General features: G+C 43.7%; 96 protein-coding genes, 18 tRNA genes, 1 rRNA gene, 1 pseudogene and 1 other annotated feature. Of the genes and pseudogenes, 98 read left to right on the top strand and 18 right to left on the bottom strand.

Annotated features, from left to right (window positions below; translation table 11 throughout):
• The 19 genes from rrf to GB993_RS11545 form a co-directional block, all read left to right on the top strand.
• Positions 1 to 99, top strand: a 5S ribosomal RNA gene (gene rrf, locus GB993_RS11635); the annotation flags it as partial.
• A 5-nt stretch (positions 100 to 104) separates the two neighbouring features.
• A tRNA-Val gene (locus GB993_RS11630) sits at positions 105 to 177 on the top strand.
• 6 nt (positions 178 to 183) lie between these two features.
• Positions 184 to 256: transfer RNA gene (locus GB993_RS11625), tRNA-Lys, on the top strand.
• A 36-nt stretch (positions 257 to 292) separates the two neighbouring features.
• A tRNA-Thr gene (locus GB993_RS11620) sits at positions 293 to 365 on the top strand.
• 15 nt (positions 366 to 380) lie between these two features.
• Positions 381 to 452: transfer RNA gene (locus GB993_RS11615), tRNA-Gly, on the top strand.
• A gap of 19 nt (positions 453 to 471) precedes the next feature.
• Positions 472 to 557, top strand: a tRNA-Leu gene (locus GB993_RS11610).
• Positions 558 to 564: 7 nt separating this feature from the next.
• Positions 565 to 638, top strand: a tRNA-Arg gene (locus GB993_RS11605).
• A 34-nt stretch (positions 639 to 672) separates the two neighbouring features.
• A tRNA-Pro gene (locus GB993_RS11600) sits at positions 673 to 746 on the top strand.
• A 30-nt stretch (positions 747 to 776) separates the two neighbouring features.
• Positions 777 to 850: transfer RNA gene (locus GB993_RS11595), tRNA-Met, on the top strand.
• A gap of 20 nt (positions 851 to 870) precedes the next feature.
• Positions 871 to 944 (top strand) — tRNA-Ile (locus GB993_RS11590).
• Between the two features lie 35 nt (positions 945 to 979).
• Positions 980 to 1,071, top strand: a tRNA-Ser gene (locus GB993_RS11585).
• 20 nt (positions 1,072 to 1,091) lie between these two features.
• A tRNA-Met gene (locus tag GB993_RS11580) sits at positions 1,092 to 1,165 on the top strand.
• 4 nt (positions 1,166 to 1,169) lie between these two features.
• Positions 1,170 to 1,243: transfer RNA gene (locus GB993_RS11575), tRNA-Asp, on the top strand.
• Between the two features lie 5 nt (positions 1,244 to 1,248).
• Positions 1,249 to 1,321, top strand: a tRNA-Phe gene (locus tag GB993_RS11570).
• A 15-nt stretch (positions 1,322 to 1,336) separates the two neighbouring features.
• A tRNA-Gly gene (locus tag GB993_RS11565) sits at positions 1,337 to 1,410 on the top strand.
• A 1-nt stretch (position 1,411) separates the two neighbouring features.
• Positions 1,412 to 1,485: transfer RNA gene (locus tag GB993_RS11560), tRNA-Ile, on the top strand.
• Between the two features lie 9 nt (positions 1,486 to 1,494).
• A tRNA-Ser gene (locus tag GB993_RS11555) sits at positions 1,495 to 1,582 on the top strand.
• A gap of 36 nt (positions 1,583 to 1,618) precedes the next feature.
• Positions 1,619 to 1,691, top strand: a tRNA-Glu gene (locus GB993_RS11550).
• 17 nt (positions 1,692 to 1,708) lie between these two features.
• Positions 1,709 to 1,782: transfer RNA gene (locus GB993_RS11545), tRNA-Met, on the top strand.
• A gap of 156 nt (positions 1,783 to 1,938) precedes the next feature.
• On the opposite strand, the gene GB993_RS11540 is transcribed toward GB993_RS11545, so the two are convergent.
• Positions 1,939 to 2,436: a hypothetical protein gene (locus GB993_RS11540; protein WP_161004410.1), complete on the bottom strand. Its 498-nt coding sequence runs from the start codon at positions 2,434 to 2,436 to the stop codon at positions 1,939 to 1,941.
• Positions 2,437 to 2,562: 126 nt separating this feature from the next.
• Between GB993_RS11540 and GB993_RS11535 the strand changes: the two genes are divergently transcribed.
• The 3 genes from GB993_RS11535 (at position 2,563) to GB993_RS11525 (ending at position 5,001) form a co-directional block, all read left to right on the top strand.
• A complete protein-coding gene (locus tag GB993_RS11535) occupies positions 2,563 to 3,303 on the top strand; it encodes an MBL fold metallo-hydrolase (protein WP_161004409.1) in 741 nt (246 codons plus the stop codon).
• A gap of 334 nt (positions 3,304 to 3,637) precedes the next feature.
• On the top strand, positions 3,638 to 4,036 hold the full coding sequence (gene spxA / locus GB993_RS11530; protein WP_161004415.1) for a transcriptional regulator SpxA: 399 nt from the start codon (positions 3,638 to 3,640) through the stop codon (positions 4,034 to 4,036).
• A gap of 206 nt (positions 4,037 to 4,242) precedes the next feature.
• Entirely contained in the window at positions 4,243 to 5,001 is a 759-nt protein-coding gene (locus GB993_RS11525; RefSeq protein ID WP_161004408.1) for an adaptor protein MecA, read from the top strand.
• A gap of 208 nt (positions 5,002 to 5,209) precedes the next feature.
• On the opposite strand, the gene GB993_RS13110 is transcribed toward GB993_RS11525, so the two are convergent.
• Positions 5,210 to 6,349, bottom strand: a complete 1,140-nt coding sequence (locus GB993_RS13110; protein WP_238331660.1) for a hypothetical protein — start codon at positions 6,347 to 6,349, stop codon at positions 5,210 to 5,212.
• Between the two features lie 360 nt (positions 6,350 to 6,709).
• On the bottom strand, positions 6,710 to 6,898 hold the full coding sequence (locus tag GB993_RS11515; RefSeq protein ID WP_017262790.1) for a CsbD family protein: 189 nt from the start codon (positions 6,896 to 6,898) through the stop codon (positions 6,710 to 6,712).
• 228 nt (positions 6,899 to 7,126) lie between these two features.
• Here GB993_RS11515 and GB993_RS11510 point away from each other — a divergent pair, with 228 nt between their 5' ends.
• Positions 7,127 to 8,182 (top strand): competence protein CoiA, encoded by a 1,056-nt coding sequence (locus GB993_RS11510; protein ID WP_161004407.1) that lies wholly within the window; start codon positions 7,127 to 7,129, stop codon positions 8,180 to 8,182.
• A 57-nt stretch (positions 8,183 to 8,239) separates the two neighbouring features.
• On the top strand, positions 8,240 to 10,054 hold the full coding sequence (pepF, locus tag GB993_RS11505) for an oligoendopeptidase F (protein ID WP_161004406.1): 1,815 nt from the start codon (positions 8,240 to 8,242) through the stop codon (positions 10,052 to 10,054).
• 90 nt (positions 10,055 to 10,144) lie between these two features.
• Here pepF and GB993_RS11500 read toward each other — a convergent pair whose 3' ends face one another.
• Positions 10,145 to 10,771 (bottom strand): DsbA family protein, encoded by a 627-nt coding sequence (locus tag GB993_RS11500; protein ID WP_161004405.1) that lies wholly within the window; start codon positions 10,769 to 10,771, stop codon positions 10,145 to 10,147.
• Between the two features lie 313 nt (positions 10,772 to 11,084).
• Between GB993_RS11500 and yjbM the strand changes: the two genes are divergently transcribed.
• The 3 genes from yjbM (at position 11,085) to GB993_RS11485 (ending at position 13,590) form a co-directional block, all read left to right on the top strand.
• A complete protein-coding gene (gene yjbM / locus GB993_RS11495) occupies positions 11,085 to 11,765 on the top strand; it encodes a GTP diphosphokinase (RefSeq protein ID WP_161004404.1) in 681 nt (226 codons plus the stop codon).
• 68 nt (positions 11,766 to 11,833) lie between these two features.
• The gene (locus tag GB993_RS11490; protein ID WP_017262795.1) at positions 11,834 to 12,637 is read left to right on the top strand and encodes an NAD kinase; all 804 of its coding nucleotides are present in this window, start codon (positions 11,834 to 11,836) and stop codon (positions 12,635 to 12,637) included.
• Complete coding sequence (locus GB993_RS11485) at positions 12,637 to 13,590, top strand: RluA family pseudouridine synthase (RefSeq protein ID WP_161004403.1); 954 nt, start codon at positions 12,637 to 12,639, stop codon at positions 13,588 to 13,590. Before GB993_RS11490 ends, GB993_RS11485 begins: the two co-directional genes overlap by 1 nt.
• A gap of 100 nt (positions 13,591 to 13,690) precedes the next feature.
• Here the strand turns inward: GB993_RS11485 and GB993_RS11480 are convergent, their stop codons facing one another.
• Positions 13,691 to 14,338 (bottom strand): copper homeostasis protein CutC, encoded by a 648-nt coding sequence (locus GB993_RS11480; protein WP_161004402.1) that lies wholly within the window; start codon positions 14,336 to 14,338, stop codon positions 13,691 to 13,693.
• Between the two features lie 41 nt (positions 14,339 to 14,379).
• A complete protein-coding gene (locus GB993_RS11475; RefSeq protein WP_161004401.1) occupies positions 14,380 to 15,417 on the bottom strand; it encodes a lactonase family protein in 1,038 nt (345 codons plus the stop codon).
• Positions 15,418 to 15,651: 234 nt separating this feature from the next.
• On the opposite strand from GB993_RS11475, the gene GB993_RS11470 reads away from it, so the two are divergent.
• The 4 genes from GB993_RS11470 (at position 15,652) to GB993_RS11455 (ending at position 21,189) form a co-directional block, all read left to right on the top strand.
• Positions 15,652 to 16,860, top strand: coding sequence for an AI-2E family transporter (locus GB993_RS11470; protein ID WP_161004400.1), 1,209 nt, complete (start codon positions 15,652 to 15,654; stop codon positions 16,858 to 16,860).
• A 98-nt stretch (positions 16,861 to 16,958) separates the two neighbouring features.
• Positions 16,959 to 17,813, top strand: a complete 855-nt coding sequence (locus GB993_RS11465) for a methyltransferase domain-containing protein (RefSeq protein ID WP_162854128.1) — start codon at positions 16,959 to 16,961, stop codon at positions 17,811 to 17,813.
• A 472-nt stretch (positions 17,814 to 18,285) separates the two neighbouring features.
• Positions 18,286 to 18,798, top strand: a complete 513-nt coding sequence (locus tag GB993_RS11460; RefSeq protein ID WP_161004398.1) for a tRNA (cytidine(34)-2'-O)-methyltransferase — start codon at positions 18,286 to 18,288, stop codon at positions 18,796 to 18,798.
• A 36-nt stretch (positions 18,799 to 18,834) separates the two neighbouring features.
• Positions 18,835 to 21,189: a DNA translocase FtsK gene (locus tag GB993_RS11455; RefSeq protein WP_161004397.1), complete on the top strand. Its 2,355-nt coding sequence runs from the start codon at positions 18,835 to 18,837 to the stop codon at positions 21,187 to 21,189.
• A 174-nt stretch (positions 21,190 to 21,363) separates the two neighbouring features.
• Here the strand turns inward: GB993_RS11455 and GB993_RS11450 are convergent, their stop codons facing one another.
• Both GB993_RS11450 and GB993_RS11445 read right to left on the bottom strand, forming a co-directional pair.
• The gene (locus tag GB993_RS11450; protein WP_017262803.1) at positions 21,364 to 21,486 is read right to left on the bottom strand and encodes a DUF4044 domain-containing protein; all 123 of its coding nucleotides are present in this window, start codon (positions 21,484 to 21,486) and stop codon (positions 21,364 to 21,366) included.
• 108 nt (positions 21,487 to 21,594) lie between these two features.
• Positions 21,595 to 22,551 (bottom strand): magnesium transporter CorA family protein, encoded by a 957-nt coding sequence (locus tag GB993_RS11445; protein ID WP_161004396.1) that lies wholly within the window; start codon positions 22,549 to 22,551, stop codon positions 21,595 to 21,597.
• 123 nt (positions 22,552 to 22,674) lie between these two features.
• Between GB993_RS11445 and GB993_RS11440 the strand changes: the two genes are divergently transcribed.
• The 17 genes from GB993_RS11440 to GB993_RS11360 all read left to right on the top strand — a co-directional run bounded on the left by GB993_RS11440 (position 22,675) and on the right by GB993_RS11360 (position 41,716).
• Positions 22,675 to 23,037, top strand: a complete 363-nt coding sequence (locus tag GB993_RS11440) for a DUF3397 family protein (protein ID WP_161000971.1) — start codon at positions 22,675 to 22,677, stop codon at positions 23,035 to 23,037.
• 288 nt (positions 23,038 to 23,325) lie between these two features.
• A complete protein-coding gene (gene mraZ / locus GB993_RS11435; RefSeq protein ID WP_017262806.1) occupies positions 23,326 to 23,757 on the top strand; it encodes a division/cell wall cluster transcriptional repressor MraZ in 432 nt (143 codons plus the stop codon).
• 63 nt (positions 23,758 to 23,820) lie between these two features.
• Positions 23,821 to 24,798 carry a 16S rRNA (cytosine(1402)-N(4))-methyltransferase RsmH gene (gene rsmH / locus GB993_RS11430; protein ID WP_161004395.1) on the top strand — a complete coding sequence of 326 codons (978 nt, stop codon included), beginning with the start codon at positions 23,821 to 23,823 and terminating at the stop codon, positions 24,796 to 24,798.
• A gap of 82 nt (positions 24,799 to 24,880) precedes the next feature.
• A complete protein-coding gene (gene ftsL, locus GB993_RS11425) occupies positions 24,881 to 25,258 on the top strand; it encodes a cell division protein FtsL (RefSeq protein ID WP_161004394.1) in 378 nt (125 codons plus the stop codon).
• Positions 25,258 to 27,423, top strand: a complete 2,166-nt coding sequence (locus GB993_RS11420; protein WP_161004393.1) for a penicillin-binding transpeptidase domain-containing protein — start codon at positions 25,258 to 25,260, stop codon at positions 27,421 to 27,423. Before ftsL ends, GB993_RS11420 begins: the two co-directional genes overlap by 1 nt.
• 527 nt (positions 27,424 to 27,950) lie before the next feature.
• Positions 27,951 to 28,919: a phospho-N-acetylmuramoyl-pentapeptide-transferase gene (gene mraY, locus GB993_RS11415; protein WP_161004392.1), complete on the top strand. Its 969-nt coding sequence runs from the start codon at positions 27,951 to 27,953 to the stop codon at positions 28,917 to 28,919.
• 136 nt (positions 28,920 to 29,055) lie between these two features.
• Positions 29,056 to 30,438 carry a UDP-N-acetylmuramoyl-L-alanine--D-glutamate ligase gene (murD, locus tag GB993_RS11410; RefSeq protein ID WP_161004391.1) on the top strand — a complete coding sequence of 461 codons (1,383 nt, stop codon included), beginning with the start codon at positions 29,056 to 29,058 and terminating at the stop codon, positions 30,436 to 30,438.
• Positions 30,435 to 31,550: an undecaprenyldiphospho-muramoylpentapeptide beta-N-acetylglucosaminyltransferase gene (gene murG / locus GB993_RS11405; protein WP_161004390.1), complete on the top strand. Its 1,116-nt coding sequence runs from the start codon at positions 30,435 to 30,437 to the stop codon at positions 31,548 to 31,550. The genes murD and murG overlap by 4 nt, the downstream gene beginning before the upstream one ends.
• A gap of 48 nt (positions 31,551 to 31,598) precedes the next feature.
• Complete coding sequence (locus GB993_RS13205; RefSeq protein WP_161004389.1) at positions 31,599 to 32,591, top strand: cell division protein FtsQ/DivIB; 993 nt, start codon at positions 31,599 to 31,601, stop codon at positions 32,589 to 32,591.
• Positions 32,592 to 32,825: 234 nt separating this feature from the next.
• Complete coding sequence (gene ftsA / locus GB993_RS11395; protein ID WP_161004388.1) at positions 32,826 to 34,160, top strand: cell division protein FtsA; 1,335 nt, start codon at positions 32,826 to 32,828, stop codon at positions 34,158 to 34,160.
• A 19-nt stretch (positions 34,161 to 34,179) separates the two neighbouring features.
• Positions 34,180 to 35,472, top strand: coding sequence for a cell division protein FtsZ (gene ftsZ, locus GB993_RS11390; protein ID WP_161004387.1), 1,293 nt, complete (start codon positions 34,180 to 34,182; stop codon positions 35,470 to 35,472).
• 121 nt (positions 35,473 to 35,593) lie between these two features.
• Positions 35,594 to 36,022: a cell division protein SepF gene (locus tag GB993_RS11385; RefSeq protein ID WP_161004386.1), complete on the top strand. Its 429-nt coding sequence runs from the start codon at positions 35,594 to 35,596 to the stop codon at positions 36,020 to 36,022.
• 35 nt (positions 36,023 to 36,057) lie between these two features.
• A complete protein-coding gene (locus GB993_RS11380) occupies positions 36,058 to 36,327 on the top strand; it encodes a YggT family protein (RefSeq protein WP_161000961.1) in 270 nt (89 codons plus the stop codon).
• A 9-nt stretch (positions 36,328 to 36,336) separates the two neighbouring features.
• Complete coding sequence (locus tag GB993_RS11375; protein ID WP_161004385.1) at positions 36,337 to 37,125, top strand: YlmH family RNA-binding protein; 789 nt, start codon at positions 36,337 to 36,339, stop codon at positions 37,123 to 37,125.
• A 67-nt stretch (positions 37,126 to 37,192) separates the two neighbouring features.
• The gene (locus GB993_RS11370; protein WP_161000959.1) at positions 37,193 to 37,945 is read left to right on the top strand and encodes a DivIVA domain-containing protein; all 753 of its coding nucleotides are present in this window, start codon (positions 37,193 to 37,195) and stop codon (positions 37,943 to 37,945) included.
• Positions 37,946 to 38,314: 369 nt separating this feature from the next.
• Complete coding sequence (gene ileS / locus GB993_RS11365; RefSeq protein ID WP_161004384.1) at positions 38,315 to 41,104, top strand: isoleucine--tRNA ligase; 2,790 nt, start codon at positions 38,315 to 38,317, stop codon at positions 41,102 to 41,104.
• 327 nt (positions 41,105 to 41,431) lie between these two features.
• Entirely contained in the window at positions 41,432 to 41,716 is a 285-nt protein-coding gene (locus GB993_RS11360; protein WP_161004383.1) for a bacteriocin immunity family protein, read from the top strand.
• A 75-nt stretch (positions 41,717 to 41,791) separates the two neighbouring features.
• On the opposite strand, the gene GB993_RS11355 is transcribed toward GB993_RS11360, so the two are convergent.
• Complete coding sequence (locus GB993_RS11355) at positions 41,792 to 42,031, bottom strand: helix-turn-helix domain-containing protein (RefSeq protein WP_161004382.1); 240 nt, start codon at positions 42,029 to 42,031, stop codon at positions 41,792 to 41,794.
• A gap of 398 nt (positions 42,032 to 42,429) precedes the next feature.
• Between GB993_RS11355 and GB993_RS11350 the strand changes: the two genes are divergently transcribed.
• The 20 genes from GB993_RS11350 to GB993_RS11255 all read left to right on the top strand — a co-directional run bounded on the left by GB993_RS11350 (position 42,430) and on the right by GB993_RS11255 (position 62,074).
• Positions 42,430 to 42,675, top strand: a complete 246-nt coding sequence (locus GB993_RS11350; RefSeq protein WP_017262823.1) for a cold-shock protein — start codon at positions 42,430 to 42,432, stop codon at positions 42,673 to 42,675.
• Entirely contained in the window at positions 42,672 to 43,238 is a 567-nt protein-coding gene (locus GB993_RS11345; RefSeq protein WP_161000955.1) for an NUDIX hydrolase, read from the top strand. The genes GB993_RS11350 and GB993_RS11345 overlap by 4 nt, the downstream gene beginning before the upstream one ends.
• A 46-nt stretch (positions 43,239 to 43,284) precedes the next feature.
• The gene (locus tag GB993_RS11340; protein WP_161004381.1) at positions 43,285 to 43,632 is read left to right on the top strand and encodes a hypothetical protein; all 348 of its coding nucleotides are present in this window, start codon (positions 43,285 to 43,287) and stop codon (positions 43,630 to 43,632) included.
• 95 nt (positions 43,633 to 43,727) lie between these two features.
• Positions 43,728 to 44,423: a 5'-methylthioadenosine/adenosylhomocysteine nucleosidase gene (locus GB993_RS11335; RefSeq protein WP_161004380.1), complete on the top strand. Its 696-nt coding sequence runs from the start codon at positions 43,728 to 43,730 to the stop codon at positions 44,421 to 44,423.
• 182 nt (positions 44,424 to 44,605) lie between these two features.
• On the top strand, positions 44,606 to 45,778 hold the full coding sequence (locus tag GB993_RS11330; protein ID WP_161004379.1) for an IscS subfamily cysteine desulfurase: 1,173 nt from the start codon (positions 44,606 to 44,608) through the stop codon (positions 45,776 to 45,778).
• Positions 45,778 to 46,125: a DUF1831 domain-containing protein gene (locus tag GB993_RS11325; RefSeq protein ID WP_017262830.1), complete on the top strand. Its 348-nt coding sequence runs from the start codon at positions 45,778 to 45,780 to the stop codon at positions 46,123 to 46,125. The genes GB993_RS11330 and GB993_RS11325 overlap by 1 nt, the downstream gene beginning before the upstream one ends.
• A gap of 605 nt (positions 46,126 to 46,730) precedes the next feature.
• On the top strand, positions 46,731 to 47,864 hold the full coding sequence (gene mnmA, locus GB993_RS11320; protein WP_161004378.1) for a tRNA 2-thiouridine(34) synthase MnmA: 1,134 nt from the start codon (positions 46,731 to 46,733) through the stop codon (positions 47,862 to 47,864).
• Between the two features lie 146 nt (positions 47,865 to 48,010).
• Positions 48,011 to 48,673 (top strand): histidine phosphatase family protein, encoded by a 663-nt coding sequence (locus GB993_RS11315; RefSeq protein WP_161004377.1) that lies wholly within the window; start codon positions 48,011 to 48,013, stop codon positions 48,671 to 48,673.
• A 23-nt stretch (positions 48,674 to 48,696) separates the two neighbouring features.
• A complete protein-coding gene (locus tag GB993_RS11310; RefSeq protein ID WP_161004376.1) occupies positions 48,697 to 49,395 on the top strand; it encodes a tetratricopeptide repeat protein in 699 nt (232 codons plus the stop codon).
• A 28-nt stretch (positions 49,396 to 49,423) separates the two neighbouring features.
• Complete coding sequence (recD2, locus tag GB993_RS11305) at positions 49,424 to 52,048, top strand: SF1B family DNA helicase RecD2 (RefSeq protein WP_161004375.1); 2,625 nt, start codon at positions 49,424 to 49,426, stop codon at positions 52,046 to 52,048.
• Positions 52,049 to 52,077: 29 nt separating this feature from the next.
• Positions 52,078 to 53,352, top strand: a complete 1,275-nt coding sequence (locus GB993_RS11300) for an MFS transporter (RefSeq protein WP_161004374.1) — start codon at positions 52,078 to 52,080, stop codon at positions 53,350 to 53,352.
• 126 nt (positions 53,353 to 53,478) lie between these two features.
• Positions 53,479 to 54,465, top strand: a complete 987-nt coding sequence (locus GB993_RS11295) for a ribose-phosphate diphosphokinase (RefSeq protein WP_161004373.1) — start codon at positions 53,479 to 53,481, stop codon at positions 54,463 to 54,465.
• A gap of 268 nt (positions 54,466 to 54,733) precedes the next feature.
• Positions 54,734 to 55,723, top strand: coding sequence for an aldo/keto reductase (locus GB993_RS11290; protein ID WP_017262837.1), 990 nt, complete (start codon positions 54,734 to 54,736; stop codon positions 55,721 to 55,723).
• 135 nt (positions 55,724 to 55,858) lie between these two features.
• Positions 55,859 to 56,130: a binding site (T-box leader), on the top strand.
• 142 nt (positions 56,131 to 56,272) lie between these two features.
• Positions 56,273 to 57,091 carry a MetQ/NlpA family ABC transporter substrate-binding protein gene (locus GB993_RS11285; RefSeq protein WP_026017229.1) on the top strand — a complete coding sequence of 273 codons (819 nt, stop codon included), beginning with the start codon at positions 56,273 to 56,275 and terminating at the stop codon, positions 57,089 to 57,091.
• A 112-nt stretch (positions 57,092 to 57,203) separates the two neighbouring features.
• Complete coding sequence (locus GB993_RS11280; RefSeq protein ID WP_161004372.1) at positions 57,204 to 58,322, top strand: methionine ABC transporter ATP-binding protein; 1,119 nt, start codon at positions 57,204 to 57,206, stop codon at positions 58,320 to 58,322.
• A gap of 2 nt (positions 58,323 to 58,324) precedes the next feature.
• Positions 58,325 to 59,023: a methionine ABC transporter permease gene (locus GB993_RS11275; RefSeq protein WP_017262840.1), complete on the top strand. Its 699-nt coding sequence runs from the start codon at positions 58,325 to 58,327 to the stop codon at positions 59,021 to 59,023.
• Positions 59,024 to 59,324: 301 nt separating this feature from the next.
• Complete coding sequence (locus GB993_RS11270) at positions 59,325 to 59,852, top strand: HdeD family acid-resistance protein (RefSeq protein ID WP_161004371.1); 528 nt, start codon at positions 59,325 to 59,327, stop codon at positions 59,850 to 59,852.
• A 33-nt stretch (positions 59,853 to 59,885) separates the two neighbouring features.
• Positions 59,886 to 60,593: a hypothetical protein gene (locus GB993_RS11265; RefSeq protein WP_161004370.1), complete on the top strand. Its 708-nt coding sequence runs from the start codon at positions 59,886 to 59,888 to the stop codon at positions 60,591 to 60,593.
• 272 nt (positions 60,594 to 60,865) lie between these two features.
• Positions 60,866 to 61,525, top strand: coding sequence for a hypothetical protein (locus tag GB993_RS11260; protein ID WP_161004369.1), 660 nt, complete (start codon positions 60,866 to 60,868; stop codon positions 61,523 to 61,525).
• A 63-nt stretch (positions 61,526 to 61,588) separates the two neighbouring features.
• Positions 61,589 to 62,074 carry a universal stress protein gene (locus GB993_RS11255; protein ID WP_162854122.1) on the top strand — a complete coding sequence of 162 codons (486 nt, stop codon included), beginning with the start codon at positions 61,589 to 61,591 and terminating at the stop codon, positions 62,072 to 62,074.
• A 479-nt stretch (positions 62,075 to 62,553) separates the two neighbouring features.
• On the opposite strand, the gene gnd is transcribed toward GB993_RS11255, so the two are convergent.
• A complete protein-coding gene (gnd, locus tag GB993_RS11250) occupies positions 62,554 to 63,453 on the bottom strand; it encodes a phosphogluconate dehydrogenase (NAD(+)-dependent, decarboxylating) (protein WP_161000942.1) in 900 nt (299 codons plus the stop codon).
• A 226-nt stretch (positions 63,454 to 63,679) separates the two neighbouring features.
• On the opposite strand from gnd, the gene codA reads away from it, so the two are divergent.
• From codA to budA, 3 genes are all read left to right on the top strand, one after another.
• On the top strand, positions 63,680 to 64,915 hold the full coding sequence (codA, locus tag GB993_RS11245; protein ID WP_161004368.1) for a cytosine deaminase: 1,236 nt from the start codon (positions 63,680 to 63,682) through the stop codon (positions 64,913 to 64,915).
• Positions 64,916 to 65,189: 274 nt separating this feature from the next.
• Positions 65,190 to 66,869, top strand: a complete 1,680-nt coding sequence (alsS, locus tag GB993_RS11240) for an acetolactate synthase AlsS (RefSeq protein WP_161004367.1) — start codon at positions 65,190 to 65,192, stop codon at positions 66,867 to 66,869.
• A 33-nt stretch (positions 66,870 to 66,902) separates the two neighbouring features.
• Complete coding sequence (gene budA, locus GB993_RS11235) at positions 66,903 to 67,619, top strand: acetolactate decarboxylase (RefSeq protein ID WP_161004366.1); 717 nt, start codon at positions 66,903 to 66,905, stop codon at positions 67,617 to 67,619.
• A 334-nt stretch (positions 67,620 to 67,953) separates the two neighbouring features.
• Here budA and GB993_RS11230 read toward each other — a convergent pair whose 3' ends face one another.
• Positions 67,954 to 68,790, bottom strand: a complete 837-nt coding sequence (locus GB993_RS11230; protein ID WP_161004365.1) for a Cof-type HAD-IIB family hydrolase — start codon at positions 68,788 to 68,790, stop codon at positions 67,954 to 67,956.
• A 42-nt stretch (positions 68,791 to 68,832) separates the two neighbouring features.
• Positions 68,833 to 69,975 (bottom strand): ArgE/DapE family deacylase, encoded by a 1,143-nt coding sequence (locus GB993_RS11225; protein ID WP_161004364.1) that lies wholly within the window; start codon positions 69,973 to 69,975, stop codon positions 68,833 to 68,835.
• 412 nt (positions 69,976 to 70,387) lie between these two features.
• Here GB993_RS11225 and GB993_RS11220 point away from each other — a divergent pair, with 412 nt between their 5' ends.
• Positions 70,388 to 71,119 carry a transaldolase gene (locus tag GB993_RS11220; RefSeq protein WP_161000936.1) on the top strand — a complete coding sequence of 244 codons (732 nt, stop codon included), beginning with the start codon at positions 70,388 to 70,390 and terminating at the stop codon, positions 71,117 to 71,119.
• A gap of 128 nt (positions 71,120 to 71,247) precedes the next feature.
• Here GB993_RS11220 and GB993_RS11215 read toward each other — a convergent pair whose 3' ends face one another.
• Positions 71,248 to 71,802: a sigma-70 family RNA polymerase sigma factor gene (locus GB993_RS11215; protein ID WP_161004363.1), complete on the bottom strand. Its 555-nt coding sequence runs from the start codon at positions 71,800 to 71,802 to the stop codon at positions 71,248 to 71,250.
• A gap of 393 nt (positions 71,803 to 72,195) precedes the next feature.
• Here GB993_RS11215 and deoC point away from each other — a divergent pair, with 393 nt between their 5' ends.
• The 9 genes from deoC (at position 72,196) to GB993_RS11170 (ending at position 81,490) form a co-directional block, all read left to right on the top strand.
• The gene (gene deoC, locus GB993_RS11210; protein ID WP_161004362.1) at positions 72,196 to 72,882 is read left to right on the top strand and encodes a deoxyribose-phosphate aldolase; all 687 of its coding nucleotides are present in this window, start codon (positions 72,196 to 72,198) and stop codon (positions 72,880 to 72,882) included.
• A 115-nt stretch (positions 72,883 to 72,997) separates the two neighbouring features.
• Positions 72,998 to 74,209, top strand: a complete 1,212-nt coding sequence (locus GB993_RS11205) for a phosphopentomutase (protein ID WP_161004361.1) — start codon at positions 72,998 to 73,000, stop codon at positions 74,207 to 74,209.
• Between the two features lie 25 nt (positions 74,210 to 74,234).
• Positions 74,235 to 74,945: a purine-nucleoside phosphorylase gene (deoD, locus tag GB993_RS11200; RefSeq protein ID WP_017262855.1), complete on the top strand. Its 711-nt coding sequence runs from the start codon at positions 74,235 to 74,237 to the stop codon at positions 74,943 to 74,945.
• Positions 74,946 to 75,127: 182 nt separating this feature from the next.
• Entirely contained in the window at positions 75,128 to 76,090 is a 963-nt protein-coding gene (gene deoR, locus GB993_RS11195) for a DNA-binding transcriptional repressor DeoR (protein WP_161004412.1), read from the top strand.
• Positions 76,091 to 76,109: 19 nt separating this feature from the next.
• The gene (locus GB993_RS11190; RefSeq protein ID WP_161004360.1) at positions 76,110 to 77,408 is read left to right on the top strand and encodes a pyrimidine-nucleoside phosphorylase; all 1,299 of its coding nucleotides are present in this window, start codon (positions 76,110 to 76,112) and stop codon (positions 77,406 to 77,408) included.
• Between the two features lie 360 nt (positions 77,409 to 77,768).
• Positions 77,769 to 79,109, top strand: coding sequence for a cytosine permease (locus GB993_RS11185; RefSeq protein ID WP_161004359.1), 1,341 nt, complete (start codon positions 77,769 to 77,771; stop codon positions 79,107 to 79,109).
• Positions 79,110 to 79,335: 226 nt separating this feature from the next.
• The gene (locus GB993_RS11180) at positions 79,336 to 80,181 is read left to right on the top strand and encodes a competence protein ComK (protein ID WP_161004358.1); all 846 of its coding nucleotides are present in this window, start codon (positions 79,336 to 79,338) and stop codon (positions 80,179 to 80,181) included.
• 71 nt (positions 80,182 to 80,252) lie between these two features.
• On the top strand, positions 80,253 to 80,897 hold the full coding sequence (locus GB993_RS11175; protein ID WP_161000928.1) for a hypothetical protein: 645 nt from the start codon (positions 80,253 to 80,255) through the stop codon (positions 80,895 to 80,897).
• Between the two features lie 5 nt (positions 80,898 to 80,902).
• Positions 80,903 to 81,490, top strand: a complete 588-nt coding sequence (locus GB993_RS11170; protein ID WP_161004357.1) for a hypothetical protein — start codon at positions 80,903 to 80,905, stop codon at positions 81,488 to 81,490.
• A gap of 145 nt (positions 81,491 to 81,635) precedes the next feature.
• Here the strand turns inward: GB993_RS11170 and GB993_RS11165 are convergent, their stop codons facing one another.
• Entirely contained in the window at positions 81,636 to 82,076 is a 441-nt protein-coding gene (locus GB993_RS11165) for an ArsC/Spx/MgsR family protein (RefSeq protein WP_161004356.1), read from the bottom strand.
• A gap of 258 nt (positions 82,077 to 82,334) precedes the next feature.
• On the opposite strand from GB993_RS11165, the gene rbsR reads away from it, so the two are divergent.
• A complete protein-coding gene (gene rbsR, locus GB993_RS11160) occupies positions 82,335 to 83,342 on the top strand; it encodes a ribose utilization transcriptional repressor RbsR (protein ID WP_161004355.1) in 1,008 nt (335 codons plus the stop codon).
• A 75-nt stretch (positions 83,343 to 83,417) separates the two neighbouring features.
• On the opposite strand, the gene GB993_RS11155 is transcribed toward rbsR, so the two are convergent.
• The 3 genes from GB993_RS11155 to GB993_RS11145 form a co-directional block, all read right to left on the bottom strand.
• Positions 83,418 to 83,708 carry a helix-turn-helix domain-containing protein gene (locus GB993_RS11155; RefSeq protein WP_161004354.1) on the bottom strand — a complete coding sequence of 97 codons (291 nt, stop codon included), beginning with the start codon at positions 83,706 to 83,708 and terminating at the stop codon, positions 83,418 to 83,420.
• The gene (locus GB993_RS11150; protein WP_161004411.1) at positions 83,695 to 84,048 is read right to left on the bottom strand and encodes a type II toxin-antitoxin system RelE/ParE family toxin; all 354 of its coding nucleotides are present in this window, start codon (positions 84,046 to 84,048) and stop codon (positions 83,695 to 83,697) included. The genes GB993_RS11155 and GB993_RS11150 overlap by 14 nt, the downstream gene beginning before the upstream one ends.
• 186 nt (positions 84,049 to 84,234) lie before the next feature.
• Entirely contained in the window at positions 84,235 to 85,149 is a 915-nt protein-coding gene (locus tag GB993_RS11145) for a LysR family transcriptional regulator (protein WP_161004353.1), read from the bottom strand.
• A 189-nt stretch (positions 85,150 to 85,338) separates the two neighbouring features.
• Here GB993_RS11145 and GB993_RS11140 point away from each other — a divergent pair, with 189 nt between their 5' ends.
• The gene (locus GB993_RS11140; RefSeq protein WP_161004352.1) at positions 85,339 to 87,183 is read left to right on the top strand and encodes an FAD-binding protein; all 1,845 of its coding nucleotides are present in this window, start codon (positions 85,339 to 85,341) and stop codon (positions 87,181 to 87,183) included.
• Between the two features lie 88 nt (positions 87,184 to 87,271).
• Here the strand turns inward: GB993_RS11140 and GB993_RS13100 are convergent, their stop codons facing one another.
• Entirely contained in the window at positions 87,272 to 87,523 is a 252-nt protein-coding gene (locus tag GB993_RS13100) for a hypothetical protein (RefSeq protein WP_347877358.1), read from the bottom strand.
• A 467-nt stretch (positions 87,524 to 87,990) separates the two neighbouring features.
• Here GB993_RS13100 and rbsD point away from each other — a divergent pair, with 467 nt between their 5' ends.
• The 15 genes and pseudogenes from rbsD (at position 87,991) to GB993_RS11060 (ending at position 103,963) form a co-directional block, all read left to right on the top strand.
• Complete coding sequence (gene rbsD, locus GB993_RS11130) at positions 87,991 to 88,386, top strand: D-ribose pyranase (protein ID WP_017262869.1); 396 nt, start codon at positions 87,991 to 87,993, stop codon at positions 88,384 to 88,386.
• A 31-nt stretch (positions 88,387 to 88,417) separates the two neighbouring features.
• Positions 88,418 to 89,782 (top strand): L-fucose:H+ symporter permease, encoded by a 1,365-nt coding sequence (gene fucP / locus GB993_RS11125; protein WP_161004351.1) that lies wholly within the window; start codon positions 88,418 to 88,420, stop codon positions 89,780 to 89,782.
• Positions 89,783 to 89,878: 96 nt separating this feature from the next.
• Positions 89,879 to 90,799: a ribokinase gene (rbsK, locus tag GB993_RS11120; protein ID WP_026017234.1), complete on the top strand. Its 921-nt coding sequence runs from the start codon at positions 89,879 to 89,881 to the stop codon at positions 90,797 to 90,799.
• A gap of 211 nt (positions 90,800 to 91,010) precedes the next feature.
• The gene (locus tag GB993_RS11115) at positions 91,011 to 91,433 is read left to right on the top strand and encodes a GNAT family N-acetyltransferase (protein WP_161004350.1); all 423 of its coding nucleotides are present in this window, start codon (positions 91,011 to 91,013) and stop codon (positions 91,431 to 91,433) included.
• 6 nt (positions 91,434 to 91,439) lie between these two features.
• Positions 91,440 to 91,895, top strand: a complete 456-nt coding sequence (locus GB993_RS11110; protein WP_161004349.1) for a helix-turn-helix domain-containing protein — start codon at positions 91,440 to 91,442, stop codon at positions 91,893 to 91,895.
• A 374-nt stretch (positions 91,896 to 92,269) separates the two neighbouring features.
• The gene (locus GB993_RS11105) at positions 92,270 to 93,796 is read left to right on the top strand and encodes a YfcC family protein (RefSeq protein WP_431188885.1); all 1,527 of its coding nucleotides are present in this window, start codon (positions 92,270 to 92,272) and stop codon (positions 93,794 to 93,796) included.
• 124 nt (positions 93,797 to 93,920) lie between these two features.
• Positions 93,921 to 94,619, top strand: coding sequence for a B3/B4 domain-containing protein (locus tag GB993_RS11100; protein ID WP_238331659.1), 699 nt, complete (start codon positions 93,921 to 93,923; stop codon positions 94,617 to 94,619).
• 559 nt (positions 94,620 to 95,178) lie between these two features.
• Positions 95,179 to 96,411, top strand: a complete 1,233-nt coding sequence (arcA, locus tag GB993_RS11095; protein ID WP_161004346.1) for an arginine deiminase — start codon at positions 95,179 to 95,181, stop codon at positions 96,409 to 96,411.
• Positions 96,412 to 96,442: 31 nt separating this feature from the next.
• Positions 96,443 to 97,480, top strand: a complete 1,038-nt coding sequence (gene argF / locus GB993_RS11090; RefSeq protein ID WP_161004345.1) for an ornithine carbamoyltransferase — start codon at positions 96,443 to 96,445, stop codon at positions 97,478 to 97,480.
• Between the two features lie 71 nt (positions 97,481 to 97,551).
• On the top strand, positions 97,552 to 98,976 hold the full coding sequence (arcD, locus tag GB993_RS11085) for an arginine-ornithine antiporter (protein ID WP_178942337.1): 1,425 nt from the start codon (positions 97,552 to 97,554) through the stop codon (positions 98,974 to 98,976).
• 12 nt (positions 98,977 to 98,988) lie between these two features.
• Positions 98,989 to 100,119 (top strand): annotated as a pseudogene (locus GB993_RS11080) (aminotransferase).
• A 20-nt stretch (positions 100,120 to 100,139) separates the two neighbouring features.
• Positions 100,140 to 101,078 (top strand): carbamate kinase, encoded by a 939-nt coding sequence (arcC, locus tag GB993_RS11075; protein WP_161004343.1) that lies wholly within the window; start codon positions 100,140 to 100,142, stop codon positions 101,076 to 101,078.
• Positions 101,079 to 101,227: 149 nt separating this feature from the next.
• Positions 101,228 to 101,905, top strand: coding sequence for a Crp/Fnr family transcriptional regulator (locus tag GB993_RS11070; RefSeq protein ID WP_017262959.1), 678 nt, complete (start codon positions 101,228 to 101,230; stop codon positions 101,903 to 101,905).
• 19 nt (positions 101,906 to 101,924) lie between these two features.
• Positions 101,925 to 102,377, top strand: a complete 453-nt coding sequence (locus GB993_RS11065; RefSeq protein WP_161004342.1) for an arginine repressor — start codon at positions 101,925 to 101,927, stop codon at positions 102,375 to 102,377.
• 107 nt (positions 102,378 to 102,484) lie between these two features.
• The gene (locus GB993_RS11060; protein WP_161004341.1) at positions 102,485 to 103,963 is read left to right on the top strand and encodes an amino acid permease; all 1,479 of its coding nucleotides are present in this window, start codon (positions 102,485 to 102,487) and stop codon (positions 103,961 to 103,963) included.
• Positions 103,964 to 104,344: the final 381 nt, after the last annotated feature.

The following is a 104,344-nucleotide window of genomic DNA, read 5'->3' as shown; positions in this document are numbered from 1 at the left end:
AAGGATACACCCGTTCCCATGCCGAACACGGAAGTTAAGCTTCGTCGCGCCAAGAGTAGTTGGGGGATCGCTCCCTGCGAGGGTAGGTCGTCGCCATGCATATTGGAAGATTAGCTCAGTTGGGAGAGCGTCTGCCTTACAAGCAGAGGGTCACAGGTTCGAGCCCTGTATCTTCCATTTAATGAGCCGTTAGCTCAGTTGGTAGAGCATCTGACTTTTAATCAGAGGGTCGACAGTTCGAGACTGTCACGGCTCATTGCCCTTAGAGGGTAGTGAAAAATTTTCGGTTAACGCCGACTTAGCTCAGTTGGCAGAGCATCTGTCTTGTAAACAGGGGGTCGGAGGTTCGAATCCTCTAGTCGGCATTGCACCATTTATATGCGGAAGTAGTTCAGTGGTAGAACATCACCTTGCCATGGTGGGGGTCGCGGGTTCGAATCCCGTCTTCCGCTTTTGCCAATTCACAATGATGCCGGGGTGGCGGAATTGGCAGACGCACAGGACTTAAAATCCTGCGGTCAGTGATGACCGTACCGGTTCGATCCCGGTCCTCGGCACTTATTTGCACCCATAGCGCAACTGGATAGAGTGTCTGACTACGAATCAGAAGGTTGTAGGTTCGACTCCTACTGGGTGCATTGCAGTTTTCATTCTGCAAAACAATTACATTTTCGGGAAATAGCTCAGCTTGGTAGAGCACCTGGTTTGGGACCAGGGGGTCGCAGGTTCGAATCCTGTTTTCCCGATTTATAAATAGCTCTCTAGTTATTTATGATCGCGGTGTAGCTCAGCTGGCTAGAGCGTCCGGTTCATACCCGGGAGGTCGAGGGTTCGATCCCCCCCGCCGCGATTAAGCATATGAGTGAACTTGGACCTTTAGCTCAGTTGGTTAGAGCAGACGGCTCATAACCGTCCGGTCGTAGGTTCGAGTCCTACAAGGTCCACTAATATGGTGGTCCATTGCTTATATTCAGCTTATGGAGGATTACCCAAGTCTGGCTGAAGGGAACGGTCTTGAAAACCGTCAGGTGGGCGCAAGTCCACGCAAGAGTTCGAATCTCTTATCCTCCTTTTTGTTTATATACTATTATCGCGGGGTGGAGCAGTCTGGTAGCTCGTCGGGCCCATAACCCGAAGGTCGTTGGTTCAAATCCAGCCCCCGCAATTTTGGTCCCATGGTCCAGTTGGTTAGGACGCCTGCCTGTCACGCAGGAGATCACGAGTTCGAGTCTCGTTGGGACCGTTTATGGCTCGGTAGCTCAGTCGGTAGAGCAATGGATTGAAGCTCCATGTGTCGGCAGTTCGATTCTGTCCCGCGCCATTCATACCATGTTATGCGGGTGTAGTTTAGTGGTAAAACCGCAGCCTTCCAAGCTGCTGTCGCGAGTTCGATTCTCGTCACCCGCTCCATGGGCGCATAGCTCAGCTGGTTAGAGCGCACGCCTGATAAGCGTGAGGTCGGTGGTTCGAGTCCACTTGTGCCCACTTGGTTTTGGGGAAGTACTCAAGTGGCTGAAGAGGTGCCCCTGCTAAGGGTATAGGTCGCGCAAGCGGCGCGAGAGTTCGAATCTCTCCTTCTCCGTTTTTCGTTTTTGGAATTTAGGTCATTATTTTCTATGACCCCTTGGTCAAGTGGTTTAAGACACCGCCCTTTCACGGCGGTAACATGGGTTCGAATCCCGTAGGGGTCATTTCATCTTACTATTATCGCGGGGTGGAGCAGTCTGGTAGCTCGTCGGGCCCATAACCCGAAGGTCGTTGGTTCAAATCCAGCCCCCGCAATCTTATATCAATCGTAACTACGCATATTGTGCGTAGTTTTTTTTTAGAATTGAAATGTAACTTCTGTTTATGACAGAACAAGAGAACCTTCCAGCAAAAATGTTGTTTTCGCTGGAAGGTTCCCTTGTTAGTACGTGTACGTTTTAAATGTAATGTTTAGCGTGTCAGGCTAACACGATTATATGCAGTTTCACGATAACTGTATTGGGATTGCTTGTAAAACGATTCGAAAGGTGCAAATGAAGTACTAGAAATCCAGGCGTGGTAGTCATTAACATGATCCCAAGACATTAATATAGTATATTCGCTGCTAGCTTTTTCCTTCTCCAGTAAGGCAAACGCTCGCAACCCTAAGGGGCGTTCTTGATCTAGAAAGTGATCAACGCTTGCTCGTAAAATCTTTGCGTGATCTGGATCCAACTGTAAATTGATAAAAGCGAAAAAGTCTTTATATGCCGGTTGAGGCAACTCGTTTAGTACTTTGAACGTAATGGGGTTTGCAAATACTGTTGGCAGACCACTTACATCCAGTAGCATGAGACGCGCGACTCCACTTGTTTCAGATAGGGAGATCAACTTGTTTTGAGGATTTTGTGCCTGCAAGTTCTGTAAAATATTTTTAGTGCCGAATGCTAAGGAAATCGCCGATGTCATAATTATACCTCCATGCTTTATTTACCTTAATTATAAGCGCACCTTTAAATGATGTGCAAAATATGGGCATTCATTATTCGAATTAATTTCATGAATGAGTTACCTTTAGAGAGGAGGTAAAAAACGATGAAACTAACAATACTGGGTTATTATGGCGGTTATCCCGCAAACGGAGTAGGGACAAGCGGTTATTTATTGCAGAGCGACGATTACAATTTAATGATTGACGCTGGAAGTGGCACTTTGCTTGCATTGCAGAAAGTGCTGAATCCATTACAACTTGATGGGCTATTGTTGACACACTACCATCACGATCACACAGCCGATGTGGGCGTGCTTCAATATGAATGGCAACTTCAGCAGGGCGCGCGTAAACACACTGTACTGCCGATCTATGGTAATACAGAAGATCCGTTGAATTTTGCTGCATTAACGTGGGCAGGTGCAACGGAAGGCCATGCGTATGATCCACAGTCATCCTTAGTTCTTGGACCATTTATGATTACCTTTTCGCGAACAGTTCATCCAGTTCCTACTTTTGCAGTACGCATTACGGAAACAAAGACTGGCCATACATTGGTATTCACAGCTGACAGTGCAGTGACTGATACCTTAAATAGCTTCTCGAAGGGAGCTGATTTGTTAATGGTTGACACTAACTTTTATGCAAATCATACTGGCAGGATGTGGCACATGACATCCACCCAAGCGGGTGCTTTAGCCAAAACTGCGCAGGTCAAACAACTAATATTGACCCATTTACCGCAAACAGGCAACTTGGAATCATTAAAAGAAGAGGCACAATTGATTGCCGGCAAAAAAATACAAGTTAAATTGGCATCAGACATTAATCAAATTATTATTTAACATAACACAACTATTTTACTTACGAAAAAGAAGCGTAATCCCTGTGTGACGCTGTTTTGAACCATTTTATATACGTTTAGTCTTATTGGTATAATTCGTTAAAAATAATAAATGTGGTAATATATTTATTTACTTATGCTGTTTTTTGTATTTTAGCGGGAAATTAAAATACAAATTATAAAAATATGTCTTTTAAATTTACGAATAGATGTTCCCCTGTCTTTATAAAACCCTCTTTATTTTTTTGCGAACGTGCTGTACAATATAAGTATGAGATAAGAGATCTCATAACGCTCGCAACATGCTTAAAGGGGGACGACAATTTATGAGTAACATGGTTACGCTCTATACCTCACCGAGTTGCACTTCTTGCAGGAAGGCTCGTGCATGGCTCGTTGAAAACAATATTCCTTTCAAAGAGCGGAATATTTTTGCCGAACCGCTGTCAGCCGATGAAATCAAAACTGTTTTACGAATGACAGAAGATGGAACTGAAGAAATCATCTCCAAACGTTCAAAGGTTTTCCAAGATCTTCATGTTGATCTTGATGATCTGCCAATGAATAAGTTAATTGATCTTGTTCATGAAAACCCGGCTTTGTTACGTCGCCCTATTATTATGGATGACAAGCGACTTCAAGTGGGATACAACGAAGATGAAATTCGCCGCTTCTTGCCACGTGATGCTCGTGCACTGGAATTGGCTGAAGCACAACGATTAGCAAATTTATAAAACTACGCTTAGAGATTAATTTGCAAGTGACCGAATCTATGGGATAATGTCATAGGTTGGGTCTTTTTGTTATCTTTATGCACTAAAGTGATTGATCGAATCGAAACCGTTAAAAATAGTTGATTAAACTTTACTTTGACGATTAGAGGACTAAAATATGAATAAACATTTAGGATGGAATTCCTTTTGCGAAAGGGGTGTTTCGCATGGAAATGGAACGCATTAACGAGAATACAATTCGAGTCGTTATTGGCAATGATGATTTATCTGCCCGTGGCATCACAGTGCTTGATCTACTTGGTAATCATCAGCAGATAGAACGATTCTTTTACAGCATCTTAGAGGAAGTTGATGTAGATCATCAATTTCAGGATAATGACGCAGTCACATTTCAAGTTTTGCCAAATCGCCACGGTTTAGAGCTGTTTATCAGCAAGAATGTTGGCGATGAAGGTGATGGGACAGATGATTTTGATGCAGCTAGCGCTGGTTTTAGTGGCGCAGTCGATTTTGGTGACAATGCATCAACTGACCAGATTTCCGACTTTTTAAAACAACAGTTGCAGGGTAAGGATTCAGAAGACGATGATGATCGGAAAACAACAATCAGTAATGAAGCCACGGATGATAATGATCCTGAGGCTTTAAAGAATTATACTTCTGATCCTAACGTTCCTACGCGGGAGGTTGTGCTTCGTCTGAACGACTTTGAAGATCTTGTCTCAATTGCTAAGGTTCTTCATTTAGATGGCGCTGTATCAAATCTTTATAAATACCGCGATCAATATTACCTTGATTTGGTCTTCTTCACGGATCAAACCACTCCAGAAACTATCAAAGATGATGTGGCCGTGGCTTTGGAATACGCAAACAAAACTACGATTACTAGTGATGTTTTGTCAGAGCATGGTGAAAAGATTATGGAAACTTCAGCGCTTGAATTAGCACGACATTATTTTGGTTAGCTTTTTGGAAACAAAGAGGACGCCAAATGTCTGATTTAATTGCCCTTCAATTCTGTCATTAATCATGTAAAAAGACATGGTTGATGACAGAATTTTTTTACAAGTTGCGTATATCTGAAAAAAAACAACCATCATTTGATGGTTGAGTATATTTGTTATCAATAATAGTTAGCAGAGCGACTAAAGCACATCTGAAAGGTGTGCTTTTTTACTTATATTGATTTATTAATTTCTTCAGTTCAGATTGAGCTGCAGAGTCCGACGAAATTTCGAAGTCTTGATCTGGTTGGTATTCTTCCGTTCCTTCGCCACTAGTTTGGCCAAAACCTGTATTGGTCGATACATTTTCTCCATTGCCAGTTTTTAATTCATATACAATCCCGTTGTCGCCAAGCATATATTTACTTACAGGTTGGTCGAAATCCATGGCAACTGCATAGTTATCTGCGAAGGAACCTTGATACAAATCTTGCTTTCCCGTAGATCCGTCTTTTGACTTGTAAAAGACACATCCACCAATGGAATGGATTTTAAAAGCTTCAGCACCTGGATTGCCATTGTCCTGTGTTTGTACACGGCCATCTGGCGTATTTGCGTACCAGTCACCATTGCCAGCAGCCCCATGATCAAAATACCAATCACTGACAGCCATGTGACCGATTTCAGCTCTTTCGGCAGCCCAATTCAGGAAAGCGGCGTTAATTTTTTCTTTTTGTACCGAGTTCAAAGACACGCTAGATCTCGAGAGAGTATTTTTATTGGTGGCGTTGAATTTTGAACTAGACTCTGTGGCATCCGACTTCGCTTGCAAAGATGTAGCAGAAAAGGTTTGTGAACCGAGTTTATCTTGAGCATCATTTAACGCTGTCAGTTTGTATTTTTTTGAAAGTGAGGTAACTTGAAAGGCTATGGCAAAATGAGATGTTTTTTCTGGATTGGTTTCGTCATGCGCCGATGAAATTTCAGAATCATAGGGTGAGTTAACTTGCAGTCCATCCGTATCCAACTTTTTGTCAGTTACGCTGCTAACAGAGTAGGCAGATATGTATTTGTTAAAGAAATCTTCAGCACTGATTCCAGATTTAGTTTTGTTCGTGAAAGTACCCCGGAAAATGACTGCATGCACTGCGCCCTCAACACTTGGATCAGTGGCAGTTAGCGTATCCACGCTATTAATCACAATTATGCCTTTAGCGTTTGACATAGAGCTGTTTTTAAACCCTTGACTTCTGTTTTGCTGACTTGATTTTTGTTCGGAATTACTTTGACCTTTTGAACTATTGTTGCCACATGCCGTAAGCAACAGTGCACTCAGGACAGTTACTCCTAATGTAATTGCTTTTTTCATAACATATCTCCAAATTTGCTAATTTTTCATGCTGTTAATCTCTAGATGATTTTAGTAGGCTAGTGCCTCAAGTGAGTGGTAAGACTCTGAAATTGCATAGGATTTTGAAAATTGAAATTTTACTGTGGCGGATGCTTCATTAGATCAGGTTACTCCGTCGTTAACCGTTCAAAACATAATACGAGCTGCTGAGGCTATAGATGTTAACACGGAAATGATACTTTATAGCCCTACATTCAGTATAATGGAATAAAATAACTTTTAAATGATAAGAAGATTAATTTTAAAAACGTTTGATAGACAGATGGAGATGCAGGTACAAGCACAAAAAAAGAAGGCCCAAAAGCCTTCTCCTAAAGATTATTTCTTATCCATCTTGTCTTTAACGTTATCCACGGCGTCGGTTAGTTTCTCTTTGGCTTTACCCATCAAGCCTTCCGCTTTGCCTTCTGCTTCACGGCCTTTGTCGTTGGTTGCCTTTCCTTCAAGTTCCTTAGCTTTACCAGCGACCTTGTGTTTTGTACTATCGATTTTATCTTCTGTACTCATATCGAGACCTCCTAATTGCATTAGTGACATTTACCGTTACACACATTATTTCAAACAAGATGTCAGTAAACAATTAATATGCTTATCTATTTGAGATGATTAAAAATACTGCGACAGTTAAAGTTTTAATAGTGCCTTGTGAGTATACGAAGAAAACGAATCCTCAATTTGATTTTTCACGAACAAATCACGCCGTCTTTGCGTATGTAATAGGCGGAGGTGAGAACAATGTTGATGGCTTTGAGTTGCGAGGGTGGTGAACTTGTGGCGGCTAGTGTTGCCGAGAGAAACCAATATCAGTGTCCTGCGTGCCACGCGCCCGTTCATTTGCGACGTGGGCGAGTGCGGCAACCCTATTTTGCACATGAACGGTTAGCAGATTGTCAGACATTTTCAGAGGCTGAGACTTCTGAACATTTGTTGGGCAAACGACAGTTATTTGAGTGGCTCCAAAAACAAGATAATGAAGTTATGCTGGAACAGTCATTGAAGGTGATTCACCAACGGCCAGATCTGCTTGTCAACAATCAAACGGCCGTCGAGTTTCAATGTAGTCCAATTGATTTACAGCGCTTTTCTGAGCGAGTGGCAGGTTATCGTGAACACGCCTTTCATCAAATATGGCTGCTTGGTCAACCATATTGGCCTAAACCACGGTTGTCGCTAAGCAAAGTTGCCAAGTTTATTCGCTGGGGAGGAAAAACTGGCGCATATTTATTGTTCTGGCATACACAACGTCGTCAACTGATTGTTTTGCATCATTTAGGCGAAGTGGCATTATTGCCGATCACCTATTCCCAACAGTCATTTGATACTTGGACATCCTGGATGGATTGGTCACAACAGCAAACGCAATTTCAGATGCACTCAGTTAGCAAAGCGAATTTGAGTCATCGACAACGGGCCATTGCGTTTGGTTTACATCGCCGACAGCCAAATTTTATGCGATGGCAAGCATTGTGTTATCAGGCAGGGACTAGTCTGTCAACATTGCCACAATGGGTGCTGGAGGATGTTTACGAGATGCCGATTTCAATAAATTCACCCTTGGACTGGCGGATTCCGCTTTACTTATGGTGGTGGCGCCATCAAAATGCGTCATCACGTCAATGTCAGTTTGCTTGGACGAGGATTAGTTTGCCCAGAATCCAGTGGTTGCCTAACTTACAGCTGGCTGATGAACGGATGCGACAGCGGATGAGCATTCAGTTATGTAAAGTATTTTTTAGTAGTGAGCATGCAAAAAAGTTGTCTGACTATCCAACTAATAGAAAAGTATGGTAAAGTTAAAAAGTGATTAAAATATAATTAGTTTTCTTATTTTAAATGTTGGAGGTCGTTATGGCAGACGTAAAACAATTACCTACTAGAGATGAAGTTCCAGAGACGCTAAAGTGGGACTTAACTCAAATTTTTGCAACTGATGCAGCGTGGACAGACGCTTATCACCAAATTGAGTCGAAGCTGCAGCAAGTTACCTCCCATCAAGGACATTTAGCTGAATCACCAGAGCAACTTGCAGCGGGCGTGGCTTACCTACTTGATGTTTACCATGAATTGGAAAATGTCGATGTGTATGCGTCATTGAAGCAAGAGCAAGATACTAGTGACCAAGCAGCGCAAGGATTGGCTGCTCAGGCTAACGACTTGGTGGCTAAGGTTGCCAGCGCTTTGGCCTGGTTCCAGCCAGAAGTTTTGGCCATTCCCGAGAAGACACTCAGTGAATGGTTGAATACTAATGAGTTAAAGCCATTCAAACATTTCTTTGAGGACTTAGATCGAGCACGTGATCATACGTTACCAGCAGATCAAGAAGCATTATTGGCAGGAGCTGGGGATATTTTCCAAGCTTCGGCAAAAACGTTCGGTGTTTTAGATAACGCGGATTTAGAGTTCCCAATCGTGAAAGATGAAGCAGGTAACGATGTTCGTTTGACTCAGGGGGTATATGGCGTCCTGTTGCAATCAACAGATCGTTCTGTCCGCGGTGCAGCCTTTAAACAACTATACAAGGTGTACAAGCAATTTCAGAATACGTTTGCTTCGACGCTGTCTAGCAACGTTAAGGCGCATAATTATACAGCGCGCGTGCATCACTATCCAACCGCTCGTGCGGCGGCATTAGCGGAAAATAATATTCCTGAAAGTGTTTACGACACGCTTGTTGAAGAGGTTAATAACCATCTTGACCTATTGCACCGCTATGTTAGTTTGCGCAAACGTATTTTAGGCGTTGATCATTTGCATTCTTACGACCTGTATACGCCAATTACTGGGGATTCACCGCTGAGTTACACCTATCCAGAAGCTCAACAAGAGGCTTTACGCGCCTTGTCCGTAATGGGTCCGGATTACGTTAGCCATGTTCAAGAAGCCTTCGATAATCGGTGGGTCGATGTGGTCGAAACGAAAGGCAAACGAAGCGGGGCGTTTTCATCTGGTGTTTACGATACCAATCCATATATTTTGCTGAACTGGCAGGATAATTTAGAGGAATTATTTACCTTAGTTCACGAAATGGGCCACAGTATTCACAGTTATTACACGCGTCATAATCAACCATACCAGTATGGCGACTATTCTATTTTCGTAGCGGAAATTGCATCAACAACTAATGAAAATACGTTGACTCAATATTTGCTTGATAACAATGACGACCCTAAAGTGCGGGCCTACGTTTTGAATCACTACCTGGATGGCTTTAAGGGAACTGTTTATCGGCAAACACAATTCGCAGAATTCGAACACTGGATCCACCAAGAAGATGCTGTGGGTCATCCGTTGACTGCTAGTCGGATGTCAGACTTTTATGGCAAGCTGAATCAAACTTATTATGGGAAAGATTTAACCCCAGATCCGGAAATTGCTTTGGAGTGGTCACGAATTCCACATTTCTATTACAATTACTATGTCTTCCAGTATGCAACTGGGTTCGCCGCTGCATCGACATTGTCGCATGGTATTACCAGCCATCAACCAGGAGCCTTGGATCATTATTTGGACTTCTTAAAGGCTGGTAGTTCACAATATCCATTGGATGTAATGAAGATGGCGGGGGTTGATATGACGAAACCGGATTACTTGCGTCGGGCATTTGATGTCTTTGAACAACGCTTGAATGAATTTGAAACGTTAATTGACAATTCGCAAAAATAACACGCTTCGTTTAAGTTTGAATTGATGAAAAAAGAGCCTTCAATCGGTAGCGTACTGATTGAAGGCTCTTCATTTAATGTTTCGTTCAGGTTAGAGGATGCGTAAATTGGCTTTGTCGTGATTTTGTTTAATGGCTTGTGGCAACGTTGTTAGCTTATTGTTAATTGTATGTTCACTGATTTCTAACAGCGTGTCGTAATCGAAATGTTCCATCAGCAAGCCGCAATCAAAATCTTCCACGTCGAAGATGACCGTTTGACTTGGGTGTTCAATACCCATTTCGGAGACCAGACGTTGGTCCGCAGCGAATGCATCTTCAGCGAGCTTGCTCCGACGATCGTCAATAAACATCGCTGTGTCTAATGCTAATTCATGGGCAACGGTGATACCAAGCTCTTCTGTGTAAGCTTCGTGGTTGACCAAAATGTGCTCCTGCAAACGCAGAAAGTATTGACGACCAAGCCGTTTGCCCTGAAAAGAAGCGGCTTTGTAATCTAGGATAATTTGATACATTTGTTCTGCTAGGGCGTTGCGGTCCAACTCTGGGTGATCCGCCGCCATTCGGTGAAATGTATCGCTTATCGTCTGTAAATTAAGCATTGGGACAAACTGAATTTGAAGTTTGCGCTTAGTCTGGGCAGAGATCTGGTTAATCTGCTTCTCACAGTCATAACAATTTGTTCCGAGTGGATTTACAAACAGATAAATTTCTAACACGGGATATCCTCCATATCAACAATCTTAAAAAATTAAATAAAAAGTCATAGAATATAAATACGATAATAATGAAACGTTTTACTTAATAAGGCAATCGGTTGCGCATTAGCACAACTGCGCCACTGTGCGTTTCTTAACTGGGACTATCATGCCCGATTTTACCGGAAATGTAAAGCTAAACGTTTCGAATGGTGTGTTACTAAGCTTCGCTGGCGGTTCATCGCTAGTGTCCCAAAGTATGGTAAACTGTTGGCAGTTAGTTGGCCGCCGTGAGGTTGTTCAACAAACGATGAATCATCAAGGAGGTCATTCGATGATTGAGGATTGGTCCCACTTTTTGCTTCCTTATGAGCAAGCGGTCGAGGAATTAAAAATAAAATTGAGAGGTATCCGTAAACAATATAAGGATGCCGGTTTACAGTCACCCGTCGAGTTCGTTACCGGGCGGGTAAAACCTGTTGATAGTATTAAGGAAAAAATGGTTCGTCGTCATGTCGCCGAAGATCGTTTGGAAGAGGACATGCAGGATATCGCTGGGCTACGGATTATGTGTCAGTTTGTTGGCGATATTTATCAGGTCGTCGACTTATTACGTAAACGAACGGATTTAACCATCTTGGAAGAGCGTGATTACATTTCAAACGTTAAACCCAGTGGCTATCGTTCGTATCATATCGTGGTGTCTTACCCGGTTCAGATGCTGACGGGTGAAAAACGAATCCTAGCCGAAATTCAGGTGCGAACATTAGCCATGAATTTCTGGGCAACAATTGAGCATTCCCTAAATTACAAATATCAGGGTGAATTTCCTCAGGAGTTGCAAGGTCGTTTGGAACGAGCTGGTGAGGCGGCTTTCAGGTTGGATCAAGAAATGTCGGCAATTCGAGAAGATATTTCGGAAGCGCAACCACACGAGAATACAAACAATTCTCCTGATGATGTGGGTCAGCGAAGTAATGACGATGTTTCTTCGACGCCGAATGAAACCAAATAATTGTGTGATCGATGTTTGCTGCTTACGGTGAGACGATCATATGTAATTGAGAGAGTAGAGAACAAAGTATGAAAGTTGCGATTTATAGTTATTATCCAAACGATGAAACGCGGGCTGTCATTGAACGGTTGACGACAGCTTTGAACAAGGCACATTTACCGATTGATGACCAGCATCCTGATGTGGTGGTCTCGGTTGGTGGAGATGGCACTTTGTTATCAGCCTTTCATCACTATCGGGCAGAGCTGGCAAAAATTCGTTTTGTCGGCTTGCATACAGGACACCTTGGCTTTTATACGGACTGGCGTGATTATGAAACGGACCAGCTCGTGAACAGCCTGGCACATGATAATGGTGAAAGCGTCAGTTATCCGCTTTTAGATATCAATATCACTTACAAAGGTGAAACAGCGCCGCATCAATTTTTGGCGCTCAATGAAGCGACGGTCAAAAAGGCTGCTAAGACCTTAGTTTGTGACGTGTATATTAAAGATCAATTATTAGAACGTTTTCGTGGGGATGGCTTGTGCTTTTCAACACCAACTGGTTCAACGGGATACAATAAATCATTGGGTGGTGCGGTCATTCATCCTGGTATCGAGGCCATTCAAATGGCAGAAATTGCCTCCATCAACAACCGGGTGTTCCGGACGTTAGGTGCCTCGTTTATCATCGGTAAGGATGAATGGGTGACGTTACGGTCAGAGGATGCTGATAATTTTGCCATCAGTTGTGATCAATTTTTAACGCCAGAACGATTGGTCAAGGAAATTACGTTTAAAGTATCACAGCAACGGATTTACTTCGCTGAATATCGGCATACCGCATTCTGGCAACGGGTCCGTGAGTCCTTTATCGGGGATGTCTTGTAATGGCATACCCGTTACGCTTTGAGTGGCGTAATCAAACGCACGAAACGGTAAAACTGCGAACCTTTTTGAGTGCGCATGGTGTTTCCCATGCCGTTTTAATCCAGATCAAGTTTCAGGGTGGTACGATGTCAATCAATCACCAACCAGCATGGAGCGTTGATGATGTCCGTCCTAACGATGTTGTTACGATCATCCTGCCACCGGAACCAGCGAATGCGGCGGTAACCATTTCAGATTTGCCGTTGTCAATTGTCTATGAGGACGATAATTTTTTAGTTGTTAATAAACCTGCTGGAGTGGCATCTGTGCCCGCCCATCACTATGCTAATAATACGTTGGTTAACCGGGCGAAGGGCTATTTCATTACTCATGGTATTCCATTACAGGTGCCTCATATTGTTACTCGGTTGGACAAAGATACGAGCGGGTTGGTGCTGTTTGGTAAACATCACATGGCGCATTCCGTTTTAGATCAACAATTGAAGGCACACTCGCTACAAAAGACGTACTTGGCCGTTGTCAGTGGCACGGGTCTACCAGAGCATGGTAACTTTGATCAGCCAATTCAGCGCGACCCGACATCGTTTATCAAACGGCAAACTGGGGAGACTGGCCAAGCTGCCCGGACCGAATTTTGGGTACTGGCAACAGCTGGCACTTTTTCAGTGGTGAAGGTTAAGCTTCACACTGGTCGGACGCATCAAATTCGGGTTCATTTTGCCGGTGCAGGACATCCGTTAGTCGGTGATCAGCTGTACGAGGGAGATTTGCATCAGGGATTGAAACGTCAAGCATTGGCCTGTGAACGATTGGGCTTCTATGATCCATTTGCAGACGTTCAACGGCAATTAACTGCGCCATTGGCAGAAGATATGCAACAATTGCTCACACGTTATGAAATTAATGTTGATACTGTGATGCAGCAGCTTAACACGGATTTTGATGTTAATTAACGGGCATTTTTGATTCAAAATAAGCAGTTCATTTTCAAAATAGGCATAATAAAAACGCTCGGCAATTTTGCCAAGCGCTTTTTTTAAAACCGTGAAAATATCAATATTTCAGTAAATGCGTACCATGAACTTCCTTAACACTGAGCACTTCCGCAATATGATCCACATTATCTACCGTGATTCCGCCACCTGGCATGATAATCAACCGACCAGATGCCGTTTTAACTAATTTTTTCAATTGTGGCAACGTTTGGTCGATTGGCGTCGCCAAGGATCCACCATGCGTGAGAATTCGATCAACATCATGATCGGCTAACCAGTCGATAGCGGCCGGTTGATCATCAGGCGAAATTGCATCAAAGGCCATGTGGAAAGTAACACTCATGCCACCAGCCGCTGCCATGAGCTGTTCTAGTGCATCAGTGTCTAACTTGTTGTCTGGGGTTAGAGCACCAAAAGCAACGCCGTCCACACCAAGTTCCTGGGCAGAAAATAGGTCAGCTTCCATGATTTTAATTTCGGTATCATTGTAGACAAAATTGCCACCGCGTGGCCGAATCATGACGGTGAGGGGAATGTGGTGTTCAGCAGCGTAACGACTGCTTTCACTCATAACACCACGGCTGACCGTTGTGCCGCCGACGGCCAAATTGTCATTTAGCTCGATGCGGTTGGCCCCAGCTGCTATGGCAGCGGGAAGATCAGTATAATTTTCGATAGCAACTTCTTTAAATAATGGTGTATTCACAATTGGCTCCTTTGATGTTTGTGACTAACTAAAACAATTAGCTAGTTTTCAAACAGAACGCAAACCGGTTCAGGAACGGCAACATCCTTTTGAATCAATTTTAATTGACCAGTTGTGGCGTTGCGGCTGTATAAGGTTGCGTTGTCTGTATTTTGATTAACAGCGACAACAAACTGTTGAGAAGGGTCTAGGTCAAAGTCCCGTGGAAAGTCACCTTCTGTACTGATTTGCTGACGTAATGATAGTGTACCATCTTCGCCCACAGCAAACACGGCTAAGCTATTGAAACCACGGTTGCTGACGTAAACAAACTGACCATCGTTTGAAATGCGAATTGCAGCAGCACCATTATGAGCAGTCCAATCTGTCGGAATGGTCTTTAACGTTTGAACATGCGTAAGCGTACCCGTAGCTTCGTCGTACTTCAGTACGGAGATGTTGCTGCTCAACTCACCGGCAAGGTAGCAAATGGATTTTTGTGGGTTAAAGACCACATGACGAGGGCCAAATCCTGGCTCTGCTTGGTATGTTGAAACGAGGCTAAATTTACCGTCGTCAGCGACATCATAGACAGTTACTTGATCCATGCCGAGGTCACAAACAATTAACCGGTTGTCTGGCGTTAAATTCGTGTAATGAACATGGGGACCATCGGCCTGTTCAGGTAGTGGACCAACCTCACCCTGATGAGTAACAACATCAGTTAATTTCAATGAACCATCAGACTGAATGGCGAAGCTTTTCAACGTCCCCATGTGATAGTTACCCTCATAGACGAGTTGACGTGCTTCATCAACTGCCACGTAGGCTGAGCTAGTACCTTTTGAAAAGGCGTGGTTTAGCAAAGTTGCTGGGGTAGTGGAGCGGTCAAAGGCTGAGGTTCCTCCCATTCCAGCTGCTTTGTCACCGTCAACAGTGTAAAGTTTGTTTGCTTTAGAAAGAGCCAGATAAGTTGGGCTACTTGCCTTGGCAACCAGTGTTGGTGCCGTTAGCTCATTAGACGTGGTGTCGAGTGCCATTTCATAAACACCTTGACTGGTCTTTTTGGTATAAGTTCCTACTAAGAATTTTTCTAACATGCGTGCTTCCTCCTCAATGTATGCATTGCCACAGAGTTCTGTGTTTAATCTGCGTTTCACCACTTGAGTATATCATAATGAAAACGATTCCTTAACAGTGTCTTGCAAACGGTTGCATCAGTCTACTGTTTGACAGGCGCCAAGGGCGAAGAATGCTCGGCGACTATGCTATACTAACGCAAAGTGAAGCATCGTCCGAAATAAACGACTGGGCGAAAACGTAAGGAGGCCGCTATGCAAAAACAAACCGTTACTCGGCGACAACGACCCGTTAGTCGCTTACGTCAACTAGCATTGCGTTTAGTGATTGTGGTGCTGGTATTGTTGATTTTGTGGTTATTGAATAACGTAAACTGGGTCTTTTCACCGCTGCAACAATTTTTTAGTATTATTGGGGGCCCAGTGGTTCTGGCAGGGGTCTTTTACTACCTGATGAATCCGCTAGTGGACCGTTTGGAAAAAAGCAAGTTTCACATTCACCGGACTTGGACAATTATTGGCCTGTTTGCCGTGATTCTGGCGTTGGTCGTTCTGGGCGTTGTCTTGGTCGTGCCACTCATTCAGGATCAACTTACTGGGTTAATCAAAGACTGGCCGCATTATTGGGATAGTCTCATTAATTCGACAACGGCGTTTTGGCAGGGCTCAGATATGAAGTGGTTGCGCGATATTTTAAATCAGTATGACACCCAGTTACAAAAGGGACTGAGTGGGCTCTTGAAGAATACCGCTAGTAATACTGTTGGCGGCTTGGGCAGTATTGTTGGCAGTGTGACGACGGTTATTGTTGCCCTAGTAACATTTCCATTCTTATTATGGTATATGTTGCGCGATGGCCACCAATTTCCGGAATATGTGTCTCGTTTACTACCACAACGGCTACAGAAATCGTTTTTGACCGTCCTGAAAGAAATTAATGATCAAGTGTCAAATTACATTCGTGGCCAGCTTACCGTTGCTTTCTTTGTGGCCTTAATGTTCTATCTCGGTTACTTACTCATTGGCTTGAAATTTGCATTAACATTAGGAATTGTTGCCGGAATTTTAAACCTGATTCCTTATCTGGGCTCATTTTTAGCGATGGTTCCCGCGGTGGTCGTTGGGGCGTTTGTGTCACCGTGGATGCTAATTCAGGTGCTTATTGTGTTTGCAGTTGAACAAACAATTGAAGGGCGACTGATTTCACCGTTGGTGTTGGGCTCATCACTTAAAATTCATCCAGTGACGATCATTATCGTATTGCTGGCAGCAGGGAAAATTTTCGGTGTTATGGGCGTTATCTTTGGGGTTCCCGGATACGCCGTATTAAAAGTAATTGTGAGCCACTTATATCAGTATTGGCGGGAAAATGCACAGTGGTTTGATGAGGCAGACCGTCATCGCAAAGTTTTAGCCGATGAAAATTCCGACAATGTAAACCACAAACAGGATGTCGATGAATAAACAGTCTAGGTCACTGTCGTGAATCGGGGGAGTTTGTAGCTGATGGTGCACCTCATTGCAACTAGTGAGCTAGGCGGCATCATGGTATAATGGACATCATGAAAAAAATTGATCGTGGCGCCGCTTATCTGCAAGAACATTTGGCAATGTTTCGTTGTCCAGTTTGTGAGACGCCTTATGAAAAAATCAGTGGTCACACACTTAGTTGTCCGAATGGCCATACATTAGATTTAAATAAAAAGGGTAGTGCCACATTTCTCAAACATAATGTGGTGACTGAATACGATGGACCGATGTTGGCCGCCCGACGGCGGATGCTGACAGCTGGGCTGTTTGCGTCGATTGTAAAAGCTGTCAATCAACAATTGCCATCACAGGGTCAACGGATTCTTGATGTCGGCACCGGAGAAGGGACACCGTTGGTACAGTTGGATCAGGAACGCAACAATCCTGATGATGTTCTCATTGGGTTTGACCTGTCAAAGGCAGGAATAAACCTCGCAACTCAGTTGGATTCTAAAGCCTTCTTTTGTGTTGCTGACTTGGCACAACTGCCATTTACAGATAATGCGTTTGATACAGTGATGGAATTCTTTTCACCATCGGCCTACCGTGAATTTGAACGTGTTTGTCGACCAGGAGGCAGCCTGATCAAAGTGGTGCCCAATGCGAATTACCTGGTAGAGTTGCGGCATGCTTTATATGACGAATCGGCTCCGCAGTATCAGTACACGAATGATCGGGTAGTGGAGTTGTTTGCCGATCACTATCCGGCTATGCAACAAACGACGGTGAGCTATGACTTTCCCATCGGCAAGAACCGCATTGCTGATATGATGGCAATGACGCCGTTAAGTTGGGGGAGTGATGATGCCCATCGTGCGGCATTATTGACCAATCCAGTGGACACCGTGACCATTGACGTTAGTGTGTTGACTGTCCAAACGTCGTAGCTATTTGGCTAAGGGCGGCTGAGGACTGTCAGACAGGCGTTGACTGCAGGTCCAGACCACTTGCGAAGTTAACAAACTAGTGCTAATATGCTTATGGAATCATTTGGAGGTCAATATCGAACAGATTCGTTAGTGGCTTTCAGATTCGGACTTCATTAACGTAGCGTCTCGCCGTATGCCATTACCGAGATGACTACGTTTTTTTAGTCTCTGATTCTAAAAAAACATCACTTTAGTGCCAGTGCGAATTACTGATATGATGGTTAACGCTGACTGTGCGGCCGATTTTAGTTTCCTGAAAACTACAGTCGCGCATCTCATCGTAATGGTAGTCATGTGAGAAGAGCGACCGTCAAACAATTGAAGACTTTTTAAGAGTGCCGTAATTATCGAAGTTGAGCAGTAGAAGTAAGTTACAATGATGTATATGGATGTGCCAAAAAGTACATAAAGGTTAATAAGGAGAAAGATAATGACGAATCACATTGCTTTATTTGAGCCATTGATGCCTGCTAATACAGGTAATATTGCCCGCACTTGTGCTGGGACGGATACTGCTTTGCATTTAATTGAACCATTAGGCTTTTCCACCGATGATGCGCATTTAAAGCGGGCAGGATTGGATTATTGGGATAAAGTCGACATTACGTACCATGAAAATTTGCAGGCTTTCATGGCTGCCATTCCAGAGGGTGACGAACTGTTTCTAGTCTCGAAGTTTGCCAAACAAACTTATGTCGATCCCGACTATACGAAGCCAGACCATGATTATTGGTTCCTGTTTGGCAAGGAAACGACAGGATTGCCAGAGCCCTTCATGCGGCAACACCCTGATGAGGCGATTCGAATTCCTCAAGATGACTCACATATCCGTGCGTTGAACTTATCTAATTCAGCTGCGATTGTCATTTATGAAGTCGTTCGTCAGCAGGGCTTCAACCAGTTGGAACAAACCCACTGGTACAAAAACGATAAACTCAAGTAGCCCTCACAGTTACCGTGTTGAAAGGAGTCTGACAGCGTGCCAGCCAAAAAAACGACGCGCAGAAAAACGACCAAACGGCCGCGAACAACTAAGAAAAAACAGGATTTTAAATATACAAAGAATATTATTGGCTTTGCCGTAGCGTTGCTTGCGCTGTTTGCCTTGTTAAGGTTAGGCGTTGCGGGGGTGTTTCTAGCCAACATTCTGTCGATTTTTGTCGGCAACACAAATCAGGTACTTGCAATCATCCTTATTGCAATTGGATTGGTCGTCGGCATTACTGGCAAATGGCCTAAGTTACCTGTCAAACGGGTCATTGGTGGGTCACTTGTTTATCTGGGTGTCCTTGTTTACGACCACTTGCGATTATTCACTAGCCTAAATTATCATGCTCATTTTGTTTCATTGACGTGGGGGATGCTCGGCGATAATTTGGCAGGCGGTACATTAAATGGCAAAGTCGGCGGCGGCATGATTGGTGCCTACGTTTATGCTGCTAGTGAACATTTAGTGGCTAACCTGGGGACGGCAATTTTTTCGACAATTTTGTTATTTGTCGGCGCAATGTTTCTATTGAATATCCCCTTTGCTGTGATTGGTCATGGCATCGTGGTCACTTGTCAACACCTCGTGCTGTGGACAAAACAGGGGAGCTCACGATTGCACGACTTTATTTATGCGGCGGTTGAGAAAAGCGCGACACCGGATCAACCGATTGATGCCCAGTCGACAGAGCCGGAACAATCGCAGCCCGAGAGTCAGTCTACTTCGTTGGCTCCTAAACGAACCCGCCACGCTGCCCAGCAATCGGCAGAAACGCCAGCATCCGCAGCTGTTAGTGCGGCACCGAAAACGCCTGTTGCGCCGGTAATTACCGTTGCTGCTGATCAAAATGAAGAGAGTGCACCAGCTCCTAAACAGGAGGAACTGGATCTTGGCGACCAGAGTGAGGATTTGAGTGATTATAAATTACCGACATCAGATCTGCTCACCAAGATTCCGCAAACTGATCAAACAGATGAGCTCAACGCGATTGAGAAAAATTCGCAAACATTGCAAAAAACACTGGCCAGTTTTGGCGTTGATGCAGAAGTTAAGAATGTCAGCTTAGGACCGTCAGTGACGAAGTATGAATTGCATCCGGCTATTGGGGTCAAGGTTTCGAAAATCGTTAACTTGGCCGATGACCTAGCGTTAGCGTTGGCGGCTAAGGATATTCGAATCGAAGCACCCATTCCCGGTAAATCGTTGATTGGGATTGAAGTTCCTAACAAACAGATTTCGACCGTTTCATTTCGTGATGTTGCCGAGCATGAGCCGGCTCATCCTGGCAAGGTGTTAAGCGTGCCGTTGGGTCGTGATGTGACGGGTAATATCGTGATGTGTGATTTGACGAAAATGCCGCATTTGTTGATTGCTGGCTCCACTGGTTCAGGGAAGTCGGTGGCAATCAACGGGATCATTACCAGTCTGCTCATGCAGGCGAAGCCAAATGAAGTGAAGTTTATGCTGATTGATCCAAAGCGGGTGGAGTTGTCTGTTTACAATGATATTCCTCACTTACTGACGCCAGTTGTTTCCGAACCCAAGCGGGCGGCCAAGGCCCTGCATAAAGTGGTTGATGAAATGACACGTCGTTATGAGCTGTTTGCGAACTTTGGTGTTCGTAATATTGATGGTTATAACAAATTGGTTGAGCAAAACAATGCCAACCCCGAGGATAATGTGGCACAGACACGTTTGCCGTATGTGGTCGCCATTGTTGATGAACTGGCTGACTTAATGATGACCGTTTCATCCGAGGTTGAGGACGCCATTATTCGGATTGCTCAGATGGGCCGGGCAGCCGGCATTCACATGATTTTGGCAACGCAGCGGCCATCTGTTGACGTCATTACCGGATTGATTAAAGCAAATGTGCCATCACGAATTGCGTTTGCGGTTTCTAGTGGTATTGATTCACGCACGATTCTGGACGCTAATGGTGCTGAAAAGTTGCTTGGCCGTGGGGATATGTTGTTTGAACCGATTGATCAGAACAAACCAACTCGTGTACAGGGTGAATTTATCTCTGATAAGGATGTCGCGGCAGTTGTTGATTTTATCAAACAACAACAGACGGCTGAGTACGACGGTAGCATGGAGGTTAGCGACGAAGAACTGAAGGAAGACAGCGATGAGGACCGGGCGGACGAAGTTGATGAACTTTATAACGACGCCGTTGCTTTTGTTCAAGATCAACAAAAGGCATCCACCTCGTTGTTACAACGTCGTTTCCGAATTGGCTATAACCGGGCTGCTCGAATGATTGATGACATGGAGGCTCGCGGCATTGTCGGTCCAGCCGATGGTTCACGACCACGTCAAGTTTTCTCGAAAAATGACGCTTAAGAGTAGTAGTGGTATTTGTTAGGTTTTAAATCTTGTTAAGGACCGACTTTTGAGTTCTCATAATTGATAATCTAAAACGACATCATTACTAATTGATTTAGTGGTAAAACAAAACAGTCCGTTTGAAATGTACATTGTACACTTCAAACGGACTGTTTTAAGTTGTTAACCTATTTAGAACAAGTTAAGTGGCTGCAAGGCTGCCAATACAACCCCACCAAGCGTAAGGATGATCATGACCCAAACGACGACCATTGTGAGTTTTTCGAAGCCACTGCGTTTCTTTTTACCTTGCATAACTTTACCTGTCTCCTTAATTGTTTGTACTGTCTTAAAAATTTATCCTTAATGTTACCGTGTTCCGTACAAAAGCACAAGGGGCAACAAAAATGTTGATGTGAAAAGCTAAAACCAGTCGTGACGTTTGAGAATCCAAGCAGTAATCGCACAGACAATGATTGTAAAGCCCATTACCAGTGAGAATGCATGCGCGATGTGGGCGAATGGAAGATCGACGTTCATTCCGTAAATACCACCGACAATGGTTGGAATGGTCATGATCAGCGTAACAGAGGTCAATAGTTTCATGACTTCGTTTAAGTTATTTGAAACAACGGAGGAAACCATATTGCTGTACTGTTCCAGAATGTTATTTTGAATAATGGTCATCGACTGAGCCTGATCAGTTTCAATCATAATTTGCGCCAGCAATTCGTGAAAATGTGGGCCATTAAAATAATCTTGTGCAGACGAGATCTGATCTAAAATTGGTCGGTTGTCTTTTAACGCACTATCGAATAAAACGAGCGACTTTTGCAATCCCATAATTTTATAAATTTGTTCATTACGAGTGGCCGTGGTCAGCTCACGTTCAAGACTAGTCGTTTCCCGTTCACTGAGCGACAGGGCGTGAACAAACGAATGGGCGATGTACCAGCCGAAACGGAGGATAAAATCTTGTCGATCGGCGATCCGGATCGTTGCGTTATCAGGATTCATGATGAAGTCGTTAATGAAGGTTGCTGGCTGTTTAGATACTGTGATAACGGCAGAGTCAGTGAGGATAAATGAAAACGGAAAGGTAGTAAAACTGAGGTAGCCTAGCGGGCTCACTTCATATTTCGGAAATTGAAGTAACAGATGTAGCGGTCGCTCGGGGCGTTGCGGATCAATGCCGTCGACTCGAGAATTTTCCCGATCATCTAAAATAGCGCTAATATAGGTCTCTGGAAAATTATACCGGTGAGCCAGTTGACTGATTTCGTCGTGAGTCGGGCGTTCAACGTTGATCCAGCAGTCTTGTTGAGGCGCGTTGACCGGAATTAAATTACCGTTTTTATCGTTTGCATAGTATTCAATCATGGGAGCCTCCGGGGTAAGTTAGCGTGTTAGTGGTAATTAAGTGAAGCACGCTGAATCCACGAATTGCGTGTCAAATTTCAAACCAGTATACTAACACTGTTGAAAAGAAATGAGGTGACCGCAGTGGGGTGGACAAATCAACTATTAATTCAAATTCTAACATTGATATTACTGTACATCATTCTGTCAGTGTTACGAATGATTTCTAAAAATAATTGGCCGACATGGATTCATCCACTTGATGTGTTGTTGCCAGTGTTAATTGTAATGAGCGCCATCGTGTTATCTGCAGTGAGTGTGCGGCCGTTATTTCTTTGGGCCGTGACACTGTGGTTGATTATTGGTGTGGGTGTGGTGTGGCGAACTTTTCGTGGCCGTCAACTCGTTCGCTACCGTACGTTTTTATTGATTTATTGGCGTGTGAGTGATTTAGTATGGCTGGTGATTTATATTTTAGCGATTATTGGTGCCATTATTCACCACTAAAGAGCGTGTATTTGAATATTTTTACCCACCAATCCCCACTTTAGGAGAGGTGAGTTTAAAGGGTCGTGAAAGACTGCTGAAATAGCATTCTTTCACGGCTCGTTTTTTTTGCAGCCACGTTCTGTGACAAAATTACTACATTTTTTCTAAGTACGTGGTGAATAGTGGGGGATTGTGGTAGACTTTTTTATAGCGAGAAGGATGATTGATTTAACTGTTGTTAAACCGTTTTCATTCGATTTTCACAGCGTCAGTTGACTTAAAAAATGGAAGGGATGGTGATCGAGCGTGTTTATCGGAGAATTTCAACACAATGTTGACGATAAAGGTCGTCTTATCATCCCAGCTAAGTTTCGCAATCAACTCGGCGAAAAATTTATGGTTACTCGTGGGATGGATGGCTGTTTGTTTGGCTATCCAGAAGCAGAATGGTCTGCGTTGGTCGAAAAGACCCAGACATTATCGTTAACTAAACGTGACGCACGTGCATTCTCTCGTTTCTTGTTTTCTGGCGCGACAGAGTGCGAATTCGATAAACAGGGCCGCATCAATATTCCGACTCCGTTACGGAACCACGCAAAACTGACTAAAGCCTGTGTCATCGTTGGGGTTTCTGACCGGTTTGAAATTTGGGACGCTGACACATGGCAACAGTACAATGAGTCAACCGAAGCTAACATCGACGATATTTCGGAATCAATGGGCGACTTTGACTTTTAGGTTTTAAATAATTGAGCACTTAACACGATGGCTTTAACACAGGATACGCAAAGGAGGGGTGACATGGCAGAATTTAATCACGTAACTGTTTTGTTGAATGAAGCAGTTGCAGGTTTGGCCGTGAAACCCGACGGTATTTATGTGGATTGCACATTGGGTGGCGGTGGTCATTCTGCAAAGATTCTTTCAGAATTAACGGCCGGTCATTTATATGCTTTTGATCAAGATGAAACGGCCTTAGCATACAATCGCCAAAATTTGGCAACTGCAATTGCTAACAACCAGGTAACCTTGATTCAAGCTAACTTTCGAAATATTACTCAGGAACTCGCTGAGCGAGGCGTTCGACATGTGGATGGCGTGTTATATGATCTCGGCGTGAGTTCGCCACAGTTTGATGACGCGCAACGTGGCTTTAGTTACAGGTTGGACGCACCCCTAGATATGCGGATGAATCAGGAACAGGATTTGTCCGCCATGCAAGTCGTTAACGAATGGGATTACGCGCAGTTGGTTCGTATTCTATATCGTTATGGCGAAGAGAAGTTTGCCAAACAAATTGCCCGAAAAATTGAGCAACAACGTGCGGTGGCGCCGATTGAAACAACCCTTCAGCTAGCTGACCTGGTTAAATCCGCTATTCCAGCCGCGGCTCGCCGTCATGGTGGTCATCCAGCAAAGAAGACATTTCAGGCCATTCGGATTGCAGTTAATGATGAATTGGGTGCGTTGGAAACATCGTTAGAGCAAGCCTTAGCACTCTTGAATCCCGGTGGCCGCATTAGTTGCATTACGTTTCAGTCCTTAGAAGATCGGTTAGTTAAAACGATGTTTAAGGAGCAAACAACGGTGCCAGAATTGCCAGCAGGATTGCCAGTGATTCCAGCAGACATGCAACCGGATTATCACCTGATTACACGTAAACCGATTGAGGCCAGTGAGGCTGAGTTAGCCGCTAACCGTCGGGCACACAGTGCTAAGCTGCGTGTGATCGAGCGCAATGAAACAAATACCGATTCAAAACAGCCATTGTTGAGGTAGTCGTTAGGTAAATTAGCCGTTTGTCATTACATTAAAAAATCGTCTGTCGTCCAGACTTACATAGTTAAGGAAGTTGATTAACATGGCACAGAATTTAGCACAGTCACAACCATATGAGCAGCCTAGTGTTGCCAAACCGCTCCGTCAGCCCCAATCGGTTGAACAGCCAGCCATTCATCAGAAACGGCTCCCAATTTCAGGATTCGAGATTCTATTGAGCATAATTTGTGGTATTGTTGTTGTGTGTTTCGCCGTGAACATCATTCATTCTCAAATCGAGATTACGAATGCACAGCGTAATTTACAAACGACACAAACACAGTTGACAAAGGTCAATAATGCCAATGCTTCCGCAACTCAGGAAATTAGCGAGTTGTCCAGCCGTTCTCGATTGGACGCAGTGGCACAGAAAAATGGGTTGACCTTAACCAGCCAAAACATAAGGAATGTCAGTAAATAATGAATAAAGATTCCAAACGAATGTCCAGTCCAGATAACACCCGTTCAAACAGACGTCACTTCGGTAACGTATTGCTTGTTGCAATTCTTGCGGTGTTTATCCTGCTGGGCGTTCGTTTTGTTTATATTGCAGTTGGCAAACATGTGCAGCATGTGAGTTTGTCCAAACAAGCACAGGCGCTCTACACCGAACAGCAAACGATTCACGCTAAGCGGGGGACCATTTATGATGCTGACGGCAATCCAATTGCAATGGACACCAATACGTACACGGTGTATGCCGTGCTAAACAAACATCAGGTCTCAACTACGGGCAAACCGCTTTATGTAACAGACAAAGATAAAGTGGCTAAGGTACTTAGCAAAACGCTCAACATGAGCTCGAGTGAGATTTTAAAGATTCTAAACCCTAGTAATAAAAACACCTTCCAGGTGGAGTTTGGCTCGGCTGGTAAGGATTTGTCTGTGGCAACTAAACAGGCAATTCAGAAAGCTAATCTAAATGGAATTGCCTTTACGACACAAAGTGCACGGTTATATCCTAACGGGATTTTTGCTAGTCATATGATTGGTTACGCACAGCCGACCACCTTGGCCAACGGGGCTAGCTCATTGATTGGCAAAATGGGGATTGAACAGCAGTTGAACCGGCAGTTATCTGGTGAAAATGGTGTTAAGCAAATTAAACACGATTCGTTAGGCTACACATTGCCCAATTCACAGCGGAATAAACGCAGTGTGAAGAACGGTGACAATGTGTATACAACATTGAATCCTGATTTGCAGAACCTGTTAGAAAATCAAATGCAGATTTTGTACAGCAAGTTGCAGCCTAAAAATATGGTCGCTATGATGGTTGACACTAAGACTGGCAAAATCTTGGCGGCTACCCAACGGCCAACGTTTAATGCGTCAACGATGCAGGGCCTGGGTGATCAGTGGAATGACTTACTGGTTTCGGATCCTTATGAACCTGGCTCGACCATGAAGAGCATGTCCTTAGCGGCGTCAATCGACTCTGGCAACTTCAAGGGTAGTGATACCTATCAATCTGGTCGATATAAGATCGGTAACGCCGTGGTTCCTGACTGGAATCCAGCAGGTTGGGGCACAATTACTTATTCCAAAGGATTTGATCTTTCTAGTAACGTGGCGATGGCTCATTTGGAACAACAAATGGGGGCCAGTACTTGGAAAAAGTACATTCAGAATTTTGGCTTCTTAAAATCAACGAACAGTGGTTTGCCAAATGAAGCACATGGCACCATGCAATTCACGCAACCAATCGAGCAGGCTAACACAGCGTTTGGTCAAGGGATTACCGTGACACCAATGCAACTCATGCAGGCGTACACGGCTATAGCTAACAACGGGAAGATGTTGAAGCCGTACTATATCAACAAGATTGTTGATCCCAATACCGGCAAGGTCGTTTATCGTGGTAAACGGCAGGTTGTTGGCAATCCAATTAGTGCTGAAACGGCCAAAAAAGTGCGTCAACACATGACGGACTACGTTTACAAATCTTACGGGATGGGGAAAGACTTCAAGATTGCTGGCTACAAAGTGGCGGCCAAGACCGGGACGGCCCAAGTGGTTGGTGACAATGGTCAATACATGGACGGAATGGATTCGACTTTGAACTCTGTGATAGGGATGGTTCCCGCGAAGAATCCTCGTTACTTGATGTACGTGACCGTTAATCAGCCTAAGAAGGTGCCGGACAAGCTGATTACACAGTGGGAAAACGATGTCTTTAGTCCCGTCATGACAGAAGCGTTAGCGATGGACAAGGATACGGCATTACCAGGGAAAGCAACCAGCACAAAGGTGCCGAAGCTAGTGGGCACAAACGTTGATGACGCTAAACAGCAAGTTAGTGACCTTTCACTGACGCCGGTAGTGATTGGTGATGGCAGCAAGGTCACGGCACAGTCTCCTTCTGAGGGCAAAAAGACGCTGACCAATCAACGGATTTTCCTTCGTGCCGGGGACAACCTGACGATGGCAGATATGAAAGGCTGGTCAATGGGTGATGTCCTTGAATTTGCCAAGCTAACGGGCTTGTCAGTGCAAACTTCTGGTAGTGGATATGTGACAAGTCAAAGTTTGCCGGCTGGCCGCACCATCCAGGAAGGAACCGGTGTGACTGTGAAATTTAAGTAACACCGCAATTGTTTTCGTGTAAAATAAAAGAGTGATGCCGAAGCTCGGGAAGGTCCGAGCAACAACGTAAAGGTGGCAGTGTGCAAGCGCACTTTGCTTGTGGGGTGACAGCTTTGGGTTGTGCACAGGGCCTTGAGCGACAGGTGCACGTTTAAGAAGAGTGATGCCGAAGCTCGGGAAGGTCCGAGCAACAACGTAAAGGTGGCAGCGTGCAAGCGCACTTTGCTTGTGGGGTGACAGCTTTGGGCTGTGTACAGGACCTTGAGCGACAGGTGCACGTTTAAGAAGAGTGATGCCGAAGCCCTGGGAGAAGCTGAGCAATAACGTGGAAGACGAAGCATTCGGTGGATTTCCGAATGAGGTGGCTTTCGGGTTATGCGCAGGCTTCTGGGCGACAGGTGCACGTTTAAAAGAGTGATGCCGAAGCTCGGGCAGGTCCGCGTAGCAACGTAAAGGCCTTAACTTCGGCAGTGTATTTAAAAGCGGATTGTCCTAACAACCGCACAATTAAAGGGGTAAGTAGAGTTATGCAAGTTCGTATTTGGCTTTGGTCGTTAATCATTGCGTTTGCAGTGACCGCAATTTTTCTACCATTTTTGATTCGTTATTTCAGAGCACACGGCGAGGGCCAAACGATTTGGGAAAAAGGCTTGAGTTGGCATGAAAAGAAAAATGGCACGCCGACAATGGGTGGTCTGATGTTCATTACTGCCAGTGTTGTGGCAACATTAATTGTTGGTATTTGGCAACACGTGTTGAATGGTAGTGCTGGAATTCTTCTATTTACGTTAGTATTCTACGGATTACTAGGGATGTGGGATGATTCTATTAAGGTGTTTAACCGTCAAAACGACGGGTTAAAGGCCTGGCAAAAAATGCTTGGACAGATTGTTGGCGCCATTGTTTTCATCATTGTGTTCTCTTATGAAGGCTTTTCAATGAGTCTTCGCGTTCCATTCATTGGTGACGTTCCTTTAGGCGTCGGCTATGTCTTGTTTGCCATTATTTGGTTGATTGGCTTTTCAAACGCTGTTAACTTAACGGACGGTTTAGACGGTTTGGCAACAGGGCTTTCAATCATTGCATTCCTGGCCTATGGCATTATCGCGCAACATCAGCGTCAATATGGCGTAATGGTTTTCTGTTTGACGGTGGTTGGTGCGTTGGCTGCCTTCTTGATTTGGAATCATAAGCCTGCCAAGATTTTCATGGGTGACATGGGGTCGTTGGCGCTTGGCGGCGCGTTGGCAGCTGTGTCACTGCTGCTTCACCACGAATTATCCTTGTTATGGGTCGGTGGCGTGTTTGTCATTGAAACAGCAACAGTCATGATTCAGGTGAGCTATTTCCACATTACGCATGGCAAACGGTTGTTTAAGATGACACCGATTCATCACCAGTTTGAATTAGACGGATGGGGTGAATGGCGGATCGATCTTACTTTTTGGGCAATCGGTGCCGTGTTTGCCGCAACTGGTGTATGGGCAATGTGGTAAACATCGTTTTGTTATTTAAATGCGGAAACCTCCGCAGTACATATAAGTTTTTATGCCGATCATGTTAAGGGGTATCCCGTCATGATCGGCATCGTGGTATGGTTAAACTAATATAGAAGAGAAAAGGGCGATCAGTGTGAAGCAAGTAACAACGTATGAGAATGAGAAGGTATTGGTTTTAGGATTAGCTAAGAGTGGGGTGAATGCGGCCCGGTTGCTCAAAAAACTAGGTGCATTTGTCACAGCTAATGATGCTAAACCGTTTGATGAAAACCCGGATGCTAAGGAACTGGTTAGTGATGGCATCAAAGTAGTCACGGGGAGTAATCCGGTTTCATTGCTGGACGAAGACTTTAGTCTGATTGTTAAAAATCCAGGAATTCCTTATTCAAATCCGCTGATTCAAGCTGCTCAATCGCGCAATATTCCAATTATCACAGAGGTAGAGTTAGCTGCCCAAGTTAACGACGCAGAGCTTATTGGCGTGACCGGGACAAACGGCAAAACGACCGTTACCACAATGATTACCGAAATGTTGAATCAAGATCGTCCAGTGGGGAAGGCTAAATTTGCCGGCAATATTGGTGTGCCAGCCAGCCAAGTTGTCCAAACTTTGTCTAAGGATGATGTGATGGTGACTGAACTGTCCAGCTTCATGTTAACGGGTATTAAAACGTTGCACCCACACATTGCTGTGATCACAAACATGTACACAGCTCATATTGACTGGCATGGCAGCCGTGAAGCTTATGTAGCTGCAAAAATGCGGATCACGATGAATCAAACGGCCGATGACTTTTTGGTGATGAATTGGGATCTGCCTGAACAGCATGAATTAGCAAAGCAATCCAAGGCACAGATCATTAAGGTTTCCCGAAAGGGCGCAACTGGTGCGGATGCTTACGTTGCAGATGGTCAATTAATGTGGCGGGGTGAAGCTATCTTACCGGTTGACCAAATTAACGTACCCGGGATTCAAAATGTTGAAAATGCCTTAGCTGCCTTAGCCGCTGCTAAAGTGGCTGGTCAAAGTAACGCAGCGATTGCCACCACCCTAAGTCATTTCAATGGTGTGCGGCACCGTTTGCAATATGTATTAACCTACAAGGATCGCAAATTCTATAACGATTCAAAAGCAACTGACATTGAAGCTACGCAAATGGCCTTACGCGGTTTTAACCAGCCCGTTGTGTTGATGGCTGGTGGTTTGGACCGTGGTTTTACATTTGATCGGTTGGTTGACGATTTGAAAGCGCACGTTAAGGCTGTTGTGTTGTTTGGTCAAACAAAAGACCTGCTAGCTGACGCAGCTAAAAAGGCTGGGATTACAGAAATTCACTTTGCCGAGGATGCGGTTGAAGCAGTTCCCGAAGCTTACAAGTTGAGTCAACCTGGGGATGTTGTGTTACTGTCACCAGCCAATGCTTCTTGGGATCAATTTCCTAGCTTTGAAGTACGGGGCGATAAATTCATTAAAGCAGTTGAACAACTTAGTGGAGAAAAGGAGCAACAGGCATGAGGTTAATGGTATCTGGCGGTGGTACCGGTGGTCATATTTATCCGGCATTAGCGCTTATTGATGACTTGGTCGCCAAGGACCCAACGGCGAAGGTTTGTTACGTCGGCACGCACCGTGGATTGGAAAGTAAAATTGTGCCTGCCCGCGGGATTCCGTTTGAAACGATTAAACTACAAGGTTTTTCTCGCAAACTGAATTGGCACGGACTGACGACCAACATTGAAACGGTAAATTTGTTTTTGCGCGGTGTTCATGATGCACGCAAAATCATCAAGGACTTTCAGCCGGATGTTGTGGTCGGCACTGGTGGCTACGTGAGTTCTGCAGTTTTATATGCGGCTAGTCGTATGCATATCCCAACGTTAATTCATGAGCAAAATTCAGTGGTCGGTGTGACAAACAAGTTCTTGTCACATTTCGTTGATCAAATTGCCATTGCGTTTGAAGATGCTCGAAGTCAATTCCCTGACAAAAAGGTGATTTTTACAGGTAATCCGCGAGCACAGCAAGTAGCTCAAATGCATAGTGACTTTCAGTGGGACAGTTACGGCTTGCAGAATGATGTGCCGACATTGCTTATTTTCGGTGGCAGTCAGGGTGCATTAAAAATCAATGCGGTAAGTGAACAAGCAATTCCTAAGTTTAATGATCGGCACTATCAGGTTGTGTTCGTGACGGGTCAAAAGCGTTATGACGACGTTATGGCTCAAATGAAGAAAGATGACATCACACCAGCAGCTAATGTTGTTGTGAAGCCTTACATCAGCAATATGCCGGAAGTGTTGCCACGCGTTGCCGCCATCGTTGGCCGGGCCGGAGCCACCAGTCTGGCTGAAATCACGGCGTTAGGGATTCCCTCAATTTTAATTCCGAGTCCTTACGTTACTAATGATCATCAAACCAAGAACGCCCGTAGCTTGGTCAATGTCGGTGCTGCGGAAATGATTACCGAGGATAGTTTGACGGTCGATCATTTAATGAGTGTCGTGGATCAGTTGATGAAGGATGATGACAAACGTCAGCAAATGGCGGTTGCCGCTAAAAAGATGGGTGTGCCTGATGCGGCTGATCAATTATTGGCAGCAGTCATTAAGCTGACACACCAAAAATAAGTCGTTTAATAGATGTGTTTAACGTTTATAGATTGAACAATAGAGGAGGTGGCGGCCATCGCTAACCGTGTTGAATTGAACAAACGACCGCCCCGCCATCGGTGGTTTCCCTGGCGCAAGAAAAAACGAACAATCAGTGTCGTGAAGGGTGAATCACAAAAGAGCGATAAAGGTTCCAAAAAAATACCCAAACCGATTAAAAAATCGTTACCCAAAACGCCACGTCCCGATGCGCAGAATCGTCACAGACGCAACGTGATGACCAGCGGGTTTATGACAGTGATTGTGATCCTTGCGATTATTGGTTCACCGTTGTTTTCACTGAGCAAAATTAGTGCGCCTGCAACCCGCAATTTGACAGGTACACAAATTGTCCGTGCGAGCGGGTTACAGGTGGGTCAGCCGCTGTGGACTGTCTGGGGTCATCAACAGAAAATTTTTAACACGGCTAAGGCAAATAACGATATGATTCATCATTTGACGATTTCTCGTGATGGTTTCCGCAGTGTTAAGTTGAACGTCGAAGAGTATCGCCAAGCAGGATATCTGTTGCGTAAGGGGAAGTATTACGTTGTTATTGAAAATGGCCGGATCCTATCAACTGCTTTATCTCGGCCAGTAGCTGGTTATCCTGTGTACAGTGGTTTTAGTCACGATGATACGTTTGCAACCGTGATCAAACAGTATGCTGGATTAAGTAGTGATATCAAGCGGGGCATTTCACAGATTGATTTGTCACCGACGAAGAGTAATCCGGAACGCCTTCATATGTTCATGAATGATGGCAATGAGGTTTATGCGACAGCCGCCACGTTTGGCTCAAAGATGAAATATTATCCGGAGATTGTTGCCCAGATGAACGGGAAGGGCATCATTAATCTCGAGGTTGGTGCCTACTCTTATCCATTTGGATTCGATGACAATGCTGTTTCAAGCAGTGACAGTACCAACTTGAGCTCGCAAAACACCGCTGCTGGCAGTGTGGTAACAACGACTGGCAATGCAGCTAGCAGTGCCGTCAATCAACAAAGTTCGCACTAAGTTGACGACAATTTAGTCATGATTTTGCCAGAATAGAAAAAATTGTTTAAAACGCCGTTCTTATGCGGCGTTTTTTTAAATCCGGGTGCGAAAGAGCGTCTAAGTATGGTAAACTTTTAATTAATTGGTGTCGGAGCGAAAACGCTGTGATTCGCCATGTAACTGCAAAAATATGAAACTTAAAATGGACTAAATTTCATGAAACAAAAAAAGTAAATGGGAGGTTCCGGTAGGATGGATAATGCGGAAATTTTCGTTGGGCTAGACATTGGAACCACCGCGATTAAGGTCATTGTTGCTGAAAGCAATAATGGTGAAATGAATGTAATTGGCGCTGGCACGCAACCGTCACGTGGTCTTAGCCGTGGCGTGATTGTTGATATTGACCAGGCTGCAGGTGCGATTCACGCAGCGATTGAACAAGCTGAACAAAAGGCTAACGTTCACATTGACTCTGTGATTTTAGGCATTCCGGCTAATCAACTCAAAATCGAACCGGCAAGTGGCATGGTAGCCGTTTCAGAAGGCAACCAGACCCGTGAAATTACAGATCGCGATGTTCAGAACGTGACGAATGCGGCGCTTTTGCAAAGCTTACCACCTGAACGTGAGATAATTTCAATTACGGCGGACGAGTTTGTAGTTGATGGATTCGACGACATTCAAGATCCCCGTGGCATGATGGGTGTTCGTCTGGAAATGCATGGCACTATGTATACTGGTCCTAAGACTATTGTGCACAACGCCAAAAAGGCTGTTGAACAAGCTGGGTTGCATGTTGCAGATGTCACGGTTACACCCGTTGCTTTGGGCCAAACCGTGTTGAACGACGGTGAACAAGACTTTGGTACAGTGATCATTGATCTTGGTGGTGGACAGACCACTGCTGCGGTTATTCATGATCACAAGTTAAAATACACGACCGTTGATCAAGAAGGTGGTAACTACATCACCAAAGATATTTCAGTCGTGTTAAACACTTCACTGGCAGATGCTGAAAAAATAAAGCGGGATTACGGTTTTGCCAACACCGAGGATGCTAGTGATAAAAATCAATTTCCAGTGACTGTCGTTGGTCAAAGTAAACCTGTTCAAGTTAGCGAAGAGTATTTGGCAGAAATTATTGAAGCTCGATTACAACAAATATTTGAAACGATTCGGGCTTCATTAGATGAGGTTTCCGCGTTAGAATTACCAGGTGGTGTGGTCTTGACGGGTGGCGTTGCTGCCTTGCCTGGGATCGTTGAACTGGCTGAGGATATTTTGGGTGTTAACGTGCGGATTTACGTTCCTGAACAAATGGGGTTACGGCATCCGCAAAATGCGACTGCTTTATCCTTGATTACGTATAGTGGCCGTCAGTCAGAAACTCGCCGCTTAGTGAAGGATGCATTGATGGGCGAATTTGTGGCCCAGACAAGTCAGGTACCGGTATCCGATGGACGCACACAACGTCAGCAGGTTGCTAATGAAGCGAGTCAACAACCGTCAGCAAAACCTAAGGCGCCAAAGGAAAAGAAATCTCGCACGAACCGTGTTGGTGATTTTATCCGCAACTTCTTTGATTAAGTATTTGGAGGAACCATAAATGGAAAACGCAGTGGACCAGAGCCAACCAATTGGCGCAAAAATTAAGGTCATCGGTGTTGGTGGCGGGGGTAGTAACGCCGTCAATCGAATGATCGATGAAGAAGTGGCCGGTGTTGACTTTATCGTGGCTAACACTGACTTACAGGCATTGAACGCAAGTAATGCCGCAACGAAGATTCAATTAGGACCAAAACTCACTCGTGGGTTGGGTGCAGGTTCTAATCCAGAGGTTGGTCAAAAGGCTGCCGAAGAAAGTGAAGATGCCTTAGCAGAAGCACTCGCTGGCGCTGACATGATTTTTGTCACCGCTGGTATGGGTGGTGGTACTGGGAATGGTGCCGCACCTGTCGTTGCTCGGATTGCTAAGGAACAGGGCGCTTTAACGGTTGGTGTTGTAACTCGGCCATTTACCTTTGAAGGACCTCGTCGTGGCCGTTTTGCTGCTGAAGGGATTGCCAATTTAAAGGAAAACGTTGATACACTGATCATCATCGCCAACAACAGATTGTTGGAAATGGTTGATAAGAAGACGCCGATGATGGATGCCTTTAAAGAAGCTGATAACGTGCTTCGTCAAGGTGTTCAGGGTATTTCAGACCTGATCACATCACCTGGTTACGTTAACTTGGACTTTGCCGATGTTAAGACAGTGATGCAGGATCAAGGGACAGCACTGATGGGCATCGGATCGGCATCTGGCGAAAACCGGACTGCTGATGCTACTAAAGCGGCGATTTCGTCACCACTTCTGGAAGTTGCTATTGATGGTGCGCAACAAGTCTTGCTTAACATCACCGGTGGCCCAGACTTATCCTTGTTTGAAGCCCAAACAGCTTCAGACATCGTGGCACAAGCCGCAACCACTGACGTTAACATTATTTTTGGGACATCAATTGATGAAAACTTGGGCGATGAAGTGCGGGTCACTGTTATCGCCACTGGTATTGATCACAAAAAAGCCGGTGCACGTCAGGAAAACAAGGGTGGTCGTACGCCATTTGACAGTACGCCAGCTGGTTCTGCTGGTTCAGCAGCGCCGAGCGAAGCGGCACCCGTTAACAACGATCCGTTTGGTAACTGGGACATCCGTCAGCAACCAACGACAAACAACCGTCCAGTTAGTCAACAGGCTGACAGCAGTGAGTTTGCCGGTGTTGAAAAACCAGATTTTGACGTCTTCAATGCTTCTGCTGCAAGCTCAGAAAGCAGTAGTAGCGATGACCAAAGCGAAGATGATGGGTTAGATTTACCACCGTTCTTACGTCGTCGTCGGAATCGTAATAAAGACTAAACCTTGCTATTTAGGTAAAGTTCAAGTCAAAACACTTGCGGTCTGTTGTAAAAATCGTTAATTTAATGGTAACTTCAGGTCACTCATGCATTGAGTGACTTTATTGTTAGAGGGGATGAACATGGCATTTAGCTTTAGTAATTTCTTTGGTACTGATGAACTTGATAATCAACCGACACAACAGCAAACGGCCGATAAGACGGTGAGTTCACCGTCTTCTGTCAATGGTCGTCGACCAGCTAAGGTTGTGGACATGAGTGGCCGAAGTGCGTCAACCAATCATATTGCGTTGTTTGAACCCCGGATTTATTCTGACGTGAAGGGAATTGCGCAACAATTATTAGAAAATCAGGCGGTAATCATTAACTTTGATAAGTTAGATGATCAGTCCAGCAAACGGATCGTTGATTTTTTGACAGGAACAGTGTTTGCCATTAGTGGAGAAATAAAGCGGGTCGGCGATACAATTTTTCTGTGCACGCCCAATAATTTCGAAGTTTCTGGTGATCTGAGTTCTCGATTTGATCAGGATTCTTCGGCTTTTAAGTAGGCTACAATGGAACCGTCGCGAATGGAGAAACGTAAGTGATTAGTTTTTTATTTACCATCCTTAACTGGGGTTTTGAGTTATACACGTTTGCAATCATTGTTTACGTGTTGTTATCGTGGTTTCCCGGTGCCTATGCGACATCATTTGGGCAGTTTTTAGCAAGAATCTGTGAACCTTATCTACGACTTTTTGATTTCATTCCCCCAATCTTTGGTTTAAGTTTTGCACCGGTCGTCGCAATTATCGTGCTGGGTTTAGTACAATACGGATTGTTTGGCGTATTGTCGACGGTTACGAGTTTTTAGGAGTAAACTATGGATGTTCAGGAGAATATTAATCAACATTTCCGACCTGAAGAAGCCCCGTTCATTACAGAGGCAGAAACATGGATTGCGACTGCGGTTAGTCAGTATCGACCGTATTTAACCGGTTTTCTCAATCCACGCCAAATGTATATTTTGCAGACGTTGGTTAATGGTCAGGATGGCGTTCGGGTTCACTTTAATGGTGGTTACTCATCGGCAGAGCAACAGCGCGCGCTTGTTTATCCTGATTATTATGTGCCACAGACGACTGATTTTGAGTTACAATTATTTGAAATCGTTTATCCAACCAAGTTCGCGGAATTACATCATTCACAAATTTTAGGCACTCTTGCCAATTTGGGGATTGATTCAACAATTTTTGGCGATATTGTTTCGGATGACGGTATCTGGCAGGTGTTTGTTGCTGCAAATATGGCTTCGTTTTTTAAGCTTCAAGTTGACCACATCGGCAAGATCAAGGTTCACCTCAGCGAGCGGGCATTGACCGATGTGGTTTTACCCAAGATTGATTGGGAGCAGGCGTCTGGTCTGGTTGCTTCACTGCGACTCGATGCAGTCGTCGCTGAGGGCTTCAATTTGTCACGCAATCGTGTCAAAAGCATTATCGAAAATGGTGATGTGCGGCTAAACTGGATGACAAATCAACATCCCGATGCAGCGCTTGGGGCTGGCGACATGATTTCAGTGCGTCACTTTGGTCGGGTACGGTTAGATGCCGTAAATGGTAAAACTCGTAAAGATAAAACAAAAATCGACTTGTCAGTCGTGCGTAGTTAATTTATGCTTAGGAGTGTATGAAAACGTAAGTTAATTACGGATTTCGTTTCGGATGGAGGAAGTCACTATGGCATTAAGTCCAATGGATATTCACAATAAAGAGTTTACACGTAAGGGGCGTAATGGTTACGCCGCTCAGGAAGTCGATGATTTCTTAGATGAAGTTATCGCCAGTTATCAACAAGTTTTGAACCAAAATAAAGACTTGCAGGATCAACTTGATAAAGCCAACCATAACTTGAGTCAATACGATGAAATGAAGAACTCATTGAATCAATCAATTTTGGTTGCACAAGAGGCTGCTGACAAAGTTAAGCAGGAAGCTAATACTCAAGCTAACAGTGTTTCTCGTGAGGCTCAACAACAGGCTCAGGCCGTTGTGGCTGAAGCTCAGGCTAAGGCTGGTCAGATTACTTCTGATGCAGCTAACAACGCTGCTCGCTTGAACAACGAAAGTAACGCCTTACGTGAAGAAACGAAGACGTTCCAATCACGTTTGGCCGCTATGTTGCAATCACAATTGGATCTTGTTCATTCGGACAACTGGAATGAATTATTGCAGCCAACTGGTTTAGAAAGTTATCCTGAATTACAGGATGCAATTTCGAAGACACGTCCATCACATTTGGCATCGTCACCAGCAACCGTTGGTCAAACATCACCAGCACCAACCAGCGATAATTCACCGGTAACTGCTGATCAACCACAAACGGTTGTGATCTTCCCTGAAAACAGTGGTACTGGCAGTAACGCAAGTGAGGCGCAATCAGTAACGCGTGACGCTGAATCTACGTCAGCATCAGATGACCCAACTAAATAATTATTCATTTGAACACTAAAAACAATGCTTAATCGGCGTCCGAACAGCGAGCTGACATTATGGTGAGAGTTTAGCCGGCACCGTCGTTTAAGTTATCATTTTAGGTAATGCTGTTCTGAACGCTGTCATTGGTAGTAAGAGCAACCGGCGCCGTCCGCTATCCGGAAATAAGGAGTTTGGCTAATTGTTAACGCCATCGTCGCATTGTGTTGATGATTGACTTTTCAATGGCTACAGCTAAACTCAAACTTAGGTGGTACCACGATAAACTCGTCCTGATTAGATACAGGACGAGTTTTTTTATTTGATGTCATTCTAGTGGTGCCAGATGTTAACCACGATTTTAAATTAACTAAGGAGGACGATTAAATGCGCATTAAAGAGACCTTGAACCTGAATAAAACAGGTTTTCCGATGCGGGGCAATTTACCCGTTACGGAAGCTCAACGTCAAGCATTTTGGGCTGAAAATAAAGTGTATGAACAGCGTCAAAAATTAAATGAAGGGAAACCAACGTTTGTACTCCACGATGGTCCGCCATACGCCAATGGTGACATTCATATCGGTCATGCGATGAATAAAATCAGCAAAGACTTTATTGTTCGCTACAAATCGATGAGTGGCTACCGTGCACCTTACGTTCCTGGTTGGGATACGCATGGTTTGCCAACGGAACAGGCACTGACGAACCAAGGTGTCGATCGGAAGTCAATGTCGACCGCCGAATTTCGTGAGCTTTGTCGCAAATTTGTGCTTAAAGAAATTGACAAGCAACGGAATGGTTTCAAACGTTTAGGGGTGGCTGGTGATTGGGATCACCCATACATTACCTTACAGCCCGAATATGAAGCTGCCCAAGTTCGTGTCTTCGCTGAGTTCGTGAAGAAGGGCTACATCTTCCGTGGACAGAAACCAGTTTACTGGTCATGGTCCTCAGAATCTGCTTTAGCTGAGGCTGAAGTTGATTACAAAGATGTTGAATCGCCATCGGCATTCTTTGCTGAACAAGTGAAGGATGGGCACGGCTTATTAGATGACAACACTTACTTCGTTGTATGGACAACCACGCCATGGACAATTCCAGCTTCAGAGGGGATTACGGTTGATGCTGGGTTTGATTACGCTGTTGTACAGCCAAAGGGTGAAACACGGAAGTTTGTCGTTGCTGAACAACTGCTCAGTTCGGTTTCTGAGACGCTTGGTTGGGAAGACGTTAAGACGTTGCAAACCTTGAAGGGTGCCCAACTTGAGAAGATGACTGCTCATCACCCATATTATGATCGTGATTTACTGGTCATGAACGGTAACTTTGTAACACTGGACGCTGGGACTGGATTGGTCCACACAGCACCTGGTTTTGGGGAAGATGACTTCAATGTCGGAACTAAGTACGGCCTGCCTGTCTTTTCACCAGTTGATGGTCAAGGGAAAATGACTGCCGATGCGCCTGGTTTTGAAGGTGTCTTCTACGAGGATGCTAATCAAATCAGTTTGGACAAGCTTAAGGAAAAAAACTTGTTACTTAAATACATGCCATATACGCATAGTTACCCATTTGACTGGCGGACGAAGAAGCCGATCATTTTCCGGGCAACACCACAATGGTTTGCCAGTGTTTCCGCCTTCAGACAAGACATTTTGGATGCTTTAGATGATGTGAAATTCTACCCAGATTGGGGCAAACGTCGTCTGTATAACATGATCAAGGATCGTGGCGATTGGGTTATCTCACGTCAGCGGGCCTGGGGTGTTCCATTACCAATTTTCTACGCCGAAGATGGCACGCCAATCATGACACCAGAAACAATTGACCATGTTGCTGATCTTTTCGCCAAGCATGGTTCCAACTATTGGTTTGAACATGATGCTAAAGAATTGTTGCCTGATGGCTTTACCTCTGAGCACTCGCCAAATGGTCAGTTCACGAAGGAAACCGACATCATGGATGTTTGGTTTGATTCTGGTTCCAGTCACCAAGCTGTGCTGGCAGCGCGGCCTGAATTGACGTATCCTGCTGACCTCTACCTTGAGGGATCAGACCAGTATCGTGGCTGGTTCAACTCCAGTTTAATTACGTCTGTTGCGGTTTCTGGTAAGGCACCGTACAAGGCTGTTATGAGCCAAGGGTTTACGTTGGACAAAAACGGCAAGAAGATGAGCAAGTCGATCGGAAATACGATTGCACCTGACGAAATCATCAAAAAGATGGGTGCTGAAATTCTCCGTTTGTGGGTCGCATCTGTTGACTCATCTGCTGACGTGCGGGTATCAATGGAAAGCTTCACGCAGATTTCCGAAAGCTATCGGAAGTTACGGAACACAATGCGGTTCATGTTGTCGAACGTAACTGACTTTGATCCCGCCAAGAACACGGTACCTTACGCTGACTTGGCTGGTGCGGACCGTTACCTGCTCAGCCGGTTGAACGACTTGGTAGAACAGGTGCGCGCAGATTATGAGAAGTACGACTTCATTGATTTATACAAACTGCTCTTATCATTTGTAACCAATGATTTATCAGCCTTCTACCTTGATTTTGCCAAGGATATTTTGTATATCGATGCAGCGGATTCAAAGACGCGTCGGAGCATGCAAACAGTGCTTTATCAAGTGTTGGTTCGGATGACGACCTTGATGACGCCACTATTACCACATACGGCTGAAGAAATCTGGCCATTTTTGCATGAAAAACCAGAATTTGCGCAATTAGCGGAAATGCCAAACGTAGAACCTGAATGGCAAAATGAGGCTCTGATCGGTCGCTGGGCGGACTTTATGACGTTACGTTCCGACGTCCTGAAGTCACTTGAAGAGGCGCGTGATGCTAAGCTGATTGGCCGTCCAATGGAAGCTGCGCTGGATCTGTATGTGAGTGATCATAATGCTGAGATGCTCGAACATTTACACAGTAACGTGGCACAGCTGCTCATTGTGTCTCAACTTCAGGTTCACCCGTTGTCAGAAGCACCGGAAACGGCTGACAAGTATGAAGACGTTGCGGTCGTGGTCAGCCATGCCACCGGGGATGTTTGTCAACGATGCCGGATGATCAAGCAGGACGTTGGTTCTGACGATGCTTATCCAGCCTTATGTGCCCGTTGTGCAAAGATTGTTCGTGCTGAATATCCTGAATCAGTTACTGAAGGATTAGAGAAGTAGGCTTTTTGTAAATGATCTTCACATGATTAGGATTGGGTAATTAGATCAGATAAGGTATTTCTGAAAATGATTCCTGATATAAAAAAGATTTCATTCCTGTTTTGATTGGGAATGAAATCTTTTTGGTTTAAAGACTAAAGTGATCCTTTTAGGGACAAATTTTTTGATTCGGATTCAAACGGCCCCGCCAATTAATAACTTACATTGTGTAAGTCGTTTGACCATGCAAAATACAGTTAAGGTGTTACAATAGCTTCGGTAAAAGAGTGATTGAGATTGTTATTGAGGGAAAAGCTCGATAGCACGGTGACGAAGGGGGTTTAAACCATGACGACAAGTATTCAGTCCATTCAGGTTATTTTGGCTAAGATGCAAGCAGCGCTTGATGATCCGGCTGTAGCAGATCGTCCTGAATTGACGCACTTATTGCAACAGCAACGAGGACGCTTAAATTCTGGTGATTATGGCACCGAATTACGGCATTTGCAGGGCTTGTTAAGTCGTTATGCGTTGACCCACGCATTTGACGTACCAAGTAGCGTTCAACGGTTAAATGTTGAACTGATTCGGCAGTTACGTGGTTTTGACGTATTGCTGGCTACACAACGGTAGTCTGGTTAACAAAAAAATCGATTTCCCTGAAGGTGTTATCATCTCCAAGGAAATCGATTTTTTTATAAAGAATACTTAATCAGCTATTTCAGAGCGGCGGTTTTCAACGAATGACTTCGCGAATGCGGTGAGGTCAATTTCAAAAAAGTCCGCAATGAAAAATAAGTTACCAGTTGAAACATTAGTGCCATTCTCGTAACGAGACAGCATGCCTGCTGATAAATTAAGTCCATAACGCTCGTTTAACGTTGCAGCCAACTGCCTTAACGTCATGTGCTTGCCAAGCCGCTGTTCTTTTAATAAAACTCCCAACAAGTTAGCCACCTCCTATAATTGTGGTTGATGTGCTTGTGAATCTATGGAAACAAGAAAATTATACAAGTGTGTGGTAAAAACGCAACTTGTTTTGTCACTTGGTTTTCCAAATAAATGATTTAACAAGGCAAGTACTTGCAATAAAAAAGGGTCTAAATCGGCGTTTATACAGGGCAGTGTATAACATAAGTAAAACCTTTTCACAAATATTAATTAACTAATAATGCTGTTTTAGTAGGGTTTTGAAGGGTTCTAAGTCACTTTTTAAGAAAATGTATTAAAAAATTGCAAAGTTTTGCGTTTGAACGTTAAGTTTGTGATCTGATATCGCTGAAGGTGGAAAAAATGCTGAATTTTTCATATACTTATTATCAAGTCTAACTGGAAAGAAGAACATAATGGCAAAATTTACTGATGGTCGTGAACATGGTGTCGTGAAGACGTTTGACCAGGAAAAAGGGTTTGGTTTTATCGCTGTGAAGGGCAATCCTGATGTGTTCGTGCATTTTTCTGCAATTGAGGAGTCAGGTTATAAAACATTGACACCTGGCGACCATGTCGAATTTGTGGTTGTCGAGGGTATTCGCGGACCCCAGGCAGCGAAAGTTAAACGTGTGACAGAGACGGAGGCAGACCAAGGATGAATTTCGAAGAAAAAGTTACAGCGGTAGCCCCTAAGTACCATGGCGCAATTATCGATGTTGAAAACCAAACGGTGATGTTGCCAAACGGACAGACGGCTCATCGCGACGTTGTTCACCATGCTGATGCGGTCGCCATGTTGGCCATCACCGAGGATGGTAAGGCCATCTTTGAAGAACAATGGCGGGCACCGGTTGCTGAAACGACATTGGAAATTCCAGCCGGTAAGTTGGACGACCGTGATCGTGACAACGCGAAGGCTGCCGCAATCAGAGAGCTAAACGAGGAAACCCGTTACGCTGCGAGCGAAATTCATGAAGTTTGTGGCTTTTATACTTCGGCTGGTTTTACGGATGAGTACATGACGCTGTATTTAGTGACCGGTTTAAAACCTGTTACAACAGAGTTGCCGCAGGACGCCGATGAAAATATTGTGTTACATGAATACACATTGGCAGAGACCAAGCAATTGTTGGACGATGGCAAATTAAAAGATCAGAAGACGATTACTGCAGTGTACTACTGGCAATTGTTAGAGGCTGGGCTAGTTAAACCAAAAGACTAGCGTAACCAAAAGACAAGTAGCAGATATTTTTGCGAGGGATGAAGATATGAACGACGATCAGAATAAGGATCATTTGACGCGCGAGCAGTACCGTCAACAAAGTGCTCAGCAGACTGATTATGATAGTCAGCCAGACAGTGAAGGCGAGGATGAACCAACTCGGAGTCGTTTGCATCGTCAACGACGATCATCAACGTCGGCACCGGAGGCTAACGCATCATTTGATGGTGAACCTAACCAGCCTAGTGATGAACCAACGAGTCGCATGCAAGCAACGGGGCCATTAACTCCTGAGCAAAAACAAAAACGGTTGGCGCATCGTTTGAATATTGCCATCATTGTTTTGGTTATATTAATCGTGCTTGTCTATCTCATTTTGCGGTTTGTGGGTTAAAGACGGATTGATGCCCAACTGCGGATTCAGAAGTTGGGCGGCAATGCGAAGGTAATGGGCAGGTTGCCCAAACATCAACGACAGGGAGAAAATGAATGAAATTTGGAATTTTGTGTGCCATGGATGAAGAAATCAAGGAATTAAAGGCACAATTGAGCAATGAAACAACGACCACGGTTGGCAAGGTGGATTTTTTCAGCGGTCAAATTAATGGTAGCGATGTCGTGTTGGTTCGTTCAGGCATTGGTAAGGTTGAAGCTGGTCTAACAACAGCGTTGCTCATCACGAACTTTGACGTGGACGTTGTCATTAACAGTGGTTCTGCTGGTGGTATCGGTACTGGATTGACGGTGGGCGACGTTGTTATCGCTGATGAAACAGCTTACTGGGACGTTGATGCAACGGCGTTTGATTATGTGTATGGTCAGCTGCCACAACAACCAGCTCGATTTAAAGCCTCGAATAAATGGGCCGATGAAATCATTAAGGCAGCTGATGCTACCGGATTAGCCGTTAAACGTGGTTTAATCGTTACAGGTGATTCGTTTGTTGCGAGTGATGAAACCATTAAAGACATCAAAACACATTTCCCTGAAGCGGTAAGTTGTGAAATGGAAGGCGCTGCTGTGGGACAAGTGGCCCATCAATTCGATGTGCCATACTTGGTCATCCGTGCCATGAGTGACACGGGTAACGGTGATGCAGGTGTTTCTTTCGATGAATTTATCATCGAAGCCGGCAAACGTTCCGCCAACATGTTACTAAACTTTTTTGAGCGGGAAGCAAAGTAAAGAGTGATGCCGAAGCTCGGGAAGGTCCGAGCAACAACGTAAAGGTGGTAGCATGCAAGCGCACTTTGCTTGTGGGGTGGCAGCTTTGGGTTGTGCACAGGCTTCTGGGCGACAGGTGCACGTTTAGAAAGAGTGATGCCGAAGCCCGGCATCACTCAAGCAATAAAACAGGAGGCAGGATTGTGAAGCATATTTATTTAGACAACGCTGCCACCACGCCAATGAGTGACGAGGTGGTCGCAACCATGATGGACCAGATGAAAAACGACTTTGGTAATGCCAGTTCTGTCCATGCTTTTGGTCGGAAGGCACGATCGGTGCTGGATGATGCGCGCCATGTGGTTGCACAAAGTATCAATGCGAATGACGATGAGATTGTGTTTACTGCTGGTGGCACAGAAAGTAATAATACGGCCTGGATGCAAACGGCTATTGCCCGCAAGAATCTTGGCCGGCGAATTATTACGACTGCGATTGAGCACGAATCCATTATGAAAACGGCGGCGTGGCTTGGCGATAACGGTTATGACATTGTCTATCTGCCAGTCAACGAACAAGGTGAGATTAACATGGCCGACTTAAAGGCCGCGTTAACAGACGATACGATTTTAGTTTCCATCATGACAGGAAATAATGAAGTTGGTTCGACGATGCCGATTCATGAAATTGGCGAGTTATTGAAGGATCATCAGGCGTGGTTCCATACAGATGCGGTTCAAGCTTTTGGATTATTAGACATCGACGTTAAACGTGATCATATCGATATGCTGTCGACCTCAGCGCATAAAATCAACGGACCCAAGCAGATGGGTTTTTTGTATCGTCGCGATGGGATATCATTCCCAAGTTTCATAAAGGGTGGCGACCAAGAAGACAAACGACGTGCCGGCACAGAGAATATTCCGGCCATCGCTGGTTTTGCGACGGCTGTGAAAGCTTTGACACCTGCGGAAAAAGCACATCGTCAAGAAAAATATGCGGGGTTTAAACAGTATGTTATTGATGGCTTAACAAAGGCTCAGGTTGATTTCGAACTTAATGGCAGTTTGAAGTCGGACAATCTGCAGCATGTGATTAATCTGTGGATTAAGGGAATTCCCAACGATGTTACGCTAACCAATCTTGATTTGGCTGGCGTTGCAGTCTCTGCTGGTTCAGCATGTACGGCAGGCTCTTTAGATCCTAGTCATGTTCTAGTCGCAATGTTTGGCAAGGATAACCCGCGTGTCATGCAGTCGATCCGATTGAGCTTTGGCCGTTATACAACAACGGCAGATCTGGATGCCTTTATTGAGGCGATGGCAGCAATGACTGCTCGGTTACAACCACAAATGGCAGGAAGGAAGGGGCTCTAATGGCATTTGAACAAACAGTTCAGGTTCCTGGGGATGACCGCATTTTTACCCTCAGTGATCAATTGAAGAAGTACACGTTGCGCGATCTTGGTTTTATGGAAACTAATGCTGGCGGCTTCAGTTTGGAACGACCACTGGATCCGGCTGCTGGGTTGGCTAAATCAATCAAACTGCGCGTGTTGATCAACAAACAATTGAACGGTTTTAAAATGGGCACCGTCAATCCCAGTGGTACAGGTAACGTGAACATCTATACCAACGCTAATCATGATGAATTGGTCGAACAGTATGGTTATCAAATTGATAACTTGATCGAGCGCCATGTGATTGCAGTTCAAACGAAATAAACGAGAGCGGGACATAACACGTTTTGGCTTTCTCAGGCAACGCGAATAAGGCATTTATGGGTGTTTTCCCATGAATGCCTTATTCGTGTTAGATGAGCAAAAGTCAGTGTAAGGTGCTGCGCTTGCGGCAATTTATTAGAAATTGAGTTGAGGCGTTATGTCCCAGTTTCCTTTTTTTAGATATTGAAGTTTAGACATGTTATGCAAAATAAGCGAAGCCAAGTTAGACGATACCCCTGATGGAATGCCAAATCGCGAAAAAGTAGCGAAAGGGCGTCAATTTTGAAACAGAGCTGTGGAAGTAACGTTAATTCGGTGGGCTATCCGAATTTAGGTTACGGACGAGCTTGAAAACTCGGACTTTGAGATTTCAAGTCGAGGTCAAAGACCGCAAAGCGGGCTGAGACCGGTCTACACAGCGGCGTTTCAAAATTGACAACCGCAAGCGGCATTTTTCTATTTTTGCCACGCACAAATGTGAAGCCCTTACTACCAACAGGTGTCACTTGAATTTTGTAAGTGCGTCCTGTTATACTGTTAGGCACTGATAATAACGACCTTCAAATCGTTGATTCTCAGAATCTAATTGAAATGATGGTGATACCATGACTGATCAAGCAGTTGATCATTCACATACCCGTGTTGTCGTCGGCATGAGTGGTGGGGTAGATTCGTCAGTGACAGCGTTGTTGCTAAAGCGACAGGGCTACGACGTGGTCGGTGTGTTCATGAAAAATTGGGACGACACCGATGACAATGGCGTATGTACGGCGACAGAAGATTACAAGGACGTGGCTAAGGTAGCCAGCAAGATTGGCATTCCTTACTACTCTGTTAACTTTGAAAAGGAATACTGGGACCGTGTGTTCACGTACTTCTTGGATGAGTACAAAAAGGGTCGTACTCCTAACCCTGATGTTGTTTGTAACAAGGAGATCAAGTTCAAGGCCTTCTTAGATTATGCATTAGAGTTGGGTGCGGACTACATTGCGACGGGTCACTATGCTCGTGTGACTCATGATGAGGAGGGTCACAGTCACTTGTTGCGTGGCCTGGATGGCAATAAGGATCAAACGTACTTCTTAAGTCAGCTTTCTTCTGACCAGTTGGATCGTGTATTGTTCCCACTGGGTGAAATGGAGAAGCCACAGGTTCGTGAAATTGCGGAAGAGGCCGGTTTGGCAACTGCCGAGAAGAAGGATTCTGTTGGTATTTGCTTCATTGGTGAGAAAAACTGGAAGGGTTTCTTGAACCAGTATTTGCCTGCTCAAGAGGGGAAGATGATGACCCTTGATGGTAAGCAGATGGGGACTCATTATGGCTTGATGAATTACACGATTGGTCAGCGTAAAGGGCTCGGTATTGGCGGTCAAAAGCAAGGTGATGAGCCATGGTTTGTGATCGGCAAGGATCTTTCAAAGAACGTTTTGTATGTGGGTCAAGGATTCAATAATCCGCACTTGTTAGCAACCAAGTTGTCCGCATCAGATCTGAACTGGGTTAACCCAAGTGATGACAATGATTTCCACGTAACAGCCAAGTTCCGTTACCGTCAAAAGGACACTGGTGTGACCGTTCATTTGAATGATGAAAGAACGGTTGCCACCGTGACGTTTGATCAACCTGTTCGTGCGATTACGCCCGGCCAGGCAGTCGTTTTCTACGATGGGGACGAGTGTTTGGGTAGTGGCATCATCGATGCAGCGTACAACGAAGCACGTGAATTACAATACATTTAAAGCTTGTTTGTAAACTTCAGCCAAGGTTGTTCTAGCCGTAAGTTGGTTTTGCAAACGTAAAGGAGTCGTCAAACCAGTTGAGCTGGTTTGACGGCCTTTTTTGTGACATAATATAGGCACATTATTTACTTTAGGGCGGGGTTACTGTGACTAAACTGTACTTTATTCGACATGGTAAAACACAATGGAATTTAGAGGGGCGTTATCAAGGCGCCAATGGTGATTCACCGTTGCTGCGGAGCAGTTATGACGAAATCGATCAATTGGCTGATTATTTGCATGACGTACCGTTTAAACACGTGTATGCGAGTCCAATCAAACGTGCGCGCATGACCGCCATCCACTTAATGGCCGGTCTTCATCAGGGGGTGCCGCTGACGCTGGATTCCGGTTTGCGAGAGTTTGAACTAGGTAAAATGGAAGGCATGTATTTTGATGATGTCAAACGGCAATTTCCTGAGGAGTATGATGGTTTTCGTTTTCATGCGGAAAACTACGACCCGACTTCTATTGGCGGCGAAACATTTGAAGATGTGATTGCCCGGATGGACCCGGTCATTCGGCGGGCGGCTGCTTGTCATCCCGATGACAATGACAACCTGTTGTTTGTTTCACACGGGGCGGCCTTGAATGCCGGCATTAACGGACTACTGCACATTCCGTTGGCGCAAATGCGCGCTAAGGGCGGTTTATCGAATACCAGTACCACAATTCTTGAAACGGTGGACGGTGGACAACACTTTAAGTTGCTGGTCCGCAATTTGACGGCGTACTTAGAGGAATCGCCAGATGCCACCAACACGATTTAACGAGGAGGCGGGCACACAACAACATGAGTGAAAAACATGATGACCAGACAGCCAACACTGCTCAGGCAGAGGCCAAGCAGGCGGTTGCACGTTTGGTGAAACAGATTGATGCGAACCCTAACGACTTTCATTTGTACTACCAACTGGCCACGGTCCTAACCGAAATGCAGGATTATGAACAGGCTGAAGAGCTGCTGATGAAGGCACAGGGCTTGTTTGCCAAAGATGAAGGTGCATTATCATTACTGAACTATGGTTTAGGTAACGTGTATTATCAGGCGGCTTCCTACGATAAAGCCGTGTCTGCGTTTAGCAAGGTGAAAGACGAAAAGCTGCGCTTGGAAGCTTATCAAATGATGGCCCAAACAGCGATGCAACAAAACCAGTATCAAAAAGCCTTTGCGTTTGCATTAACGGTTCACGATGCAAAGCCAAAAGATGCGAGTGTTAATGCCTTATTGGGCGATATTTTGATGGCCATGGGTAACTTTAACCAGGCGGCAGATTTTTATGATCAGTCATTAGCAGCAGATGATCAAAATGGGCATGTTTATTTTAGCCGCGGCTTGACGGCCATGGTATTGGAGCAAGATGCTACGCCATTTATGAATGCCGCCAAACGTTTGGACCCTGATTTTGTCAAACGGAGTCAACAGCGTGTTAACGATATTGCAACGGTAGTCAACAAACGTCATCAAGATGGCGATCAACAAGCAAAATAATTGAAATTAACGAATGGAGGTAACCAACATGGCCGAGTCAATGTCGCTATTTGACGACAACACCAGTTTTAAACCCAATTATGTCGTGGGTAAGGTCGCCGCCATTTTTTTTAGTAGTTCTGATTCTTTTTATAAGGTTCTGTTGGTTCACGTGGATCAAACGGACTTAGACTGGATTGAGGACGAAATTGTTGTCACCGGTTCATTTGGTGACGTGGCGGAAGAAGGCACCTACCGTTTCATTGGCAAGGTTGTGGACCATCCCAAATATGGCAAACAGTTTAATGCCAGTAATTATGAAAATGAGACGCCGACTTCTAAAACGGGCTTGGTCAAATATTTATCTGGCGATCAATTTCCCGGTCTGGGTAAAAAAACAGCGGAGCGAATCGTTGAAACCCTTGGCACCGGCGTAATCGACAAGGTCGTCAAAGATCCCGATGTCTTAAAGCCCATCGGTTTAAAAAAGTCTGTCGCTGATCACCTGATTGAAGTTCTGACCGAAAATCACGGCACGGAACAGATTATCATTGGCCTCAATGGTTTCGGCTTTGGCAGTCAGTTGGCCAGCACGATTTATGAAAAATACAAGCAGGACACGCTTCATGTTATTCAAGAAAATCCCTATCAATTGGTAGAAGATATCAACGGGGTGAGTTTCAAACGAACGGATCAAATTGCTGAACAATTGGGCTTTGATGCGGATGCGCCAGGTCGGTTACGGGCGGCATTGTTGGAAACAATCAGTGATATTTGTTTTGCTTCCGGAAATACGTTTGCCGAGCTAAAGCCATTGATTCACGATGCCACGGCATTGCTAGAATCTGCGCGAAACGTGCAAATTTCACCAGATATGCTGGCCAATCAATTAATTGCCATGGCGAAAGATCAGCTCATCGTCGGCAATGGCCAGCAGGTCTACCTGAAGTCACTGTATGATACTGAATGGGATAGCGCTGAACACTTGATGCGTTTGCAACAACAGCAGGAGCGGTTATTACCTAAAGATGTTGATTTGGATCATGAGGTGCGGCTTGTCGAAAAACAGTTGGGAATCACATACGACGATGCTCAAAAAGACGCGTTAGTGGCCGCAATTTCCTCGCCGGTCTATTTACTCACAGGTGGTCCCGGAACGGGTAAGACGACGATTATTAACGGGATTGTCGCCTTGTTTGCCCGGATTCACGAATTGTCGCTGGATATCAATGAGTATGAGGATGGCACCTTTCCGATTTTATTAGCGGCGCCAACTGGCCGGGCGGCTAAGCGGATGAGTGAAGTGACAGATTTACCTGCTAGCACAATTCATCGTTTGCTTGGCTTGACCGGGCGTGAAGATGAGGCCACACAGTCTTCAGACAAAGATCTTGAGGGCGGACTGCTCATCGTGGACGAAATGTCGATGGTGGACGCGTTTCTCTTTAGAACATTGATTCAGGCAGTGCCTAACCACATGCAGGTGATTTTGGTTGGGGATCAGGATCAATTACCTTCTGTGGGTCCAGGACAGGTATTTGCTGACCTGTTAAAATCAGACTGTTTGCCATCCACTGAATTGACAACAATCTATCGCCAAGACGACAGCTCTTCGATTATTCCCTTAGCACATGCTATCAAGCACGGTGAATTGCCAGCTGATTTTACGGTTAATCAAACGGATCGCAGTTTTTTTGCAGCTCGACCATATCAAGTTGTGCCGCTAGTCAACCAGGTTGTCGCCCGTGCGAAGTCGCGTGGCTTTGCTAAAACGGATATTCAGGTGCTCGCACCTATGTACCGGGGAGCTGCCGGTATCAATGCGTTAAACACGGCCCTTCAGGATACCTTGAATCCGAAAAAGAGTGCGCGGACGAAAGAAATCGAGGCTCACAATGAGCATTTTCGGATCGGTGACAAGGTGTTGCACCTGGTTAACAGTCCGGAAAACAATGTCTTTAATGGCGACATGGGGGAGATCGTCGGGATTGATTTAGCCACTGATAAGTCCAACGAGGACAAGGTTGACAAGCTAACCATTGCCTTTGATCAAACAGAGGTTACTTACGGACGCGCCCAGTTTGACCGGGTGACGCTGGCCTATTGTGTCTCCATTCATAAGGCACAGGGGTCACAGTTCAAACTAGTGATTTTGCCCTTGGTACCCCAGTTTCGTCGGATGCTACAACGTAACCTGCTTTATACGGCGGTAACGCGAGCACAGCAATGGTTGATTCTGGTTGGTGATGAACAATCCTTTGCAGAAGCCGCTGCGAATAAATCTGCTAACCGGCAAACGACACTGCAAGCCCGGTTGCGACAGGTATTCAAACATGAGGGTGACGACACTGTCGAGTCGGAACAGACGGTACCAAGTTCAACCAGTGAGGACAGCGTCGCTGACGCTAGTGCAACAGTGGTCGACTCCGAGGCACCGATCACTCAAGAAACTGGTTCAAATTATGCAACAACGTCTGAATCAACTCAGCCATCAACAAAGGCAAAAGAAGTGTCTGCAAATGTGGAAAAGTCGTCTGCAACCACGCTTGACGAAGAAAGCGGTACACTAGGTGAGCCAAGGTTGACGACGGCCTTAATCCTAAGCGGCAATATCGATCCATTGATTGGAATGGGCAAGTTGACGCCTCAGGATTTTGCGCCGGAAGAAGGTTAACCTAAAGTTAGGGTAAGCGGGGGAGAATGATGGCTTCGTCAAACAGTGCTTCAAATGTGTCGACTAGTCTTGTAAATGCTGCGATTGAGAAACACTGGCAGCGGAATACAGGACTGTTTTTGGCCGCTCAGAATTTTTTCTTATTCGGTTCTTCATCGGTCTTTTTTGCGATTTTATGGTACATTGCGCTCAAAACGTCATCTGGAACATGGATGATGTTGGCCACACTGGCGCAAAGTTTGCCACAAATTTTAGTGTCACTATGGGCTGGCGTGTGGGCTGACCGGTCTAATCGCCGGAACCTGCTTATGTGGGCGACGGGGATGGTCACCGTTGTGACGCTGGGCATCGCACTGATGTTTTATTTTGGCTGGCGTGATTTATGGCTCTTGCTACTAATCGCCGCTGTTCGTTCGATGGGAACGGGAGTGGAGATGCCTGTTGGCAATGCGTTGTTACCGCAATTGACGCCGCGTAAACAGCTAACGCGTATGAATGGACTGAACCAGCTGATCAATGCGGTATTATTGCTCATCACACCGATTGTTTCTGGTTTGATTTTAGGAAAACTCGGGATTATCTTTATTTTTATCGTGGATGTGGTGACGGCCGGAGTTGGTCTGTTATTACTGGCACTAATCAAAGTTGACCCGGTTGTACTTGATCAACAAAAGGCAACGGCTGGTGCGGTTACGTCGACGTTGAGTCAAATTGGCGGTGGGTTGAAATTTACCTTCAATCACAGTTTTATGCGTTGGTTTATGATCCTCATTGCATTAGCGTTTATCATGGTGGCGCCCAGTTCGCAGTTATCAACATTATTTGTGAAACAAACATTTGGTAGCCGGGTGATGTTATTGACGCTTAACGAGTTGCTGTGGACGGCAGGCGCCACCATTGGCGGCATTTGGATCAGTAGCCATCAACAAATTAATCATAAAGTGCCTGTTATTGCAGTGGCACTGGCCGTTAGTGGGGTAGCGTTCTTTGCGATGGGCATTCCAGAACCATTTGCGGTCTATCTGTTTTTCATGTTCATCAGCGGCATTGCGATGCCAATTATTCAGGCGACGAGCAATATCTTGATTCAAGAAACCGTGCCGTCAAACATGATGGGCCGCGTCTTTTCCATTTTTCAGATTGTTTCGGCTGGGATTTATCCGATTGCAATGTTGTTCTTTGGTCCATTAGCGGATGTGGTGGCAATCAAGTGGTTATTTATGATTACGGGCATCTTGCTGGTTGGGATTGCCTGGTGGTTTAACCACACTTTAGCTAGTCGTGAGCAAATGCCAATCAAGTAAAAGATTCCGGCAGTGCTGGTGGGTGACAAATGTTCGCAAGTTAACCGGTTTTAATTGGGTTTTCCTTGTCATTCACGGGCTTACTTGCGATAATAGGACTATTGAAATGAATTTGTGGAGGCAGTCATGAGTGAAGAAAAGTCTAACGGCAACATTAAGTTGTTTTCACTGAACACCAATCGGCCGTTGGCAGAAAAAATCGCAGCGTCTATTAATATTCCGCTGAGTCCAACTACCATCAGTACGTTTGCTGATGGTGAAATTGCGATTACCATTGATGAAAGTGTTCGTGGGGATGAAGTTTATGTCATCCAATCGATTAGTGATCCCGTGAACAGTTCGTTCATGCAAGTGATGATTATGGTTGATGCGTTGCGGCGTGCGAGTGCCGGTGAAATCAATGTGGTGCTGCCTTACTATGGGTATGCACGGGCAGATCGTAAAGCACGTCCCCGCGAACCAATTACAGCCAAGTTAGTGGCCAATTTTCTTCAAATTGACGGTGTCGACCGTGTGTTGACTTTAGATTTGCATGCCGATCAGGTTCAGGGGTTCTTCAACATTCCTGTCGATCATTTGCTGGGTGCACCGCTATTAGCTAAGTACTTTTACACCAACGACTTACTGGATAACATTGTTGTGGTTGCCCCTGATCATGCTGGTGTTTCACGGGCGCGTAACTTTGCTGAGCTATTAAAGGCACCGATTGCAATCATTGATAACCGTTCAGAGGATGAATTTGATCCGGAGCCAGACTCAGTGATTGGTGATGTAAAGGGTAAAACTGCCGTTATTATTGATGACATGATTGATACAGCGGATCGCATGACAGTCTCGGCAGATATTCTTAAATCCAGTGGGGCCAAGGATGTGTATGCGGTAGCGACTCATGCTGTCTTTTCTGGTCGTGCAACGGAATCATTGGAACAATCAAAGTTAACTAAGGTGATTGTCACGGATTCGATTGCAGTCCCCGCTGAAAAGCAGTTTGATAAGTTGGCCGTCATTTCGGTAGCTGATTTAATTGGTGAGGCTATTTTACGGATTCACAACAATCAGCCGGTCGATGAATTGTTTATTAGTAAGCAAAATCCGGATGTTAAATTAAGATAGACCAATTGATATCTTATTTAAAATAAATCAAAAAATCGTGGTATTCGAACAGAATGCACGATTTTTTTGTATCTACAAAAGAGGGGCAATGACACTCTTTCTAAATATAGATTATGCATTAATTTAACAAACAAATTCTTACTTTAACTTATATACCACTAACAAAAAGCGGCGCCAACCCCGCGCCGCAAGCAAGACAAGTTCGTTTTTGACCGCATTTTACGTTAAAATGAGGCTTGTAAGCGTAGATTGAGAGGAGTTAATTGATATGTATCAAGCAAACGAAGAACGGTACGCAAACATGCCCGTTCGCAGGGTTGCTGACACTGGCTTTATGTTGCCAGCGGTCAGTTTTGGCCTGTGGCGGAATCTGGGAGACGAACAACCTTACGCAAATAGTCGTGAGGTAATGTTGAAGGCGTTTGACAACGGCATTTTCAGTTTCGATAACGCGTCAAATTATGGCCCTAGCAACGGGAGCGCCGAAGAGACGTTCGGTAAAGTTTACGAACAGGACCTGAAGCCATATCGTAATGAATTGGTCATAACGACAAAAGCTGGTTTTCATATGTGGCCTGGACCATACGGCGAGTTTTCATCGCGTAAGACATTGATGAATGCACTGGAGTTATCATTAACCCGGATGCATTTGGATTATGTCGATGTCTTTTATATGCACCGTTTCGACCCACACACCTCGCTCGAAGAACAAGTTGAAACATTGGACCTGATGGTTAAGCAGGGTAAGGCTTTATACGTTGGTGTGTCAAACTTTACTGCCGATCAAACAGCAGCAATAACTAAGTTGTTCAAGGAACACCACACGCCATTTGTTGTTAACCAAAGCAGCTACAACATGATTAATCGTGCTGTGGAAGACGATGGTTTGCTAAACGTACTGAAGGAAAACAAACTAGGATTGGTGGCATACGGACCACTAGCAGAAGGTCTGCTAACTGATCGTTATCTACAGGGAATCCCCGAAGATATGCCAATTCACTGGAGCAATAAGCTGTCTTTGAAACAAGGTACTGACAAAGTGGTTAGCAAGTTAAATGATCTGAACAGCTTGGCGTCCGACCGTGGACAAACTTTGGCACAGATGGCCTTGGCGTGGTTGTTGCATGATGATGTGGTCACGAGTGTGGTCATTGGGGCTTCACATGTTGACCACTTGTTGGGCAACATCAAGGCAGTTAACAACCTGACCTTCACGACAGATGAGCTTGAACGAATTGAAAGTATCTTAAATCGTTAAAGGGATTCCACACGCTTTTATTCATGAATATAAAAATAATTATGAGAACGGCGTGGCGAATCTCATTATTTTCTTACAATAATCGTTGACAAGCGATTTTTTGTGCGGTAATCTAATAACAATTTCACATGACCGAAAAACAATTTGAACAGGAAAGTAGTTTTAACGAAACTGTACAGAAAGCCTGCGTTTGCTGAGAGCGGGTGAGTCAAGTTAGGATGAAAATGGCCTGCGATTGGTATCGTCGAACCGGCAGCTACTGTCGGTAAGGTGATAATGACTTGGCGCCCATTACCGCGCACACCGCTACTTAGGAATTCTAGACCCTTTCTAGGTGTCGGTTGATGAGGAGCTGAATGTAAATTCAGTTCGAACTAGAATGGTAACGCGATAAGCTCGCTTCTAATTTTTATTAGAGGCGGGCTTTTTTCGTTGCTGGAGTTCAGCTTTGTCAGTGAAGGGTTATGTGAAGTCGGCAAATTAAAAATGAGTCGATATTAATGACATCTAAATGGATGAAAAAAGGGGTAAATTAACATGAATAAAAGAATTCGTCGTATTTTGTTAGGGACTGCATCTGTACTTGCGTTAGGTTTGGTATTAGCGGGTTGTGGCAAGTCTAGTTCGGCTAAGACGACAACAGTTAAAGTTGGTATTGTTGGCACCGACGATGAAAAGATCTGGAAGCCAATCGCTCAGGATGTTAAGAAGAAGGGCATTAACCTAAAAATCGTTACCTTCACTGATTACACTCAACCAAACCAAGCGTTGAATGATAAGCAGATTGACCTAAACGCCTTTCAGCATTATTACTTCCTAGACCAGTGGAACAAGGCGCACAAAGCAGATTTGACACCGGTTGGTAAAACAGCTGTTGCACCACTTGGATTATTCTCAAAAAAGCTTAAGAAGGTTTCTGAATTTAAGAAGGGTGATCAGATTGTGATCCCTAACGATGCAACTAATGAAGGTCGTGCCTTAAACTTATTAAAGAACGCTGGTTTGATTAAATTAGACAATGCTAAGTTACCAACGCCTAAGGACGTTACCTCAAATCCAAAGCATTTGAAGATTACGGCGGTGGCTGCTGACCAAACACCACGTTCGCTCGACTCTGCCACGGCCGCAGTTGTCAACAATACTTACGCTGTTGACGCTAAGTTGAACATCAAGCACGCCGTTTACGCAGAAAAAATCGACAAGAATGTTAAACCTTACATCAACATTATCGTGTCCCGTAAGGCTGACAAGAACAAGAAAGCCGTCAAAGAAATTGTTAAGGCTTACCAAACCAAGAAGATTGCTGATATCATCAACAAGGACTTCAAAGGTACTGAAAAGCCAGCATGGAATTTGGACATTAAGTAACTTCCTTTGTATTATTTAAGACAAGCATGGACTGCTTTTACAGTTCATGTTTGCATACATAGAATATTTTAAGTATTTGCATTGAATCCGAATTAGGAAAGGAACAACCATTATGGCAGCAAACGCACCGATTATTGATTTAAAGGGCATTGATGTAACGTTTAAGGAGGCTGACCGCACTGTGCGGGCCGTTAAAAATGTTGACCTGGAAGTCGCCAAGGGTGACATTTACGGGATCGTTGGCTATTCTGGCGCGGGTAAAAGTACACTCGTGCGGGTGATTAACCAATTACAACGGCAAACATCTGGCAAGGTGACCGTTAGTGGTCAGAATATGGGTGCCTTAAAGGGAAAGGCGCTGCGTCAAGCACGGACAAAGATTGGCATGATCTTCCAGCACTTCAACCTGATGAATGAGCGGACCATCGGTGACAACGTCATGTTTCCACTATTGTTGGGTTCTAAATTGAGTCGGCATGACAAGCAAGCTAAGGTAGATGAACTCTTGGACTTAGTTGGCCTATCTGAAAAGAAAAATGATTATCCGGCCCAGTTATCTGGTGGCCAAAAACAGCGGGTGGCAATCGCCCGGGCATTGGCAAATGATCCGGAAATTTTGATCTCTGACGAAGCGACGTCAGCACTAGACCCTAAAACAACGTCATCAATTCTTGATTTGCTGAAAAATTTGAATGAAAAGTTAGGATTGACGGTTGTGTTGATTACCCACGAAATGCAGGCAGTTAAATCCATCTGTAACAAAGTGGCCGTCATGCAGAGTGGCGAAATCGTTGAACGAGGCGACTTGCTGACGATCTTCTCCAAACCAACTCAGCAACTGACGAAAGAATTTATCGAAACGTCCTCTCAGATTGATGCTGCCTTGGCAAACGTTGTTGCTCAGCCAAGTATCCAGCACTTACAAGCAAACGAGAGACTGGTCGTACTTTCCTATGCGGGTGCATCGACTGATGATCCCCTGATAGCCCAACTGTATGAGCAATTTAAAGTTACGCCAAATATTTTGTTCGGGAATGTCGAGATTCTACAAAATACGCCAGTTGGTAATTTGGGCTTGGTATTAAGTGGAGAAGGCGATGCCGTAGATAAGGCATTGGCTTACGTGAAAGAACAGGGCGTGACTGTTCGGCAAATCAGTGTCGCGGAATATCAGGCGGAACTCGCACGCAAGGCTGCTGAAGCAGACACCAACGACGAAGGGGAGGCATAAGCATGACAACTATTTTAGCAACGGATTTTTGGACATCCATTATGCCAAACGTTGTGGCTAATAAGGACGTCTTCATCCAATCAACGTGGGAAACAATTTACATGACGCTGGTCTCCGGAATAATTGCCGGCATTCTTGGAATTATTATCGGTATTGCGTTAGTAGTTACAGCTCCAGGTGGCATTCTGGCAAACCGGACGACATACTGGATTTTGGATAAACTGGTAAACATCTTCCGATCCATTCCTTTTATCATCTTATTAGCCGTTATCGCACCATTCACGCGGTTGCTCGTGGGTACCTCAATTGGTACTACCGCCGCTTTAGTGCCTTTGACAATCGGCACCGCACCATTCTATGCACGTCAAGTTCAAAATGCCCTAGTCGATGTTGATCGTGGCATTATTGAAGCTGCGGAAGCGGTCGGTGCTTCACCAATGCAAATTATTTTTCGTGTTTATTTACGTGAAGCACTACCTGATTTAATTCGAACATCGGTTGTCACCGTTATTAGTTTGATCGGACTTACTGCAATGGCTGGTGCCATTGGTGGTGGTGGCCTTGGGAATACTGCGATTAGCATCGGGTATGACCGTTTTGAAAATGACATCACCATCATGGCGATGATTATCATTCTAGCTATCGTGTTTATTATCCAAATCTTAGGTGATTTGTGGGCTCGTAAAACTGACCACCGTTAATTTGAATTTTACGAACAAATGGCAGTGATTTCGTTACGACTTTGGGTGCACAATGCGAAATGGCCTCGTCATTTAAAGTCTTGAGCACAATCCTCGTTTTTTGAAAGCATTCTATTTCCCAGTTCGGGGATAGGATGTTTTTTTGTTTATCCTTCTTCGCAAAATGATGCGGATATGACATTAACTAATTTTTGTTGATGAATGGGGCGCAACTGTTGGTCGGTCATGATGCGAGTGTTAGACTGAACACAGATAGCGTAATGAACGTGAATCAAAATTTTGTAAAGATAGGGATGATGACATGAATTGGAATTCCACCCGTCGGTCCTTTGACTGGTATAGTTTCATTCTTGGCGTATTATTTATCATTGCAGCGGGAATTGCTCTTGTGGATCCCGCATCGAGTTTAATGGCATTGGTGGCCATTTTTGGGGCCGTTGCATTACTCAGAGGTATTTATGAGGTATGGTTCCATGATGACGTCCGGCGGCTTCTGGGGCGTTCTCCTGTGTGGTTGTTGTTTATGGGAATTTTAGACATTGTAATTGGGGCATTTTTAATCTTTCATTTAGGCATCGGAATGCGCTTATTACCAATTTTCTTTGCAATATGGTTCATTGTTGATTCATTGACCGGTTTGATTACGTCAGGGTTAATGCGTTCGTTTGACAAACGGTATTTCTGGGTCAGCATCGGCTTAGATGTACTCGGTCTTATCGTGGGTATTTTATTATTACTAAAGCCAGTGGTAGCTGCACTAACCCTAGCTACACTGATTGGCATCTACTTCTTCATTGAGGGAGTTCTTCACATTATGCGGGCTTTCTAGAAAAAATTAGCGCAATAAAGGGGACCTTGGGTAATGAAGCAAACAGAGACAAACGCTCCGGTTCATAATCGGGGCCTCGTATGGTTGATCAGTGCCATTGTCGCTGCTGTTGTGATTGCAGTTGCGGCGGTTGGTGGCACTGTGCTGTATAAAAATATGACAACAACGAATTATGAATTGGTTGATGCCGCCCAACCGTTGACGTATAAGGGTAAAACGGTCACAGCACACGGGGTAGCTTCGTTCTCGCACAAGCAGGCAACCATTACTTCAATGAGTTTTGGCCGTTCTGCAGTGGTGGTAACGGTGGCTCATTACCAGTTTGATAGCAACAATAAGAAAAAGGCTAAGCCTAACAATATTGCGTTAGCTATCTATCAATTACCACTTGGTGATTTTGAACGCACATATGCTAAGCAATTGGCCACTAACAAGCAGGACAATGTTATTGCGATCAATCAGACGATGAAAGTTGTTAAACCGCAGGCAGGCGTTTACATCGATCATTTGCAGGCTAGTGACCAAAAGCGGCTTAATATCGATGCAACGAGTAGTCAGGCGACGTATCAAAAATTGGAGGATGCGTATGCGAGTGCAAGTCGCAAAGTAAAAACACATACACACTTTACGCCAACTAAGCGGGTGTACCAGCGAGCCCATAAATTAAATGCTGGCCAAACTAAACAATTTACAAAACTGGCTGATGCCGTTAAATATATGCAAGAAAAAACTGCCCAATAATTACTTGAGCAGTTTTTTGCGCAGCTAGGAATAAATTGTTATGATTTTGTAATTTCTTGTTTCGAAAACGGTAGACACCTTGATTACATCGGATTCTCTATATTGTCAGAAACATCAAAAGGGCCATATAGACATTAGATTACTTAAATTTTTCTGAAATTTGCACAAATGTTTGCGATAATAGTACTCGATAATCAGTTAAGGGGATGACAACTGGTAAGCACGTGGTGCCAGATTGTCATCGAAACTTTGAAATGAGGGACAAATAACGTATGAGTACACAGCACCAATCTGCACCAAGTGGGGGAAAACGTTACATCAGTAAAATTAAAATCGCTGCATTAGCGGTGATGGCCAGTTTAATGACCATCAGCGTTGCGAGCCAACCTGCGAAGGCGGAAGCACATCATCATTCAGTCGCAAAGGTGGCCACCCAAAAACAGAGTAGCAAAGCACAGGCTACATTTTGGCAAGATCTTGGTTATCAAGGGTCTTACAAACGGCAAAGTACACTAGGCAAAAAGCAGATGTTGAATAATACGCTGCTGGTCGTCTTTACAAAAGACCATCAATTTAGACAGCGTGTGACCACTTCGTTAAGTATGAACGGTATTCAAGAACAAGTGACGGATGGGAAAGTAACACAAAGGGGCGACGTGTTAACCTTAGTGCCGAAGTCGACGGCAACTGCTGTTTATAAGACTGAGGCGGACTACAAGAAACATGCAGCGTCCAACTATCACCGCAGTGGTGAGGCCTTTAAGAGCCAACTTATCTTTGCGAAAGATGGTCAGCCTTTGCAATACCGGGTTGATGCAAAGCACAAGCGGTTAACTGGATTGAAGAATAAAGTGACCGTTTCAATGAAACAGTCATCGGCGAATACCTTAGCAACAGCTCAAGCTTATATTAAGCCGATTGAAAATCATTAGTCGTTTAGACTAGCTTTATTGCAGTGTTAGCGGTTACAATTATCTGTGAAGGAGTTGTTTAACATGGCAAAAAGTGAACACAAGAAAGTACAAAGTGAGGATGACATCATAAAGGGGAAGGTTTACGACTACAAGCGTGTGCTTGTTGGTGTTGATGATTCTCCGGATGCACAACTAGCTTACCAGTACGCGGTCAAACAGGCGAAGGAAGATAAATCCGAGCTGGTTATTGTTAGTATCCTTGAAGAACAGGATGTTAATGTTTTTACTGCGTTAAGCAAGGAAATGTTGGATCAACAACGAAAGACGATTCAAGAACGATTAGATAAATATCATCGGGTCGCCGAAAATTCAGGGGTTAAGTCTGTTAAAACGTTGATCGCTGAAGGTGATCCTGGTGAAACAATCGTCAAGCAGGTCATCCCACAAGTTGATCCAGACCTTGTAATTGTCGGCTCATTGTCTCGTCAAGGGGTTGCCAAGTACTTTGGTAGCCAAGCGGCTTATGTGGCCAAATATTCACCAGTGTCCGTGCTGGTGGTTCGCTAATTAAATTCAATTTTGTTTTGCTGTACCCCACAATGAGGTGCAGCTTTTTTAGTTCTATTAATTGCTGGCATTAATGTAGAACTGTAAATGGCGCTTACGGTTGTCAATAGTGACACGCTCGTCGTGGGACCGGTTCGAGCCTCCTGAAAATCGGAGTCTTTCACCTCGCCACAAAGCCTCGCAAAAACCGAGTCTCGGTGACCGTCCGTGGTGTAAATTCGGAAAACCACCTCATTAACACCACTCTCACGACTCGGTGCCACTATTGACGCTCTCCGCTCACGTATCGGCAAATTTTGCGGCTAGTATTATTAGAAAACCGTATCGACATAACAGAGTCCTAATTAGTCATTATCAGCGCAACGGCAGTACGCGGTATGCTGACTTGCCATACTCGAGGAAGTTAACTCAGTTTGGTATAAGCAAAGAAAAAGGATGACACCCAAGAGGGCATCATCCGATAGAAAAAATTTATTAAATTAAGCTTTATCAACCGCGTGACCACCGAAGCCGTTACGCAATGAAGAAACAACTTTACCAGTAAAGGTATCGTTTTCCATTGAACGGTAACGCATCAATAGTGACATAGCGATAACAGGGGTTGCTACTTGTTGGTTCATAGCTTCTTCAAGAGTCCACTTACCTTCACCAGATGAGTGCATAGTACCCTTGATGTTGTCTAACTTGGCGTCGTTAGCAAAGGCATCTTGAGCCAATTCCATCAGCCATGAACGAACAACTGAACCGCTGTTCCAAAGACGGGCAACGGATTCGTTATCGTAGTCAAACGCACTGTGTTCAAGCACATCGAAGCCTTCACCGATGGCTTCCATCATACCGTATTCAATCCCGTTATGAACCATCTTGAGGTAGTGACCTGAACCAGCTTTACCAGTGTAAAGGTAACCATCTTTTTGGGCGATACCTTCATACAAAGGTTCGAGTGTTTTAAAGGCAGCGGCATCGTTTCCACCAATCATGAAGTTACCGTCGTGACGGGCGCCAGATTGACCACCAGAAGTACCACAGTCGAAGAACTTGATGCCTTTTTCTTCAGCCTTTTGAGCATCTGCAACAGAGTCCTTCCAGAAGGAGTTACCACCGTCGATGATGAAGTCACCTTCGTCAAGTAAGTCTAACAGTTGGTCAATCGTCGACTCAGTTGGCTTGCCGGCTGGAACCATAACCCATACGACTTTTGGTGATGGTAATTTGGCAACCATGTCAGCAAGTGAGTCGGCACCTTCAGCACCAGCGGTTACTGCTTGGTTAACAAAGTCCTTGTTTAAGTCAAAACCAACAACTTCGTTTTCATGATCCATCATGTTTTCTGCTAAGTTCAGACCCATTTTGCCTAAACCGATTAACCCTAATTTCATTAGAAAGCTCCTCTTTTAAAATAAATTGTCTGTTGCACATGTTGATTATATGAAAATCATTTACAAATATCAAGATAAACTTTTGAAAAAAGGTTTCAAATTGTTTTCGAAAAGTGCTTCAAATCCGTTTGTATCATAGTTTTGCTTGCATTCAAAACTTATTAGCATTACGCTAAACCGAGATTGAAGACGTTTACATATCACTGACACATGGAGGTTACAACTAATGCTTATTCAGCAGGTTCACATCAACAATCAGAGCGATTTACAAGATGTTCGAATTGAAGACGGTGTTTTTAAAGCAATTGATCAGCATTTAACGCCTAAAGATAACGAGCAGGTGATTGACGCAACCGGCAAATTATTATTGCCACCATTGATTGATCCACATGTTCATTTGGACGCTACCCAAACAGCTGGAGATCCTGAATGGAATCAATCTGGTACATTGTTTGATGGTATTCGCATTTGGTCGGAGCGAAAGAAAACGTTAACGATTGAAGATGTTAAGGAACGGGCAAAGGAGACCTTGCGCAAGCAGATTGCCAATGGGATTCAGATTGTGCGTTCACACGTCGATGTAACTGATCCTTCTTTCACCGCCTTAAAAGCGCTCTTGGAAGTTAAAAAAGAGATGGCTGATGAGGTAGAACTGCAACTGGTTGCCTTTCCACAAGAAGGCATTTTGTCGTTTCCTCGTGGTAAACAGTTAATGGAAGAGGCCGTTAAGCTGGGGGCAGACGTCATTGGCGGTATTCCTCACTTCGAGTTCACTCGTGAATATGGGATCGAATCGTTACATTTTATTGGTAACTTAGCTCAAAAGTATGACCGCCTGATTGACGTTCACTGTGATGAAATTGACGATCCCGCATCCCGTCACTTGGAGACTTTGGCAACGATTGCATACGAAACTGGGCTGTCTGATCGGGTTACTGCTAGCCACACAACTGCACTCGGCTCTTACAACAATGCGTATGCTTATAAATTATTCCGTTTGCTACGGATGGCAGACATTAATATGATTGCGAACCCGTTAGTAAACACCAATCTAGGTGGGCGTTTTGATACTTATCCTAAACGTCGTGGGATGACGCGGGTCAAAGAACTTAACGAAGATGGTATTAATGTTGCTTTCGGTGAAGACGATGTTCGTGATCCGTGGTATCCAATGGGGAATGGCAATATGCTAGATCCTGTTTCAATGGGCCTTCATGTTGGTCATTTAATGGGCTATGACGAGATTAATGGGTCATATCAATTTGTGACCAGCCATGCTGCTAAGGCGCTGCATATTACTGACCATTACGGCATCGAGGTCGGCAAGCCTGGTAACTGTATTGTTTATAACAACAGTGATTTCTACAACGTACTTAATGAACATTCAGAAGTGTTGTATTCAATCCGTGGCGGTCGTGTCATTGCACAGACAACGCCTAAAGTTACTAAACTGAATTTTTGAGTTTGTGAATTTTGAAAGTGATGAATACAGCTATTAAATTCACAAACGGAATTTCCACTTGTGAAATAGACTAGCGTTTATCATTTGGAAACGTCATCTAAATACGATGGTGTCAAACAAAGGCAGCCTCAATAAAGAAGATGCCTTTTTATCACAAAATATTTAATCATTTGTGAAAAGTGTGGTACGCTGAAATCATGATTTTTTCACAAGTGAACGTATTTGCTGACTGAAAGACGGTCGCTACGTCACGGATTAATTAAGGAGATTATTCATGACTGAAGAAACGCGTTACGGCGCTGATGCCGTTGTTGAAAGTTTGATTAACCATAATGTGAAGTATGTCTTTGGTATTCCTGGTGCTAAGATTGACCGTTTATTTGAGCGTTTGGCTCATCCAACTGATCCACAATCGCCTAAGCTGGTTGTCGCACGACATGAGCAAAACGCGGCCTTTATTGCGGCGGGGATTGGCCGACTTACAGGCGAACCAGGGGTAGTTGCAGTTACTTCAGGACCAGGAGCTAGCAATTTAGCAACTGGTTTAGTCACTGCAACAGCTGAAGGCGATCCCGTAGTGGCCATTGGTGGACAGGTTCCACGTAAGGACTTACTACGGCTGACTCACCAAAGTATGGCTAATGCGGCCTTGTTTAAGCCAATTACGAAATTTTCTGCGGAAATTCAAGATCCAGAAAATATTTCAGAAGTGTTGGCTAATGCGTTTGAATCTGCGACTGCCGGCAAACAAGGAGCGAGCTTTGTTTCTTTGCCACAGGATGTGGATGATGCCGAAGTTACCAGCCCAGCGTTAGAACCATTGCAGGCGCCCGTTTTGGGACCGGCAAGTCCTGCCGATATTAGTTTACTGGCCCAGGAAATTCGTAGTGCAAAATTGCCCGTTATTTTGGCTGGCATGCGGGCTTCTTCACCAGAAGTTACCAGTGCGATTCGCCATCTCGTGACAGTTGCCAACATTCCTGTGGTTGAAACGTTCCAGGGTGCCGGAATTATTTCTCGCGATTTGGAAGCCGACCACTACTTTGGTCGTGTTGGGTTATTCCGGAATCAGCCAGGCGATCGTTTGCTAAAACAGGCCGATTTAGTAATTGCCATTGGTTATGATGCGGTTGAATACGAACCGCGTAATTGGAACGCTGAGAAGCAGGCTCGCATCGTGACGATCGATGCGACAGCAGCTCAGTTGGATCAACACTTTCAACCGGAAACACAGCTAGTGGGCGACATTGCCCAGACGTTGGCCATCTTACAACCAGCAATCAAAGGGTATCAGCCCAGCGCCGCTGCCAAACAGACGTTAGCTGAATTTCATGAAGAATTAACGACGCGGGATCAAAACTTCGAAGCAAGTGATGAAGACGCAACTGTGCAGCCATTAGCGCTCGTGGCAGCTCTGCAGGATCACGTTACCGATGATATGACTGTGAGTGTTGATGTGGGGAGCCATTACATTTGGATGGCGCGTCATTTCCGCAGTTATGAACCGCGGCATCTGTTGTTCAGCAACGGGATGCAAACATTAGGTGTTGCCTTACCATGGGCAATCGCTGCGGCACTGGTACGACCAAATCATCAGGCTGTTTCTGTTTCAGGCGACGCCGGTTTTTTATTCTCCGGTCAGGAGTTAGAAACGGCGGTTCGCTTAGGGCTCAACATTGTGCACATTATCTGGAATGACGGTCACTATGATATGGTGAAGTTCCAGGAAGAAATGAAATATGGTGTAGATGCGGCGGTTGATTTTGGCCACGTTGACTATGTTAAGTACGCTGAGGCCTTTGGTGCAACGGGATTACGGGTTAACAAGCCAACTGATTTGAACAAAGTGCTGGACCAAGCCTTTGCGACTAAGGGACCGGTAATTGTTGATGTGCCCGTTGATTACTCACATAATCAAGAGCTTGGCAAGACGCTGTTGCCAGATCAATTCTAGAAAACATTGATAGCACAAAGGGAGTTTAGGTTAATGAAAGATACGGAAACGTTATTTCAGCACGGAACCTTGGCACTGTTAGTTCCAGGGCTGTTCGACGGCACAATCACAACGAAAGAACTGCTAAACCATGGTGATACAGGCATTGGCACACTAGCCGGTCTGGATGGTGAAGTAGTCATTGTTGACGGACAGGCCTTTCAAGCTGCGGCTGATGGTTCAGTCAACACGGTCAATGGTGATGCGACGATGCCATTCGCTTCAGTCCATACGTTTGATAATCAATTGCCTAAGACGCCATTGGCGGCCATGACAATGCCAGCATTTACGACCTGGTTACAAACGACAGCTGGTTTGAAAAATGCCTTTGCGGGCATTGTGATGACTGGTATCTTTAACCGAGTACACGTACGGGTGGCACCTAAGCAAACCAAACCGTATCCACCGCTGACGACGGCGACTGCCGCTCAGCCGGAATTTACGCGAGAAAATGTTCAGGGAACTGTTGTTGGTTACTTTGCCCCAGCATTGTATGCGGGTGCGACTGTCGGCGGCTTTCACTTGCATTTTATCAGCGACGACCATCAATTTGCCGGTCACCTGCTTGATTTCACCGTCATGACAGGCGAGGTGACCGCGCAAGTATTACCAAACTTGATGTTACATTTGCCGACAGATAATGCTGACTTTATGAAAGCTGACATCGAATTATCCGGTTTAAATGATGCTATCAATGAAGCAGAAAAATAGTGCTCTTAGAATTTGTTGAAGAAAAGCGACGCTGAATTCCCACTTTCATGGGTAATTCAACGTCGCTTTGTTTGCTCTAGAATAGCTTTTAAAATCTTGAAGCTAAAAGGTCGATGGAGTGAAGTTGTGGCGAAACAGAGTTCCGTGTCGGCAACACTTAATGGGGCGGTTTTACCCATTTAGTGTTGCGGGATGACTTATGAGACGTGGTTTTCGGCTCATAATCAAGGTGGAAAACCGCGTTTTACGCGGGTTGAGACCGGTCCTCAGGAAACGGCGTTTCGCAACAACGTAACGGCATTATGGCATTATCAAGTTCCTTAATGAAATGAAGCTAAACGTCCAGTGAGCCGGAAAGTAATTGATCGATGACATTAAGAACCCCTTCATCATTGTTAGAGTCTGTCCGATGCGGTGCCTTTGCCAGCACATCAGCATGAGCGTTGGCCATGGCATACCCGTGCGGTGTCATCGTTAACATGTCGAGATCATTCTCATTATCACCAAACGTCATGATCTCATCATTTTGAATACCGTAACGTTCTTGTAAATGCTGTAAACCAGTTTCTTTTGATACTCCGGAAACACCAATATCTTCAGTGTTAAAGCCAGAATTCATGGCAGATAAACCAGGTTGAAGTTGATTGATCATTTCTGGAATCACTGCCTCGGTGTTAACCGTTTGATCGAAACTAACAGCGATTTTAACCAGTTGATCATCCAGAGTCGCAGGATCGACATCAAAAAGGTGGTCCAAACGAATCAGTGAATTATAGTATCGTTTGATCAATTGGAAAATTGGTTCTGGCGTTTCGCTATCCACGTACGCGCGGTTAACGCCAGATAATGTCGTAAGTGCCATTGGCTGTGGGTAATGCTGTTTCAGTACCGCCAAGGTTTGATTAACTAACTGATGAGGGATTTCACTGGCAAATAATAATGCATCGCGAGCATGTACAATCGCGCCATTATCTGAGATGAAATCCATTTGATCTTTGAAAGGTAGAAACTGATCAACAAGTCGTTGAAATTGTGAACCGCTGGCCGCGGCAAAATGAATGCCCTTTGCACTTAACTGGCGGAATTGTTGTGCAAATCGAGCACGATTGTAGTCATTTTCGTCATTTAGAAAGGTGCCGTCCATGTCAACGGCAATGAGCTTGATGGTCATATTGGGAAACTCCTATTCAATAAGATATTGTAAGATGCAAAGCTAACTTAGATATTTAGTGGCAATTTGTTTGTATACATCAATTAAATGTAAATAATCGATTAAATCGACATATTCGTTAACCCGGTGAGCAATGTCCCACCGACCGGGTCCGAGGACAATAATGGGGAATTTGTTATCTGCTTTAGTATATTCAGAAGCATCCGTAGCACCGTGAATCACGGATAGTTCTGCAGGCCGTTTTGTAGCTTTCGCTAAGGCATCACTGGCAATCTTAACCAGTGAAGATTCACGATCTGAGATAACAGGGAAGAAACTGAAATCGACAGTCAGTTTTAACTGAACGCCGGGTTCCTGATTGAGTTTGTCGATAATTTGTTGCAGTCGGTCAATGATTTTGGTGTTGTCAAATTCTGGAATAGGCCGAATGTTGCCCTCTAAGTGCGCTTGACCAGGAATTGAATTGACCTGATCACCGCCGTTGATGACAGTGACAGAATGAACAACTGGACCCAGAACGTCACTGGTTGGCGCATCGTCAAATGCATTGTTTTCTTCATTAATAAACTTGACTAGATTGGTAATGGCATTGATGCCTTTTTCGGGCATGGAAGAATGAACGGATTTACCAATTGAATCGACAGAATAATCAATGGAACCGTTATGAGCAAAAATAATTTGATCACTGGTTGGTTCGCCAACAATCATGGCGTCCACGTGATCGACATAGCCTGCCTGCGTTAACATTCGTGAACCGGGGGCACCATACTCTTCGCCAACAGTAGCTAGAAATTGTAGTTTACCGGTTTTGGGTAATCCGGCATCATGCAGGTCGATCAGAGTGGTGACCATAGCAGCGAGACCGCTCTTCATATCTGCTGCACCGCGACCAAAAAGTTGACCATTCTCAACGTGGGCTGCCAACGGCGGAAAACGCCAATCGTCATGTTCGTCAGCCGCTACAGTATCCTGATGACCCGTCAACATTAACGTTTTGCCGGGTTTACCCGAGTCCAGTTCAGCAAAAAGATTTGTTCTGCCATCCTGATAAGGGATTTTTTTCGCTGTAATGCCGTGCTGACCGAGTTCAGTGATGATCCTGTCTGACATGGCTTCTTCATGACCATTGCGAGAATCAATTTTGATGAAATCTGTCAATAACGTTAATACTTGTTTTTCTTCCATATAATCTCAAACCACCTTTTCTAAACCGATTACATCCTTTATAGCACTTATTTCGACTAAAAGTGGCGGTTTGTGTAAAAAAGCTAATTTAAGCTTATTCGTCCTGTTTGACGATCTTGAAATTGCAACTTGATGCGGAAAACGAAAATAACTGAAAATCAGTATGGAATGTTTCATGAGAATTGTGCAAACGTCTGTGCCATCATAGACCAATCTTCCAAATCCCTTGGTATATAAGCAATTAATAAAGAACCAATTTTGATAATTGATGAGAGAAAAAACGGCTTTTAATTATTTTCTCATAATATATGGGTTGTCGAGCTAATTGTGAACAGGTATGGTGTGAAGCATAGACCAATTGACATAAACATGTACTAAAGGCCTATATACTTAGATTGAAAAGGTGATACCAATGGACGAAACAAGAATTAATCAATTAGGTGTAGAACTTTATGCTGACGGTGCAGATATTGACCAAATGGTCGATGCCTACAAATCAGGTTTAGTGACTGGTTTTACAACCAATCCTTCTTTAATGAAGGCTGCCGGAGTTACAGACTACATTGAGTTTGCACATCAAGCTGTTGCTAGCATTCCTGATTTACCAATTTCATTTGAAGTATTCAGTGATGATTTTGGCGATATGGAAGAAGAAGCACATATTATCAGTCATTTTGGAACACACGTGTATGTGAAAATTCCGGTCATGAATTCTTTAGGTGAATCAAGCATTCCGTTGATTCACAAATTGTCTCATGATGGCATTAAGGTTAACGCAACTGCTATTTTTACGGAAGAGCAAGTTCGTCATGTACGCGATGCTCTTGATGAAACAACAGGTGGGATTGTTTCTGTCTTTGCGGGCCGGATTGCTGATACTGGTGTGGATCCGCGACCATTAATGTCCAAATATGCTGATATTGTTCACTTTAAGCCTAACTTGAAACTGTTGTGGGCAAGTCAGCGGGAAGTTTACAACATTATGCAGGCGGCACAAACGCACACAGACATCATTACTTGCACGCCAGATTCATTGAAGAAGCTGACGTTATTGGGCAAGCCATTGGCTGAGTATTCATTAGACACAGTCAAACGTTTCAAAGCCGACAGCCAGGCACTGGGCTTTAAAATCTTGACTAAGTAGCCACCGACTTATGACTGCCATTAATTTTTATTGCAACACACGATTTTGAGAAAATAACACGACAAAACGGTCATCACTATCTCTGGGAAAGGTAGTGATGACCGTTTTGTGTCCATTAAGTTGCAGCGTTAAAAGAATTCAGGAAAATGAGTCTGAAGCTTGGCTGCCAAACGTTCACGGTGTTTGTAAAGAGTCGGCCTGGAAACATGAGGTGACTTAGCGGCCCGACTAATGGTCATTTCTTCATCAAGCAAAAGGCTTAGCAACTTTTTTTCTGTCGGCGTGCAAGTCGCGATTAATCGGTTTATAAAATCATGGGTTTCCATGTCAATCGCTGTTGCCTCCGTGTTTTGGAGCTGGTTGACTACAGTATCACTGAGTTCACTTTGATGGCTTAATCGACGTGTACTAGCGCGCAACCAGTCTAAAAGCCGCCAGTAGAGCCGTTGGTAAGCATAGCGACGTAAGGCGTCGGCATCGTGGTCTCCGAAGTCATTCACATAGTCTTTAAATACCTCCACGTAGATGAGGCGGCCCTCAGAAACAGCATCGTCAAAATTTGGATCTCCAGGGCGTACGTTGAGACGTTTTAGAACGCCATACAGAACCCGGCTGTTACTTTCGTGTGTGATAAAGGCGAAGGCTTGTTGTGTTAATTGTTCATCTTCATTATGAATGGGCATATATTTTCCTCATTTGATTTTGATCGTTGCCTTGTACACAGACACAGTCCAAACGATTATTTTTTTCGTCGAAGGCCGTTGACGTAAAGGAGAATAACGTGCTGGTGAACAATACACCATGCTGCAAATTCAAACTGAGGGATAGCAAACAAAACATGTGAAATCGCTTTATCATTTGGACTAGACCAATATATTCGAAACTGGTATCTAAATCTGTTTAATCAATATATGGCTGCTAGTCTGATGGGAATTAACGGTATGAAAGATTGTAAATTTACTAAACGGATATAAAGCGCTTAATCGTTATTGTGAAAATATTTTCTAAAATATTGTGGACAAATGTTCATAGCTCCTGATATACTGATATCAGACAAATGAAAGGGGTTTCATAAGATGACATTAACTGTTGCGCAACTCGCAAAATACATGGATCACACAATGCTTAAACCAGAAGCAACTTCGGCAATGATTGATAAAACTGTTGCGGAGGCTCGCAAATACAACACTGCTTCCGTATGTATCAATCCGTACTGGGTTGCTCGTGTTCACAAAGGACTTGAGGGAACAGACATTGCCACTTGTACTGTAATTGGTTTCCCACTGGGAGCTTCAACGACCGCAACAAAAGTTTTTGAAACCAATGATGCCATTGATAACGGTGCCGACGAAATTGACATGGTTGTCAATATTGGCGAATTAAAATCTAATCATGATGAAGCTGTGTTAGCAGACATTAAAGCTGTAGCAGAGGCTACTCATGCTAAGGGTAAATTGCTTAAGGTGATTATTGAAAATGCATTATTAACGGATGAAGAAAAACGGCGGGCTTCCGAGCTGACCGTTAAGGGTGGCGCTGATTTTGTTAAAACCTCGACTGGATTTTCCACTTCTGGCGCTAAGGCCGAAGATGTTCGTTTAATGCGTGAGGCAGTTGGTCCTGACTTTAAGATTAAGGCAGCCGGTGGCATGCACAGCTTGAAGGATGCGTTAGCAATGATCGACGCAGGTGCCAATCGTTTAGGTGTCTCTGCATCAGTTGCGATTCTTGAAGAAGCAAAGGCACAAACGGCCACAGTTTAACAAAATACATTTTCAGCGAAAATGTAAGCGCTTGCTAAACGAAAAAGTTAAGTGATTTTAGATAACCGCTCATTAATATGGGCGTAAGCGAGACAGGAAAGGACTTTCAAAAATCATGGCATACAAACGAATTTTTGCAATTGTAATGGATTCAGTTGGTATTGGGGAGGCCCCAGACGCAGCGGACTTCGATGATGTGGGTGCTGATACACTTGGACATGTTGGCGCGTTTTATGCAGGAGACTTGGCACTGCCAAATTTAGGTAAGTTGGGACTGAGCAACATTCGTCCCGATAAGCCGATTCAGGGTGTACCAGCCGCTGATCGAGCCATTGGTGCATTTGGCAAAATGCGTGAAGTTTCTGCTGGTAAAGATAGCATGGACGGTCATTGGGAAATGATGGGGCTGCCTGTTAGAAAGCCTTTATCGACTTTTCCAAACGGATTCCCGGAAGAAATCATTAAAAAGTTGGAAGATTTCTCTGGCCGCCATGTAATTGTCAATAAGCCTTATTCAGGAACTGACGTTATTCACGATTACGGTGAACAACAGATGAAGACCGGCGAATTGATCGTTTACACCTCTGGAGATTCGGTGCTTCAAATTGCCGCCCATGAAGATGTTATTTCTGTTAAAGAACTGTACAAAATTTGTGAATATGCGCGTTCACTAGTTAATGGACCAGAATGGACAATTGGCCGGATTATTGCGCGTCCTTACGTTGGCCCTGACAAGGATCACTTTACTCGGACGGCTAACCGTCACGACTTCAGTCTAGAACCAATTGGCGAAACGGACATGGACCGCTTAAAGGCGGCTGGACTTGATGTGATTGGTGTGGGTAAAATTAATGACATTTTCTCCGGCCATGGCATTACCAAAGGCTACCACAATGAAAGCAACATGGACGGAATGGATCATGTGGATGAAGTTATGGCTAGTGACTTCCATGGCTTTTGCTTTACGAACCTAGTCGATTTTGACGCAATGTATGGTCACCGCCGTAATCCAAAGGGATTTGGTCAGGCTTTAATGGACTTTGACCAACGGTTGACCAAGGTATTGGCAAACTTAAAGGACGACGATTTGCTCATGATCACAGCTGATCACGGTAACGATCCTGGCTACCGTGGTACAGATCATACACGTGAATTTGTTCCGTTGTTGGCGTACTCTCCATCTATGAAACACGCTAATCAGTCATTGGGCATTCGTCCAACGTTTGCTGATATGGGCGCGACAGTATTGGAAAACTTTGGTGTGCAAGGGAATAGTGAAGGCACCAGTTTCTTGAGTGAAGTCAGCAATGGCGAAACGGTAAAATAAACCTTTCGAATGAGGAGGATGCACAATGAGTACACATATTGGTGCCAACATGGGCGATTATGCTGATACAGTTTTGCTGCCCGGAGATCCACTGCGGGCAAAGTATATCGCTGAGAACTTTTTGACCAACGTTAAACAGGTGAATTCGGTTCGAAATGCTTTTGGTTATACAGGTGAATATAAAGGCCACCGTGTTTCCGTTCAAGGGTCAGGGATGGGAATTCCATCCATGTCCATTTATATTAATGAATTAGTTAAATTCTTCGGTGTGAAAACAATCATTCGGGTCGGTTCGTGTGGCGGCATGGCGCCGGATGTCCACTTACGGGATGTGCTGTTGGCATCAGGCTCAACAACTGATTCTGCTGTAACTGCGAATACTTTTGGACCAGGCATCCATTATGCACCGCTAGCTAACTTTGAACTGCTGGACACAGCTTTTCATGAAGCTCAGAAGATGGGCATTACGCCCAAAGTAGGTGACATTTTTGCCGCGGACCGTTTCTATAATGACGAACTGGACATGAAGAAGTTGGCTGATTATGGCGTTATCGGCACCGAAATGGAATCAGCAGGGTTATACTTATTGGGTGCCAAACTTCACTTCCGTGCACTGTCTGTGTTGACGGTCAGTGACTTAATCTTTGGCGAAGAAAAAACCACGGCGGAGGAACGCGAAAAAACGTTCAACGACATGATTAACATTTCGTTAGCAACAGCGATTGCTGGTAAGTAACGCAACATTGAGTTTGAAATATTTAGGAAGACATTGGTTAATTAATAAAGGGCGAATGGTTCGGCGATTTGCCAAATCATTCGCTCTTTGTTGATTGCCCGTACTGAAATTATTTCCAGTCAAAACGTGATGTTAACTGCAATCGTGACAGGGATTCCGAAACCGTGGGACGAAAAGAGGAAATGTTCGTGGAAACAGATGATCAAAAAACGGCAGATAGTCTTAAGGCAGCGACCTTGTACTACCAAAACAATTGGGGGCAAGGCGAAATTGCAACCGAAATGAACATTTCACGTGCGACGGTTTCACGCTTATTGCAGTACGCAAGAAAAACTGGTCTGGTTAAAATTGAGATTGCTGCGCCGATGACACCAGTAGCTACGTTAACGGCGCAGCTTCAAGAAAAGTATCAGCTAGCGCATTTGCTAGTTGTGCCAACACAAGGGACGGGTACTCCCGATTTATTGTCACGTGTTGGAAAAGCGGCGGCAGAATATATTGAATCGATTATAACGACAGATGACATTATCGGACTTGGGTGGGGAAAGACCATTCACCAAGTTGCAAATCATTTGGATCCTAAGGATGTTAGCGGCATAATCGTTGTTCAGATGAAGGGTAGCGTGGCAAACACGCAGAGTAATAACTTTGCGTTTGAAAGTGTTAATACATTTGCTAATGCATTTCATACGCTGCCGCAGTACCTGCCGCTCCCAGTTATTTTCGATCACCAACAAACAAAAGAATTGGTTGAACAGGATACACACATTAAACACATTATTGAACTGGGCAAAAAAGCTGATATTGCAGTTTTTACTGTTGGTACAGTTCGCGACTCAGCATTGCTGTTTAAGTTGGGATACTTCACTCAAGCTGAACAGGCTTATTTACAAGACCATGCGGTTGGCGATGTGTTTTCTCGCTTTATTAACGCTCATGGTCAGTTGGTCGATACAAATATTGATCAGCGAACGATTGGTATTCCACTTGACGCGCTTGCCAATATTCCACATAGCGTGTTAGTGGCGGCCAATCCTGCCAAGGTACCTGCTGTACACGGTGCTGTTACAGCCGGTTATGCGAACACGTTGATTATTGATCAAGGGAGTGCAACTCAGCTATTAAATTATGACCCAGTTCACTAAGTGATGGAGGTCAGTAACCATGAGAATGGTCGATGTAATTGATACGAAACGTAATGGTGGGGAACTAACCACTGAGCAAATCGAATTTTTTATTAATGGATATACAAAAGGTGACATTCCGGACTATCAGGTTAGTGCACTATTAATGGCGATTTATCTAAAAGGAATGACAAAGCAAGAAACGGCCACCATGACAATGACCATGTTGCATTCGGGAGATCAGTTGGATTTGAGTGATATTCCTGGCGTCAAGGTGGACAAACATTCGACTGGTGGTGTTGGCGACAAGACCAGCATTCCATTAGCGCCTTTGGTAGCCTCGGTTGGTATTCCAGTGCCAATGATTTCTGGGCGCGGCCTTGGTCATACGGGTGGCACGTTGGATAAGTTGGAGGCCATTCCTGGTTTAAAGGTTGAAATTAGCGAAGCATCATTTAAACAGCAATTGCGCGATGTTGGTTGCGCCATCGTCGGTGCAACTGGAAACATCGCTCCAGCAGACAAAAAGATTTATGCATTACGTGATGTAACTGATACGGTTGATTCTATTCCACTGATTGCTGGCTCAATCATGAGTAAAAAAATTGCCAGTGGAACAGATGCCTTAGTTTTGGATGTTAAAACGGGGAGTGGCGCCTTTATGAAAACAGAGGCGGACTCAGTTGCGTTAGCCAAGGAACTAGTCGGCATTGGTAAAAGTGTTGGTATGAATGCAATGGCGGTTATTTCCGATATGAATCAGCCATTAGGGAACGCCATTGGTAACGCCTTGGAAATTGAAGAGTCAATTGCATTATTAAAGGGCAATGGCCCAGCTGATTTGCTTGATTTGGTATTAACAATTGGCAGTCAAATGGTCGTCATGGCAAATAAGGCAACCGATCTAGATGCCGCCAGAAAAATGCTACAGCAGCATATTGATGATGGCTCCGCTTTGAACAAGTTCAAAGAAATGATTATCGCTCAGGGTGGTGATGGTCGAGTGATTGAAAACCCAGCAATGATGCCTCAGGCAACATATCAAATGCCGATATTGGCTGCTCATGATGGCGTTATCACCAAAATGAAGGCAGATGAAATGGGCATTGCTGCGATGATGCTCGGTGGTGGCCGGCAGAAGAAGGATGATCAATTGGATTATGCTGTCGGTTTGGTGTTGTCCAAAAAGGTGGGTGACGAGGTTCATCAAGGTGACACGATTTTGACAATTCCCAGTAACCGAGAGGATGTTAGCGATGTCCAGCGATTGATTGAAGCAAATATTGCAATTGGTGATGAGGCGCGGCCGCTGACACTCATCCATGAGGTTATCGATTAAAGATTGGTTTTAGAACAAGTGTCGTTTGCTCAAGTAACATTTGCACTTAAGCTTGATAGAGGCGAGTTTCTTGGGTCGGCTTTTGCCATCATTGTATTAAAAAGGCATGTCGAATATTGGGTCTCACGCTTGAATCTGCGTGTGATTATTGCTAAACTACTCTAGAAAATAACTGTCCGACAGTGAGCGGACCTTTTTTGGAGGCAAGACCATGATGTTTTTGATGACGCGTTTTTTCAAACAACAAGTTAAGGGCATCGTGGCCTCTCAGTCATTTTCCGCAAATATTGTTAATTACAAGCGTTACTGACACTACTGTGTTGGTAGCGCTTTTTCTTAGCAGCAAACGGAGGAAGAGACATGAAGCAAACAGCATCAGAAGCATCACACAGTATGAGTTTTTGGGATCAGACGGCGACATGGATTGGCGCCAATGCCAACAATGGCACTTGGTATGTTGGTGGCGTATTGGCTGCACTAGGACTAGGTGGGGCGATGAAAGTATTAATGATCACCGGTCCAGTTGCTTACCTGCTGCTGGCTCTCGTTGGATATATGGGGTTTCAAACACGGCGCTCTACAATGGCTTTGACGAATGTTTCGTTCGGCCGTTGGGGTAGCGTCGGGCCGTCATTAGTTAATGTGGTTCAGTTTATGGGCTGGGCTGCTGTAAACACGTTTATTGCAGCCGGTTCCATTAGTTATTTGCTTCATGACCTACTGGGCTGGCCAGTTTTTGGTCAACGCGGCGGGTTGAAGGGCATTATCTTTGGTATTTTGATGATGTCAATCTTGCATCTGATTAGCATTTCGCTTGGTCAACGGTCCGTGCGGATTATCGAGCGTGTTGGGATTGTGTTGGTGATTTTACTGGTCTTGTGGGAAACATGGGCGGTTTTTCAAACCGTATCGTTGAATCAGTTGACTCAGTGGCAAGTGCCAATTAAGTTTCATCTGCCGACTGGTAATGCGATCGATACGTTAGCGGCGTTTAACCTTGCTTGGGTGACTGCTGGCGCGGATTTCACCAAGTTTGCAAAGAATAAGACGGCTGCTACCGTAGCGCCGTTTGTTGGCGGCACAGTTGGACTGTTCTGGTTTGCGCTCGTTGGTATCATCGCTACCATTGGTGCGGCGGTGACGCTTCACAGCTTTAATCCCAATGCATCTGACCCAAGTACAGTGGCTTCACGGCTTGGCCTAGGTATTTTGGCAATGATTGTGATTGTATTGACGAGTACCACCGCAAATGCAGTTAATCTGATGGCTGCCGGCACGGCATTAACCAACATTTTTAAACGACTTCGACTTACGCCAGCTCTATGGCTAGTAACAGTGTTGGCGACGCTGATGACATTGATTCCTTTGTGGTCTAACAGCTTTTTGGGCGTGTTCACGATGTTCTTGGATTACGTGGGCATGATCTTGGGACCAGAGATTGCCATTATTTTAGTCGATTATTATCTTATCCATGGCGCACACTATACTGATAATATGTTTGCTAACGCACCAAGGCTGAACTGGTTGGCCTATGCAAACTGGGGATTCGGAATTTTGAGTTATTTCTTGTTACGCCAAGTCGGTTGGGTAAGAAATACAATTGGTGCAACGGTATTTGCAATGCTCATTACAGCTAGTCTACATTTGGTACTGAGCCGGTTAACGGTAAAATTAAAGAATACGGTACCCGAAAATAATTAAATAAATATCGCGGGCGGGACGATTATATATTTTCAATGGTCGTTGATAATATATAATCCGTTTACAAACGTTAAACGCGACATATTGATGATGATAATGTCATTAATATGTCGCGTTTAATTTTTTGCTGGAACAGTATTTTGGTCACTTTATTGCTGTCTAATGAATTGCATTAATGAAAATTAATCGTTATTCTACCGATACATTATTTTTAAGGGGATCAAAAATGAGTCAGCAACAATTTTCAGCCGCTAGTTTACGCGATCAAACAATCGATTTACGAGTATCAACATTTATCAATCATCTTTGGACCACAAAAGACACCATTGCCGATTTCGAAATTAGTTTAACAACGACTTTGCTAGTTCTACCGGTGACCGTGAAGCAGGAACGTTTAACTTTGATTTTGGATTATCGACTTGGACCATTATTGGTTCGCCGACCGTGTGGTACGTTGATGCGAGAATTGATGGCTAAAAACAGTCGGACTCGCCAACAAATGGCGATCGCCCATCATTTTTTGGGACAGCAACATTACACACCATATGTAAACGGTAAATATGGTTTTGTACCAACTGCGGGATCAACGATGCGAGAGACTGGCTGGTTGGGATTTTACAAATTAGTTCAGATTCGTCGCTTGACTCATGAAACCTTGCTGATTTTTAAAAATAACATGAAACTCATTTTACCGTTGTCACATTATTTTATGCTGCAACGATTAAGAGATGCGGCGACGATTATTCAATTACAAAAAGAACAGTTAGAATTGATGGTTGAAAACAGTGGCTTTGATCGGTGTCGGCCGAATTTCACCAATAAGTTGGCTCAAGTATTAGGAATGCGACCCGAACAAGTTTTGCATGACGAAACAGAATTTTATGCACACACGGTCGAAGTTTTAATGGTGGCAGGGTTAGAAGATTTCCTAGTGGACGGCTATGATGCCGTGCTCAATTTAGACCGTGAAACAATTGCAAAGGAAGCCCGTCAGTTTTTAAGAGGACATGGGCATTTAATTGTGCCGAAGACACGCCACTTTGTGTCAGATAAGGACGACGAGACAAACTAGTTTTTCTATGAAAGCGGATTCCGTAGCGTTATGATAAAGACAACAAAACAACACAAAGAGAGGCTTTCGCAATGAGTTTTACAACACCGATTACGAAACAAGAACAACAGGTTTTTCATGACTATCAGATTCCTGTCCATGATCCACTGAGTGTATTCGACAGTTTGAAGCAGGTTCCTAATATGACAGGCAATTTTGAGGGCAGTGACGTCGACTTGAACGATTTATTGTCAGATTATGTTGCCGTTCAGTTAGATTTTAACCGCTTAGTGGATACTATTAACCAGGAGTGGTGGTCGCAGTTACAAACATGGCATAAGTTAACTGGGGATCGTTTATCAGCTAACACGAAAGCACATGCTGATCAGTTCGGTCCATTTGAACAAGAACGGGTTCAGTTAGCAAAACAGGCGGAGCAAGGGTTCCCTCAAGAATTGCTTAAAAAGCCACGTAGTGAATGGCGGTCTCAAGACCTGTTTGGCTATGATTACATTATGTTCCAGGTTGATTTAAAGTGGGAATTCTTTAACATCATGGAAATCCTGGCAAATATTAATCCAGATGTAAATGTCGAAACGGTCGCAACTGAAATTCAGGCTAAGTTAGCACCAAAACATGGTCCAAAAGAACGCAAAGTTGACATGAACCAACCGCAACCGGATGGACCGGATAATAATGATGCTAGCAACGCCAATGGATCCTCACGAAAGGGGTAGAAATAATGCAATATGTGATGCCGTTAAGTCAGGCAGATAAGAAACGGTTTCACCAACGTAAGGTGACTGTGGACGCTCCACTTGCAAACGTAAAGGACTTAATGGATCAGCATTTGACAGGGCTGGTTAATGGTCGTCAATTTGACCTATTACCGTTTCTCAATAACGTATTCGCTTGTCAGTTACAAACGTTTGCTCTTACGGAAAACTATAACCTGTTAGAACAACACGAAAATGAAGATCATTTAAAGCAGTTCTCCGAGAACAGTCAGGCGTTGCATCAGCGTTTAGCAGCATTAATGGACAAGGAATCTTTACTGCTCAAGGACTATGGGTTGCTTCACGAACAAGTCCGTGCCAATTACTATGCAGCTGAACCGGACGATTTGGCCAGCAAACAATTGGACGGAACAGCGACTAACTTAGAACTAGCCTTTCACGCCCTGCTCGGAATGAGCGCTGATACACAGTGGTTAATGGAAGTGGGGATGCAAACTTTACGGTTACTCAATCCAGCGTTAACGACCGCAATGATTCAACAAATCAGTGCTAGCATCATGATGCTTGTAGAGCAAAGTGACGATGTAGCGTAGTGAAAGATATTTATTTCAACCTAGCGTAAACGCTCTAATGTGGAAAAATGTGTTCATTTGAAATGACACCAAAACACCTCCTGACAATTGTGTATGTCCAGCCGTTGGTTGGCCCCGCACGATTGTCAGAAGGTGTTTTTAGTCTTCACTCAATGTCAGAAAGATCATCGCTTTTGGATTCACGAAGTAGCATAGTAGTTAGCTCTTGAACCCGAACGCTTCTAGGCAAAAACACTCTGATGTCATCTTGTGAAAAACCAGTTTGCAAGATGTGAAGGTGTTCGTCATAAATAATTGGAAAATGTAAAAGACGGATATTCGCAATCATGGCAGTTAACAATGCTTGTAAAGACATTGCTTCAGGATCATGATTTTTGATAAACGCAGCGTAAGCGAGTGACTGGAAGGAAAGCAAATCATCAACGCCATTTTCGGAGGCCATTAAAAATTGCTTCAATTCATCAATCGTCAATTCTGGTTGGTCGACATGGACACGTTGTTCAGCGAAGGCAACATCATGTTGGGTTAACCAACGGACTGCCTGACGAGAGGGTAAGTTTGACGGAATCGTATAAATTTTAATCATGATATTCATCTCCATTTATATTGCAATTAATGTTTCTAGCATGAGTATAAATAGTTATTTTTTTGAATAACAATATTTATGTTAAGTTGTAAATTCGCCGAACAAACGCGAAAACTAGTCGATTTATTTTCAACATAATGGTGAATGAAATGCAGTCTCACGCGGATCAGCGCACTTTATGGAGAATGAATATGCTATGATATTCGTAACATAAAAAACTTATGATTTAACCGAACTTATGGGGGTTGAAAAGTAAAAATGGCAAAGCGGGTAACGATTAAAGACGTCGCAAAGGCTGCTGGACTGTCGATTACGACGGTTTCCCAAATTCTCAACGGGAAGGGTGAAAGATTTCCTGCCGCAACACAAGAAAAAGTGATGAAAATTAGGGATCAGTTAGGATACGTTCCTAACTTTAATGCTCGTAATCTAATCAGCCATTCAATGAAAACTGTTGGAATTATCGTGCCCAACTTAGTAAATCCATTCTTTGCCATGTTTTTGCGTGGCATTCAGGATGCGATGTACGAGCACGAATGTGTACCGATGATTTTAAGCGCAGATCGCGATGAAAAATTAGAACATTATTACCTACGAACACTGGTTGAACGTGGTGTGGACGCGATGATTATCGCTAGTTCCGCTGTCGGTAATAAGGAGCTGAATGGACTGCTTAAGAGTAACCGTGTGCCCTATTTGTTATTTGATCAAAATGATCCCCTTAATGAAGGTGATCGCATTATTGTGGATGATGAGCGAGGCGGGGAATTGGCCGCTACCCACTTAATCGAGTCCGGTCATCATAAGATTGCTGTGGTGTTGCCAGACCGGCCTTCACAGAATGTACGGTTACGGATGGCTGGTTATCGAAGTGCGTTAGTTCGTCATGGTATTTCCGTCGATGACAGCTTGATATTTTCAACTGAGCTGTCTAAAGCAGGCGGATGGGCTGTAGCAAAACAGGTGATTGATTCGGGGGCTACCGCGGTATTTTGTGCCAATGATGAAATGGCTCTGGGACTGATGCGCGGCATTGAGGCCGTTGGTAAGAATGTGCCGCAGGATCTGTCCGTTGTTGGCTATGATGACATCGATTTGGATGACTATATGGCGCCACGTTTGACGACCATTCATCAGCCTGTTTATGACATGGGGACATGGGCGAGTCAGATGATTATGAATCGGCTTAGGGATCCAGAGCACGCACCACAGTTGAAAGTGGTTGATGTTTCGCTAGTCAAACGTGATTCGGTACGTAAAATATAAATAAGACAATAAAAGGATTGAAATGATCGGCAGAGTCACACTGCGATCATTTCAATCCTTTTTATACCATGTTTATTAACGAACAAATTTTAATTCAACATGCGCGCCAACACTGTCAGCGATTTGTTGCAAGGTTTCCAATCGTGGATTCATAATGCCGGTCTCAATACGAACAATCGTTGATTTGGCTAATCCAGCCCTTTGAGCTAGTTTGGTCTGAGTATAACCAAGTTCATGGCGAAACTCGTATAAAGCAATAGCTGCATTGCCTGCGCTGACAGTCTGATCATAAGCTTTTTGAAATTTTGTGTTTTTTAGTTCTTGTTGAATCACGTCATCCATGGTCTCTGGCTTATTCTTGATCATTAGTGTTTCTCCTTAGATATTTTTCACGTATGCGTTTAGCACTATCAATTTGTCTTTGCGGTGTTTTATTACTTTTCTTTGTAAAACCAAGGGTAATAAAATAATTGTTCTCTTCAATGTGAAAATAAATGGCACGTTGTATGTTGCTAGATTGTATTGACCTAATCTCGAACAAATTGGCCTCAATCTTTTTGACCCACAGTTGTCGAATAGCGATATACAGCTCATGTGACTCTATTAACGAAATCGTTCCGATCAATTTCGCCCGATCTTTATCCGGAAGATCGTGCAAAAACTTTAAGAAACGGTCACTGGGAATAAATTTTGGCTTTGTATTCATCCAATAAAGTAGCATTAATGCTACTTTTTTTCAACTCCTTCACGTGATGACCTAAGTTTTTGGACAGCAAGGATTGCTTGTTAGTCCGTCTAACCTAAACATACGTAAAGGGGAAGGTTTTCATTTTTCTTAAAGCCAGTTTTTATCCATCTTTAATGCCGGCTGCGGCACGGTTGAACAATGTGATTAATAATCAAACTTCATTTGTAGAAAATCAGCAATCACGGTATTTGAGGTTGCTTGCTTATTAATTTGCGCGACGACACTGAGATTTAATTCGTTGATGGGCAAGGGAATGGCTGCGACATCTGCCATTAATTTGGCGGGTTCAACAAGTGAATTCGGTACGATAGCGGCGCCCATGCCTTTAGCTGCTAATCGTTCAGCTGTAATTAAATTAGCTGTGGCAAACGTTCGCCATGGATGAATATTATGTGCGGCAAGGTATCCTGAAATAATTCGCTGAAAGCCGGAATCACCATGTTCGACGATAATTTCCTGACGAGCAAAGTTAAACAATATGTCCTCTAAATGCGCGCTTACATCCTCGGCACCAATATTTTCGACGGCGTTTTTCGACATTATTAAAGTACATCCTTCTGAGTAGAGCGGAATGTGCGTGATTTCGGGCTGTGGTGTTGGTGCCACACCAAAATAGATGTCAAGTTGATTGCTAGTTAACGCCTGCTCGCCTTGTTCAGGGGCCAGTTCGTTTAACTCTAACGTGACTTCGGGATGAAGGCGATGAAAGGCCGGTAAAAGATTGGGTAACAGAATTGAGCCTAATGATTGGGTAACCCCTAAACGCAAAGTGGTTTGCGTATTTGTTTTGAAGGCTTGTAAGTTGGTCACGACACGGTCGACTTCGTTCATCAGGACACCCATTTGATTGAGATAATAATTGCCTGCTGCGGTTAACGATAGGGGATGGGTACGCCGATCCACCAACCGAACGCCAAGTTCATTTTCAAATCGCTTGAGTTGCTTGCTGACGTTTGGCTGGGTGAGGTACATGGCATTCGCGGTATCAGAAATGCTACCTGTTGTTTGTAACGAACTGAGAATATGTAATAACTGCTGGTTCTGATTCATGGTTGTCATCGATAAGCCTCCAAACAATATGCCATTTTAGGCATATCATCTCACTTAAAAAGATATTTCACAATCGGCAAAAAAACAGTAACAATGAAGTTGAGCGGTTTGAATCAAACAGGATTGTTAAGGTTCTATGCTCACTATTAAACAAACTATAGAATAATCTTTTTATCCGAAAAAAATGGAGGCAACACAATGGTAAAGACAAATTGGGCACGAACCTATGATGTAGTTGTGATTGGATTCGGGGCGGCTGGTGCCACAGCTAGTAGGTTTGCGGCAGATAACGGTGCCAAGGTCTTATTAGTAGATGCTGCGCCGCTGGGGCACGAAGGCGGTAACACACGGTACGCTGGTCAAGTTGTTCTGACTGGTCATGATCGGGCTAAAACGAAGGCCTACTTTAAGCAATTGTTTAATGGCATTAACATCGACGATGAGATGCTATCCACGTATGTTGACGGTATTAATCAGATTCCAGAATACATGCACGATTATCTCGATGTTGAGGAACCAGTTAGTTACAACAAGACTCACCGTGATCCAGGTTGGCAAGATTTTGCTCATGGATTATCACCCGAATATCCAGAGTTTGCTGGCGCTGATGCCATTGATTTAACGACAGTTCATGACGGTTTCTTTGACGCCACGCTGTGGAAGAACTTGCGCAAGCACGTGACTGACCGAGCCGACAAGATTGATGTTTGGCTGGAAAGCCCAGCACTGCGTTTGATTCAAGATGCTGACTCTAAGACGATTACTGGTGTTGCAGTCAAACGCAATGGTCATGAGGTGAACATTGCTGCGCGTAACGGTGTTGTTATGACGATGGGTGGATTTGAAAACAATAATGATGATATTCAAAACTTTATCGGTGTTCCCAAGCTAAAAGTTATTGGAACCTTATACAACAAGGGTGACGGTATTCGGATGGCGCAAGCGGTCGGAGCTAGTTTCTGGCACATGCACAGTTATGAGGGGTATGGCTTCGATACCGGTTTTACCTTTGAAAATCCAAGCGAAGAACGCGGAAAGTTCATTCTTGGTGCTTGGCCAGAGTTATCGCATGGTAGTATTTTCATTGCTGCTGATGATGGCAGTCGGTATGTGCGCGAGGATGAGAATGGCCGTCATGGTCATGCTTATGAGCACGGTCAATGGCATAATCCGACCGTGTATGCACATCCACATTTAATTTTCGATCAAGCGCAATACAATGCCATCAAGGAGCAGGACGAGTTGCCATATCCTGACTTCTTTAAGTTGGTCATTAAAGCAAACTCAATTGAAGAGCTTGCAGAGAAGATTCAGGCTGATCCTGAAGTGTTGTCACAAACGGTGGTTTCCTTTAATCGCTTTGCCGATGCAGGTCGCGATGATCAATTGGGTCGTGACGGCGATAGCATGCGTGCATTAGATGACGGACCATATTATGCCGTTGAACTGGCCACTGCAATGCTTAATACCCAGGGTGGTGCCAAACGAAATGCAAAGGCTGAAGTGCTAAACGCTGACGGCGAACCGATCCCGCATCTTTATTCAGCTGGTGAGTTTGGGGGCATTAATGCCAATCAGTATAACGGCGGTGGTAATCTGGCTGAATGTTTAATTTTCGGTAAGATCGCCGGTGAAAACGCCGCTGCACCAAAGCAGGATAAGGTTAGCGATTCTGCCCAAACAGCTACAGATGCAGACACGTCCGCTTCTATTTATGAAGATACTGAAGTTGATCTTGGCGGCAACGACTTGGCTGATCAGACGACCAACTACACGGTTGGCGATAACCAATATCTAGGTAGTGCTAACAACGGTATTGGTGGTCAAATCGTGGTTCGGGTAACTTATGCGGATCAACACATTAAAAATGTCGAAGTGCTTCAGGAAAGTGAAAGTGAAGACGTTGGTCGTAAAGCCGTGGAGGAGATTCCACGCGAAATCGTCGCACAAAACACGGCTGACGTTGATGCAGTTTCTGGTGCTTCGTCATCTAGCCGGGCCGTTAAGACCGCGGTTAAGGATGCGTTGAGTAAGGTTAAGTAAAGTTGAAATCATCTAGTTTTTACAATTAAATTCAAAGTTAAAAAGCATTCTATTCCATCGAAATTTTGATGAATAGAATGCTTCTTTTTTAGTCGTACATTAACTGTTTCAGTCTTTGTTGTAAAAATGCATAATTGAAACTTGACACAATTTCGCCCGCAAATTCGGCACGCCGTTTTTTAACTGAGAAGGTATGCAGTTGTAACGGATTTATAAAACCATCGATATCAATATTAGTTTGAATCGGGATAAAAAAATCTTTTAGTCTATTGTCTACACCCTGTGTAATCGGAACAACTACGGTAAGTCCAGTTAGTGAAGTATACCCTTTAGGGCTGATAACGACAGCTGGACGACACGTTTAACGATTACTTCTCCTTGACTAGGGCTGAAGTTAATCCAAATAATATCCTGATGATCAGGAACGTAATTATTCTAATTCATCTGCATCGACCTCAAATCCTTCATCTAATTCAGAACCGCTGTGAGCGGCAATGTACTTAGGGTCTGTGAATGGATTACGCTTCTTAGGCAAATAAATAATGCCCCATCATGTTTTGTCATAGTTTTTCCCTTTTCTGTGTCATTACGGGATAACAGACGTAATTTCTGGAGTACGCAACGCGGACCAACCAAATTAATTCAAGAAAACACTTGAAAGCCTTTCCAAACTATGATATATTTTTCACATTGAAATTTGATAAAACGTTTTACCAGTAATTGGCGGGTAAGCAATACCCGCCTAAAATTAGTTAAGTAAAACGTTTTACAGCATCAAATGTTATTCACATTGAAGGGAGCAGCACGATGAAAAAAACGACAGTAATTAACTCAGATCTATCGCGTGTGATTTCAAATATGGGTCACATGGATTGGTTATCAATTGGGGATGCCGGCATGCCGGTACCCGCAGGAACAGAGAAAATTGATCTAGCAGTTACCAAACAATTGCCAAGTTTTATCGACGTTCTAAAGAATGTTTTGGCTGAATTAGAAGTACAACACATTTATTTGGCAGAAGAAATTAAGACGGTCAACCCTGAGCAATTGACGGCAATCAAGCAATTGTTGCCTGACACGCCAATTACGTTTGTACCGCACAGCGAATTAAAAAAAGACCTCAGTAAGACACACGCCTTTGTTCGCACTGGCGAAATGACGGCGTACTCAAACATCATTTTGGAGAGTGGCGTGACATTCTAACTGTCAGCCATCATTTTATAGGAGCATAGAAATGGAAGAGACGAACATGCAACAAACTTCGGTTAAGCAATTATCAGACGGGTATTTATCCCGTACACCAATGTTTACCTTCTTATTAGTATCGATGATTTTCCCGTTGTGGGGTGCCGCAGCTAGTTTAAATGACATCTTGATCACACAATTTAAAACTGTTTTCCAACTGAACGACTTGGCAACAGCCTTTGTTCAAAGCGCGTTTTACGGTGGCTATTTCTTAATTGCCATTCCGGCATCGCTGGTTATTAAAAAGAGTTCATACAAGTTTGCCATTATGATTGGGTTGTTTGCTTACATTGTCGGATGTAGCTTATTCTTCCCAGCATCACGAATGGCAACGTACAGCATGTTCCTAGTTGCTATTTTTGCGATTGCCATTGGCTTGAGTTTTCTGGAAACAGCGTGTGACACATATTCTTCTATGCTGGGACCGAAAAAGACGGCCAATGCGCGGTTAAACTTTTCACAAACTTTAGTACCACTTGGTGATATGTTGGGTATCGTGCTAGGAAAATACCTGATCTTTGGTAACGGTGGGAACTTATCTGAAAAGATGTCTCACATGGCACCAGCTGCTCGTCAGGCTTATGGCGAAAAAATGTTGCAGTTAACATTGCAACCTTACAAGTACATTCTTGGTGTGCTGCTGATTATTTTTGTGATTATTGCCTTTACAAAAATGCCAGCCGCTAAGGCCACTGCAGAAGGTGCTGAAGAAGCAACGACTGCGGATACAAAGACTGAAAAGGTAACATTACGTGAAACATTGAAGTATCTTTCTCATAACAAACGTTATCAACGTGGGGTTATGGCTCAATTTTTCTACGTTGGTATGCAGACAACCGTTTGGTCATTCACCATTCGTTTGGCCTTAAATCTAAACCATTCAATTAGTGATTCCGCTGCCTCAACGTTTATGATTTTCAGTTACGCAATGTGGTTCTTTGGTAAAGTAGTGGCCAACTGGTTGATGAACCGTTTCTCAATTACGAAAGTTTTGACCGTTTACTCATTCCTGGGAACATTGTCATTGTTGGCAACCTTCTTGATTCCAAACATGACGGCCGTTTACACTGCCATCTTAGCCAGCTTCTTCTTCGGTCCTGAGTGGCCAACGATTTATGCACACACACTGGACACAGTTACCGAAAAGAAGTACACCGAAACGTCTGGTGCCATTCTGGTTATGGCCATCATCGGTGGTGCAGTGATGCCATTGTTGCAGGGTGCCGTTTCTGATCTGACGACAATGCAGTTTTCATTCATCGTGCCGGTTATCTGTTTCGTCATCGTAACGACCTACTTTTTCTTTGAACACCGTTATGAAGTTGCACATCCAGAAACTGTTGCGGAACACTAAAAGCATTGTAAGCACTACTCTTGTTTAGGTGTTTTATGGTAAATTGTTCATAGAACAATTTATGCGATTTATTATTGAATATAAAAGGGGACAATTATGGCGAACAAAGTCGTTGTATTAGGAAGTCTAAACATGGATTCCATCTTACGGATTCCACGTCTGCCACTTGGCGGCGAAACTATGGAAATGACGGATAAAAGTTCAGCACCTGGTGGTAAGGGTGCTAACCAGGCCGTTGCTGCTGCTCGTGCTGGCGCACAAACATCATTCATCGGTAAAGTTGGTGCTGATGATGCCGCCGAAGTATTGCGCGATGCTTTGAAGTCAGACAACATTAGTGTTGAACATGTCACGACGGATGAACAACGCGGTTCTGGTCAAGCCTTCATTTTATTGCAAGAAAGTGGTCAAAACTCGATTCTTGTTTACGCTGGTTCTAACCAGTCCTTAAGCAAGGCCGATGTTGATGCTGCCAAAGATGTGATCAAAGATGCCGATTTCTTGATTTCTCAATTTGAGACACCAATTGAAACGACGACATATGCATTCGAGTACGCGCAATCCGTTGGCGTCACAACCATCTTAAACCCAGCACCAGCGATTCCAACGATCCCAGCTGATCTATTAAAGGTCACTGATTTGATTGCACCGAACGAAACAGAATCCGCAACCATCACTGGTATCGAAGTGACTGATGCCGCTTCAATGTTGTTGAACGCTGCTAAGTTCGCCCAAATGGGTTGTAAGGAACTGATCATTACTGTTGGTGCTCGTGGCGCCTTTTATGCCAACCAGAACGGTAGTGGTTTCGTTGATGCATTCAAGGTGAAGGCCGTTGATACAACAGCTGCCGGGGACACATTCCTTGGCGCTTTAAGTTCACAATTGAAGCCAGACTTCAGTAACATGCGTGAAGCCATTACGTTTGCTAACCACGCATCATCGATCACTGTTCAACGTCTTGGTGCTCAGCCTTCAATTCCAACACTGGATGAGATTAAGGCAGAATATAAATAAGCAAGTTACCGATTTTGAGTTCGGTAAAAGACATCATTCATGAAAGCTGTTGCTTTTGTGAGTGATGTCTTTTTTAGTATTTCGGATGGCAAAATGCCTTATATGGACGATTAAAAGGGAATTCTTTTGCGTATGTAATGAGTAACGCTGAAAATAAACAGAAATAAAGCCGAAAGAATATTCTAAACTAGAATATATAGTATAATAGTCAATGAAAGAATATGAGTTCATGCGTGATGGTAAAAGTTTGAGAAACCTGAGTAGGATCGGATTTGAGTCTGGGTTTGATTGGAAATTTGAATTGAAAATCCATCAGGTGATGGGCATATTTATAGATAAACAGTTAGTCGGGCTAATTTCATTTTCACATTTACGAGGGTTTACGAAAGTTTCCTTGATTGAAGTCGCAAAGTTATATCGGAGACAAAGTTATGGCGCAATGTTGCTAGCACTGGTGATGCGAGAAGCAATTAAAATTCCTGACAATGGTGGTTATGTTAGTTTGAGAGCCAAGACAAACGGTGTACAAATGTTTTATTTGCATCTTGGTGCTATTTGGTTTGAACAAACGATGATTTTCCAGCCTGAGGTTTGTCAAAGAAATGTTACTAAGTATTTAGAGAAGGGTTGGTAAACGAAAATGAACGAAAACCAAGTTCGAGACAAAATAAAAGAACTTCGGAAAGAATTTGAAAAATCACTGCCCAGTTCTGCAGAGTACACTCGTGTTTCAAAAAAACTCGATGATCTCTACTATGAACATATGGATGTTAGGGAGGCAGCGTTGATTGCCAAACATCTAGATCATAAAGACACGATTGACGATGACGCTAAAATGATTGTTGCGGCGACAAATGGTGAGAATGTGGCAGAAGCCATGGGTTTGCCAATCAATGTCTGTGCAGCTTTTAAAATTCTCCACGAACGTTTAGCTAAAGGATGGACACAGGCAGAATTGGGACAGAAAGTTAATCTCAGTCAAAGTCAAATTGCAAAGATTGAGAACATTCAGCAAATTCCAGACGTTGGTACCTTATCGGGAATATTAGTCGCATTAGATACGCAGATGGAAATTGGTGCCCGCAAAATAAGTTAGTCTAGAAATAAGAAGATTAATGATCGGCTTTGAAGTTGGGTACACTCAGCAACATGTCCATTAAACATTCTGTTATATTATTAAAATTATAAGATTTTAAAAAATTGTATAGTGGACTACTAAAAATGAATTTATTCATTTTTAGTAGTCCACTATTTTTTTTGAATGTGAAATTGTTGGCATTAATAATGGATTTTTTTTGAAATTGATTTGAGATTTTTCTGCCAGTTATTCCTAATGTGTTGAATTCGCTTTTTCCTTTGGCATACTAAATGTACACGTTACTGTTGCACTTTTTGAAAACGCTTACTTTTTAGCGAAAATGGGCTTGGATAATGCATAGTGGCGAATATATTAGTGTGGGGGATTTGATGATGAGCAAGAAAAGGTTTCACATTAAAATGCCAGGTGCATTCACGATTTTATTTTTCCTTACGATTGTCGCAGTAATGCTTACGTGGTTTGTACCGGCTGGCAGTTACGCAAAAATGCAGTATAGTAGCAATCATTTACAAGTTACGTCACCGACCGGCATTAAAAGTTCTTTGCCTGCGACGCAGGAGACGTTGAACAAATTACATGTGAAAATTGATATCGCACAGTTCAAGTCAGGTGCAATTAGCAAACCAGTTTCGATTCCGAATACATATAAACGGTTAAAACAACATCCGGCAAGTGTTCTCAGTATTTTTACCAGTATGGTTAATGGCACTATTGAAGCCGTTGACATTATGATTTTCATTCTAGTTTTGGGTGGTTTGATTGGAATTGTTAAAGCAAGTGGTTCCTTTGAAGCGGGTTTAATGGCTTTAACGAAAAAAACAAAAGGTCATGAATTTGCTCTCGTATTTTTAGTGGCAGTTTTGCTACTTCTTGGCGGTACACTTTGTGGAATTGAAGAAGAGGCCGTTGCATTTTATCCAATTTTGGTACCAGTTTTTATTGCCATGGGATATGATTCGATTGTTTGTGTTGGAGCAATATTTTTGGCAAGCTCTGTGGGCACCACATTTTCAACAATTAATCCGTTTTCAGTTGTTATTGCTTCAAATGCGGCGGGCACGAATTTTACTCAAGGTCTAGCTGGTCGTGTTGTCGGATTAATCATTGCGGGATGTTTTGTTCTTTGGTATTTGTACCGCTATGCTCGAAAGGTGCAGCAGAATCCTAAGTTTTCCTATTCATATGACGATCATGATTCATTTAATAAAATGTGGTCCGTTTCCTCAGAAAATGCAACAGACCTAACCTTTGATGCAAAGAAGAAACTGATTTTGATACTGTTTGCCATGGCCTTTCCAATTATGATTTGGGGAGTGATGGCAGAGGGATGGGCATTTCCCGACATGGCTTCGTCATTTCTGATAATTGCAGTGATTATTATGTTTATTACGTGTTTTGGAAAACATGGACTGGGCGAAAAGGGTGTTGTTGATGCATTCGTTAGTGGTTCTTCAAGTCTGGTAGGAGTTTCTTTGATTATTGGTTTGGCCCGAGGTATTAACTTAGTACTCAATAATGGATACATTCCCGATACTATCCTGCATGCCTCTACGCAAGTTGTTTCTCATATGAGTGGCCCGTTATTTATCATCGTCATGATGTTTGTCTTCTTTGTTCTTGGTTTTATCGTGCCATCCTCATCTGGATTGGCTGTGTTGGCCATGCCAATTTTGGCACCACTTGCTGATACGGTAAATATTCCACGCTACACGGTGGTAACGGCCTATCAATTTGGACAGTACGCAATGTTATTTCTAGCGCCAACCGGTTTGGTTATGGCGACGTTGCAGATGTTAGACATGAAATATTCGCATTGGATTCGCTTTGTCTGGCCTGTCGTAGTGTTTGTACTGGTCTTCGGTGGTGGCTTATTAGTGGCGGAAGTATTGTTGTCTTGACACTGTGCTACTAATTCGGATGATTAACATATGGCAATTGACAAGCTAAGTGATCCTCTAGTTATGAAGACAGATGAGTACATGCAAGAGAAGTTATGCATAAATCGAGGCGAGAAGTATGCACATGTTTTCTGTTAGCCCGGCATTTTGGAAACTGTTCCCGGAGGTTAAGATTGCAATTATCACGGTGCATAACATTAACAACCAGGATAGAACGCAGGTTCCAGACAGCGTGTTACAACATGCAAATGAGATTGCACCTACATTGATTCCAGATGAACCAATCAGCAACAACGGGATTGTTCGAGCATGGCGTGATGCCTTTAGAAAATTTAAAACGGATAAAGGTGCACGTAGCGCAATTGAAAATCTATTAAAGAGGGCAAAAAATGGCAACCCAGTTCGTTCGATTAACCCTTTGGTGGACATATATAATTCTGTTTCCTTAGAATATGGGTTTCCAGTTGGCTGTTTAGACTTAGACAAAGTTAATGGCCAACTTGAGTTCACGGTAGCAAACGGGACTGAACATTTCTCCGCAATTGGGGAAAATGATGACGAAATAGCATTGCCTGGCGAGGTGATTTATCGTGACGATACTGATGTAACTAGCCGTCAATGGGCATGGCGTGATAGTTCTCGAACAGAAGTAACTGAGACTACAAAAAATGTTGTAATGTACATGGAGTGTTTAAAGCCGGAATGGCAGGTGCAATATAGAAATGCAATTGCTTGTCTTGAAAGACGTCTTAAAAACTACTTGAACACAACCTGTACTATAACTTTTGTGTCCACAGCAAAATCGAGCACACAGTTTAATTAGTAATTATGATTTGAAAAACAATTAACAAACTCAACAAAAGGTAAGGCATGAGGTACTTAGAGTACCATGCTTTGCCTTTTTGTTTTTCCGGCGTAAATGCGAAGTGCGCAACGTTTTTAAAGTTGGTCGGGAAAATAATTAACGGTCAAGGATGGATGATTGCAATAAAAATGTGATTTGACTTGAAAGAATATGCAGTCAGTGGAGACGAACTAATTAGACAATCAAATAATTAATCTTGTTCGCAACCCCAGTGTAATTAATTATTATCGTTTGACTTTGAAATGGTGGGATTGCGTGTGAGGTGGCCCAAATCTAGTATGTGAAAATTAATAAATTTTCAAAATGACGTAACAACTTTGTAATATTTTGATTATTCTCATAAGTTTTCAGTTTTTCTTTATAAATCGCAGTCCAAAATGTATACGCTTTCACAGCCTGCATATTTTATATACAATGCGAACTACTTCGCATTTTTGATGATAAATAGGCAAAACTTTGAAACCGTTTTCAGCAATACACTTCATGTGTAATAAAAAACAAACAGGAGGCTACAAAGATGACATCACCAATTCATGTTCGTTCTGAGATTGGCAAGTTGAAGACTGTTTTGCTAAAGCGGCCTGGCGAGGAAATTGAGAATTTTACGCCAGATATGATGGAACGTTTGTTGTTTGATGACATTCCGTACTTACCAATTGCTCAAAAGGAACACGACAACTTTGCTCATGTTCTTGAAGAAAATGGTGCTGAGGTTTTATACCTCGAAAAACTGTCAGCAGAAGCAATTGATGCTGGAGATGTGAAGAAGCCGTTTCTTGAACAAATGTTGGCTGAATCTGGATATGCTGCCGGTTCAACTCATGATGCACTTTATGAATATTTGTTCAGTATGAGCACGCAACAAATGGTTGACAAAATTATGGCTGGAATCAGAAAAAATGAGATTGATTTTAAACCAACCGATCTTGTCAGTGCAGCCGAGGATTCAACGTATCCATTTTATATGGACCCAATGCCAAACTTGTACTTTACTCGTGATCCAGCGGCTTCAATCGGTGACGGATTAAGTATCAACCATATGACCTTCACCGCACGCAGACGTGAGTCTCTGTTCATGGAAACGATTATTAAATATCATCCACGTTTTGCTAACCAAGGTGTTCATGTATGGCGTGACCGTAATCACGACACGCGGATTGAAGGTGGGGATGAACTGGTCCTGAACAATCACGTTATGGCCATTGGTGTTTCTCAGCGGACGTCAGCCGACGCTATCCAGGACATTGCTCGCAACTTATTTACAGAGGACAGTGGTTTCGACACGATTATTGCCATTCATATTCCGCATAACCACGCAATGATGCACTTGGATACCGTGTTCACCATGATTAACAAAGATCAGTTTACCGTTCATCCAGGAATCTTGGGTGATGGTGGAAAAATTGATACTTGGACGTTGCATCCATCAGATAACGAAGATGGTTTCACCATAGAACACAATCAAGATTTACAGGCCGTTTTGAAAAAAGAACTCAAGCTATCTGAACTTGATTTAATTCCAACTGGTAATGGTGATCCAATCATTGCGGGCCGTGAACAATGGAACGATGGTTCAAATACATTGGCAATCGCCCCAGGTGTTGTTGTGACGTATAACCGTAACTACGTTTCAAATGAATTGTTGCGTAAACACGGTTTGAAAGTTATTGACATTCTCTCAAGTGAACTATCAAGAGGCCGTGGGGGTCCACGTTGCATGAGTATGCCATTAGTTCGTGAAGATCTGTAGATCATAAATAGAGATAGGGAAGGTTTAAAAAATGACAGAAAAAGATCAATTTGATGTATCCGAATTACAAGGACGTAGTTATTTAGCTGATAAGGACTTTACACCAGCAGAGGTTCAGTACTTGGTTGACTTTGCGCTCCACTTGAAGCACTTAAAGAAACGGAATATTCCACATCACTATTTGGAAGGTAAGAATATTGCTTTGCTTTTTGAAAAAACTTCGACACGGACAAGGTCCGCATTTACCACTGCTGCAATTGATTTAGGTGCTCACCCAGAATTTATGGGTGCTGGTGACATTCAATTGGGCAAGAAAGAATCAATTGAGGATACCGCTAAGGTTCTCGGCAGTATGTTTGATGGAATCGAATTCCGTGGTTTTGCTCATAAGGATGTTGAGGAACTTGCTAAATATGCAGGCGTGCCAGTTTGGAATGGCTTAACGGATGAATGGCACCCAACTCAGATGATCGCTGACTTTATGACGGTTAAGGAAAACTTTGGCCATCTGAAAGGCCTAACGTTGACATTTGTCGGGGACGGCAGAAATAACATGGCTAACAGTTTGTTAGTTGCAGGTGCAATGCTTGGCGTTAACATTCATATTCTGGCTCCTAAAGAGTTACATCCAGCTCAAGATGTTGTTGACATTGCCCAAAAGTTTGCCAATGAAAGTGGTGCAAAACTACTGATCACTGACGATATCGACGAAGGTGTTAAGGGATCGAACGTTATTTACACTGATGTCTGGGTTTCAATGGGAGAAACTAACTGGGAAGAACGGGTTAAGTTGCTAACACCTTATCAAGTCAACATGGACATGATGAAAAAGACGGGAACACCTGATGATCAATTGATCTTTATGCACTGTCTGCCAGCCTTCCACGACACCAAGACGTCATATGGACAAGATGTTGCGAAGAAATACGGTATTACTGAAATGGAAGTTACTGACGAAGTATTCCGTTCTAAGTACGCGCGTCAATTCGAAGAAGCGGAAAATCGTATGCACTCCATTAAAGCAATGATGGCAGCTACACTTGGTGACTTGTTCATTCCAAAGATGTAACTGATGCTGCATGACGAGTGTATAGATTGAGTTCTATACGCTCGTTTTTATTTTAAATGGAGGTCGAAAAAATGGAACCTGAAAAAAAGGGGATTGGCCTACCAGCCTTAGTTGCGCTGGTTGTAAGTTCTTCCATTGGGGCAGGAATCTTTGCTCTGACATCAAACTTGTCGAGCGGCGCGGCCGCCGGCCCAGCTCTGATCGCCTGGGTAATCGTTGGCTTTGGCATTTTAATGCTTGCGCTATCACTTAGCAACCTAGGCAACAAACGTCCTGATTTGGAAGGAATATTTACGTACGCTGAGGATGGTTTCGGTCATTTTGCTGGCTTTGTCAGTGGATGGGGCTATTGGTTATCCGCTTGGCTAGGAAATGTTGCTTTTGCTACCGTTTTAATGAGTTCGCTGGGCTACTTCTTTCCAGCATTTAAGGGTGGACAGAATGTGCCCTCTATCATTGTCGCCAGTATTGTGTCCTGGATTTTAACGTGGGTTGTCAATCGCGGAGTTGAGAGTGCTGCTGCTATTAATGCGATCGTGACGATTTGCAAGATTATCCCATTATTTGCGTTTATCGTTGTTGGAATAGTTTTGTTTAAGGGACACATTTTTACCACAGATTTCTGGACGAATGTGGCCAGCCATGCAGGTCGTACTGACAGTATTTGGACTCAAGTCAAAAGTACTATTTTAGTTCTGATGTGGGTATTTGTCGGTGTTGAAGGCGCCACTATGATGTCGTCACGAGCGCGTAAAAAGTCCGATGCCAGCAAGGCAACGATTATTGGTTTGATTTCACTATTAATTATTTATGTTCTTGGATCAATGCTGCCGTATGGCTATATGAGTCAAGAAAAATTAGCAACAATTCAGCAACCGGCTATGGTTTATATTTTCAAGGATATGTTGGGAACTTGGGGCGGTGCGTTCATTAGTGTTGGACTTATTATTTCCATTTTAGGTTCATGGCTTTCTTGGACGATGCTACCGGCAGAGACCATGTTGCTCATGAAGAAGAGTAAATTGTTGCCACCAATCTTTGGACGTGAGAACAAACACAATGCACCCACGTTCTCGTTAATTATGACGGGTGTACTAATTCAGTTGTTCTTGTTGTCACTGTTGTTTGCTAAAAATGCCTATACTTTTGCGCTGTCACTTTGTACGGCAGCAATTGTTATCTGCTACATCTTCGTCGGAATGTATCAAGTTAAGTATTCGTGGCAACATCGCAGTGAAAAAGGTTCAATGGGTCAGATGTGGATTGGTGTATTTGCCACAGCGTTTCAGGTTTTTGGTATCTTGATGGCTGGTTGGCAGTACTTACTACTATGCCTAATCGTTTATGTGCCAGGAATTTTCTTCTACGCCAAGGCCAATAAAGACAATGGGGCAGGTCATTATCTATCGAAGATGGAATGGGTTGCTTCAATAGTAATCACAATTGCGGCCATTGTCGGAATTGTATTGCTGAGTAAAGGATTGATTGCCGTTTAAGTGGAGGCAGATATGAAGATTGCAGGTTTCGGTGTTGAAGAATGGCTAAATAAGTGGGAAAAATCTGCTACTTACGATATCTCACAGAGCACGATTTCATCCATGACTATGGCTGAATTGTTGAGTCTGGACGGTGTGAATGGTCAGACGTTTTATGCATCGTTAAACAAAGAAAAAATGAATTACGGATGGATTGAAGGATCACCTGAATTTAAAAAAGAGGCAGCAAAATTATATTAACATGTACCTGCCGGAAATATTTTACAGACAAATGGAGCTACTGGTGCTAATCATCTGGCTTTGTATTCCCTGATTGAGCCCGGAGATCATGTCATTGCGGAATATCCAAGTTATCAGCAACTGTACGATATTCCTAAGTCTTTGGGAGCAACAGTAGATTACTGGCACATTCGTGAAGACAATAATTGGAATCCAGACATTGAAGAGCTGAAGCAGTTAATTAAACCAAACACAAAAATGATTTGTTTGAATAACGCCAATAATCCGACGGGAACCATTTTGGATCGTAATTTACTTCAACAGATTGTTGAACTGGCCAAAGAGGTTGGCGCTTATGTTTTGGTCGATGAGGTTTACCTGCCTCTTGACGATCCAGACAGTTTTGTTTCAATTGCCGATTTGTATGACAAAGGCATTGCGACCAACTCGTTATCAAAGACATATTCTGTCCCGGGAATCCGCTTGGGATGGACCGCGTCAAACAAAGAGGTCGCTAATATATTTCGCAAATATAGAGATTACACCATGATTTGTGCAGGGGTTTTCAATGATTTATTGGGAACTTATGTACTGAAAAATCGTGCACGTGTTTTGGCTCGAAATTCCAAAATTGTGTTGCATAACTTGTCCATCTTGAAAGAGTGGGTGGCTCAAGAACCTAAAGTTAGCATGATTTTTCCACGCGCAGTATCAACATCCTTTGTGAAGTTAGATATCCAACCTGAACAGACAGAGCAGTTTTGCATTGATCTGCTTAAAGATGAAGGTGTGTTGATGGTACCTGGTAACCGTTTTGATATGCCTAGTCATGCACGGCTTGGTTACTGTACTGATACTGCAACGTTACAGGAAGGATTAAAACGCTTGTCGTTGTTTCTTCACAATAGCAAATACGCAAAGTAATTAAAGAAGAGGTAAATAAAATGGGTAAAAAAATTGTTGTTGCACTGGGAGGCAATGCCATTTTGACGGATGATGCGTCTGCAACGGCGCAACAGAAAGCACTGCTTGAAACGGCTCAATATTTGGCAGAGTTCATAATCCAAGGGAATCAGTTAATTGTTTCGCACGGTAATGGTCCGCAAGTTGGTAACTTGTTATTGCAAATGGCCGGTGGATCGACCGATAAGAATCCAGCAATGCCACTAGATACAGATGTTGCAATGACACAGGGATCGATTGGTTACTGGCTTCAAAATGCTTTGGGGCGTGTTCTGCGTGAAAAAGGCATCGATAAAGATGTTGCAACCGTTGTTACCCAAGTACTAGTTGATGCAAATGATCAGGCTTTTAGCAACCCCTCAAAACCAGTTGGACCATTTTATGATGAAGCTGGTATGAAACAAGCTCAAGCGGCTAATCCAGATTTCACTTTTGTTGAAGATGCAGGTCGCGGGTATCGTCGAGTGGTTCCGTCACCAAGACCTGTTGGCGTTCAGGAGTACAGAACAATCAATACCATGGTAGCGAATGATATTGTGCCGATATCTGTAGGTGGCGGCGGCGTGCCTGTCGTTAAAGAAGGAAATCAGTTGGTAGGCCGTGAAGCTGTGATTGATAAAGACTTTGCTTCGGAAAAGTTGGCAGAACTCGTTCATGCAGATCAACTTATTATTCTGACAGCGGTTGATAATATCTATGTCAATTTCAATAAGCCGGATCAAAAAAAATTAGAAAATGTATCTGTTGCTGAGTTGAAACGATACATGAACGAAAATCAATTTGCAAAGGGCTCAATGTTACCAAAGGTGCAAGCCGCTATTGAGTTTGTTGAAAAAAGCGGTGGAACCGCAGTGGTGACATCGTTGCAGAACGTTGCCAATTATTTAAATGATGGCAGCGGAACGATTATTACTAAATAAAAAAGTGACATCAACTGAGTGATAGAATTATTCATGCCGTGTACTTTTTATGAACAGTAATTCAAATAATGTTTAAAATAATTAGTAAAATTAACGATGAGCTGATGTCTTAGGTCGTTATTTCAATTTATCAATTTTGGGAGGTGCCTATGGTTCCACACTCTGATTATCCAAAATACATGGCCTTGCTGCAGACGAAACCAGAATTTTCTAAATTTACAGAGAATGAAATGCAAATTTTTTCTCAGGATGTTGTGTTTAAAAAATATTCGAAGGGACAAGCCCTATATGATCAAGGCGATAAGCGCGACAAATTTTATTTTTTGATTGATGGAATTATCAGAACTGAACGATTTGATGAAAACGGGGAATTTAACTATTACGAATATGTAAACAAGAATCACGGGTTTCCATACCGTGGTTTATTCCACGACCGGGAATATTCATACACCGCCCGGGCAATGACAAAAATAACAATCGCAGTGTTTTCAATGTCGACAATTGAAATTATTCTTAGACAGAATAACGCGATGATGGAACTTGTCATTCAGGAAATGGGTCAAATCATTAGTCAAAATGAAGATCAGTTACAGAACATGGTAACCTCATCAGCCAGTGATCGCGTGCGTCATGCGTTAGAAATTTTTGGGTATCGACTTGGACAAAAAGATGAGAACGGGCAAATACATGTAGATTATCCCGTGACTTTAATTGAGTTGGCTCAAGTGAGTGCAACAACTCGTGAGACGGCCAGTGCAGTTGTCAGTGAGTTGATAGCAGATCACAAAATTGCGTACGTGCACAAGAAAATCACTTTTTTGAACTAAAAATTGAGGATGTTGAGACATGAAACGTGAAGATCGGCAAACAGAGATTTTAAAGATTATTCGATCACAAAAAATAAGCAGCATTACTGAATTACGCAGTGTGTTGGCTGAGCGTGAAATAAACGTAGCAATGGCAACATTGTCACGAGATTTGCAGTCGTTACGAGTTGGCAAAATTATGGATTCGGAAACAAAAGTGCGATATTTTGCACAACAATCGATAGAAAAAGACCCTAGTGATGAATTACTAGTAGAGGTTCGTGATGAAGTAACAGATGTGATTGTGAACGATTTTATCGTTGTTATTAGGACCGTACCGTATTGGACTGACTCTATTTCTGATTTAATTGATCGTTCAGATTTTCCTGAAGTGGTCAGTACTCTAGCTGGCTACGACAATATGTGGGTATTGACTAAAGAAAATGAAGATGCGACTCGGATTGCTAATCGCATTCGTGCCTTAATGGGATAAATGACAACAAATCTGAGAAACTGGTGAAAAGATAAATTATGAATTGCATGTTGAATCAATTAGCGGGAATCGCACAATATGACATCGATGAGTGAGGAAGGGTGAGTATGGAAGATCCTGTTGAGGATAACAAAAATAGGATGAAACGTTCGTTAAAGACCCGCCACTTATCGATGATTGCATTAGGTGGCAGCATTGGCACTGGATTATTTGTCGCAAGCGGCTCAGCTATCTCAACTGCTGGGCCAGGCGGTGCATTAGTTGCTTATATTGCAATCGGAACTATGGTGTACTTTTTAATGACAAGTCTAGGTGAAATGGCGACTTATTTACCTGTTTCAGGATCTTTTGCTGCTTACGCAACGCGTTTTGTCGATCCAGCGCTTGGCTTTGCCATGGGATGGAATTACTGGTTTAATTGGGCAATCACAGTGGCTGTTGATATCAGTACAGTTTCACTTATCATGCATTTTTGGTTACCAAATGTGCCCGGATGGATATTCAGTATTATTGCCTTAATTCTTATTTTCACTATTAATGCGATATCTGTTTCATCATTTGGGGAAACTGAGTATTGGTTGGCCATTATTAAAGTCGTAACTGTACTGATCTTTCTAGTGATTGGGCTGATGAGTATTATTGGCATTATGGGCAGACCAGGAACTGGTTTAAAATATTGGAATTATCGAAGTGGACCGTTTGTGAATGGTATTCCCGGAATTTTAAGTGTGTTTGTAGTTGCAGGTTTCTCATTTCAGGGTACTGAATTAATTGGTATTACGGCAGGAGAGTCAGCCACTCCAGAAAAAAGTATTCCGAAAGCAATTCATCAGGTGTTTTGGAGAATTTTAATCTTCTACATTTTTTCAATCCTAGTTATTTCACTGATAATTCCTTATACCAGTCCGACTTTACTTGGCTCATCCGCAAAGGATATTGCTATTAGTCCATTTACTGTTGTATTTCAACGTGCCGGATTGGCAGGAGCTGCAAGCATTATGAATGCTGTGATTCTGACTTCTGTCATTTCAAGCGCTAATTCAGGTATGTATGCGTCTACCAGAATGTTGTATTCAATGTCACTTCAGGGATATGCGGCTAAGTCGTTTGGGTTAGCTAACAAGCGAGGAATTCCAATTTTTTCGCTATTACTAACAACTTTAATTTCGGCATTAACGTTTTTGACGAGTTTTTTTGGCCCAAAGCTGTACCTTTTCTTGGTTTCAGCCAGTGGTCTAACAGGTTTTATTGCGTGGATAGGAATCGCTATTTCACACTATCGCTTTCGGCGCGCTTTTATCAAGCAGGGACATAAGTTATCGGAGTTGCGGTATCATGCTCAGCTGTTTCCTTTCGGACCACTGCTAGCACTTGTACTTTGTATTTTGGTTATTATCGGACAAAACCTGAAATCTTTTGCAGATTTTGATTGGATGTCAATTGGTGTAACGTATTTGAGTATTCCGCTATTTTTGATTTTGTTCTTGTATTACAAATTGCGTTATAGAACGACATTAATTCCATTGTCTAAGGTAGATCTAAAGTCGACTATTCGTGATGATGAATTAAAACAAAATAAAGCATGAATTGAATAACGATTTGCTTTTCGGAGTTACTGTTTGTTACCATGCAAATGTAATGTTTGATGATAAGAAAGTAGTAGGGTCGATATTGACAACAGCAAATTGGGGATGATGAGAGCCCAGTGTTGATACTACCTGAAGGCGTGTTCTTTAGAACGACATTTAAATATTTTAATGAGTGGATTTTATCAATTAGAGTGGTACCGCGGGCAAACTCGTCTCTTTTCATGGCTATTAGACATGGAGAAAGACGAGTTTTTTTGAAAGGAAGAAGAATATGGATTATAGGTAGATTGCAAATTTGATCCGAATTTTTTGACAAATTAGTCAGCATCACTTGGTAAGGTGTTTGCCAGTTAAGTACTTTAAGGGGGCGTTGGTTAA

Origin of the sequence: Furfurilactobacillus milii, assembly GCF_009864005.1 — a bacterium.
Lineage (GTDB): Bacteria > Bacillota > Bacilli > Lactobacillales > Lactobacillaceae > Furfurilactobacillus > Furfurilactobacillus rossiae_B.
Note: the sequence above shows the minus strand (reverse complement) of the source record. Positions and strands in the feature narration are given on the sequence as shown.

What these genes read in the sequence shown, in the direction of transcription:
- GB993_RS11475 (WP_161004401.1), bottom strand. Translation starts at nt 15,417, where the DNA reads ATGTTAGAAAAATTCTTAGTAGGAACTTATACCAAAAAGACCAGTCAA.
- GB993_RS11175 (WP_161000928.1), top strand. Translation starts at nt 80,253, where the DNA reads ATGAGTTTTACAACACCGATTACGAAACAAGAACAACAGGTTTTTCAT.
- GB993_RS11385 (WP_161004386.1), top strand. Translation starts at nt 35,594, where the DNA reads ATGGCATTTAGCTTTAGTAATTTCTTTGGTACTGATGAACTTGATAAT.
- GB993_RS11110 (WP_161004349.1), top strand. Translation starts at nt 91,440, where the DNA reads ATGAACGAAAACCAAGTTCGAGACAAAATAAAAGAACTTCGGAAAGAA.
- arcD (WP_178942337.1), top strand. Translation starts at nt 97,552, where the DNA reads ATGGAACCTGAAAAAAAGGGGATTGGCCTACCAGCCTTAGTTGCGCTG.
- mnmA (WP_161004378.1), top strand. Translation starts at nt 46,731, where the DNA reads ATGACTGATCAAGCAGTTGATCATTCACATACCCGTGTTGTCGTCGGC.
- GB993_RS11450 (WP_017262803.1), bottom strand. Translation starts at nt 21,486, where the DNA reads ATGCAAGGTAAAAAGAAACGCAGTGGCTTCGAAAAACTCACAATGGTC.
- GB993_RS11255 (WP_162854122.1), top strand. Translation starts at nt 61,589, where the DNA reads ATGGCAAAAAGTGAACACAAGAAAGTACAAAGTGAGGATGACATCATA.
- GB993_RS11370 (WP_161000959.1), top strand. Translation starts at nt 37,193, where the DNA reads ATGGCATTAAGTCCAATGGATATTCACAATAAAGAGTTTACACGTAAG.
- GB993_RS11140 (WP_161004352.1), top strand. Translation starts at nt 85,339, where the DNA reads ATGGTAAAGACAAATTGGGCACGAACCTATGATGTAGTTGTGATTGGA.
- GB993_RS11215 (WP_161004363.1), bottom strand. Translation starts at nt 71,802, where the DNA reads ATGCCCATTCATAATGAAGATGAACAATTAACACAACAAGCCTTCGCC.
- deoC (WP_161004362.1), top strand. Translation starts at nt 72,196, where the DNA reads ATGACATTAACTGTTGCGCAACTCGCAAAATACATGGATCACACAATG.
- GB993_RS11270 (WP_161004371.1), top strand. Translation starts at nt 59,325, where the DNA reads ATGAATTGGAATTCCACCCGTCGGTCCTTTGACTGGTATAGTTTCATT.
- yjbM (WP_161004404.1), top strand. Translation starts at nt 11,085, where the DNA reads ATGATTGAGGATTGGTCCCACTTTTTGCTTCCTTATGAGCAAGCGGTC.
- GB993_RS11260 (WP_161004369.1), top strand. Translation starts at nt 60,866, where the DNA reads ATGAGTACACAGCACCAATCTGCACCAAGTGGGGGAAAACGTTACATC.
- mraY (WP_161004392.1), top strand. Translation starts at nt 27,951, where the DNA reads ATGCAAGTTCGTATTTGGCTTTGGTCGTTAATCATTGCGTTTGCAGTG.
- GB993_RS11515 (WP_017262790.1), bottom strand. Translation starts at nt 6,898, where the DNA reads ATGAGTACAGAAGATAAAATCGATAGTACAAAACACAAGGTCGCTGGT.
- argF (WP_161004345.1), top strand. Translation starts at nt 96,443, where the DNA reads ATGACAGAAAAAGATCAATTTGATGTATCCGAATTACAAGGACGTAGT.
- GB993_RS11340 (WP_161004381.1), top strand. Translation starts at nt 43,285, where the DNA reads ATGAACGACGATCAGAATAAGGATCATTTGACGCGCGAGCAGTACCGT.
- GB993_RS11100 (WP_238331659.1), top strand. Translation starts at nt 93,921, where the DNA reads ATGTTTTCTGTTAGCCCGGCATTTTGGAAACTGTTCCCGGAGGTTAAG.
- rsmH (WP_161004395.1), top strand. Translation starts at nt 23,821, where the DNA reads ATGGCAGAATTTAATCACGTAACTGTTTTGTTGAATGAAGCAGTTGCA.
- GB993_RS11165 (WP_161004356.1), bottom strand. Translation starts at nt 82,076, where the DNA reads ATGATTAAAATTTATACGATTCCGTCAAACTTACCCTCTCGTCAGGCA.
- GB993_RS11220 (WP_161000936.1), top strand. Translation starts at nt 70,388, where the DNA reads ATGGACGAAACAAGAATTAATCAATTAGGTGTAGAACTTTATGCTGAC.
- GB993_RS11345 (WP_161000955.1), top strand. Translation starts at nt 42,672, where the DNA reads ATGAATTTCGAAGAAAAAGTTACAGCGGTAGCCCCTAAGTACCATGGC.
- GB993_RS11540 (WP_161004410.1), bottom strand. Translation starts at nt 2,436, where the DNA reads ATGACATCGGCGATTTCCTTAGCATTCGGCACTAAAAATATTTTACAG.
- codA (WP_161004368.1), top strand. Translation starts at nt 63,680, where the DNA reads ATGCTTATTCAGCAGGTTCACATCAACAATCAGAGCGATTTACAAGAT.
- GB993_RS11190 (WP_161004360.1), top strand. Translation starts at nt 76,110, where the DNA reads ATGAGAATGGTCGATGTAATTGATACGAAACGTAATGGTGGGGAACTA.
- GB993_RS11535 (WP_161004409.1), top strand. Translation starts at nt 2,563, where the DNA reads ATGAAACTAACAATACTGGGTTATTATGGCGGTTATCCCGCAAACGGA.
- GB993_RS11155 (WP_161004354.1), bottom strand. Translation starts at nt 83,708, where the DNA reads ATGATCAAGAATAAGCCAGAGACCATGGATGACGTGATTCAACAAGAA.
- gnd (WP_161000942.1), bottom strand. Translation starts at nt 63,453, where the DNA reads ATGAAATTAGGGTTAATCGGTTTAGGCAAAATGGGTCTGAACTTAGCA.
- GB993_RS11225 (WP_161004364.1), bottom strand. Translation starts at nt 69,975, where the DNA reads ATGGAAGAAAAACAAGTATTAACGTTATTGACAGATTTCATCAAAATT.
- ileS (WP_161004384.1), top strand. Translation starts at nt 38,315, where the DNA reads ATGCGCATTAAAGAGACCTTGAACCTGAATAAAACAGGTTTTCCGATG.
- GB993_RS11525 (WP_161004408.1), top strand. Translation starts at nt 4,243, where the DNA reads ATGGAAATGGAACGCATTAACGAGAATACAATTCGAGTCGTTATTGGC.
- GB993_RS11115 (WP_161004350.1), top strand. Translation starts at nt 91,011, where the DNA reads ATGAAAGAATATGAGTTCATGCGTGATGGTAAAAGTTTGAGAAACCTG.
- GB993_RS11510 (WP_161004407.1), top strand. Translation starts at nt 7,127, where the DNA reads ATGTTGATGGCTTTGAGTTGCGAGGGTGGTGAACTTGTGGCGGCTAGT.
- rbsD (WP_017262869.1), top strand. Translation starts at nt 87,991, where the DNA reads ATGAAAAAAACGACAGTAATTAACTCAGATCTATCGCGTGTGATTTCA.
- GB993_RS11375 (WP_161004385.1), top strand. Translation starts at nt 36,337, where the DNA reads ATGGATGTTCAGGAGAATATTAATCAACATTTCCGACCTGAAGAAGCC.
- GB993_RS11300 (WP_161004374.1), top strand. Translation starts at nt 52,078, where the DNA reads ATGGCTTCGTCAAACAGTGCTTCAAATGTGTCGACTAGTCTTGTAAAT.
- GB993_RS11470 (WP_161004400.1), top strand. Translation starts at nt 15,652, where the DNA reads ATGCAAAAACAAACCGTTACTCGGCGACAACGACCCGTTAGTCGCTTA.
- GB993_RS11310 (WP_161004376.1), top strand. Translation starts at nt 48,697, where the DNA reads ATGAGTGAAAAACATGATGACCAGACAGCCAACACTGCTCAGGCAGAG.
- alsS (WP_161004367.1), top strand. Translation starts at nt 65,190, where the DNA reads ATGACTGAAGAAACGCGTTACGGCGCTGATGCCGTTGTTGAAAGTTTG.
- GB993_RS13110 (WP_238331660.1), bottom strand. Translation starts at nt 6,349, where the DNA reads ATGAAAAAAGCAATTACATTAGGAGTAACTGTCCTGAGTGCACTGTTG.
- ftsA (WP_161004388.1), top strand. Translation starts at nt 32,826, where the DNA reads ATGGATAATGCGGAAATTTTCGTTGGGCTAGACATTGGAACCACCGCG.
- GB993_RS11485 (WP_161004403.1), top strand. Translation starts at nt 12,637, where the DNA reads ATGGCATACCCGTTACGCTTTGAGTGGCGTAATCAAACGCACGAAACG.
- GB993_RS11490 (WP_017262795.1), top strand. Translation starts at nt 11,834, where the DNA reads ATGAAAGTTGCGATTTATAGTTATTATCCAAACGATGAAACGCGGGCT.
- ftsL (WP_161004394.1), top strand. Translation starts at nt 24,881, where the DNA reads ATGGCACAGAATTTAGCACAGTCACAACCATATGAGCAGCCTAGTGTT.
- GB993_RS11170 (WP_161004357.1), top strand. Translation starts at nt 80,903, where the DNA reads ATGCAATATGTGATGCCGTTAAGTCAGGCAGATAAGAAACGGTTTCAC.
- GB993_RS11060 (WP_161004341.1), top strand. Translation starts at nt 102,485, where the DNA reads ATGGAAGATCCTGTTGAGGATAACAAAAATAGGATGAAACGTTCGTTA.
- GB993_RS11275 (WP_017262840.1), top strand. Translation starts at nt 58,325, where the DNA reads ATGACAACTATTTTAGCAACGGATTTTTGGACATCCATTATGCCAAAC.
- GB993_RS11350 (WP_017262823.1), top strand. Translation starts at nt 42,430, where the DNA reads ATGGCAAAATTTACTGATGGTCGTGAACATGGTGTCGTGAAGACGTTT.
- arcA (WP_161004346.1), top strand. Translation starts at nt 95,179, where the DNA reads ATGACATCACCAATTCATGTTCGTTCTGAGATTGGCAAGTTGAAGACT.
- GB993_RS11105 (WP_431188885.1), top strand. Translation starts at nt 92,270, where the DNA reads ATGAGCAAGAAAAGGTTTCACATTAAAATGCCAGGTGCATTCACGATT.
- GB993_RS11070 (WP_017262959.1), top strand. Translation starts at nt 101,228, where the DNA reads ATGGTTCCACACTCTGATTATCCAAAATACATGGCCTTGCTGCAGACG.
- GB993_RS11150 (WP_161004411.1), bottom strand. Translation starts at nt 84,048, where the DNA reads ATGAATACAAAGCCAAAATTTATTCCCAGTGACCGTTTCTTAAAGTTT.
- GB993_RS11360 (WP_161004383.1), top strand. Translation starts at nt 41,432, where the DNA reads ATGACGACAAGTATTCAGTCCATTCAGGTTATTTTGGCTAAGATGCAA.
- GB993_RS11445 (WP_161004396.1), bottom strand. Translation starts at nt 22,551, where the DNA reads ATGATTGAATACTATGCAAACGATAAAAACGGTAATTTAATTCCGGTC.
- GB993_RS11420 (WP_161004393.1), top strand. Translation starts at nt 25,258, where the DNA reads ATGAATAAAGATTCCAAACGAATGTCCAGTCCAGATAACACCCGTTCA.
- rbsK (WP_026017234.1), top strand. Translation starts at nt 89,879, where the DNA reads ATGGCGAACAAAGTCGTTGTATTAGGAAGTCTAAACATGGATTCCATC.
- GB993_RS11290 (WP_017262837.1), top strand. Translation starts at nt 54,734, where the DNA reads ATGTATCAAGCAAACGAAGAACGGTACGCAAACATGCCCGTTCGCAGG.
- fucP (WP_161004351.1), top strand. Translation starts at nt 88,418, where the DNA reads ATGGAAGAGACGAACATGCAACAAACTTCGGTTAAGCAATTATCAGAC.
- GB993_RS11335 (WP_161004380.1), top strand. Translation starts at nt 43,728, where the DNA reads ATGAAATTTGGAATTTTGTGTGCCATGGATGAAGAAATCAAGGAATTA.
- GB993_RS11205 (WP_161004361.1), top strand. Translation starts at nt 72,998, where the DNA reads ATGGCATACAAACGAATTTTTGCAATTGTAATGGATTCAGTTGGTATT.
- GB993_RS11325 (WP_017262830.1), top strand. Translation starts at nt 45,778, where the DNA reads ATGGCATTTGAACAAACAGTTCAGGTTCCTGGGGATGACCGCATTTTT.
- GB993_RS11065 (WP_161004342.1), top strand. Translation starts at nt 101,925, where the DNA reads ATGAAACGTGAAGATCGGCAAACAGAGATTTTAAAGATTATTCGATCA.
- spxA (WP_161004415.1), top strand. Translation starts at nt 3,638, where the DNA reads ATGGTTACGCTCTATACCTCACCGAGTTGCACTTCTTGCAGGAAGGCT.
- GB993_RS11185 (WP_161004359.1), top strand. Translation starts at nt 77,769, where the DNA reads ATGAAGCAAACAGCATCAGAAGCATCACACAGTATGAGTTTTTGGGAT.
- arcC (WP_161004343.1), top strand. Translation starts at nt 100,140, where the DNA reads ATGGGTAAAAAAATTGTTGTTGCACTGGGAGGCAATGCCATTTTGACG.
- GB993_RS11460 (WP_161004398.1), top strand. Translation starts at nt 18,286, where the DNA reads ATGACGAATCACATTGCTTTATTTGAGCCATTGATGCCTGCTAATACA.
- GB993_RS11180 (WP_161004358.1), top strand. Translation starts at nt 79,336, where the DNA reads ATGAGTCAGCAACAATTTTCAGCCGCTAGTTTACGCGATCAAACAATC.
- rbsR (WP_161004355.1), top strand. Translation starts at nt 82,335, where the DNA reads ATGGCAAAGCGGGTAACGATTAAAGACGTCGCAAAGGCTGCTGGACTG.
- budA (WP_161004366.1), top strand. Translation starts at nt 66,903, where the DNA reads ATGAAAGATACGGAAACGTTATTTCAGCACGGAACCTTGGCACTGTTA.
- ftsZ (WP_161004387.1), top strand. Translation starts at nt 34,180, where the DNA reads ATGGAAAACGCAGTGGACCAGAGCCAACCAATTGGCGCAAAAATTAAG.
- GB993_RS11280 (WP_161004372.1), top strand. Translation starts at nt 57,204, where the DNA reads ATGGCAGCAAACGCACCGATTATTGATTTAAAGGGCATTGATGTAACG.
- pepF (WP_161004406.1), top strand. Translation starts at nt 8,240, where the DNA reads ATGGCAGACGTAAAACAATTACCTACTAGAGATGAAGTTCCAGAGACG.
- recD2 (WP_161004375.1), top strand. Translation starts at nt 49,424, where the DNA reads ATGGCCGAGTCAATGTCGCTATTTGACGACAACACCAGTTTTAAACCC.
- GB993_RS11265 (WP_161004370.1), top strand. Translation starts at nt 59,886, where the DNA reads ATGAAGCAAACAGAGACAAACGCTCCGGTTCATAATCGGGGCCTCGTA.
- GB993_RS11145 (WP_161004353.1), bottom strand. Translation starts at nt 85,149, where the DNA reads ATGACAACCATGAATCAGAACCAGCAGTTATTACATATTCTCAGTTCG.
- GB993_RS11465 (WP_162854128.1), top strand. Translation starts at nt 16,959, where the DNA reads ATGAAAAAAATTGATCGTGGCGCCGCTTATCTGCAAGAACATTTGGCA.
- GB993_RS11230 (WP_161004365.1), bottom strand. Translation starts at nt 68,790, where the DNA reads ATGACCATCAAGCTCATTGCCGTTGACATGGACGGCACCTTTCTAAAT.
- murG (WP_161004390.1), top strand. Translation starts at nt 30,435, where the DNA reads ATGAGGTTAATGGTATCTGGCGGTGGTACCGGTGGTCATATTTATCCG.
- deoR (WP_161004412.1), top strand. Translation starts at nt 75,128, where the DNA reads ATGTTCGTGGAAACAGATGATCAAAAAACGGCAGATAGTCTTAAGGCA.
- deoD (WP_017262855.1), top strand. Translation starts at nt 74,235, where the DNA reads ATGAGTACACATATTGGTGCCAACATGGGCGATTATGCTGATACAGTT.
- GB993_RS11295 (WP_161004373.1), top strand. Translation starts at nt 53,479, where the DNA reads ATGAGTGAAGAAAAGTCTAACGGCAACATTAAGTTGTTTTCACTGAAC.